The organism is Streptomyces sp. NPDC002076, from assembly GCF_053593835.1.
The window spans coordinates 113,700-196,907 of sequence record NZ_JBSFDI010000020.1 but is presented as its reverse complement, the minus strand read 5'-3'; the positions used below and the strand labels follow the sequence as shown (position 1 = coordinate 196,907).

General features: G+C 71.0%; 68 protein-coding genes, 1 tRNA gene and 3 pseudogenes (1 of these 72 cut by a window edge). 34 read left to right on the top strand and 38 right to left on the bottom strand.

What is annotated here, in order from left to right:
* Positions 1-306 precede the first annotated feature (306 nt).
* On the top strand, positions 307-444 hold the full coding sequence (locus ACWCQS_RS34450) for a hypothetical protein (RefSeq protein WP_451008097.1): 138 nt from the start codon (positions 307-309) through the stop codon (positions 442-444).
* 396 nt (positions 445-840) lie between these two features.
* On the opposite strand, the pseudogene ACWCQS_RS34445 reads toward ACWCQS_RS34450, so the two are convergent.
* Positions 841-1,722: pseudogene (locus ACWCQS_RS34445) on the bottom strand (TadA family conjugal transfer-associated ATPase); the annotation flags it as partial.
* Positions 1,719-2,825 carry a septum site-determining protein Ssd gene (gene ssd / locus ACWCQS_RS34440; RefSeq protein ID WP_451008096.1) on the bottom strand — a complete coding sequence of 369 codons (1,107 nt, stop codon included), beginning with the start codon at positions 2,823-2,825 and terminating at the stop codon, positions 1,719-1,721. The pseudogene ACWCQS_RS34445 and the gene ssd, both read right to left, overlap by 4 nt.
* Positions 2,826-3,415: 590 nt before the next feature.
* On the opposite strand from ssd, the gene ACWCQS_RS34435 reads away from it, so the two are divergent.
* The gene (locus ACWCQS_RS34435) at positions 3,416-4,246 is read left to right on the top strand and encodes an HAD family hydrolase (RefSeq protein ID WP_451008095.1); all 831 of its coding nucleotides are present in this window, start codon (positions 3,416-3,418) and stop codon (positions 4,244-4,246) included.
* 395 nt (positions 4,247-4,641) lie between these two features.
* Here the strand turns inward: ACWCQS_RS34435 and ACWCQS_RS34430 are convergent, their stop codons facing one another.
* Positions 4,642-5,466, bottom strand: coding sequence for an oxidoreductase (locus ACWCQS_RS34430; RefSeq protein ID WP_451008094.1), 825 nt, complete (start codon positions 5,464-5,466; stop codon positions 4,642-4,644).
* 101 nt (positions 5,467-5,567) lie between these two features.
* Between ACWCQS_RS34430 and ACWCQS_RS34425 the strand changes: the two genes are divergently transcribed.
* Positions 5,568-6,560 (top strand): ATP-binding protein, encoded by a 993-nt coding sequence (locus tag ACWCQS_RS34425; RefSeq protein ID WP_451008093.1) that lies wholly within the window; start codon positions 5,568-5,570, stop codon positions 6,558-6,560.
* Between the two features lie 43 nt (positions 6,561-6,603).
* Here the strand turns inward: ACWCQS_RS34425 and ACWCQS_RS34420 are convergent, their stop codons facing one another.
* Positions 6,604-7,878, bottom strand: a complete 1,275-nt coding sequence (locus ACWCQS_RS34420; protein WP_451008092.1) for a hypothetical protein — start codon at positions 7,876-7,878, stop codon at positions 6,604-6,606.
* Positions 7,879-8,142: 264 nt separating this feature from the next.
* Between ACWCQS_RS34420 and ACWCQS_RS34415 the strand changes: the two genes are divergently transcribed.
* From ACWCQS_RS34415 to ACWCQS_RS34390, 6 genes are all read left to right on the top strand, one after another.
* Complete coding sequence (locus tag ACWCQS_RS34415) at positions 8,143-10,734, top strand: SulP family inorganic anion transporter (protein WP_451008091.1); 2,592 nt, start codon at positions 8,143-8,145, stop codon at positions 10,732-10,734.
* A 137-nt stretch (positions 10,735-10,871) separates the two neighbouring features.
* Entirely contained in the window at positions 10,872-12,827 is a 1,956-nt protein-coding gene (gene acs, locus ACWCQS_RS34410) for an acetate--CoA ligase (protein ID WP_451008090.1), read from the top strand.
* A gap of 186 nt (positions 12,828-13,013) precedes the next feature.
* Positions 13,014-14,456: a Na+/H+ antiporter NhaA gene (gene nhaA, locus ACWCQS_RS34405; protein WP_451008089.1), complete on the top strand. Its 1,443-nt coding sequence runs from the start codon at positions 13,014-13,016 to the stop codon at positions 14,454-14,456.
* Positions 14,457-14,579: 123 nt separating this feature from the next.
* A complete protein-coding gene (locus ACWCQS_RS34400; RefSeq protein WP_451008088.1) occupies positions 14,580-15,068 on the top strand; it encodes a phage holin family protein in 489 nt (162 codons plus the stop codon).
* Positions 15,065-15,985 carry an alpha/beta fold hydrolase gene (locus tag ACWCQS_RS34395; RefSeq protein WP_451008087.1) on the top strand — a complete coding sequence of 307 codons (921 nt, stop codon included), beginning with the start codon at positions 15,065-15,067 and terminating at the stop codon, positions 15,983-15,985. Before ACWCQS_RS34400 ends, ACWCQS_RS34395 begins: the two co-directional genes overlap by 4 nt.
* 202 nt (positions 15,986-16,187) lie before the next feature.
* On the top strand, positions 16,188-16,367 hold the full coding sequence (locus tag ACWCQS_RS34390) for a hypothetical protein (protein WP_365723261.1): 180 nt from the start codon (positions 16,188-16,190) through the stop codon (positions 16,365-16,367).
* Between the two features lie 24 nt (positions 16,368-16,391).
* Here the strand turns inward: ACWCQS_RS34390 and ACWCQS_RS34385 are convergent, their stop codons facing one another.
* Genes ACWCQS_RS34385 through nth form a run of 3 tightly spaced genes read right to left on the bottom strand, consistent with a single transcriptional unit; the run spans position 16,392 to position 19,415 of the window.
* The gene (locus ACWCQS_RS34385) at positions 16,392-17,591 is read right to left on the bottom strand and encodes a MarP family serine protease (protein ID WP_451008086.1); all 1,200 of its coding nucleotides are present in this window, start codon (positions 17,589-17,591) and stop codon (positions 16,392-16,394) included.
* 12 nt (positions 17,592-17,603) lie between these two features.
* Positions 17,604-18,299: an NUDIX hydrolase gene (locus tag ACWCQS_RS34380; protein ID WP_451008085.1), complete on the bottom strand. Its 696-nt coding sequence runs from the start codon at positions 18,297-18,299 to the stop codon at positions 17,604-17,606.
* Positions 18,300-18,353: 54 nt separating this feature from the next.
* Entirely contained in the window at positions 18,354-19,415 is a 1,062-nt protein-coding gene (gene nth / locus ACWCQS_RS34375; RefSeq protein WP_451008100.1) for an endonuclease III, read from the bottom strand.
* 276 nt (positions 19,416-19,691) lie between these two features.
* On the opposite strand from nth, the gene ACWCQS_RS34370 reads away from it, so the two are divergent.
* Complete coding sequence (locus tag ACWCQS_RS34370) at positions 19,692-20,366, top strand: Crp/Fnr family transcriptional regulator (RefSeq protein WP_014674022.1); 675 nt, start codon at positions 19,692-19,694, stop codon at positions 20,364-20,366.
* A gap of 151 nt (positions 20,367-20,517) precedes the next feature.
* Complete coding sequence (locus ACWCQS_RS34365) at positions 20,518-21,339, top strand: nucleotidyltransferase domain-containing protein (protein WP_451008084.1); 822 nt, start codon at positions 20,518-20,520, stop codon at positions 21,337-21,339.
* 13 nt (positions 21,340-21,352) lie between these two features.
* Here the strand turns inward: ACWCQS_RS34365 and ACWCQS_RS34360 are convergent, their stop codons facing one another.
* The 4 genes from ACWCQS_RS34360 to ACWCQS_RS34345 form a co-directional block, all read right to left on the bottom strand.
* Positions 21,353-22,183 carry an MBL fold metallo-hydrolase gene (locus tag ACWCQS_RS34360; RefSeq protein WP_451008083.1) on the bottom strand — a complete coding sequence of 277 codons (831 nt, stop codon included), beginning with the start codon at positions 22,181-22,183 and terminating at the stop codon, positions 21,353-21,355.
* A complete protein-coding gene (locus ACWCQS_RS34355; protein WP_451008082.1) occupies positions 22,180-23,064 on the bottom strand; it encodes an NUDIX hydrolase in 885 nt (294 codons plus the stop codon). Before ACWCQS_RS34355 ends, ACWCQS_RS34360 begins: the two co-directional genes overlap by 4 nt.
* 79 nt (positions 23,065-23,143) lie before the next feature.
* Complete coding sequence (locus tag ACWCQS_RS34350) at positions 23,144-23,608, bottom strand: RidA family protein (protein ID WP_228624160.1); 465 nt, start codon at positions 23,606-23,608, stop codon at positions 23,144-23,146.
* The gene (locus ACWCQS_RS34345) at positions 23,605-23,766 is read right to left on the bottom strand and encodes a DUF4177 domain-containing protein (RefSeq protein ID WP_003975360.1); all 162 of its coding nucleotides are present in this window, start codon (positions 23,764-23,766) and stop codon (positions 23,605-23,607) included. The genes ACWCQS_RS34350 and ACWCQS_RS34345 overlap by 4 nt, the downstream gene beginning before the upstream one ends.
* A gap of 140 nt (positions 23,767-23,906) precedes the next feature.
* Between ACWCQS_RS34345 and ACWCQS_RS34340 the strand changes: the two genes are divergently transcribed.
* Both ACWCQS_RS34340 and ACWCQS_RS34335 read left to right on the top strand, forming a co-directional pair.
* Entirely contained in the window at positions 23,907-24,884 is a 978-nt protein-coding gene (locus tag ACWCQS_RS34340) for an ArsA-related P-loop ATPase (RefSeq protein WP_451008081.1), read from the top strand.
* A complete protein-coding gene (locus ACWCQS_RS34335) occupies positions 24,881-26,320 on the top strand; it encodes an ArsA family ATPase (RefSeq protein ID WP_451008080.1) in 1,440 nt (479 codons plus the stop codon). Before ACWCQS_RS34340 ends, ACWCQS_RS34335 begins: the two co-directional genes overlap by 4 nt.
* 573 nt (positions 26,321-26,893) lie before the next feature.
* Here the strand turns inward: ACWCQS_RS34335 and wblA are convergent.
* Positions 26,894-27,232 (bottom strand): transcriptional regulator WblA, encoded by a 339-nt coding sequence (wblA, locus tag ACWCQS_RS34330; RefSeq protein ID WP_018547931.1) that lies wholly within the window; start codon positions 27,230-27,232, stop codon positions 26,894-26,896.
* Positions 27,233-27,725: 493 nt separating this feature from the next.
* On the opposite strand from wblA, the gene ACWCQS_RS34325 reads away from it, so the two are divergent.
* Entirely contained in the window at positions 27,726-30,050 is a 2,325-nt protein-coding gene (locus ACWCQS_RS34325; RefSeq protein WP_451008079.1) for a transglycosylase domain-containing protein, read from the top strand.
* Positions 30,051-30,170: 120 nt separating this feature from the next.
* On the opposite strand, the gene ACWCQS_RS34320 is transcribed toward ACWCQS_RS34325, so the two are convergent.
* The gene (locus tag ACWCQS_RS34320) at positions 30,171-30,638 is read right to left on the bottom strand and encodes a GatB/YqeY domain-containing protein (protein ID WP_450983794.1); all 468 of its coding nucleotides are present in this window, start codon (positions 30,636-30,638) and stop codon (positions 30,171-30,173) included.
* A 198-nt stretch (positions 30,639-30,836) separates the two neighbouring features.
* On the opposite strand from ACWCQS_RS34320, the gene ACWCQS_RS34315 reads away from it, so the two are divergent.
* From ACWCQS_RS34315 to ACWCQS_RS34305, 3 genes are all read left to right on the top strand, one after another.
* Positions 30,837-31,760 carry a metallophosphoesterase gene (locus ACWCQS_RS34315; RefSeq protein WP_451008078.1) on the top strand — a complete coding sequence of 308 codons (924 nt, stop codon included), beginning with the start codon at positions 30,837-30,839 and terminating at the stop codon, positions 31,758-31,760.
* A gap of 87 nt (positions 31,761-31,847) precedes the next feature.
* A complete protein-coding gene (locus ACWCQS_RS34310; RefSeq protein ID WP_451008077.1) occupies positions 31,848-32,606 on the top strand; it encodes a Pr6Pr family membrane protein in 759 nt (252 codons plus the stop codon).
* Between the two features lie 74 nt (positions 32,607-32,680).
* Positions 32,681-32,754: transfer RNA gene (locus ACWCQS_RS34305), tRNA-Pro, on the top strand.
* Positions 32,755-32,832: 78 nt separating this feature from the next.
* Here ACWCQS_RS34305 and ACWCQS_RS34300 read toward each other — a convergent pair.
* Genes ACWCQS_RS34300 through ACWCQS_RS34280 form a run of 5 tightly spaced genes read right to left on the bottom strand, consistent with a single transcriptional unit; the run spans position 32,833 to position 36,370 of the window.
* Entirely contained in the window at positions 32,833-33,999 is a 1,167-nt protein-coding gene (locus tag ACWCQS_RS34300; protein WP_451008076.1) for a site-specific integrase, read from the bottom strand.
* The gene (locus tag ACWCQS_RS34295; protein WP_451008075.1) at positions 33,999-34,184 is read right to left on the bottom strand and encodes a helix-turn-helix domain-containing protein; all 186 of its coding nucleotides are present in this window, start codon (positions 34,182-34,184) and stop codon (positions 33,999-34,001) included. Before ACWCQS_RS34295 ends, ACWCQS_RS34300 begins: the two co-directional genes overlap by 1 nt.
* Positions 34,177-35,598, bottom strand: a complete 1,422-nt coding sequence (gene repSA, locus ACWCQS_RS34290; RefSeq protein WP_451008074.1) for a replication initiator protein RepSA — start codon at positions 35,596-35,598, stop codon at positions 34,177-34,179. The genes ACWCQS_RS34295 and repSA overlap by 8 nt, the downstream gene beginning before the upstream one ends.
* Positions 35,595-35,816, bottom strand: a complete 222-nt coding sequence (locus ACWCQS_RS34285; protein ID WP_451008073.1) for a hypothetical protein — start codon at positions 35,814-35,816, stop codon at positions 35,595-35,597. Before ACWCQS_RS34285 ends, repSA begins: the two co-directional genes overlap by 4 nt.
* Positions 35,813-36,370 carry a hypothetical protein gene (locus ACWCQS_RS34280; RefSeq protein WP_451008072.1) on the bottom strand — a complete coding sequence of 186 codons (558 nt, stop codon included), beginning with the start codon at positions 36,368-36,370 and terminating at the stop codon, positions 35,813-35,815. Before ACWCQS_RS34280 ends, ACWCQS_RS34285 begins: the two co-directional genes overlap by 4 nt.
* 175 nt (positions 36,371-36,545) lie before the next feature.
* On the opposite strand from ACWCQS_RS34280, the gene ACWCQS_RS34275 reads away from it, so the two are divergent.
* Both ACWCQS_RS34275 and ACWCQS_RS34270 read left to right on the top strand, forming a co-directional pair.
* Positions 36,546-36,911, top strand: coding sequence for a GntR family transcriptional regulator (locus tag ACWCQS_RS34275; protein WP_451008071.1), 366 nt, complete (start codon positions 36,546-36,548; stop codon positions 36,909-36,911).
* Between the two features lie 284 nt (positions 36,912-37,195).
* On the top strand, positions 37,196-38,311 hold the full coding sequence (locus ACWCQS_RS34270) for an XRE family transcriptional regulator (protein ID WP_451008070.1): 1,116 nt from the start codon (positions 37,196-37,198) through the stop codon (positions 38,309-38,311).
* A 461-nt stretch (positions 38,312-38,772) separates the two neighbouring features.
* Here the strand turns inward: ACWCQS_RS34270 and ACWCQS_RS34265 are convergent, their stop codons facing one another.
* Both ACWCQS_RS34265 and ACWCQS_RS34260 read right to left on the bottom strand, forming a co-directional pair.
* A complete protein-coding gene (locus ACWCQS_RS34265) occupies positions 38,773-39,339 on the bottom strand; it encodes a hypothetical protein (protein ID WP_451008069.1) in 567 nt (188 codons plus the stop codon).
* Positions 39,340-40,759: 1,420 nt separating this feature from the next.
* Positions 40,760-41,365: pseudogene (locus ACWCQS_RS34260) on the bottom strand (site-specific integrase); the annotation flags it as partial.
* Positions 41,366-41,588: 223 nt separating this feature from the next.
* Between ACWCQS_RS34260 and ACWCQS_RS34255 the strand changes: the two are divergent.
* Both ACWCQS_RS34255 and ACWCQS_RS34250 read left to right on the top strand, forming a co-directional pair.
* On the top strand, positions 41,589-42,122 hold the full coding sequence (locus ACWCQS_RS34255; RefSeq protein WP_451008068.1) for a hypothetical protein: 534 nt from the start codon (positions 41,589-41,591) through the stop codon (positions 42,120-42,122).
* A gap of 1,043 nt (positions 42,123-43,165) precedes the next feature.
* A complete protein-coding gene (locus ACWCQS_RS34250) occupies positions 43,166-43,435 on the top strand; it encodes a DUF3761 domain-containing protein (protein WP_451008067.1) in 270 nt (89 codons plus the stop codon).
* 65 nt (positions 43,436-43,500) lie between these two features.
* Here the strand turns inward: ACWCQS_RS34250 and ACWCQS_RS34245 are convergent, their stop codons facing one another.
* Complete coding sequence (locus ACWCQS_RS34245) at positions 43,501-43,767, bottom strand: hypothetical protein (RefSeq protein ID WP_451008066.1); 267 nt, start codon at positions 43,765-43,767, stop codon at positions 43,501-43,503.
* Between the two features lie 364 nt (positions 43,768-44,131).
* Here ACWCQS_RS34245 and ACWCQS_RS34240 point away from each other — a divergent pair, with 364 nt between their 5' ends.
* Positions 44,132-46,786 (top strand): WD40/YVTN/BNR-like repeat-containing protein, encoded by a 2,655-nt coding sequence (locus ACWCQS_RS34240; RefSeq protein WP_451008065.1) that lies wholly within the window; start codon positions 44,132-44,134, stop codon positions 46,784-46,786.
* A 107-nt stretch (positions 46,787-46,893) separates the two neighbouring features.
* Here ACWCQS_RS34240 and ACWCQS_RS34235 read toward each other — a convergent pair whose 3' ends face one another.
* Positions 46,894-47,730 carry an undecaprenyl-diphosphate phosphatase gene (locus ACWCQS_RS34235; RefSeq protein ID WP_451008064.1) on the bottom strand — a complete coding sequence of 279 codons (837 nt, stop codon included), beginning with the start codon at positions 47,728-47,730 and terminating at the stop codon, positions 46,894-46,896.
* Between the two features lie 151 nt (positions 47,731-47,881).
* Here ACWCQS_RS34235 and ACWCQS_RS34230 point away from each other — a divergent pair, with 151 nt between their 5' ends.
* From ACWCQS_RS34230 to ACWCQS_RS34215, 4 genes are all read left to right on the top strand, one after another.
* Positions 47,882-48,271 carry a BlaI/MecI/CopY family transcriptional regulator gene (locus tag ACWCQS_RS34230; protein WP_388623551.1) on the top strand — a complete coding sequence of 130 codons (390 nt, stop codon included), beginning with the start codon at positions 47,882-47,884 and terminating at the stop codon, positions 48,269-48,271.
* A gap of 40 nt (positions 48,272-48,311) precedes the next feature.
* Positions 48,312-49,253, top strand: a complete 942-nt coding sequence (locus ACWCQS_RS34225; RefSeq protein WP_451008063.1) for a M56 family metallopeptidase — start codon at positions 48,312-48,314, stop codon at positions 49,251-49,253.
* Between the two features lie 247 nt (positions 49,254-49,500).
* Complete coding sequence (locus tag ACWCQS_RS34220; RefSeq protein WP_451008062.1) at positions 49,501-50,085, top strand: hypothetical protein; 585 nt, start codon at positions 49,501-49,503, stop codon at positions 50,083-50,085.
* A 96-nt stretch (positions 50,086-50,181) separates the two neighbouring features.
* Positions 50,182-51,093, top strand: a complete 912-nt coding sequence (locus tag ACWCQS_RS34215; RefSeq protein ID WP_451008061.1) for a hypothetical protein — start codon at positions 50,182-50,184, stop codon at positions 51,091-51,093.
* Between the two features lie 75 nt (positions 51,094-51,168).
* On the opposite strand, the gene ACWCQS_RS34210 is transcribed toward ACWCQS_RS34215, so the two are convergent.
* From ACWCQS_RS34210 to ACWCQS_RS34200, 3 genes are read right to left on the bottom strand one after another with little or no spacing between them, the layout of a single operon-like run.
* Complete coding sequence (locus tag ACWCQS_RS34210; RefSeq protein WP_451008060.1) at positions 51,169-52,020, bottom strand: phosphatase PAP2 family protein; 852 nt, start codon at positions 52,018-52,020, stop codon at positions 51,169-51,171.
* Positions 52,017-52,838, bottom strand: coding sequence for a polyphosphate polymerase domain-containing protein (locus tag ACWCQS_RS34205; RefSeq protein WP_451008059.1), 822 nt, complete (start codon positions 52,836-52,838; stop codon positions 52,017-52,019). Before ACWCQS_RS34205 ends, ACWCQS_RS34210 begins: the two co-directional genes overlap by 4 nt.
* Entirely contained in the window at positions 52,835-53,488 is a 654-nt protein-coding gene (locus ACWCQS_RS34200; RefSeq protein WP_451008058.1) for a DUF4956 domain-containing protein, read from the bottom strand. Before ACWCQS_RS34200 ends, ACWCQS_RS34205 begins: the two co-directional genes overlap by 4 nt.
* Positions 53,489-53,640: 152 nt before the next feature.
* Between ACWCQS_RS34200 and ACWCQS_RS34195 the strand changes: the two genes are divergently transcribed.
* The gene (locus tag ACWCQS_RS34195) at positions 53,641-54,312 is read left to right on the top strand and encodes a response regulator transcription factor (RefSeq protein ID WP_451008057.1); all 672 of its coding nucleotides are present in this window, start codon (positions 53,641-53,643) and stop codon (positions 54,310-54,312) included.
* On the top strand, positions 54,309-55,715 hold the full coding sequence (locus ACWCQS_RS34190) for a HAMP domain-containing sensor histidine kinase (RefSeq protein WP_451008056.1): 1,407 nt from the start codon (positions 54,309-54,311) through the stop codon (positions 55,713-55,715). Before ACWCQS_RS34195 ends, ACWCQS_RS34190 begins: the two co-directional genes overlap by 4 nt.
* Positions 55,716-55,759: 44 nt before the next feature.
* Here ACWCQS_RS34190 and ACWCQS_RS34185 read toward each other — a convergent pair whose 3' ends face one another.
* Positions 55,760-56,689 carry an MFS transporter gene (locus tag ACWCQS_RS34185; RefSeq protein ID WP_451008055.1) on the bottom strand — a complete coding sequence of 310 codons (930 nt, stop codon included), beginning with the start codon at positions 56,687-56,689 and terminating at the stop codon, positions 55,760-55,762.
* Between the two features lie 8 nt (positions 56,690-56,697).
* A pseudogene (locus ACWCQS_RS34180) lies at positions 56,698-56,832 on the bottom strand (SAV_915 family protein); the annotation flags it as partial.
* Between the two features lie 276 nt (positions 56,833-57,108).
* Here ACWCQS_RS34180 and ACWCQS_RS34175 point away from each other — a divergent pair.
* Positions 57,109-57,672: a universal stress protein gene (locus tag ACWCQS_RS34175; protein WP_451008054.1), complete on the top strand. Its 564-nt coding sequence runs from the start codon at positions 57,109-57,111 to the stop codon at positions 57,670-57,672.
* A gap of 112 nt (positions 57,673-57,784) precedes the next feature.
* On the opposite strand, the gene ACWCQS_RS34170 is transcribed toward ACWCQS_RS34175, so the two are convergent.
* The 8 genes from ACWCQS_RS34170 to ACWCQS_RS34135 all read right to left on the bottom strand — a co-directional run bounded on the left by ACWCQS_RS34170 (position 57,785) and on the right by ACWCQS_RS34135 (position 70,352).
* Entirely contained in the window at positions 57,785-60,328 is a 2,544-nt protein-coding gene (locus tag ACWCQS_RS34170) for a DUF4118 domain-containing protein (protein ID WP_451008053.1), read from the bottom strand.
* Between the two features lies 1 nt (position 60,329).
* A complete protein-coding gene (locus tag ACWCQS_RS34165; RefSeq protein ID WP_451008052.1) occupies positions 60,330-61,013 on the bottom strand; it encodes a response regulator in 684 nt (227 codons plus the stop codon).
* 89 nt (positions 61,014-61,102) lie between these two features.
* Positions 61,103-61,771: a potassium-transporting ATPase subunit C gene (locus tag ACWCQS_RS34160; RefSeq protein WP_451008051.1), complete on the bottom strand. Its 669-nt coding sequence runs from the start codon at positions 61,769-61,771 to the stop codon at positions 61,103-61,105.
* 5 nt (positions 61,772-61,776) lie between these two features.
* Positions 61,777-63,906: a potassium-transporting ATPase subunit KdpB gene (kdpB, locus tag ACWCQS_RS34155; RefSeq protein ID WP_451008050.1), complete on the bottom strand. Its 2,130-nt coding sequence runs from the start codon at positions 63,904-63,906 to the stop codon at positions 61,777-61,779.
* The gene (gene kdpA, locus ACWCQS_RS34150) at positions 63,903-65,567 is read right to left on the bottom strand and encodes a potassium-transporting ATPase subunit KdpA (protein ID WP_451008049.1); all 1,665 of its coding nucleotides are present in this window, start codon (positions 65,565-65,567) and stop codon (positions 63,903-63,905) included. The genes kdpB and kdpA overlap by 4 nt, the downstream gene beginning before the upstream one ends.
* Positions 65,568-65,572: 5 nt before the next feature.
* Positions 65,573-65,662, bottom strand: a complete 90-nt coding sequence (gene kdpF, locus ACWCQS_RS34145; RefSeq protein ID WP_016434100.1) for a K(+)-transporting ATPase subunit F — start codon at positions 65,660-65,662, stop codon at positions 65,573-65,575.
* A gap of 258 nt (positions 65,663-65,920) precedes the next feature.
* Positions 65,921-67,759: an APC family permease gene (locus tag ACWCQS_RS34140; RefSeq protein WP_451008048.1), complete on the bottom strand. Its 1,839-nt coding sequence runs from the start codon at positions 67,757-67,759 to the stop codon at positions 65,921-65,923.
* Between the two features lie 118 nt (positions 67,760-67,877).
* Positions 67,878-70,352, bottom strand: coding sequence for an ATP-binding protein (locus ACWCQS_RS34135; RefSeq protein ID WP_451008047.1), 2,475 nt, complete (start codon positions 70,350-70,352; stop codon positions 67,878-67,880).
* A 233-nt stretch (positions 70,353-70,585) separates the two neighbouring features.
* On the opposite strand from ACWCQS_RS34135, the gene ACWCQS_RS34130 reads away from it, so the two are divergent.
* From ACWCQS_RS34130 to ACWCQS_RS34115, 4 genes are all read left to right on the top strand, one after another.
* Positions 70,586-72,157 (top strand): Na+/H+ antiporter, encoded by a 1,572-nt coding sequence (locus ACWCQS_RS34130; protein WP_451008046.1) that lies wholly within the window; start codon positions 70,586-70,588, stop codon positions 72,155-72,157.
* A gap of 275 nt (positions 72,158-72,432) precedes the next feature.
* Positions 72,433-74,391 carry an amino acid transporter gene (locus ACWCQS_RS34125; protein ID WP_451008045.1) on the top strand — a complete coding sequence of 653 codons (1,959 nt, stop codon included), beginning with the start codon at positions 72,433-72,435 and terminating at the stop codon, positions 74,389-74,391.
* A gap of 111 nt (positions 74,392-74,502) precedes the next feature.
* Positions 74,503-75,021, top strand: a complete 519-nt coding sequence (locus tag ACWCQS_RS34120) for a hypothetical protein (protein WP_451008044.1) — start codon at positions 74,503-74,505, stop codon at positions 75,019-75,021.
* 19 nt (positions 75,022-75,040) lie between these two features.
* On the top strand, positions 75,041-78,193 hold the full coding sequence (locus ACWCQS_RS34115; protein ID WP_451008043.1) for an ATP-binding protein: 3,153 nt from the start codon (positions 75,041-75,043) through the stop codon (positions 78,191-78,193).
* 55 nt (positions 78,194-78,248) lie between these two features.
* On the opposite strand, the gene ACWCQS_RS34110 is transcribed toward ACWCQS_RS34115, so the two are convergent.
* Both ACWCQS_RS34110 and ACWCQS_RS34105 read right to left on the bottom strand, forming a co-directional pair.
* Complete coding sequence (locus tag ACWCQS_RS34110) at positions 78,249-79,043, bottom strand: ABC transporter permease (protein ID WP_451008042.1); 795 nt, start codon at positions 79,041-79,043, stop codon at positions 78,249-78,251.
* Positions 79,040-80,011, bottom strand: a complete 972-nt coding sequence (locus tag ACWCQS_RS34105; protein WP_388623509.1) for an ATP-binding cassette domain-containing protein — start codon at positions 80,009-80,011, stop codon at positions 79,040-79,042. The genes ACWCQS_RS34110 and ACWCQS_RS34105 overlap by 4 nt, the downstream gene beginning before the upstream one ends.
* 159 nt (positions 80,012-80,170) lie before the next feature.
* Between ACWCQS_RS34105 and ACWCQS_RS34100 the strand changes: the two genes are divergently transcribed.
* A complete protein-coding gene (locus ACWCQS_RS34100) occupies positions 80,171-82,219 on the top strand; it encodes an NAD(+) synthase (protein ID WP_451008041.1) in 2,049 nt (682 codons plus the stop codon).
* A 22-nt stretch (positions 82,220-82,241) separates the two neighbouring features.
* Here ACWCQS_RS34100 and ACWCQS_RS34095 read toward each other — a convergent pair whose 3' ends face one another.
* Positions 82,242-83,208, bottom strand: partial view of a hypothetical protein gene (locus tag ACWCQS_RS34095; RefSeq protein WP_451008040.1) — the 3' portion only. The gene runs 50 nt beyond the window's last position; 967 of the gene's 1,017 nt are visible here — the last part of the coding sequence; the start codon falls outside the window, past its right edge; the stop codon is at positions 82,242-82,244.

Here is an 83,208-nt window from a genome sequence, read left to right as displayed (position 1 = left end):
GCGACAGCGAGGGGACCTTCTACCCGCTCGCCGAACGCGTACAGAGGTGGGCCGAACGCGCCCCAGGGCCGCTCCTGCGGGAGATCACCGCCGACCTTCGAGCGTACGCGGGCGGGCTGCTCAACGACGACTTGGCCATGATGGTCGTACAGCGGGACCGGGTGCCGGCGCCCGCCTGACGGGAGTCGAGAAGCTCCGCTCAGCCGGCCGGAGCGTCGTCGGTACAGACCGTCGGTCACGATCGGTGGCTGCCGCACCCGGCGGCCGGCCGCGCGAGGGGGGCCTTGACGATCGCGGCCCCTGTTCATGCCGTTCGGCACCGGCGCCCTGGTCGTCCGTGACATCGCCGCCCTGCACGCCGCGCACGACGGCACCGGCAGCTACCTCCAGGACATGCAGGCGGCGGGGGCGTCCCGGACCCCGGTGACCTCGGGCCCGAGCTGACCCACGAGATCCGCGGTCTGCGGGCCTGGCTTGCCCTGCACCTGCACGGGGTGGACGCCTTCCGCGGGGCTCTGGACGAGAAGCTCGACCTGGCCGAACGCGTCCGCGACACGCTGTCCGGCGTCGCGGAGCGTCTTCGAGGGTGGCGACGTCGGTGTGCGTACTGGCCTCAACATGGGTGCGCCAGGCCGGAAACCTTCGCCCGCACGGCTGCACTTCCGATTGCCGCAAACCAGTTCGCCTGGCAGTGGTGCCACCATCACCGGGACGCGGCCGCGACGACCTAAGCGGGTCGAAACATCCAGAGATATCCCTTATGGTGCTGAACAGTTCACCGCGCTGCTGAACCACATGCTGAACTCTTTTCCGCGCTGCTGAACTCTTTTGTGCTGTTCAACAGCCGCCCTCGTGGCCCGTGTTGAGTGCCGCGAGCAGGTGCACGACCTCAGGTCCGCGGACCTCGCCGACGACCAGCCGGTCGGGCCGCATCCGCAGCGCCTGCCGGACGAGGTCCTCCAGGGTGACCAGGCCGGCACCCTCCTGGTTGGCGGGCCGGGTCTCCAGCCGGACGACGTGCGGATGGTCCGGTCGCAGCTCGGCCGAATCCTCGGCGAGCACGATCCGCTCGCCCGCCCCGACCAGCCCCAGCAGGGCGCTGAGCAGGGTTGTCTTGCCGCTTCCGGTGCCGCCGCTGACGAGGAAGGACAGCCGGGCCATAAGCAGCGCCCGCAGGATCCGCTCGCCGCCGGGCGGTACCGTGCCGGCCTCGACCAGCTCCTCCAGCGTGAACGCCCGGGGCCGTACGACCCGCAGGGCCAGGCAGGTGCAGCCGACGGCGACCGGGGGCAGCACCGCGTGCAGCCGGGTGCCGTCGGGCAGCCGGGCGTCCGCCCACGGCCGGGCGTCGTCCAGCCGGCGTCCGGCCACGGCGGCCAGCCGCTGCGCGAGGCGTCGTACGGCCGCCGCGTCGGGGAAGGTCACCCGGGTCAGCTCCAGGCCGCCGCCGCGGTCCACCCACACCCGGTCGGGGGCGGACACCAGGACGTCGGTCACGTCCGGGTCGGCGAGCAGCGGCTCCAGGGGGCCGGTGCCGACGAGTTCGGACCTCAGCTGCCGGGCCGCGCCGAGGACTTCGGCGTCGCCGAGCACCCTGCCCTGTTCGCGCAGGGCCTGGGCCACGCGCGCGGGGGTGGGTTCGGCGCCGCTCTCGGCCAGCCGGCGCCGGACGCCGTCGAGCAGAGTGGCGCCGTCCGCACGGTCGAGTCCGGGGAGGCTCATCGGGTGCCTCCGGCCTCGACCAGCGCGCGCTCCCAGAAGTTCGCACAGAAGCGGGCGAGCGGGCCGCGTCCGGTCGCGGCGGGCGGTTTCGCGCCGCACCGCGGGCGCAGTAGCGGCGGTTCGACCGGCACCTCCCCGGCCAGTGGCAGGCCGAGCAGCCGGGACACCTCCTGGTCGTCCAGGCCCGGTGCGTACGGCCCGCGCACCGCAACGCGCAGGTCGCGCACGACCATGCCGACGGCGGAGGCGACCCGCCCGGCCGCGGCGACCGCGCGCAACTCGGCGGGGACGACGAGCAGCGCCAGGTCGAGCTGTGCGAGGACTTCGGCGACCCCGTCGTCGAGCCGGCGGGGCAGGTCCACCACGACCGTGCCGCCCCGCCGGCGGGCCGCGGCGAGCACCGCGCGCACCGCCTGCGGCGGGACGGCGACGCAGTCGCCGCGGTCCCAGCTCAGCACCCGAAGGGAGTGCAGTTCGGGCAGCGACTCCTCCAGGGCGCCGCCGCCGACCCGGCCCCGAGAGGCGGCGAAGGCGGGCCAGCGCAGTCCGTCGACGCTCTCGCCGCCGAGGAGTACGTCGAGTCCGCCGCCGAGCGGATCGGCGTCCACGAGGAGGGTGCGCAGTCCCTCGCGCGCGGAGGTGACGGCCAGCGCGCATGCGAGCGTGGAGGCGCCGGCCCCGCCCCGGCCGCCGATCACGCCGACGGTGAGGGCCGGGCGGCCGACGCCCTCGGCGACGTCGGCGATGCGGTCGACCAGCCACTGCTCGCCGTCGGGAAGCATCAGGACGTGGTCGGCGCCGATCTCCATGGCGCGTTGCCACACCCCCGGGTCGTCCTGGTCACGGCCGACCAGCACCACTCCGCGCCGGCGCGTGGCCCCGCCGACCCGGCGGGCGCAGTCGTCGCCGACCAGCACCAGCGGGGCCGTTTCCCAGCCGTCGCCGTGTTCGGGGACGCCGTGGTGGACCTCGGGTGTGGCGCCGGCCGCCGCACACAAGCGCAGCAGGTCGTCCAGGATTTCGGCGTCCTCGGTGACGATGAGCGGCCTGCCCGGCCGGTCCGGGGCGCCGGGCGGCGGGTCGTGGGTGACGGCTGCGGTCACGGGTGTTCCCCCTTCGCTGCGTGGGCCGCGCGCCCCTGCGGCCACGCGATTCCCAAAGGTGTGAAGAACCGGCAAGCGGCCCCCCATATGAACGGCCGACAGAATCCGGCCATAGGCGCTCCGGCAATCGGAACCGGCCATGAACTCGCCGTGGCCGAGCGCGCTGGAATCACGGTGCAGCGATCCGCGAAATCATGTGGATCTTGGTCGAAATCTGTGGACAACTCAGCGGTTGTGAATATCGCCGTCACCCATACCGGTGACCTCTGTGTCCATCCCTGCGCGACTTCCACAGAGCAGTGCGACGATTACCCCGAGTAACGGATCATGGGCGCACGGACTCCGCGGCCGCGGTGGCGTCGTACCGACCCGAGGTCGCGTGAAAAAAGGCGAGGAAGGGGAAAAGCCGTCCGGACATGCGACGACCCCCGCCGGGGGGGAGAGCGGGGGTCGTCCCCACGGCCGACTCGGGGGGGGAGGAGTCGGACCGGGTTAGCACGGTCGCGAACGATCCGTGACTTCCATGGTGTACCCGAGAGCCCTCTCAGGCAAACCCACGCGCCCCACCTTACGCCGAATGGTGGGCGCCTATGCTCTGGGGCGTGGAAAACCACTCCTTGCCCCGCGCAGCAGCCTTCTTTGATCTGGACAAGACGGTCATTGCGAAGTCGAGCACGCTCACCTTCAGCAAGTCCTTCTACCAAGGCGGGCTGATCAACCGCAGGGCCGCGCTGCGTACCGCATATGCCCAGTTCGTCTTCCTGGTCGGCGGCCTGGATCACGACCAGATGGAGCGCATGCGCGAGTATCTGTCCACCCTGTGCCGCGGCTGGAACGTGCAGCAGGTGCGGGAGATCGTCGCCGAGACCCTGCACGACCTGATCGACCCGATCATCTACGACGAGGCAGCCTCCCTCATCGAGGAGCACCACTCGGCCGGCCGGGACGTGGTGATCGTGTCGACCTCGGGCGCCGAGGTGGTCGAGCCGATCGGTGAACTGCTCGGCGCGGACCGGGTGGTGGCCACCCGCATGGTCGTCGGCGAGGACGGCTGCTTCACCGGGGAGGTGGAGTACTACGCCTACGGCCCGACCAAGGCCGAGGCGATCCGGGAGCTGGCCGCGTCCGAGGGTTACGACCTCGACCGCTGCTTCGCCTACAGCGACTCGGTGACCGACCTGCCGATGCTCCAGGCCGTCGGGCACCCGCACGCGGTGAACCCGGACCGCACCCTGCGCCGCGAGGCGGTCGCGCGTGGGTGGCCGGTTCTGGAGTTCCGCCGGCCGGTCCCGCTGAAGAAGCGGCTGCCCACGTTCTCCGTCCCGGCCCGCCCCACGCTGGTCGCGGCGGCGGCCATAGGAGCGGCGGCCGCGACCGCCGGCCTCGTCTGGTACGCCAGCCGACGCCGGGGCACCGCCTGACACAGAAGCGCCGTCGCACGCCGAAGCACCGTCCGACACCGAAGCACCATCGGGACAGGGCCCGTTTCGCCCTGGTTTGAACCTAAAGGTAAAAGACCGGAGGCAAGGGTTTCGCTTCCTCCCGGCGCGCGGTACAAAGACCTTAGGCCCGCGAGACCAAAGGACATCCGAGAGGATCACCTACCACTACGCACTTGGCCCACGGACCACGCATGGACACCGGGCACCCACGCGACGTCGACCCGTCGATTACGGGCCAGCCGCACCAGGTGACGGGCAAAGTCCCCGACCTGATGGGCAGATATCGAGGACGCTTGGTAACCCGGTGAACATGCCAGCGGCGGTACGAAGACTCGTACCGCCGCATTCATGTCCAGGACCCGCCGGGCGCCTTCTCAGGCCGCGCCGCGCTGCAGCGCCTCGCACACCGCCGTCGACTCGCGCGCACCCAGCTCGATCGCCCGGCCGCAGTGCGCGATCCAGGCCCCCATGCCCTCGGGGGTGCCGGAGACATATCCGTCCAGCGCCGCCAGATAGGAGGCGCGGCCCAGCTCGGCGTGGCCGACCTCGGCCGGGCAGATCGCCTTCGGGTCCAGGCCGCTTCCGATCAGCACAATCCGTTCGGCCGTGCGTGCGACCAGGCCGTTGTGGGACACGAAGGGCCGCAGCGCGAGCAGCTCGCCGTGCACCACGGCGGCCGTGACCAGCGCGGGCGCGGACGTCCCCGCGATGATCAGGTCCGCGAGCCCCTCCAGCCGCCCGGAGACCTCCGCCGCGTCCGGCAGCGGCAGCTCGACCAGCGGTTCGTCCACCGGCTCGCCGGCCTGGCGCGGCCTGCCGACCTCGTCGCCCTTGCTCGCCGCGGCCACCAGGTGCAGCCGGGCCAGGACCCGGAGGGGCGACTGCCGCCAGATGGACAGCAGCTGTCCCGCCTCCGCCGACAGCCTCAGGGCCGCACCCATGACGCGCGCCTCCGCGTCGCCGCCGAAGTCGGTACGCCGCCGCACCTCCTCCAGGGCCCAGTCGGCGCCGGACAGGGCAGCGGAGCCACGGGCAGCGCGCAGGGCCGCCTCGGATGTGATCTCGGCGCTGCGGCGCCGCATGATCCGGTGCCCGTAGACCCGGTCCACGGCCTTGCGCACGGATTCCACGGAGTCGGCCACACCGGGCAGCGAGCCCAGGGCCGCGAGCGGGTCGGCGTTCGCGCCTGTCGTACTCATGAGTACGACCCTACGCATCCCATCGACCAACCCCTCGAAGGAGTGGTCTTCTTCACTCCCGACTGCCACTTACAGCTATCAACCGACTACCGTTGGTGAACATGAAAATTGCTTTCGTCGGGAAGGGCGGCAGCGGCAAGACCACGCTCTCCTCCCTGTTCATCCGCCATCTCGTGGCCGCCGGCGCCCCGGTGGTCGCCATCGACGCGGACATCAACCAGCACCTCGGGCCCGCGCTCGGCCTCGACGAGGCGGAGGCCACCGCACTGCCCGCCATGGGCGAGCGGCTGCCGCTGATCAAGGACTATCTGCGCGGCGGCAACCCGCGCATCGCCTCCGCCGCCACGATGATCAAGACGACCCCGCCCGGCGAGGGCTCGCGGCTGGTCCGGGTGCGAGAGCCGAATCCGGTCTACGACGCCTGCGCGCGGCCGGTGGAACTCGAGGGCGGCGCCGTCCGTTTGATGGTCACCGGCCCCTTCACGGACGCCGACCTGGGGGTCGCCTGCTACCACTCCAAGACGGGAGCGGTGGAGCTGTTCCTGAACCACCTCGTCGACGGCCCCGACGAGTACGTCGTGGTCGACATGACGGCCGGTTCGGACTCCTTCGCCTCCGGCATGTTCACCCGCTTCGACATGACGTTCCTCGTCGCCGAGCCGACCCGGAAGGGGGTCTCCGTCTATCGCCAGTACAAGGAGTACGCCCGCGACTTCGGCGTCGCCCTGAAGGTCGTCGGCAACAAGATCCAGGAACAGGACGACATCGACTTCCTGCGCGCGGAGGTCGGTGACGACCTGCTCGTGACCGTCGGCTGCTCGGACTGGGTGCGTGCCATGGAGAAGGGCCGTCCACCCCGGTTCGAACTGCTGGAGGAGGCCAACGCCCGGGCTCTGCACACTCTTAGGGCCACCGCCGATGCCACGTACGAGTCGCGGGACTGGGAGCGCTACACCCGCCAGATGGTGCACTTCCACCTGAAGAACGCCGAGGCGTGGGGCAACGAGCGTACCGGGGCCGACCTGGCGGCACAGGTGGACCCCTCCTTCGTGCTCGGCGAGAGCCTCGGCGCGGAGATCCCAAGTTCCGTGTGACACCTGCGGCTTGAGCGTGACACCTACGGTTTGCCCGTGACGCCTACCGCCTGACCGCCGGCGCCCCGGGCACGCCCTTGGGTGCCGGGGCCGGGCGGCCGGAGAGGAAGGGCGCCCAGCCCTGCCTGGGGGCCTCGCCCACCTCCAGGGTGCGCAGCTTCTGAAGGATCTTCGGGTCCTGCGCGTCCAGCCAGTCGACGAGTTGGTGGAAGGACACACAGCGGACGTCGGGCTTGTTGCACACCTCCTTCACCGTGTCCTCGACGGCGCGCATGTACGTGCCGCCGTTCCAGGACTCGAAGTGGTTGCCGATGATCAGCGGCGCGCGGTTGCCGTCGTAGGCCCGGTAGAAGCCCTTGACCAGGCCGTCACGCATCTGGTCGCCCCAGTAGCCGAACTTGCTCGCGTCGCCCTGGGTCTTGGTGCCGGACTGGTTGACCATGAAGTTGTAGTCCATGGTCAGCTGCTCATAGGTGTGCTCGGGGAAGGGCACCAGCTGCATCGACAGGTCCCACAGGCCGTCCTTCTTCTTGGGCCACACCTGGTTGGTGATCCCGCTGGAGTCGTAGCGGAAGCCCAACTCGCGGGCCGCCTTCATGAAGTTCTTCTGGCCCTCCAGGCAGGGCGTGCGGGCGCCGATCAGTTCCTTGTCGTAGTCGAAGGGCAGCGGGGCCGACTTCTTCATGCCGGTGTTGGTCTTCCAGGTCTTCACGAACTGCTTGGCCTGGGCGATCTCGCTCTTCCACTCCTCCACCGACCAGGTGCCGACCCCGCCGTTGGGCCCGCAGAAATGGCCGTTGAAGTGCGTGCCGATCTCATTGCCCTCCAACCAGGCCAGCCGTGCCTGCTTGACGGTGTCGGCGATCCCCTTCTCGTCGTTGAAGCCGATGTCCGAGCTGCCCGGCGAGTGCTGGGGCGGCTTGTACAGCTCGCGCTTCTCCTCCGGCAGCATGTACACGCCGCTGAGGAAGTACGTCATGGTCGCGTGGTTCTCCTTGGAGACCTCACGGAAGTGCGAGAACAGCTTCTGGCTGTCCTCGCCCGCGCCGTCCCAGGAGAACACCACGAACTGTGGCGGTTTCTCACCGGGCTTCAGCCGCTCGGGTCTGGGCAGATGCGGCTGCGAGCCGGTGTACGCGGTGGATCCGTCACCGATCGGCCGGAACACGCTCTGGGGTGCCGGGGCCGCCGGGGCGCCCTTCTGCGGGCCGGACGTCCCTTCCTTCGAGGCGTGGGAGCCGGTCACACAACTGGCCAGCGAGGCGGCGCAGGCCGCGGCGACCATGGCGCCGACGGCGATCCTCTGGGTGGCGGCCATGTTCCGCCCACCTTCTTCCTTCTCTCAGACACGCGCTGGCGAGGGCCGTTTTCTGGTGATGTGCCGGGCTTGGACCGACGCTGCCGCCAAGATCACACAGAGCTGGGAAGGAAGCGGTACGACAAGCCGATCAAACGATGAGTTCGCCCACATGAGGGACCGCATGGGTCATTTGCCGCGAAAAATTATGTTCGCCCTTTACATGCCATTACGTTTCCTTTGCCAAGCATTGCTCCATCCCGCCGCCCCGGAGGAGACGGGACCATGTCAGCCTGCGCACCCCCGCACACCCAGCACCCGCACCCGCCGCACAGCCCGCCGCCCGGCCGCCGGCGCCGCTTCCCCGTGGCGAGCGCCGACCTCTCGGCGTCCCTCGCGGTCTTCCTGATCGCCCTGCCCCTGTCCCTCGGCATCGCCCTGGCCACCGGCGCCCCGCTCCAGGCCGGCCTCGTCGCCGCCGCCGTGGGCGGACTTGTCGCCGGCCGGCTCGGCGGCTGCCCGCTCCAGGTCAGCGGTCCCGCCGCCGGACTCACCGTGGTAACCGCCGACCTGATCCACCGCTACGGGTGGCGGGCGACCTGCGGCATCACCGTCCTCGCCGGACTCGCCCAACTCGGCCTAGGTTGCCTGCGGGTGGCGCGCGGCGCGCTCGCGGTCAGCCCGGCCGTGGTGCACGGCATGCTTGCCGGGATCGGCATCACCATCGCCGTCGCCCAACTGCACATCGTGCTGGGCGGCAGTCCGGACAGCTCCGTCCTCGCCAACCTGCGTGCGCTGCCCGCCGAGTTGGCCCACCTGCATCCGGCCGCCGTCTCGATGAGCGCACTGACGCTCGCGCTGCTGCTGGCCTGGCCCCGCCTGCCCGGCCGCACCGGGCGGACGCTCCGGCGCGTGCCGGCCGCCCTCGTCGCCGTCGCCGGGGCCACCGCCACGGCGGCCCTCGCCGGCCTGACCCTGCCCCGGGTCGACCTGCCGTCGTGGCGCAGCCACGCCCTGGCCGGACTGCCCGAGGGCGCGGCGCCCGGCCTCGCCGCCGCCGTGCTCACCACCACCCTGGTGTGCAGCGTGCAGTCGCTGCTCGGTGCGGTGGCCGTGGACAAACTGGTCGCGGCCCGCACTTGTCCGGTCCCCCGCGTCGGCCGCTCCCACCTGGACCGAGAGCTGCTGGGCCAGGGCGCCGCCAACATGGTCTCCGGGGCGCTCGGCGGACTGCCGGTGGCCGGGGTGGCCGTGCGCAGCACCGCGAATGTGAAATCGGGTGCGGTGAGCCGGAACTCCACGATGCTGCACGGCGTTCTCGTAGTAGTCGCCGCGTTGCTGATGGTCCCGGCCCTGGAGGAGATCCCGCTCGCCTCCCTCGCCGCCCTGGTCATGGCCGTCGGTATCCAGATGGTGTCCCTGCACCACATCCGCGCGGTGACGCGCCACCGCGAAGTGCTGGTCTACGCCGCGACCACACTCGGTGTGGTGCTCCTCGGCGTCCTGCAGGGCGTGCTCCTCGGGGTCGCCGCGGCGGTCGCCGTCGCCCTGCGCCGCCTCGCCCGCACCCGCATCACCCACGAAGAGAAGGAAGGAGTCCATCACGTAAGAATCCGAGGTCAGCTGACGTTCCTCGCGGTGCCCCGGCTCAGCCGGTCCCTGCATCTCGTACCCCAAGGCGCCCACGCTGTCGTGGAGTTGGACGGTTCGTTCATGGACCACGCGGCGTACGAGTCGCTGCAGGACTGGCGCAGCTCCCATGCCGCACGCGGGGGTACGGCCGAGCTGAGGGGCCGACGCGGCGGAATCCGGACCGCCGCACCTGCCCTGACCGCCGAGCCGAACCTGCCCATCGAACCGACCTTGACCGCCACACCGACCCTGCCCACCGAACCAGCCCCGCCCACCGGGTCGATCGCGCCCACCGAACCGCCCCCGCCCACCGGGTCGATCGCGTCCGCCGAACGGCCCCCGTCCACCGATCCAGCCCCACCCACCGAACCGCCCCAGCCCACCAAGCCAGCCCCACCCACCGAACCGCCCCAGCCCACCAAGCCGGCCCCACCCACCGGACCACCCCCGTCCGCCACGTGCCGGTGTCGGCCCTGGACGCCCTGGCGAAATCACCGGTCATGCCTCCCGGAGGCCGTCATCACCCCGGCGGGACGGGAGGCGGGGCGCGAACTGGTCCGCGGGATCGGCTCGTTCCAGCGCCACACCGCACCGCTGGTACGGGACGAACTGGCGCGGCTCGCCCGGGAGGGCCAGCGGCCCGCGCAACTCTTCCTCACCTGTGCCGATTCCCGGCTCGTCACGTCGATGATCACCGCCAGTGGTCCCGGCGATCTGTTCGTCGTCCGCAACATCGGCAACCTGGTGCCGATGCCGGGCGAGGAGCACGGCGACGAGTCGGTGGCGGCCGCCGTCGAGTACGCGGTGGAGGTGCTCGGCGTGCGCTCCATCACCGTGTGCGGGCACTCGGGATGCGGGGCGATGCAGGCGCTGCTGACCGCGACCGACGCGGACGAGGAGACCCCGCTGCGCCGCTGGCTGCGGCACGGGCTGCCGAGTCTGGCGCGGATGGCCGGGCACCGCCGCGGCTGGCCCCGGCTCGCCGGGCGGGCCCCGGCGGACGCGGTGGAGCAGCTGTGCCTGATCAACGTGGTCCAGCAGCTGGAGCACCTGCGGGCGCACGGCCCGGTGGCCCGGGCGCTGGCCAGGGGCGGACTGGAGCTGCACGGGATGTACTTCCACGTGGGCGAGGCACAGGCGTACTTGCTGGCGGGGAACGAGAGGGAGGGAGACGCCGTGTTCGAGCACGTCCGGGGAAGTGGCACGGACGGGGCACCGGTGAGGGAGGCGCACAGTCCGGCGTGACAGGCACACGGCTCGGCCCGGGAAAGGACCTACCAACAGGTCTAAACCAATTTTGCCGACGACCCTTGTCAGCGGACCCCCGCGTCTGATGAGCTGTGGCCTGGGACACAACGGACACCCTTCGAAAGGGAGATGTCGTGAGTAACGAAAGCCTGGCCAACCTGCTCAAGGAAGAACGCAGGTTCGCGCCCCCCGCCGACCTGGCCGCGCACGCCAACGTCACCGCGGAGGCGTATGCACAGGCCAAGGCTGACAGGCTCGGCTTCTGGGCCGAGCAGGCCCGCCGGCTGACCTGGGCCAAGGAACCGACCGAGACGCTGGACTGGTCGAACCCGCCGTTCGCGAAGTGGTTCAAGGACGGCGAGCTGAACGTCGCCTACAACTGCGTGGACCGGCATGTGGAGGCGGGACACGGGGACCGTGTCGCCATCCACTTCGAGGGTGAGCCCGGCGACAGCCGCTCGATCACCTACGCCGAGCTGAAGGACGAGGTCTGCAAGGCGGCCAACGCCCTGCTGGAGCTGGGTGTCCGCAAGGGCGACCGGATCGCCATCTACATGCCGATGATCCCCGAGACCGCGATCGCGATGCTGGCCTCGGCCCGGATCGGTGCCGCGCACTCGGTGGTCTTCGGCGGCTTCTCGGCGGACGCACTCGCGACGCGCATCCAGGACGCCGACGCCAAGGTGGTCATCACCGCCGACGGCGGCTACCGGCGTGGCAAGCCGTCCGCCCTCAAGCCGGCCGTGGACGAGGCGATCTCCAAGGTCGACAACGTCGAGCATGTGCTGGTGGTGCGCCGTACCGGTCAGGACGTGGCGTGGACCGAGGGCCGGGACGTGTGGTGGCACGAGCGCGTCGAGCGGCAGTCCGCCGAGCACGCCCCGGAGGCGTTCGAGGCGGAGCACCCCCTGTTCATCCTCTACACCTCCGGCACGACCGGTAAGCCGAAGGGCATCCTGCACACCTCCGGCGGCTACCTCACCCAGACGGCGTACACGCACTGGGCGGTCTTCGACCTCAAGCCGGAGACGGACGTGTACTGGTGCACGGCCGACGTCGGCTGGGTCACCGGGCACTCGTACATCGTGTACGGCCCGCTGGCCAACGGCGCGACGCAGGTGATGTACGAGGGCACGCCCGACACCCCGCACCAGGGCCGGTTCTGGGAGATCGTGCAGAAGTACAAGGTCACGATCCTCTACACCGCGCCGACGGCGATCCGGACGTTCATGAAGTGGGGCGACGACATCCCCGCCAAGTTCGACCTGTCCTCCCTGCGCGTCCTCGGCTCGGTGGGTGAGCCCATCAACCCCGAGGCATGGATCTGGTACCGCAAGAACATCGGCGCGGACAAGACGCCCGTCGTGGACACCTGGTGGCAGACCGAGACCGGCGCGATGATGATCTCGCCGCTGCCCGGCGTCACCGAGGCCAAGCCCGGCTCCGCGCAGACCCCGCTGCCCGGCATCTCCGCGACCGTCGTCGACGACGAGGCGAACGAGGTGCCCGACGGCGGCGGTGGCTACCTGGTGCTGACCGAGCCGTGGCCGTCGATGCTGCGCACCATCTGGGGCGACGACCAGCGGTTCATCGACACCTACTGGTCCCGCTTCGAGGGCAAGTACTTCGCCGGTGACGGCGCGAAGAAGGACGACGACGGCGACATCTGGCTGCTGGGCCGGGTCGACGACGTGATGCTCGTGTCCGGGCACAACATCTCCACCACCGAGGTGGAGTCGGCGCTCGTCTCGCACCCGTCGGTCGCCGAGGCGGCCGTCGTCGGTGCCGCCGACGAGACCACCGGCCAGGCGATCGTCGCGTTCGTGATCCTGCGCGGTACGGCCGCGGAGACCGAGGCGCTCGTCGGCGAGCTGCGCAACCACGTGGGCGCCACGCTCGGCCCGATCGCCAAGCCCAAGCGGATCCTGCCGGTGGCCGAGCTGCCGAAGACCCGCTCCGGCAAGATCATGCGCCGTCTGCTGCGGGACGTGGCCGAGAACCGTCAGCTCGGTGACGTGACCACGCTGACCGACAGCACGGTCATGGACCTGATCCAGACGAAGCTGCCTGCGGCGCCCAGCGAGGACTAGGCGGAACGGCAGCGAGGGCGCCCGGTGTTGCCACCGGGCGCCCTCCTTCGTTCGGCTCACTAACCTCCTGCGTCAAAATAGAGTAAAATGGTGATCTCAAGGTGTGCCGGGAAGTCTGGTCGGCGACGCCGTCGGCGACCCCGCGCGACGGCGTGATCATCGCCGTACGACCCGGAGGTCCCCGCCGTGGCCGCACCCCGCACCCGTAAAGCCCCCCGCAAGGTGCTCGGACGTCTCTCCCTGCCCGAGCGGGCCTTCGTCGCGGACGCGCTGCGGGCCGAGACCGTCGGCGGTGTCCTGCTGCTCCTCGCCGCCGTGGCGGCGCTGATCTGGGCGAACATCCCCGCTCTGCATCACAGCTACGAGTCCGTCAGCCACTTCCAGCTCGGCCCCGCGGCGCTCGGCCTGAACCTCTCCATGGCGCACTGGGCCGCCGACGGCCTGCTCGCGGTGTTCTTCTTCGTGGCCGGTATCGAGCTCAAGCGGGAGCTGGTCGCCGGGGACCTGCGCGACCCCAGGGCGGCCGTCCTGCCCGTGGTGGCCGCGCTGTGCGGCATGGCCGTACCCGCGCTCGTCTACGCCCTCACCACCCTCACCGGGCACGGCTCGACGCAGGGCTGGGCGGTGCCCACCGCGACCGACATCGCCTTCGCGCTCGCCGTCCTCGCGGTCATCGGGACCTCCCTGCCCAGCTCCCTGCGCGCCTTCCTGCTCACCCTCGCGGTGGTGGACGACCTCGTCGCGATCCTGATCATCGCGATCTTCTTCACCGACCAGCTGAACTTCGCCGCGCTCGGCGGGGCCGCCGCCGGACTGGCGGTGTTCTGGCTGCTGCTGCGCAGGGGCGTCCGCGGCTGGCACGTGTATGTGCCGCTCGGCGTGGTGATCTGGGCGCTGATGTACAACAGCGGCGTGCACGCCACCATCGCCGGCGTGGCGATGGGCCTGATGCTGCGCTGCACCACCCGGGAGGGCGAGCAGCACTCGCCCGGCGAGCACATCGAGCACCTGGTGCGGCCCCTGTCCGCCGGGCTGGCCGTACCGATGTTCGCGCTGTTCAGCGCCGGGGTGAAGGTCTCCGGCGGAGCACTCGGGGATGTGTTCACCAAGCCGGAGACGCTCGGCGTCGTCCTCGGCCTGGTCGTCGGCAAGACGATCGGCATCTTCGGCGGCACCTGGCTGACCGTCCGCTTCACCCGCGCCTCCCTCAGCGAGGAGCTCGCCTGGGCCGACGTCTTCGCCGTCGCCTCCCTCTCCGGCATCGGCTTCACCGTCTCCCTGCTGATCGGCGAACTCGCCTTCGCCGGCGACGCCGTCCTGACCGACGAGGTCAAGGCGGCCGTCCTCATCGGATCGCTCCTCGCGGCCATGTGCGCGACGCTGCTGCTGAAGATGCGCAACGCCAAGTACCGCAGGTTGTGCGAGGAAGAGGAGCGCGACGAGGACCTCGACGGCATCCCGGACGTCTACGAACAGGACGACCCGGCCTACCACCTGCGCATGGCCGAGATCCACGAACGCAAGGCCGCCGAACACCGCCGGATCGCCGCCGAGAAGGCCGCCGCCGCGCGCCACGGGCTTCAGGAAGTGCCGGGCGGGGCAGGCGAGGAGGACGACCGTCCGGCATGATCTGACGAGACGGTACAAAACTAGACGGCCACACGAGCGGATCCGCCGGCCGCGTACGGCACGCCCATGACGTACGACGGCACGGCACACCGCGGCACGAGACACCTCGTAAGGGAGAACGCGATGAGCGCACCCGACGGCAGCCCGGTCGGCGCCGAACGCAGCATCGGCCAGCTGTTCGCCTCGGCGACGACCGAATTGTCGGCGCTGGTGCACGACGAGATCGCCCTGGCCAAGGCCCAGCTGAAGCAGGACGTCAAGCGCGGCGCGGTCAGCGGCGGCGCGTTCTCGGCGGCGCTGGTGCTGCTCGTCTTCTCGCTCCCGATGCTCAACTTCGCCCTCGCCTACGGCATCCGCACCTGGAGCGGCTGGAACCTGGCGATCTGCTTCGTGCTGTCCTTCGCGGCGAACGTGGTCCTCGCCGGTCTCCTCGCGCTGATCGGCATGCTGGTCGCGAAGAAGGCCAAGAAGAGCCAGGGCCCGCAGAAGGTGGCCGCCTCGATGAAGGAGACGGCGGGCGTACTGCAGAACGCCAAGCCGCACCCGCGCCCGGAGCTGCCCGAGGACCGCACCCCCGCGGCCATCGAGGCTGTGGCACGCTCACAGTCATGACGGACCCAGCCCCCTCGGCCGTACGCATCGATGGTCCCTGGACGCACAGGGACGTCGCCGCGAACGGCGCGCGCTTCCACATCGCCGAGCTCGGCGACGGCCCCCTGGTGCTGCTGCTGCACGGCTTCCCGCAGTTCTGGTGGACCTGGCGGCACCAGCTGGTCGCGCTCGCGGACGCGGGCTACCGGGCGGTGGCGATGGACCTGCGGGGCGTCGGCGGCAGCGACCGCACGCCCCGCGGGTATGACCCCGCCAACCTCGCGCTCGACGTCACCGGTGTGATCCGTTCGCTCGGCGAACCGGACGCGGCGCTGGTCGGGCACGACCTGGGCGGCTATCTGGCGTGGACCGCGGCGGCGATGCGCCCCAAGCTCGTACGGCGGCTCGCGGTCGTCTCCATGCCGCATCCGCGGCGCTGGCGCGCGGCGATGCTGCGGGACGCCCGGCAGACGGCCGCCAACTCCTACATCTGGGGTTTCCAGCGGCCGTGGCTTCCGGAACGTCAACTCACCGCGGACGGCGGCGCGTTGGTGGGCCGGCTGATCCGGGACTGGTCCGGGCCGCAGCCGCCGGAGGAGGCGGCCGTGCAGACCTACCAGCGGGCCATGTGCATCCCGTCGACCGCGCACTGCTCGATCGAGCCCTACCGCTGGCTGGTGCGCTCGCTGGCCCGCCCGGACGGCATCCAGTTCAACCGCAGGATGAAGCGCCCGGTGCGGGTGCCCACGCTGCATCTGCACGGCTCGCTGGACCCGGTGATGCGCACGCGCAGCGCCGCCGGGTCGGGTGAGTACGTCGAAGCGCCGTACCGCTGGCGCCTGTTCGACGGCCTCGGCCACTTCCCGCACGAGGAGGATCCCGCCGCCTTCTCCACCGAGCTCGTCAACTGGCTGAAGGATCCCGAACCGGACCGGTGACGCCCGCCCGCGCCCGTCACATACTGCGGTGAGGTTCACCCGTACCGGTGATGGACACCGGTGACCGTGCGGTGACGTTTCGATGCGTGGAGTATCCGGTTCCTGAACAGTTGTCCGCCGAACGGCCACATGCCCGCCGCATAGGCCAATTGGGCGGCGCTCAGGCGGTTATCGACCTTCGGGCAGGGGCAGACGTCGGGGTATGGGCTGGACGCACGACTACAGTGACGCACCCCGCAACCGCCGCTCCGGCGCCGGTGTGAGCACGTCTCAGCGAGGCAATCCGCAACTCGCGGAAGCGGACCTCCGGGTGGGGATTCCGCGCATCCTGCGCCGCCGGGCACGCTGGGTCTCGGTGCGTCTGCGCCACCCACGCGGCTGACGCCCCTCCCGGGCTTTCCGGGGGTCACAGGGCGCAGCTGTCCGTACCCACCTGCTCGCTCGCCGTACGTCCCCTCTGGACGTCGGGCTGGATCTCGTCCGACGTGAGGGCGTAACCGGTCTCGGCGTCGTCGAGGGACTTGGCGAACACCACGCCGTACACCCGGCCGTCGGGGGTGAGCAGCGGGCCGCCCGAGTTGCCCTGGCGGACGGTCGTGTACAGCGAGTAGACGTCGCGGCGGACGGTGCCGCGGTGGTAGATGTCCGGGCCATTGGCCGTGATGCGCCCGCGCACGCGCGCGGCACGCACGTCGTACGAGCCGTTCTCCGGGAAGCCCGCAACGATCGCGCCGTCACCGCCGGCCGCGTCCTGCGCGGAGAACCGCAGGGCGTTCGCCTGCAGGTCGGGTACGTCGAGTACGGCGATGTCGCGCTTCCAGTCGTACAGGACCACCTTGGCGGCGTATCTGCGGCCCTCGCCGCCTATCTGCACGGTGGGCGCGTCGACGCCGCCGACGACGTGCGCGTTGGTCATGACCCGGCGGTTCGCGAAGACGAAGCCGGTGCCCTCCAGCACCTTGCCGCAGCTCTGGGCGGTGCCGGTCACCTTGACGATGGAGCGCTGGGCGCGGGCGGCGACCGGGCTGTTCGCGAGGGCCGGGTCGGGCGGCTGGACGTCCTTGATCGGCTCGTTGGCGAACGGGCTGAAGACCTGCGGGAAGCCGTTCTGCGCGAGGACGGAGGAGAAGTCCGCGAACCAGGTATTGGCCTGCGCGGGCAGCGCGCGGGAGACGCCGAGGAGCACCTTGGAGCCGCGGACCTCCTTGCCGAGCGTCGGCAGGGTGGTGCCGGCCAGGGCGGAGCCGATCAGCCAGGCCACCAGCAGCATAGCGACGACATTGACCAGGGCGCCGCCGGTGGCGTCCAGGGCGCGGGCCGGGGACCAGGTGATGTACCGGCGCAGCTTGTTGCCGAGGTGGGTGGTCAGGGCCTGGCCGACGGAGGCGCAGACGATGACGACGACCACGGCGACCACGGCGGCGGTGGTGCCGACGTCCGCGTTACCGGTCACGGCGTCCCAGATCACGGGAAGCGTGTACACGGCGACGAGGCCGCCGCCCAGGAACCCGATCACCGACAGGATGCCGACGACGAAGCCCTGGCGGTAGCCCACCACCGCGAACCAGACGGCCGCGACCAGCAACAGGATGTCCAGCACGTTCACGGGATCACCCTGTCATGCGCGCCAGTCGAGTGGGACCTGCTTCTCTCTGTCCCAGGGGCGCTCCCAGCCCGCGAAATGCAGCAGACGGTCGATCACCCCGGCCGTGAAGCCCCACACCAGGGCCGATTCGACCAGGAATGCCGGACCTCGGTGGCCGCTGGGGTGGACGGCGGTGGCTCGGTTGGCGGGGTCCGTGAGATCCGCCACGGGGACCGTGAACACCCGCGCCGTCTCGTTCGGGTCGACGACGCCCACCGGGCTGGGCTCGCGCCACCAGCCGAGCACGGGCGTGACGACGAAACCGCTGACCGGGATGTACAGCGCGGGCAGCACGCCGAAGAGCTGGACGCCGGAGGGGTCCAGGCCGGTCTCCTCCTCGGCCTCGCGCAGCGCGGCCCTGAGCGGTCCGTCGCGGTGCGGATCGCCGTCCTCGGGGTCGAGCGCGCCGCCGGGGAAGGACGGCTGCCCGGCGTGCGAGCGCAGGGAGCCGGCGCGCTCCATCAGCAGCAGCTCCGGGCCGTGCTCGCCCTCGCCGAACAGGATCAGCACGGCCGACTTGCGGCCCGAGCCGTTCTCCGGCGGCAGGAAGCGGCTCAGCTGGAGCGGCTCGATCGTCTCGGCGGCCCGCACCACGGGCGCCAGCCACTCCGGAAGCCCCTCCTTGCTCAGCGTCACCGCGCCGCCCCGCGTCTCACTGGCCCTCGCCATCGCCACCCCCCTCGCTCTGTCCGTCCAACGCCCGAGGACCCCGAGATCGTTCCGTCACGCGGCCCCCAGCGGCGGGGCCGGCCTGCCGCCCGCGTCCAGGTAGGCCTGCGGGGGCTTCAGGCGCTGGCCGGGGAAGCCGCCCTTCTCGTACTTCAGGAGTTTCTTCGCCTTCTCGGGGTCGGTCTCGCCCTCGCCGTAGGCCGGGCAGAGCGGGGCGATCGGGCAGGCGCCGCAGGCGGGCTTGCGGGCGTGGCAGATACGGCGGCCGTGCCAGATCACGTGGTGGGACAGATCGGTCCACTCGCTCTTCGGGAACAGCGCGCCGACGGCGGCCTCGATCCTGTCCGGGTCGCTCTCCTCGGTCCACTGCCAGCGGCGCACGAGCCGCTGGAAGTGGGTGTCCACGGTGATCCCCGGCCGCCCGAAGGCGTTGCCCAGCACGACGAAGGCGGTCTTGCGGCCGACGCCGGGCAGCTTGACCAGGTCCTCCAGCCTGCCGGGCACCTCGCCACCGAAGTCCTCCGCGAGGGCCTTGGACAGCCCCATGACCGACTTGGTCTTCATCCGGAAGAACCCGCAGGGGCGAAGGATCTCCTCGACCTCCTCCGGGTTGGCGGCGGCCAGGTCCTCGGGGGTCGGGTACTTCGCGAAGAGCGCCGGGGTGGTCTGGTTGACGCGCAGGTCGGTGGTCTGGGCGGACAGCACGGTGGCGACCAGCAGCTGGAAGGGGTTGTCGAAGTCCAGCTCGGGGTGCGCGTACGGGTACACCTCGGCCAGCTCGCGGTTGATGCGGCGGGCGCGGCGGACCAGGGCGGTGCGGGACTCCTCCTTCGGCGGCTTCACGGCGACCGTCTTGGCGGGCGCCGCCTTCTTCAGGACCACGGCCTCGCCGGTGGCCACGACCTTCTTGGCCGGGGCGACCTTCTTCGCTGAGGCGACCTTCTTCGCCGAGGCGGCCTTCTTGGCCGGGCCTGCCTTCTTGGCGGGCGCCGCCTTGTTGGTGGCCGCCGTCTTGGCCGGAGCCGCCTTCTTCGTCGAGGCCGCCTTCTTGGTCGGCGTGACCTTTTTTGCCGTTTTTCCGGTTTTCCTACTGCCGCCGGAGCCCTGTTCGCCCACGGCGGAATCGCGACGTACAACCACCCGCTAAGCCCCCTTGGCCTGTGCTCTCACCGGCGATTTGGACACCCGGCCAGCCTAGAGCCCGGCACCGACATCCGCCCCGGACCCGGTGGATCGGTCCCCGATTGGACCCCTGACGCTTACCTCGGGACACCTGTGCGGCATCCTTGTGACAGATCACACTGTTTGGACCGTCCGGCAAAATGGGGAACACGGTCCCCTGGCACTCGGGGGAGCAAGATCCCCTGAGCAGGTCGACAAGGAGAGAACTCAGTGGACGACGTTCTGCGGCGCAACCCGCTCTTCGCGGCTCTCGACGACGAGCAGGCCGCGGAGCTTCGCGCCTCCATGAGCGAGGTGACCCTCGCACGCGGCGACTCCCTGTTCCACGAGGGCGACCCGGGTGACCGGCTGTATGTCGTCACCGAGGGCAAGGTCAAGCTGCACCGCACCTCCCCCGACGGCCGCGAGAACATGCTGGCCGTCGTCGGACCCGGCGAGCTGATCGGCGAGCTGTCGCTCTTCGACCCGGGCCCCCGTACGGCGACCGCGACCGCGCTGACCGAGGTCAAGCTGCTCGGTCTCGGCCACGGCGACCTCCAGCCCTGGCTGAACGCCCGCCCGGAGGTGGCAGGCGCCCTGCTGCGCGCCGTCGCCCGCCGTCTGCGCAAGACCAACGACGCCATGTCCGACCTGGTCTTCTCCGACGTCCCCGGCCGCGTGGCACGCGCCCTGCTGGACCTGTCGCGCCGCTTCGGCGTGCAGTCCGAGGAGGGCATCCACGTCGTCCACGACCTGACGCAGGAGGAGCTGGCCCAGCTGGTCGGCGCCTCGCGCGAGACCGTGAACAAGGCGCTGGCGGACTTCGCCCAGCGCGGGTGGCTCCGCCTGGAGGCGCGGGCCGTCATCCTGCTGGACGTGGAGAGGCTGGCCAAGCGCTCGCGCTGACGCCCGTTCCAGGCCGTACGACCTCGGGGTCCGCTTCTCGCGAGCCGGGCCCCGCTGTCGTTGCCGCCGGGGGGCCGCCGACCGGGCCGCTGATGCCGGTCGCGCCGAAAATGCTCAGCGCGGCCGTCTCCCGGGCGGCACAGTTGCCCCCATGGCTGAAACGATCCGTCGGCCCGGGCTCGACGACCAGGGCTTCATCGCGCGCGAAGGCTCCCTCGCGCGCGTGCCCACCGCTTTCGGTCCCGTCGTGGCCGCGGCGCGCGACGGGCTGCTGGAGGTCCTCGGGGCCCGCCTGCACAGCGCCTACCTCTACGGATCGATCCCGCGCGGCACCGCGCGCGTGGGCCGCAGCGACCTGGACCTGTTCGTCGCGCTCCGGGACGAACCGGCCGACGCCGACCGGGACGCCGTACGGGCGCTCGGCGAGGCGGTCGACAAGGAGTTCCCGCAGATCGACGGCGTGGGCACGCTGCTGTACGGCAGGGACCGGGTGCTGAGCGAGCTGGAGCGGTACGACCTGGGCTGGTTCGTGGCCTGTCTGTGCACCCCGCTGCTGGGCGAGGACCTCGCCGAGCTTCTGCCGCGCTACCGCCCCGACTCCCTGCTCGCCCGCGAGACCAACGGCGACCTGGCGCTGTGGCTGCCCCGCTGGCGGAAGCGGATCGCGGACGCCGAGGACACCGAGGAGGCCAGGCGGCCCCTCGTGCGCTTCATGTCCCGGCACCTCGTCCGCACCGGCTTCACCCTGGTCATGCCCCGCTGGAACGGCTGGACCAGCGATCTGGGCGAGATGGCCGAGGTGTGCGGCGCCTACTACCCCGAGCGGGCCGCACGGCTGCGTACGGCGGCGCGGTACGGCCAGGAACCCGTCGGCGACCCGGAGGTACTGCGGTCCTACGTGGACGACCTCGGCCCCTGGCTCGCCGACGAGTACGCGCGCGTGCACGGCATCAAGGCACCCAGGCCGGACTAGCCGGGAGCCGTGCCTAGATCAGCCCGTGCTCGCTCAGATAGTCCAGCTGGGCCCGTACCGACAGCTCGGCCGCCGGCCACAGGGAGCGGTCCACGTCGGCGTACACGTGGGCGACGACCTGGGCCGGGGTGCGGTAGCCGTCCTCGACCGCCGTCTCCACCTGGGCGAGCCGGTGGGCGCGGTGGGCGAGGTAGAACTCGACGGCGCCCTGGGCGTCCTCCAGGACCGGCCCGTGCCCCGGCAGGACCGTGTGCACGCCGTCGTCCACCGTCAGGGAACGCAGCCGGCGCAGGGAGTCCAGATAGTCCCCCAGGCGGCCGTCCGGGTGCGCCACGACCGTCGTACCGCGCCCGAGGACGGTGTCACCGGTCAGCACCGCCCGGTCGGCCGGCAGATGGAAGCACAGCGAGTCCGCGGTGTGCCCGGGGGTCGGTACGACCCTCAGCTCCAGGCCGCCGACGGTGATCACGTCCCCGGCGGCCAGGCCCTCGTCGCCCAGGCGCAGCGCCGGATCGAGGGAACGCACGCGCGTGCCGGTCAGTTCCGCGAAACGGGCGGCGCCCTCGGCGTGGTCGGGGTGGCCGTGGGTGAGCAGGGTCAGGGCTATGCGCCTGCCGGCCTTCTCGGCGGTGTCGACGACGTTCCGCAGATGGCCCTCGTCCAGGGGGCCCGGGTCGATCACCACGGCCAGGTCGGAGTCGGGCTCGGCGACGATCCAGGTGTTGGTGCCGTCCAGGGTCATCGCGGAGGCGTTGGGCGCGAGGACGTTGACGGCCCGTTCGGTGGCCGGGCCGGAGAGCACCTGGCCACGGGGCTGGCCCGGCAGGGTGGCTGCGTCGGTCATGCGGGGCCTCCACCGGTGGTCGTCGGTGCCGTCGGAATGTGCTTCGTGAACTCCTCGTGCCCCGGCCAGGACAGGACAATCTCATCGCCCTGGAGGCGGGCGCGGGCCAGCACCGGCGTCATGTCGCGCCCGGGGGCCGCCGCGAGCGTCTCGGCGGCGGTGGCGTACGGCAGCAGCTGGCGCAGGGTGGCGACGGTGGGCGGCATCATCAGCAGCTCGCCCTTGTCGTAGCGGGCGGCGGCCTCGGCGGGGCGGATCCACACCGTGCGGTCGGCCTCCGTGGAGGCGTTCCGGGTGCGCTGGCCCTCGGGCAGGGCGGCCACGAAGAACCAGGTGTCGTAGCGGCGGGCCTCGAACTCCGGGGTGATCCAGCGGGTCCAGGCGCCCAGCAGGTCCGAGCGCAGCACCAGCCCACGCCGGTCCAGGAACTCGGCGAAGGACAGCTCGCGCGCGACCAGCGCGGCCCGGTCCGCCTCCCAGTCCGCCCCGGTGGTGTCGCCGACGACCGACTCGGCGTCGGGCCCGGCGAGCAGGACGCCGGCCTCCTCGTACGTCTCCCGTACGGCCGCGCAGACGATCGCCTGGGCGCCCGACTCGTCGACGCCGAGCCGCTCGGCCCACCACGCGCGCGTGGGGCCCGCCCAGCGCACCGTACGGTCGTCGTCGCGCGGGTCGACACCGCCGCCGGGATACGCGTACGCGCCTCCGGCGAAGGCCATGGAGGCGCGTCTGCGCAGCATGTGGACCGCAGGGCCGTCCGGCGTGTCCTTCAGGAGCAGGACCGTGGCCGCGCGCCTCGGGGACACCGGGGTGAGCGTGCCGTCCGCGAGCGCGCGGATGCGGTCCGGCCACTCCGGGGGGTACCACTGACCGTTCGCCATGGGCGGAGGCTATCCCGCGCAGTGCGAATGTTCGAGAGGTACCCGAGGTCAGCGCGGTCCGGGGGACCGGTTCCGGAGGCTACTGGGCGAGCTCGACCTGGATCTCGACCTCCACCGGCGCGTCCAGCGGCAGCACCGCCACGCCGACCGCGCTGCGGGCGTGCACGCCCTTGTCGCCGAGGACCTCGCCGAGCAGTTCGCTGGCGCCGTTGACGACACCGGGCTGCCCGGTGAAGTCGGACGCGGAGGCCACGAAGCCGACGACCTTCACCACGCGCGCGATGCGGTCCAGGTCACCGACCACGGACTTCACGGCGGCCAGCGCGTTCAGCGCGCACGTGCGGGCCAGGTCCTTGGCCTCCTCGGCGGTGACCTCGGCGCCGACCTTGCCGGTGACCGGCAGCTTGCCCTCGACCATCGGCAGCTGGCCGGCGGTGTAGACGTACACACCGGACTGCACGGCCGGCTGGTACGCGGCCAGCGGCGGTACGACCTCCGGCAGGGTCAGGCCCAGTTCGGCCAGCTTGGCCTCGACCGCGCTCATGCCTGCTTCTCCCGCTTCAGGTAGGCCACGAGCTGCTCGGGGTTGTTGGGTCCGGGCACGACCTGGACGAGCTCCCAGCCGTCCTCGCCCCAGGTGTCCAGAATCTGCTTCGTGGCATGGACGAGCAGCGGCACGGTTGCGTATTCCCACTTGGTCATGGGGCCGACTGTAGCCGCTGTGACCGGGGGGACGGCGACCTGTGTCCGCGGGGTCGGTGACCTGTGACCTTGGGGACAGTGACCTGCGTTATCCACAGCCTCCCGCGTGAGTGTCGAGCGGACTGGTTAGTCTCGAAGACGTGAGCAGGCTCCAGGTCGTCAGCGGCAAGGGCGGGACCGGAAAGACGACGGTCGCCGCCGCACTGGCGCTGGCCCTCGCGACCGAGGGGAAGCGGACGCTTCTCGTGGAGGTCGAGGGCCGGCAGGGCATCGCCCAGCTCTTCGAGACGGAGGCGTTGCCCTACGAGGAGCGGAAGATCGCGGTCGCCCCCGGCGGCGGCGAGGTGTACGCCCTGGCCATAGACGCCGAACTGGCCCTTCTGGACTACCTTCAGATGTTCTACAAACTCGGCGGCGCGGGCCGGGCCCTGAAGAAGCTCGGCGCGATCGACTTCGCCACCACCATCGCACCGGGCATCCGGGACGTCCTGCTCACCGGCAAGGCGTGCGAGGCCGTGCGCCGCAAGGACCGCTCCGGGCGGTTCGCGTACGACTACGTCGTCATGGACGCCCCGCCGACCGGCCGCATCACCCGTTTCCTGAATGTGAACGACGAGGTGGCAGGCCTGGCGAAGATCGGCCCGATACACAATCAGGCACAGGCGGTGATGCGGGTGCTGAAGTCGCCGGAGACGGCCGTGCACCTGGTGACGCTGCTGGAGGAGATGCCGGTCCAGGAGACCGCCGACGGCATCGCCGAACTGCGCGCGGCACGGCTGCCGGTGGGCCGGATCATCGTGAACATGGTCCGGCCGGAGGTGCTGGACGCGGCCGACCTGGAACTCGTACGGACCGTGGAGCGTTCCTCCGTCGCACAGGCGCTCTCGGCGGCCGGGCTGGGCGGGGCCCGGCGCGGCGGGAACGCGGAGAAGCTGGTGGACCCGCTGCTGGACCAGGCTGCGGAGTACGCCGAGCGGTACGCGCTGGAGCAGGAGCAGCGCGCGGTGCTCGGCGAGCTGGGGCTGCCGCTCGGCGAACTGCCGCTGCTCGCCGAGGGCATGGACCTGGCGGGCCTGTACGAACTCGCCACCGAGCTGCGGAAGCAGGGGTTGACATGAGTCCGGACCCGGCCGAGGCACCCGAGGTACCCGAAACAGCACGGACGGCCGCGGGGCCGGAGAAAGCCGCGGGCCGGAAGAAGGCCGACGGGCAGGAGAGGACCGACGCGCGGGCCAAGGCCGACGGGCGGGAGAAGGCCCACGGTCTCTCCCCCGCGCGCGTGCTGGACGTCGACCCGCTGCTGGACGACCCGAAGACCCGGATCGTGGTGTGCTGCGGCTCGGGCGGGGTCGGCAAGACGACGACCGCGGCGGCCCTCGGCCTCAGAGCGGCCGAGCGGGGCCGCAAGGTGGTCGTACTCACCATCGACCCGGCCAGGAGGCTGGCCCAGTCGATGGGCATCGACTCCCTCGACAACGTCCCACGCCGGGTGAAGGGCACCGAGGGCGAGGGCGAACTGCACGCCATGATGCTCGACATGAAGCGCACCTTCGACGAGGTCGTGGAGGCGCACGCGGACCCCGAGCGGGCGGCCGCGATCCTGGCCAACCCCTTCTACCAGTCGCTCTCGGCGGGCTTCGCGGGCACGCAGGAGTACATGGCGATGGAGAAGCTGGGCCAGCTGCGCGCGAAGGACGAGTGGGACCTGATCGTCGTCGACACCCCGCCGTCCCGTTCGGCACTGGACTTCCTGGACGCGCCGAAGCGGCTCGGCTCCTTCCTGGACGGCCGGCTGATCCGGCTGCTGACGGCCCCCGCCAAGCTCGGCGGCCGCGCGGGCATGGCCTTCCTCAACGTCGGCATGTCGATGATGACCGGCACGCTCGGCAAGCTGCTGGGCGGTCAGCTGCTGAAGGACGTGCAGACGTTCGTGGCGGCGATGGACACCACCTTCGGTGGGTTCCGTACACGCGCGGACGCCACGTACAAGCTGCTCCAGGCGCCCGGTACGGCGTTTCTGGTGGTCGCGGCCCCGGAGCGGGACGCGCTGCGCGAGGCGGCGTACTTCGTGGAGCGGCTGGCCGCGGAGAAGATGCCGCTGGTCGGTCTGGTGCTGAACCGGGTCCATGGCAGCGGCGCCGGCCGGCTGTCGGCCGAGCGGGCGCTCGCCGCCGCCGAAAATCTTGAGGACCCCCGCATTGTGGATCAGGGGGGCGGGAAAGCTGGACTTCGTAACTCTCCCGACACATACGGCAGTTCGCGATCTCCCGCATCCGAGGCCGCTACCGACGCCCCAGCTTCCGAGGAAGGCTCCCCCGCCGATACGGAGCACTCCGTCGACCGGCTCACCGCGGGTCTGCTGCGACTGCACGCCGATCGCATGCAGCTGCTCTCGCGCGAGCAGCGCACGCGTGACCGTTTCACCGCCCGTCACCCCGAGGTGGCGGTCGTCGAAGTACCCGCGCTGCCCGGCGACGTCCACGACCTCGTCGGCCTGCGCGACATCGGCACCCGGCTGTCAGCGGGCACGGCAGGGCAGACGGAGCGGCCGTAGCGCGGCCTCGAAGCGGACGGCCTACCGCTGCGGCGCGGTCGGTCGGCTGCGTGGCTCTGGGCTGCGCGGCGCCATGCGGGGCGAGCGGTGGTGCGTGCGTGCGTGACCGTTGTCCGCGTGGGTGGCACACGCGTGGCCGACGTGAGCGAGGCATGGGCGGACGGCGTGTGTCACACACGCGCGGCCGACGTGAGCAGCGCATGCACAGACAGCGTGCGTCACCTGTGCGGACGGCGTAGATGACACATCTGCGTACGAACGGCGTCGGCTCTACGGACGAACGGACGGCACCGACGGCGACGGCGGCTCACGCGCGCACGCGAGGCCGACCACCGTCTCCGCAGGCGGGGCCGCAAGGCCGACCGTGGCTTCCCCAGGCGTAGGCCCGACCGGCGCCTCCCGCGTCCCATCGCTTCCCGAGCCGCTTCCGCGTCCCCGGCGTATACCCACTCGGCACCGAAGGCCGGGGCCCGACCCTGCTTCCCGTGGCGCACGCCGGAAGTTTCCCTTGGCGTGTGCCGGATCGGAACCTCGTGCCCCGGGGATGTGCCGGAGGCAATGCCCTCGGCTTCCTCAGCTCACCGCCGCGTAGTTCTCGTACACCTCGTCGTTGTCGAGGGGCACGATGCCCGCACCGCGCTCGTACTCCGAGCGGGCGGTCTCCAGCAGCCTGCGCCAGGAGGTCACGGTGGGCCGGCGGCGCAGCAGTGCGCGGCGCTCCCGCTCCGTCATGCCTCCCCACACGCCGAACTCCACGCGGTTGTCCAGCGCGTCGGCCAGACATTCGGTGCGTACCGGGCAACCGGTGCACACCGCCTTGGCCCTGTTCTGCGCTGCTCCCTGAACGAACAGTTCATCCGGATCGGTAGTGCGGCAGGCGGCCTGCGCACTCCAGTCGGTTACCCAGCCCATACCGGCGCCGTCCTCTCCCGAATCGAGGCTCCCCCACGGCGGCAGCGGCATATTCACCGCCGCCAGTTGAGGACGTTACGGAAGGTGGGCACAGCGCAACACCCCCTTCGGGCCCAATCTTGAATGGCCCGAACGGACTATGGGTTAACGGCAGATCACCCGCGGGAGTGAGCTGGCGACATGTGCGACCATCCCGGCAAACCGGGACAGCTGTGGTGCGCCACAACGGGCGCCGGGTGACACACGAGGCGGATTCGGACACGTCCTCCTCAGAAGCCGGGCACGCCCCCGTGCGAAAAACGGGGTACACCCGGAACGATTCGGGGTCGCCGGACGTATTGATACGTGACCGCACTGCTGTGACAGTTGAGAGCAGCTTAGGCCAAGGCCTGCGCGCGTGTCCGGCGAATGGGAACGTAGGGCGTTGCCCTTTGCCGTGCCGTGATGCGGTCGCCCTTTCGGAACGCTCATCAGTACGGATTAGGCTGCCCCCATGCCAAAGAAGCGCTCGGGCGGTGGTCTGTCGCCAACGCAGCAGGCCGCCAAGTTCCTCGGTGTCAGTGTGCTCGCCGGAGCCGTGATGGCGGGCATCGCGCTGCCCGCGGCCGGCGCGCTGGGCCTCGCCGCCAAGGGCACGGTCCAGAGCTTCGACGAGATCCCGGCCAACCTCAAGAGTCCCCAGCTCAGTCAGCGCACGACCATCCTGGACAACCAGGGCAAGCAGATCGCGAGCGTCTACTCCCGCGACCGTACGGTGGTGGACCTCAAGGACATGTCGCCGTACATACAGAAGGCGATCGTCGCGATCGAGGACGCGCGCTTCTACCAGCACGGAGCGATCGACCTCAAGGGCGTCCTGCGCGCCCTGAACAAGAACGCGCAGGAGGGCGGCGTCGCCCAGGGCGCCTCCACGCTCACCCAGCAGCTGGTGAAGAACTACTTCATCGAGGAGGCCGGCGACGACCCCACGAAGGTCGCCGAGGCCACCCAGCAGACCCTCGGTCGCAAGATCAAGGAGCTGAAGTACGCGATCCAGATCGAGGAGAAGCTCGGCAAGAAGAAGATCCTCGAGAACTACCTGAACATCACCTTCTTCGGCGAGCAGGCCTACGGCGTCGAGGCCGCCTCCCAGCGCTACTTCTCCAAGCACGCCAAGGACCTGAACCTCCAGGAGTCGGCGCTGCTGGCCGGCATCGTGCAGTCCCCGAGCCGCTACGACCCGGTCAACGACGAGGCGGAGGCCACCAAGCGGCGCAACACCGTGCTCCAGCGGATGGCGGACGTCGGCGACATCTCCCAGAAGGAGGCCGACCAGGCGAAGCAGACGCCGCTCGGCCTGCACCCGAGCCGGCCCAAGAACGGCTGCATCACCGCGGTCAGGGGCGCCGGCTTCTTCTGCGACTACGTCCGCGACGTCGTCCTGAACGACCCGGTCTTCGGCAAGACCAAGGAGTCCCGGGCCAAGCTGTGGAACCAGGGCGGTCTGACGATCCGTACGACGCTCGACCCGCGGGCGCAGGACTCGGTGCAGGCGTCCATCAAGAACCACGTCTACCAGTCCGACCCCGTGGCGACCGCCGCGACCATCGTCGAGCCGGGCACCGGCAAGATCCTCGCCATGGGCCAGTCCCGCCCGTACGGCTTCGGCGCGAACGAGACGCAGATCAACCTCTCGGTCAACTCGGACATGGGCGGCGGCGCCGGCTACCAGCCCGGTTCGACGTTCAAGCCGATCGTCGCGGCGGCCGCGATCGAGGGTGGCAAGCCCCCGACGCAGAAGTACCCGTCGCCGTACGAGATGCCGTACCCGAGCCCCGTGCAGGCGTGCGACGGCAAGGTCTGGCGCAACGATCCGAACAACCCCGCCAAGCTGCAGAACGAGAACGAGTCGGAGCACGGCCCGTACGGCATGAAGGAGGCGACCGCCAAGTCGGTCAACACCTACTACGTGCAGCTGATCAGCGACATCGGCATCTGCCCCGTCACCGACATGGCGAACAAGATGGGCGTGCGGCGCGCGGACGGCCGGGCGATCGACCAGGCCCCCTCCATCGCGCTGGGCACCCAGGAGATGTCACCGCTGACGATGGCCAACGCGTACGCCACCTTCGCCTCGCGCGGCATGTACTGCACCCCGATCGCCATAGAGTCGATCACGCAGAAGGTCGGCAGCGCGGAGAAGTCCCTCCAGGTGCCCAAGTCGACCTGCTCGCGCGCGATGTCGGAGAAGACCGCCGACACCATCAGCACGATCCTCAAGGGCGTGGTCGAGGACGGTACGGGTCAGCAGGCCGGCCTCGGCGACCGCCCGAGCGCGGGCAAGACGGGTACGACGGACGAGCGCTACGCGGCCTGGTTCGTCGGCTACACCCCGAACATGGCGGGCGCGGTCTGGGTCGGCGACCCGGCCCACAAGCGCCAGATGAAGAACATCACCATCGGCGGCGTCTACAACGAGAAGGTCTACGGCGGCCAGGTCCCCGGCCCCATCTGGCGCGACATGATGACCGGCGCGCTGAACGGCAAACCCGTGGAGGACTTCAACCTGATCGACATCCCCGACGACAACAAAAAGGGGGATGGTCAGGGAAAAGGACAAGGGGGGACCGACGGGGGCAACAACGGGACCAGCACGGGCGGGATCGGCGGACTGACGGACGGCGGCACGGCTGACGGCGGCACGGTCAACGGCGGCACCACGGGTGGCGCGATCGGCGGCGCCACCCCGGCACCGACCTTCTCCCTCCCGGGCAACTTCATCCAGGGGCAGACGAACGGCGGAACCAACGGGAACGGAAACGGGGGCTGGCGGGGGTGACCCCGTGATGTGAGTACGGCGGCGGGGTCGCACCCCTCGGTTGGACCGAGGGTGCGGCCCCGCCGCCGCATCTGCCCGTTCGGTGTGCCCGCGATGCGCTGGCGCCCGTGGTGCCCGGGGTCAGCCCTGGAGGAGCTTCTTCACCGCGGCGGCCACCCGGCCGCCCTCGGCCTGGCCGGCCACCTTCGGGTTAACGATCTTCATGACGGCACCCATGGCCCGCGGCCCCTCGGCGCCGGCCGCCCTGGCCTCGTCCACGGCCTGGGCGACGATCGCGTTCAGCTCGTCGTCGGACAGCTGCTTGGGCAGGTACTCGGCGAGCACCTCGCCCTCCGCCTTCTCCCGCTCGGCCGACTCGGCACGACCACCCTGCGCGAAGGCCTCGGCCGCCTCCCGGCGCTTCTTCGCCTCGCGGGTGATCACCTTGAGGATCTCGTCGTCGGAGAGCTCCCGCTTCTCCTTGCCCGCGACCTCCTCCTTGGTGATCGCGGCGAGCGTCAGCCGGAGCGTCGAGGAGCGGAGCTCGTCGCGCTCCTTGATCGCGGCGTTGAGGTCATCCTGCAGCTTCGACTTGAGCGTGGTGGTCATGGGATCGATTGTCTCAGGTGTGCGGCCGTGAACGCCCGTTGATTTAGGGCGAAGGCTCGTCGAGTCAAGGGGAACGCCCGTCGGGTCAGGGGGAACGCCCGTCGACTCAAGCGGGACGTCTGCTGACTCAAGAGGGACGTCTGTTGATCGAGAGACGGCCGGTCTCGTCGGCGTCCGTGCGTCTGACACGATGGACGCATGCGCGCGCGATACGGAGTACCCCTGGGAATCATGGCGGCAGGCGCCGCCGGTCTGGCGTACGCGGCGGGCTTCGAGGCCCGCTCCTTCCGCCTCCGACGGGTGACGGTCCCGGTCCTCCCGCCGGGCATGCGTCCGCTGCGCGTGCTCCAGGTCTCCGACATCCACATGGTGAGCGGCCAGCGCAAGAAGCAGCGGTGGCTGCAGTCGCTGGCGGGCCTGCGCCCGGACTTCGTGATCAACACGGGCGACAACCTGTCGGACCCCGAGGGCGTGCCCGAGGTGCTGGACGCCCTGGGTCCCCTGATGGAGTTCCCGGGCGCGTACGTCTTCGGTTCCAACGACTACTACGGCCCCAAACTCCGCAACCCCGCCCGCTACTTGCTGGAGAAGACGAGCGGCCGGCACGGCCTGAACGGCAACCCGCCGGCGGTCGGCGTCATCCACAACCCGTGGGAGGACCTGCGCGACGGCTTCGACGAGGCGGGCTGGCTGAACCTGACGAACACCCGGGGTGTCCTGAAGATCGAGGGCGTCTCGATCGAGCTGACCGGCCTCGACGACCCCCACATCAAACGCGACCGCTACGCCCGGGTGGCCGGCGGTCCCTCGGCGCCGTACGACTTCTCGATGGGCGTGGTGCACGCGCCGTATCTGCGGGTGCTGGACGCGTACGCGGCGGACGGCTACCCCCTGATCCTGGCCGGCCACACGCACGGCGGCCAGCTGTGCATCCCGTTCCACGGCGCGCTGGTCACCAACTGCGACCTGGACACGGACCGGGTGAAGGGCCTGTCCACCCACACGGCGGACGGCCACACCTCCTACCTCCACGTCTCGGCCGGCTGCGGCACCAACCGCTACACCCCGGTCCGCTTCGCATGCCCACCGGAGGCGACGCTGCTGACGTTGGTGGGGCGGTAGCGGTCCGGGCCGTAACCCGCTCGGGGTCGTAACCCGCCCGGACCAAGCCGAATAGCCGCACCCCTCCCCCGCTCCTAGCGTGAGGGCATGACCGCCCCGATACCCAGGGACATCCCGGACCTGCCCGCGGTCCCGGGCCCGCCCCTGCTGCTGCCCTCCCCGGTCCCGGCCACGGCCGTGGTGGCGCCGATCCGCCGCCCCATGGTCGCGCTCTTCCGCCTCCTGACCGCCCTGGTGGCGGCGGGAGGGGTGGCCCTGGAGCTCCTGCTCGGCGCCCCGGCCCGCATCCTGAGCTACTTCGGCGTCCAGGCCGCCCTCCTGCTGGCCATCGCCATGCTCATGTCGGCATCGAGGGCCTGGCGTGCCCGCCGCCCTCTACCCTCCGCCGTGACAGGCGCCACACTCCTCTACGTCGTGATCTCGGCGCTCGTCTACCACCTGCTGCTGGCCCACACGACGCCCCCGTTCTCCATGACCGGCGCGACGACGCTCCCGGAGCGCTGGCACGGCTCATGGGCGACCCTCCAGATCCTGCACACGCTGACACCGGCGGCGGCCGTGCTGGACTGGCTGCTGCTGACACCCGCGGCCCGCCTGCACCTCCGCCAGGCGGCCGGCTGGCTCCTCTACCCCCTGGCCTACCTGGCCTTCTACCTGATCCGAGCGGCCTTCCTCGCCCCCACGAACCCGGCCCGCTACCTCTATCCCTTCCTGGACGTGGCGACCCACGGCTACCGCAGCACCCTGGCCAACGCCCTCCTCCTGGGCCTCGCGATGTACGCCCTCGCCGTCCTCCTCGTGGCCCTGGACCACACCCGCCCCAGCCCGGTCCGCCGCCGCGTCTAAACCGGATTTCGTCTACAGCCACCGGTGGGCTAAAGTAAACGTCGTCGCCGCGAGAAGCAGGACAGCAGCGACATCGGGGTGTAGCGCAGCTTGGCAGCGCGCTTCGTTCGGGACGAAGAGGTCGTGGGTTCAAATCCCGCCACCCCGACAGCCGTAACAGCAGGTGAGGCACCTACTCACGTGAGTAGGTGCCTCACCTGTTTCGTCTGCGTGTCTATCTGCGTGACTACCGCTCCGAATCGCCCTTGAAGATCCCGTCCATGACCACGGCCCCGGTCTGGATCACGGGCCGGATCTGCTTCCGGTAGACCTCCTCGGTCACGGCCGTCCCGGAGTGCCCGACAAGCCGGGAGATCTCCTCCAGCGGCACACCCCGGTCGGACAGCAGGGACACGAAGCTGTGCCGCAGCTCCCTCGGTGTCCACTCGTCAGCGTTGATCCCGTCGATGCCCTTGAGCGCCTGACGAAAAGCGCGGCGGACGTTGGCGGCATCGAGCGGCTTGCCCACGGCCGACGAGAAGACCAGGCCGTGTTCCTCCCACTCCTCATCAGCGGCAAGCCGGTCCCACCCCTGATCCTCGAACTGCTGCCAGAGAGCATCCACGCAGCGCGCCGGCAGAGCGAGCGTACGCCGTGACTTCCGGGTCTTGGTGTCCCCGCTCCTCCGCACCGACCGCCAGACCGCGATGTGCGGAGGCTGTGGCGGGTCGAAGTCCGGCCGGCCTTTCAGGAAAACATGGTCCCAGGTGAGCGCCCGCAGCTCCTCGGTTCGAGCCCCGGTCAGCAGCGCGACGACGATGTAGGCGTACATCGAGGTCCCTTCGGCACCCTTCAGCACTGCCTCCGCCTGAGCGAAGGTGAGTGCCTTGGAGGGGCGCCCCGCCTGTCCCTGAGGCACCGAGCACAGCTCAACGACGTTCCGCTTCACCTTGTCCCGCGCCATGGCCCGTTTGACCGAGCGGTTGAGGCACGAGTGGATCCCCTGGAGCGTGCGCGTGCTGAGCGTCTTCGCCTTGGTGGCCAGCCAACGGTCTACGTCCTCCGCGCTCAGGTCACGAAGCTTGCGGGCGCCGAGCGACGGGATGACGTGCTTCTGACTCAGCAGGGTCACTGTCTCGACAGTGCTGGGGTCGAGGCCCGCCAGACCGTACGTCAGCCAGTCCGACACCGCGTCCTTGACGGTGTAGCCGGTCGGCGCGATGGCAAGACCGTCTTCGTAGTCGCGCAACACCTCCTTGAGCTTGGTCTTAGCCTCCGTCTTGGTCCTGCCGCTGGCCCGCTTCACGATCCGCTTGCCGCTGGCGTCGTAGCCGAGACTCGCCGTGGCGATCCAACGCTGCCGCTTCTCATCCCAATGGAGACCGCCGTCACCCCGGCTCCGTCGCTTCGTCATCAGGCTGCCTCCCCCAGGTCCATACGCGAAGCGAGGTATGTACGCACCGCCTCAGCCGGAATCCGGCGGCTACGACCGATGGTCAACGACGGCAGTTCCTTGGTCCGGATGAGGTCATAGACCTTGGTTCGACCGATCTTCAGTGCGCCCGTGACCTCACGGACCGTCAGAAGTTCGTCACTCATCCCACTCCCCCTTGCCTTGAAGGTCCGCCAGGGCTTCGCGTGCTGTCTCTCGGTTCAGTTGGATCTCCTTCGCGATCGTTGCGGCGAGCCAGGACTCACCGGGGGTGTGGCCCTGTCCGGCGTAGGTCCAGTGGGCGAGCACGAGCGTGGAGCCCTCCGTGTCGTCGAGGTCTTCCAAGAGCCCGCGTTCGCGGCGTTCCTGCCGGGCGCGGTAGTCGGCGCGCACCTGGCGGAGGGCGCCGAGGGTGGTGGAGTAGCGGCGGGATTTGGTGGAGAAGTGGCCGCGGAAGCCGAGCATGTGAGCCCAGCGGGCCAATAGCCGTTCCGGGTAGGCGTCGTCCAGGTTCCAGCAGGCTTCGATCAGGCGCCGGGTGTGGGCGGACAGCGGCAGCCGATCGAGTTCGGAGAGCTCCCCGATGCGGTGATCCACCGTGCCGGTGGTCTCGGCCGCCTTGGTGGCGTACTTGGCCACGTAGGAGGCGACGGCCTGTTCCGTCAGCTCCTCGTACCCGAGCGCACCGATGGGCTGCACGTCGACCTGCGAGCCCCACCGCAGGACGCGGGCCGGGTGGTCACCGGAGGCAGGCACCGGGACGGAGACCCGAGAGGCGGCAGCCCTGATCGAGGAGTCCAGGAGAGCGACCGTGGCCCACGCCGGCGGGGCGGTGTCCGGGCCGTCCGGACCGTCGAGCCGCACCACGGCGTGGAAGTGGACCGAGCCGCGTTTCTGGAACTCGGCGACCTTGCCGAAGGAGACCCGGCACACCTCTTTCAGCTCTGCCTGAGTCAGGCCCGCACGGGCGGCCAGTTCCCGGCGCAGGTAGATGGTGAAGCGCCGCCACAGATCCCCGGCGTAGTTGTTCCACAGCACCGCGCTCGCGTAGTCGTAGCGGTCCGGGTCGAGCGCCGTGCCCAGGGCGGGGTCACCGTCGGCATGCTGGGCGCCGCAGCGGCAGCGGCCGGAGTCGGGCCGGTTGTGCACGGGGCCGAACGACGGAGCCGTGAGGGTGGCGAAAACGCGAGGGTGATCCCGGACCGTGCCAGGGACGTCCTTGTGTTCGTCGCCGGTGATCCCGGCCCGGATCAGGTGGTAGGTGTCCCCGGCGTAGGTCCAGGCGCAGGCCGGGCAGCGGGAGGCCCGCCGGTTGCCGCATGCGACCCGGAGCATGCCGCCCGGCTCCTGCTCGGTGCTGTAGGAGTAGAGGACGTTTCCGGTCACGCGGTCGCGGGTGACCGTCTCGCCCCGCAGGCGGATCGGGTGGGCGCAGCCGCCGGTGCGGCGGATCTGTTCCTGCCAGCGGTCGAAGCCGGGCGAGTTCGCCACCCGGAGAAGGTCGGCGAGGGTTATCGGGTCGGTGCCCAGGGAGGCCGCAGCACCGGCCACGGCCTCAGGGGCGACGGGGAAGACCGTCACGCAGCCACCTCCACGGTGGCCACGGGCGAGGCGACGCGGAGCTCCTTCACCGCCGACGTGCCGAAGTTTGGGTCGTCCGGGCAGATCAGGTCCCCGTCGTGGGTCAGCACGCTCAGTCCGTCCACCGACACGCGGGCCCAGCCGGGCGCGTGAGCACAGCAGCCGGGGCAGCTGGTCGGACGATCCAGCAGGTCGAGGCAGGAGGGGAACACGCTCATGCGGCCACCTGCCCGGAACGCTTGGAACCGTTGGGGTTGTGGCCGGGGCAGTTGCGCGCCGTGCGTGTGGTCGGGTCGTCCGGGTCGAGGCACTCGGTGATCCAGCCGGAACCGCCGCAGCGGCAGCGGCCCTCGACCTGCGGGTGGCCTGCTCGTTCCTTGGCGGCCCGCGTCATGCGGCAGTCACCCCACATCGTGAACGCGGAGGCGAGCCGTTCGGCCCGGTCCCAGCGCCGTCCGTTGGGGAACCGACTCTGGTGGGCCTGGTCCTGCTCCTGCGTGGTCAGGTCGGCCAGCCAGAGCAGCCGGTAGCCGTAGGCGTAGGCAGCAGAGCGGTGCACTTCGGCAAGGCCGAGCCGTGCAACCCCCTGGAGGATCCAGGCGATGACCGCCGCGTAGCTCTTGCCGGTCGACTTGCAGGCGGTCGGCATGTCCGAGGCGTACAGCGCCACGGCCCGCTCCTGGTTCGACAGGTTCGCGATGACTGAGACCGCCGCACCGAGTTCTAACGAAACCGGGGATGCGGCAGGCGAAGCGGTGAGCGTCGCAGGCATGATGGAAGCTCCCTTCGAGGGACGAAGGAGGGCGGCGGCTTGCTTGGCGGTAGGGCGCCGTCCTCCGGGGTACGGCCGCTGGCCGCATGGCATAGCGTGCTATATAGCAGACTAGATCACAAGAGGTAGTGCGACATAGGCTGTGCTATGTCGCCCTCGTCGGTACTCTCGGCGCATGACGGTTGAAGCCCACGACCCCAGGCCCAAGAAGGTGCAGATCGCCGACGCTCTGCGCGAAGAGATCGCAGAGCTGCCAGCGGGGCACCGGCTCGCCTCACTGCGCGAGCTGGCCGACCGGTTCAAGGTCACCACGGTGACGGCGGGCAACGCGCTCAAGGTCCTGGCGGATGAGGGCGTGATCGTCTCGGTTCCGAATCGGGGGTACTTCGTGCAGTCCCCGCCGAGTACTGGCGAAGCCGGGCAGGATGCCGGCGGGCCGGTTAACCGAGATGAGATCAACGCTATCCACTCCGAGATTCAGCAACTTGCTGCCCGAGTAGCCGAGTTGGAGAAGCGCGCTCAGTTCCCGAGCAGTGCCTGACTGGTGATCCACCATGCGCCGAGAGCCCTGCAGGCACTAGGGACAGGCGTGGTGTCACCGGGTGACAGCCTGGGTGCCAACCCCCTGTCACCCCCCGTGTCACCAGCTCTCTGAATGCCAGACTCGAAGGCAAGCACCCGACGGGAGGGCAGCACATGAGTGACGAACGGCCAGCATGGGCACGACGGCTTTCCTCGGAGCGCGAAGCGCGACAGTGGTCGCAATCGGAAGTGGTGGCCGCGCTTCGGGCGCACGCACCGAAGCCTCTGCCGGAAGGCCCGAGCATGGTGCGGCAGTGGAAGCGCTGGGAGTCCGGCGAGGTCATGCCGAGCGACTTCTACCAGCCGATCATCGCCGCCACCTTCGGCACCGTCACGCATGCGATCTTCCCCGTGGCCGGGCAGCGGGACGGGAACGCCGAGATCGTTGCCGTCAGCGGCATGGAGACGCTGGACATCATCAGCAGGTTGCAGGCGTCTGACGTCGACAACGCCACCCTGGAGGCGCTGCGAATCACGACAGACCGGCTGTGCTCTGAGTACCCGTACCTTCCAGGTGCCCAGCTCGCCGCCGAGGGCAGGCAGTGGCTCAAGCGAGTCGCCGGACTCCAGTCCCAGCGGCTCACACTCGCGCAACACCGCGAAGTGCTCACCCTGTCCGGGTGGCTGGCCCTCCTGATCGGATGCGTCGAATACGACATGGGAGACCGGGCCGCAGCCGAGAGCACGCGGAAGGCGGCCCTGTCTTTAGCCCATGAGGCCGGTAACGCAGAGATCGCCGGTTGGGCGCACGAGATGCGCGCTTGGTTCGCCCTGACCACGGGCGACTACCGCGGAATCCTCGCCGCCTCGCAGGCCGGTACCGACGCGGCTCCCTCGCATGGCGTGGCCGTGCAACTCGCCGCCCAGGAGGCGAAGGGATGGGCGCGGCTGGGCGACCGGCGGCAGACCGAGGTGGCCCTGGACCGCGGACGAAAGCTTCTCGAAGGAATGCCGTACCCCGAGAACCTCGATCACCACTTCGTGGTGGACCCGGCGAAGTTCGACTTCTACGCCATGGACTGCTACCGGCTGCTCGGAGAGGACCGGTTCGCCGAAAACCTTGCCCACGAGGTGATCCGGGCGGGAACCGACTTCGACGGGTCCGAGCGATCCCCGATGCGCATGGCGGAGGCAAGGATCACCCTCGGCGTGGTCGCGGCGCGACAGGGCGACCTGGACCAGGCGGTGAACTACGGCGAGTGGGCCCTGAAGGGCGACCGACAGTCCCTGCCGTCCCTGCTCATGGTCAGCCGCGAGCTTGCAGCCATCGTCAATCGGGACTTCGCAACCGAACCGACTGGCCGCGAATACCTCGATCACCTGACCACGCTCAGCCGCACCAACAGCCGCACCAACTAGTCGCACCAACTAGAGCCGGTTACAGGTTTCTCTACCTCATCAAGCCCCGGCTGCGCTCCGCTCCGCCGGGCGCGCTTCCCGGCTCCGCTGCGGGCGACGCTCCTGCCTTCGGCCCGCTCCGCCCGCGCTGCGCCGACGCGCGCCCACTGGTGGATAGGGCCGGTGGCCATGAGTCGATCACTGCATAGGCGACGGTCAGAACAGTGCCTCCGGCGGGGGGATCGGCCGGCACCGGGATGGAGGGGGCGCCGTCGCCGACCGCGGGTCCGTCGTGGCGGATGCTGGGGGCTCCCATCCCGCACACCGTCGACCCAGGCGGAGCCGAGCAGACGCGGCCCCTGGCGTCCAGGTCGTTCGTACAGTGGCGCGCTCCACCTGGACGCCAGGAACCACGCCCGCTCCACGGTGTGTGGGTCGACGGCGTACGGGATGGGAGCTAGGCAAGTGGTGGGTTGCTGAGGTCAGGGGCGGCTTCGCAGGTGGAACAGGCGCCAAAATCGCCCCATTTGGTTCCACTTCTCGTGTTTCTTCAGGTCTTCGATCAACTCGACGCTGCCAGGCAGCGGCTTCCATGACTGTCTACCCTCGACGGCTCCGCGTGCCGCCCTGGTAAGGATCACATGCTTGCGCCCCAGGGCCGCCAGGACCTGCAATGTAGCGTCCATGTCGTCGGTGCCGATCGGATGCGCGATGGGAAGACCACGGAAGACCTCGTTGATCGCCGCAAGCTTGTCCGGCGCCGCCCGGATGTGATCTGCGTAGGACTGTCTGATCGTGTCGATCAAGTCACCCTCTGCGAGCAGCGTCTGGATGAGAACGTCGCTCAACTCTGATTTGCCCCGCCCATGGGATCGACCGATGAGTTCCCCGAATGTACCTGCGACCTTCGTGTCAGCCTCGACCAGGGCGACACGCAGAAGCCGTCGTTCCTCACGGACCTTGGCCGCGTACTGGAAGACGGCTGTAACAGCCGCCGCAGCCACAACACCGACCCCGCCTACTGCAGCCTTCACAAGCGTCGGATCCACGGAAGCCATCAAAGCCGACACATGGCTCCGCTGACCATCGATATGCACAAACCCGCGAGCACCAACCACAGGGGCAGCGACCGAAGGCCCAGGGACACCAAAAACTCATTGCGTGCCCCCTGCGTGCCCGATGGAGCAGCGACGAGGGGGGAACGACGGGGAACACCGGCGAGCACCCACGAAACGGCCAGGCCAGCACCCTTCCAGCTCAGCCCGCATCCGCATACGCGATCTTCCAAACTGGTGCTCCAGGACCAGGGCAGCGGTGCTTGACTCGGTCATTGAGACTCCGCCGACCTTCGTCACTGGGGCGTCCCTGGGTCACCGTTGAAGGGTGCTCGACGACAACCAACGCCGACAACGATCCACAGCTAAGTCGCAGGTCGGAGCGCTGATCGATCACGTGACCGCAGGCCAGGGACGCGGCGCTTCGCTTCGTGTGATACTGAGCGCGATCGAGTGGGAGGGGAGATCCCGATGTTGAGAAAGTGGGCCCAGCGCCGCCACGCCCAAAATCAGGCAGAGTACTGGGAGAGCATAGATCCACTGCTTGAGCCTGGCGAGCAGAAGATTGCCATGGTGGCGGCCCGAAACCTGGGGGCCACACATAAGGACGGATACCTCTTCCTCACGGATCGAACCCTGTACTGGGGCGCCTACCTCGGGGGACGGCGCACTCAGCCGAAGTTCGCACAAGCCCTTCGCGACTGTCCCGGTGCGCGCATAGGCGAGCAAGGCACGCTGGATGTCGCCCTGAGTGACGAGCCAGTAGGAACGTTCGCTTCTTTCGAACCAGTACCCGGAATCCGGGCAAGCTTCTCCGAGTTCTGTCAGAGCTTTAGCGAGGCCATGGAGAATTGCTTGGCCGACAGGCCGGCATCCAACCCGCCAAGCTGATGGTCTTGACCCGATGGGTCCCTGCTGATCGGTTGAACCCATCGCCGTGGACCCCAGCGAGTACGAGGCAGCTGCGCCGATCTTGGCGGCCCACCTCGCAAAGATCGAGCGGGCGATTGACCGGACTCGCGCCTCACATGCCGGACAACCGTATGCAGTCCATCAAGCACTCGCCGAAGCGCTGCACGACGGGGGCGCGCAACGTGTAGTGCCCCAAGTCGTCGAGGAGTTGGCGCGCCAGATCTCTGGGACCCCGACCACGCCATGAGGAGTTGCGGGGTGAGTGTCTAACTGCGTGACAACGCCGACGCACACCGGCGAACAAGCATGGACGCCTGCGGACTATCCGCTCAGGCGACAGGCCCACCACCCCAAGGCAGTGCCCCCGCCCAAGTTGCTTCGGGACGAAGAGGTCGTGGGTTCAAATCCCGCCACCCCGACGCTGGTCAGAGGGCCAATCGCATGATCGCGATTGGCCCTCTGTCGTGCTCGGGGGGCCAAACAGGGGGCCAAACGAATTTGATCAGGCCACCGCGTCGCCCTCTTCGTCGCCCTCCGCGTCCTCACCTTCCTGATCTTCGGCGAAGATGTCGTCCATCGCTTCGGCGCCCTGCGTGATCACGGGCCGGAGCTGCTTGCGGTAGACCGCCTCTGTGGGCGCCTGACTGCTGTGACCGACCAAGAGCGCGATCCGCTCCAAGGGGATGCCGTGGTCAGAGAGCAGTGACACGAAGCTGTGCCGGAGCTCCCGCGGCGTCCACTCAGGCTTCAGTCCGGCCTTCTTCACGATGGCCTTGAAGTCTCGCCGGACGTTGGCCGCGTCAAGCGGCTCGCCGCTCCGGGTCGTGAAGACACGGCCGGCCTGGCTCCACTCCATCCCTCTCGATGCCCGCTCCTGCTTCTGCCATCGCATGTGCTCTTCAAGGACGTCGACCACCTGCTTCGGCAGAGCGATGGTCCGGCGGCTCTTCCTGGTCCTGGTGTCACCGCGCTTGCGCACCGAACGCCACACCGCGACGTGAGGCGGAATGCCGTCCGTCGTCTCCAGGAAGACGTGATCCCAGGTGAGGGGCCGCGCCTCTTCCGTGCGCACACCGCTGAGGAGCGAGAGCACGAGGTAGGCGTACAGCCCCCCGCAAGGCCAAGGCGTAACCAGTGGCACATATCCATTCGCCATGCTCAAGTCTCGCTCAGATTAATCGAGTTTCCTTGACGATCACTCAAGCGGTCTGTGATTTTTCTGTACATGCCGCTCCCGGGGAGGGAGTGAAACGGAGGGAACGTGAACCCCATAACGCGCGCATGCACAGCCGCTGCGATGACCGCTTTTCTTGCTATGGGGACCGGGGGGCGTGGGCACTGCTTTTGCGGAAGACGCCCCGACGGCGGTCAACGCCGACCAGGACGGGAACCCGATCGCTCAGGCACCTGACGACGCCGACGCCGTTGTCAACGTTCCGGCGCACCCGGACGGCTGCCCGCCCGACCCGACCGTCTCCATCACCAAGGTCAAGAGCACGTTCGTCGGCGACAAGTCCGAGTGGGTCAGCGGACAGTCCGGCGTCACGCTCTCGCTCTCGGTGGCCAAGGGTCACACCTGGACCGGCACCATCTCGTACGCGGCAAAGCTCAGCGAGTCGATCATCGTCGAGTCCGCCGAGGAGACCATCAGCGGCTCGATCTCCTACGCGAAGACCACCACCGTCACCCTTGGCGGCGCATGGAAGGTTCCGGCGAATCAGAGGGACGGGTGGCTCGCCCTTGGCTCGAAGGGATACTCCTTCAACTGGGAGCGCGGTTCCTACAACGGTGGCTGCAAGTGGATCGTCTCGAACCACGGGACCGCTAAACTCCCGGCGCTCTCGCCCTGCATCGCCCACTCGTGAGTTGAGGACGATCTGATGAAGCTGCCCCTGCTGGCCGCCAGCCTGTCGGCCCTGGTGCTTGTGTCGGCCTGTTCCGGCGGAGCTCACCCCCGGGCTACCGCCACCCACGGGGCGACGGGGGTCAGCACGACCCCCGCTCCGGAGCAGACCCCGACGAGCCCCGACCGCCTTCCCAATCCGGTCCAGTCGTCACTCCCTGTCGGCTCGAAGACGCTGTACACGGGATCGGGTCACGGTTCAGGCGGTGTCACTCTTCCGGCATCGGCGGGGAAAGCCTCATCCATTACGGCGAGGTGGACATGCGCCGGCCCTTCCAAGTTCAACATCGTCACCTCCGGAAATCCCCTCGCCAGCTCTCAGTGCGGTGACGGAATCGCCGTGTTCACAGCCGAGATACCGCACGCCAAAATGCACGAACTGACGTGGAAGTTCTCAGCACCCGATTCGGTGATCTGGCGGATCGTCGTCACTCAACCACCCGGGCACTAGGAACAAGCGCATCGGCGCCCGGTAAGTCCGGTATATTCCGGCCGAGCTACGCGAGCGTGGGCCACGCTCGTTAACGGGAAGGTCGATGCAGACGGGAACCGCCGAGAGAAGGACGCGCTGTCCGTGGCGACCAGGCGGGACAAGCTCAGATCAATACATCTACTCTAGAACCCGGCTGCACTGACGTCTGGACCATCCGGCTCGGCACCAGCCGCAGCCCGTTCTTCATCCCGGCCAGCTACCGTCTGCAGATCACCGTCATCTATGGGCTAACACCGGCTACCGGCACAATGGGCCCAGACGCGTTGCCGAACGGGCAGGGCACCGAACCCACTCGCCGACGGGTCTTCTCCAACACCACCTCCCTCACAGTGCCCCTCAAGGCTGCTCTGTGGAAGGTCATGTCCGGTGGCGCCCTCGGCGGTGCGGTGGGAAGGCGCGCCTGGTAGACCCAGCGGCCCGCCGCTGTTGGATAGTCCGATAAGAGTCACTGATCAGTTGAAAGCCGTATAGAGTCCCCTCTGCACTTGTTCGACTCAAAAGGGGGGGTCCCTTTGCGTGCTCGTCTTGCCGCCTCGGCTGTGGCTGTCGCCGTGGCCGGCGTCTTCTTCAGCGCACCGGCCGCGTCTGCGGTGACGTTGCCGTCCACCAACACCGCCCACCACTGCGTCCGCCACACCACGGGCGTGTGTGGCTGGACGCACCACCAAAAGCCCAAGGACAAGTACGAGACCGCGAAGTGCGTGGATGCCACGCTGTCCTACTCACGGCACTCGCAGGGCACTTGCTCCCACCACCATGGCGTCCGCTACTGGTTCAAGTAGGCAGCCGCCCACGCGCTGCGTGACACGAGGGCCCTGACCGGCGGTCAGGGCCCTCTCGTGGCCGACTACACCTCGTTGAAGCCACGCGAGGCGTCGTAGATGTCAGCCTCGATGATGACCACGAAGAAGCTCGTCACGACGTAGTGGACCATTACGTGGTCCTCCCAGGCCGCGCGCGTAACAGTGTCGGTCGTGTAGGCAAGGTGACTGTCGGCGCCTTCAGGCTCGGCTGCGATCCTGTCGACGAGCCGCAGGAACTTCTCCCGATCTGCGGTCGGCATGTAGTCCCGGAACCGCACCACCTGCTCGGTGAACTGCACGCGCCTCTTCATCGGGGCAGGATTCCATGGACACGGCGCAGGCACCTGCACGGAATATCAGTCGAGACCCGCCCGCCTGCAGATCGTGCGGGGAACCACCGTGGACCCTGGTGATCGTCCACGACCACTTCGTGTCGGAGTAACGGAGAACCGGCCCCCTGCGCTGCAAGCAATGAGGCGTGCTCCCGCTCCGGAAGGGCGAGATGGCCAGCAGGGCGGTTTTTCGCAATCGTTACGTTTGTTGGGCTATAAAGTCGCTGTAAACCCCTGTGGTTGGGGGAGGGCACGGGAGTAGCGTTCCGGCGCTCGGCAGTAGGAGATCAAGTGCGGCCGTAGGGGCGGCTGCCACTTACGCCGAAGAAGCCGGAGACAGTCCATGCGTGTGTATTCCGCACGGCGCAGATCGCGTCGCGGGACGGAGGGTGGTGGGCGGTCGGCGTTCGCCGTCGTCGCCGCCGCACTTCTGATAGCGGGGACGGGACCCGTCGCCGCATACGGAGTGGACAGCAACTCGGGAACCGGACGCCATGACGTGGCGGGCGAGGAGTCCCATGAACTGATGGAGTCCCTCGACTCGTTCAACGAGCCGAGGCTCTCGCCCAGTGGGCAGATCGCGCCGGGTGCGTACGCCGGCGCCTGGGCGCACATCAAGAACATGCCGGTCGCGTCGGGCAGTTGGAGCGAGGTCACCACCTCGCCGTACAACGAGGACGCACTGCACTACCGCGACCGGTCCGCCTCCAACTCCGGGGGTGGCGCGGGGCATTCGGCCGGTCGTATCGCCGCCCTGGCCACCGATCCGACGCATCAGGGGGTCGTGTACGCGGGTGCCGCGGGCGGGGGTGTGTTCCGGTCCGCCGACAACGGCAAGACCTGGACGCCGATCGCCGACCGGCTGCCCGCCCTGTCCGTGGGCGCCCTCGCGGTCGCGCCCGACGGCTCGCTGTGGCTGGCCACCGGTGAGGCGACCACCGCCTCCGACAACTACCTCGGCAGCGGCGTCTACCGGCTCGCCGACCCGGTCAGCGGCAGCTTCAGCGAGAGCGACAAGGTGGGCGGCACCGAGCTGGACAGCAGCTCCGTCCACACCCTGACCTTCGACAAGGCCGCCGGTTACGTCTTCGCGGCCTCCTCGCACGGCGTCTTCCGGCGCCCGCTGTCGGCCGGGCAGGACGCCGCCTGGTCCAAGGTTCTCGCCCCGTGCGCGGGCGTCGGCATCAGCGGCGTGGGCTGCGGGGTGGACAGCCACTACGCGGACATCGCCAACGACATCGCCGTACAGCCCGGCAGCGACGGCAAGAAGCTGCTGGCCAACGTGGCCTGGCGCAGCGGCGCCGACTACAACGGCTTCTACTACTCCGACGACGCCGGCACCACCTGGAAGCGGTCCAACCCGACCGGCGCGATCAACCCCGCCGAGATCGGCAACGCCGCCTTCGCCTACGCGGCCGACGGCAGCAAGCTGTACGTCTCGATGGAGTCCCCCAAACTCCTCAGCAAGACGTCCGGCTCCGGCGTGTACTCGGTGCTCGCCGGCGTGTACGTCAGCCGGAGCGGCAACGCCAGCGGCTCGTTCCAGCAGATCGCGACCTCCTCGTCGCTGTCGTCGAGCGGTTCCGCGATGAAGATCAACGCGATCGGCTCCGGCTACCAGCCCGGCTCCCAGGCCTGGTACGACCAGGTCATCGCGGTGGACCCGAACGACCCGAACCACGTCTACCTGGGCCTTGAGGAGATGTTCGAGTCCCGGGACGGCGGCGCCACCTGGAAGGCGATCGGCCGGTACTGGAACTTCGGCATGAAGTGCTTCTCGTACGACCCGGCCGCGAACTCCTGCGACGGCGACGTGATGCACTCCGACCAGCACGCCCTCGCCTTCTCGCAGTGGAAGGGCAGCACGCCGGAGGTGTTCGTCGGCAATGACGGCGGTGCCTATGCCCGTCCGACCGCGCAGACGACCGCCGGCTGGCGCAACCTCAACGAGTCCGGCACCCTGCGCGACCTGCAGTACTACTCGGTGCGCGCGGGCAGGATGACCGACGGCAGCGGCGACGCCGTCTGGGGCGGCCTGCAGGACAACGGCGTCTCGCTGCTCGCGCCCAAGGGCGCCACGTACCAGGGACAGCAGCTCAACCCCGACGGCGAGATGGTCTCCCCGTTCGGCGGTGACGGCGGCGACCAGCTGGTCAACCCGGACAACGGCTGCCAGACGGTCGGCGAGTACGTCGACCTCGCGCTGCAGATCACGAACAACTGCGGCTACACCGCGAGCGACGACGGCTCCGAAGATGTCATCACCGACATCGCACCCGGCGACCCGGGCGCCCGCTTCATCGCCCCGTTCAGCGCGGACGAGACCGACCCGAACGGCCTGTGGGTCGCGGGCGGCCAGTACGTCTGGGGCAACACCAGGACCTGGAACAGCACCTCCGGCGCCGACTGGACCAAGCTGTACGACCTGGGCGCCGGCCACTCCGCCTCGGCGGTCGCCAGCCGCGACCATGTGACGTGGGCGGCCTGGTGCGGGCCCTGCTCGAAGGTCGACGGCACCTTCGGGCGCGGTATCGCCACCAACTACGGCGGCACCTGGCACCAGGTGAGCCTGCCCGCCGCCTTCCCCAACCGCTACATCTCCGGTCTGGCCATCGACCCGTCCGACGCCTCCGGCAAGACGGTCTACGCGGTGATCAACGGCTTCTCGCGGCACTGGAACGAGGGCCCCGGCGCCGGCTACGGCCACGTCTGGAAGACCACCGACGGCGGCATGACCTGGACGGACGTCAGCGGTGACCCCGCGGCCTCGGACTCCTTCCCGGACGCCCCGGCCAACTCGGCGCTGATCACCAGCAAGGGCACCCTCGTGGTCGCCACCGACCTGGGCGTCTTCACCAGCACCTCGGCGGGCCACTGGGCGCGCCTGGGCACGAACCTGCCCACCTCGCCGGCGGTCTACCTCTCGCCGAGCCCGGACGGCAGCCAGGTGTACGTGGCCACGCACGGCCGCGGCATCTGGAAGACCCGGACGCCGTAACACCGGCGACAGCGCGGGGCCCCGGACCGCTCGGTCCGGGGCCCCTTGCTGCGACTGGCCCACCGAGCGGCGCCCGCTGACGGCCGGCAGGCCGGCGGGCCGTCCGGTCAGGCGCTCAGCACGCCCGTGGCGAGCAGGCCCAGCAGACCCACGCCGATGACGATCCGGTAGATCACGAAGGCGTTGAAGGAGTGCTTGGCGACGAACTTCAGCAGCCAGGCGATGGAGGCGTAGGCGACCACGAAGGAGACGGCGGTGCCCACGGCGAGCGGGACGACGCCGACTCCGGCGCCCACGGCGTCCTTCAGCTCGTACAGGCCCGCGCCGGTCAGGGCCGGGATGCCGAGGAAGAACGACAGCCGCGTGGCGGCTACGCGGTCGAGGTCCAGGACGAGCGCGGTGGACATGGTGGCGCCGGAGCGGGAGAAGCCAGGAAAGAGCAGGGCGAGGATCTGGGAGCAGCCGACCCACATCGCGTCCTTGAAGGTCGTGTCGTCCTCGCCGCGCTTGTGCCGGCCCATCTGGTCGGCCGCCCACATCACGGCCGAGCCGACGATCAGCGAGCCGGCCACCACCCACAGCGAGCCCAGCGGGCCCTCGACCAGCTTCTTGGCGGCCAGGCCGACCACGACGATCGGGATGGTGGCGTAGATGACCCACCAGGCGAACTTGTAGTCGTGGTGGTGGCGCTCCTCACGGTTGCGCAGTCCGCGCCCCCAGGCGGAGACGATCCGCACGATGTCCTTGAAGAAGTAGAACAGCACGGCGGCGATGGCACCGACCTGGATGACGGCGGTGAAGCCGACGACCGAGGTGTCCTCGACCGGGATGCTCATCAGCCCCTCGGCAATCTTCAGATGGCCGGTCGAGGAGACGGGCAGGAACTCGGTCACCCCCTCGACGATGCCGAGAACAACGGCCTGACCGAGGCTTATGGCGCTCATCGGGGTCCTTTCGTGGCTCGCCGTCCCCGCCGTCCGCCGTCCCGCCTGTCCCCGGGCCGGGGACACATGGCACACTCGGACGACGGCAGCATTTACACGGCCGTAGAAGTTCTACACGACTGTAGAAGATCAGCGGGAGAACGACAAACCCATGGGCGCCCACACACAGGGACGCGGCCCGAAGCGGGCCAACGGAGTGCGCGAGGCCGAACTCCTCGGCCTGCTGCAGCGGGCCGAGGGCGCGCTGACCCCCGGGGAGGTCGCCGAGCGGCTCGGGGGCGAGCTGACGTACAGCAGCGTGGTCACGATCCTCACCCGTATGCACACCAAGGGCCTGCTCGGCCGCACTCCCCGCGGCCGGGCCTACGCCTACGCCCCTGTCACCGACGACGCCGGGCTCGCCGCCCGCCGGATGCGCACCGTCCTGGAGGAGCGGCCCGACCGCGAGGCCGTCCTCGCCCGGTTCGCCGACGAACTGTCCGACACGGACGCCGAGTTGCTGCGCCAGCTGCTCGGCCCCGACCAGCACCCCGGCCAGTAGGACCGGCAGGACCGGCAGGAACAGGAAGGGGCCGCTCGGAATGCATGTCGCCGTCTATCTGCCGCTGCTGCTGTCGCTCATCGCCCCGCTCGGCGCCCGCCCGCTGGCCGAACGCTGCGAACCCCGCCTCGCCACCTGGCTGCTCACCGCCTCGTCCCTGGTGCTGGGCGCGGCGAGCACGATATCCCTGGGTCTGCTGACCGTGGCCGGACTGATCCGTGTCCCGCAACTCGCCGCCCTGGGCCACTGGTCGGCCGGCACCGCACAGCACGACGCCCCCGCCGCGCTGTCCGTCTCGCTGATCGCCGGGCTGCTGCTCGGCGGCGCGGTGCTCATGGCGGCACGGATGCTGTGGCGCCGGGCCCGTTCACTGGCCGCCGCCGCGTGGGATGCCGCCTGCATGCCCGCCCGGGACGGTCTGGTCGTCGTCCCCGACGACGCCCCCGACGCCTTCGCCATCCCCGGACTGCCCGGCCGGGTCGTCGTCTCCACCGGCATGCTGCACAGCCTGGAGGAGTCCGAGCACGACATCCTGCTCGCCCATGAGCGCGCCCATCTGACCGCCCACCACTACGCCTTCATCGCGCTCGCCCAACTCGGCGCCGCCGCCAACCCGTTCCTGCGCCCCTTCGCCACCGCGGTCACCTACACCATCGAGCGCTGGGCCGACGAGAACGCGGCCGCCTCGACCGGTGACCGCAGGCGGGTCGCCCGCACCGTCGGCAAGGCGGCCCTCGCCGCGCACCGCACCCCCGCGCTCGCCCGGATCGCCGGTGCGGCCCTCGGCTTCCTCGGCCGCCGCAGCCCCCTCGCCAAGGCCGGGCCGGTCCCCCGCCGCGTCGCCGCGCTGCTGGCTCCGCCGCTGGGCCGCCACCCCGCCCTTACGGCGGCGACGGCGGCGGTCCTGACGGCGGCGACGCTGGCCACGGCGGAGGCGGCCCATGACTTCCATCTGCTGCTGCGGACGGTTGGCGTGTCCTGACGGCCGGCTCATGCGGTGCGGGCCGTTTGCGGCGCAGCGCCGTCGGAGCGACGCGGGGACGGTCACAGCGGACACCATGGCGCAGGTCACGCGTCCACGGCGCTCCCCGGGCACTCCAGGCGTCCACGGCGCTCCCCGGGCACTCCAGATGACGGGCACAGCCACTGAGCACCGTCGAGCCACCTCCCCCCCCCCGGTTCGGCCCGCTTCCCGCGTGCCCGGCCGTACGCCCCAGTAGGGTGGAGCCGTGATCCTCGCGCAGCCCGCCGCCGACACGGCCGGGGCCCGCATCCGCCAGGCGGTGCGGGCCTCCGTTCTGGTCGCCGTGCTGCTCGGGCTGTTCCTCATGCACGGTGGCCCGGCCGCGGCCGCGGGCGGCTGCCACGGGGCCATGCAGACCCCCGACACCGCCGTCATGGGATCGGCATCCGCCCCGATGGCTGCGCCCACGCACGAGATGCGCTCGGCACCCGCGACGCCGGCCGTGCACCCCGCCGACCACGTCGAAGCGGCGGGCGACAGGGCCACCGCGCCCACGCACGAGATGCGCTCGGCACCCGTGACGCCGGCCGTGCGCGACGGCGGCCACCCCGCCGCCACGGCCGCCAAGGCGGCCACTCCGCGCGTGGACGAGGCCATGCGGGGTGCGTTGTGCCTGGCCACGACGCCCCGGTCCGGGATCCCGGCGCCTGCGCTCGCGGCGGCCGCCCTCGTGTTCCCGGCCGCCGTCCTGCTGCCGTGCGCCCGGCCCGGTTCCGACGGCACCCGTCGCCGGGGTCCACCGGCCGGCGGGCGCCGACTCCTGCTCCAGGTGTGCATCGCGCGGACGTGACGAGACCCCCGGGATCCGGCTCGTCGCCGCGGTCCCGCACGGCTCTCCCACGTTCGGCCGCGCCGCCTCACGGCGCCCGCCTGGAAAGACACATTTATGACCCAGCGTTTCCGCACATCCCGCCGCGCCCTCGCCGCGGCCGCCGCCACCGCGGCCCTCACCCTGACCCTCTCCGCCTGCGGCTCGGACTCCGGTTCCGGCCACGCGTCCGGCATGGACCACAGCGCCACGCCGTCCCCGTCGGCGTCGGACGACGGCATGGCGTCGATGCCCGGCATGGAGCCCGTGTCCGCGGGCAACGGCCTGGCCGCCGCGAAGGACGGCTACAAGATGGCCTCCACGGCCGCCACCGTCCCCGCCGGCAAGGCGAGCGCGTACCGCTTCGCCATCACCGGCCCGGACGGCAAGCCGGTCACCGGGTTCGCCGTCGACCAGACCAAGCGGATGCACTTCTACGCCATCCGCTCCGACCTCACCGGCTTCCAGCACCTGCACCCCACCATGGCCGCGGACGGCACCTGGAGCGCGCCGCTGGCCACGCTGCAGCCGGGCACCTGGCGGCTGTACGCCTCCTTCGTCCCTGACGGCGGCGCCGGCAAGGGCAAGGACTTCGTCCTCAGCCGCACCGTGAAGGTGTCCGGCATGGCGATGCCCGACCCCCTGCCGAAGGCGTCCGGCACCGCCACCGTCGACGGTTACACCGTGACGGTGAAGGGCGATCCGATGGCGGGCATGGCACACCAGCTGACCGCCACCGTCACCAAGGACGGCAAGCCGGTCACCGACCTCCAGCCGTACCTCGGCACCTACGCCCACCTGACCGCGTTCCACCAGGGCGACCTCGCCTTCGCCCACCTCCACCCGGAGACCGGGGTCGACGGCGACCACGGCGGGCCGACGCTGAGCTTCCACGCCCAGTTCCCCCAGTCCGGAAACTGGCGGATGTTCCTCCAGTTCCAAACCGGCGGCAGGCTGCACACCGCGTCACTCACCCTGCGCGTCGGCTGACCGAGCACGGCAACCGACCGAAGGGCGCCTTGGCCACCGGCGGTGGTCAAGGCGCCCTTCGGCGGCTCAGGTGCGTCAGTGCCCGCTGATCGCGAGTTCGTAGTCACCGATCAGATCGCCCAGCAGCGTTCCGGCCGTCAGGTCGCTGGTGACGTGACCGGCCATGTAGAGGCGGGAGTAGAGGACCTGGGCCCGCATCCACTCGTACTCCCCGGCCCGGTGCGGGGAGAGGGCGCTGAGGAAGGTGACGGCCGCGGCGGAACGCGCCGCGTGCCGGGAGGGGTAGGAGTACGGGCCCTTGGCGCCGGGCTTGATCTGCTTGTCCGGGCGCAGGGTCGGGTCCAGGACGAACGGGGCCGGCTGCTTGTCCTTGGCGGCCAGCTGGTCGCTGATCGTCTTGGCCAGCGTCAGGGCCGCCTTGAGCTCGGCCTTCTCCGCGGTGCCCTTCGTGGCGGGGACGAGTTCGTTCTGGTCGTGGAGGTAGAGCTTCCAGACGTCCTTCTTGCCGTTGAGCTCCAGCCAGGTGGCCGCCTTCTTCCCGGCGGCCGTACGGGTCTTGGCGAGGGCCTGGACCTGGTGGAGTTCGGCGGTGCGCTGCTTCACGGTGGGGGGTGCGGGGATCTGCGCGGCGGCCCAGGCGGCGAACGCCTTGTCGTCGCGGGTGGTGCCGTGCGCCTTCCGCCACTGGGCGAAGAGGGCGTCGGCCTTCGTCCGCTGGTCGGCGGCCAGCTTGCCGATCGGCGCGATCTCGGCGTCCTTGAAGAGAGCCGGGGGCGGGCTCTGCTTGATGCGGTCGGTCGCCGAGAGCTTCAGGCCGGGGAATCCGGCGGCGGCCAGCTGCGGTCGCAGCAGACCGAAGGAGGCGGCGGTCACGGCGAGCACCGCGATGACGGCGTACGGCCATTTGATGCCGCGCAGGACGTTCATGCGGCGGAGGTCCTTTCGAGGAGCGGTGCGGGGTGCGGCTCGGCGGTGAGAGCGGTGAAGTGGGCGCGGGCGAGCCGGCGTACGTCGTTGTCGGGCAGGCCGGGGGTGAGCAGGGACCGGCCGACGATGTACTTGCTCAGGGAGACGGGCCGGGCGCCCAGGCGCAGCAGGAGCCGGTCGGCGGGGGCGGGCCGGGTGCCGCCCTTGGTCTCCACGAGGACGTGCCCCGGGTCGAGGGCGGCGGTGCGGTCGCCGTGGTGGCAGGTGAGGCCGCCGTCGAGGGTGACGCGCGTGCCGTGGTCCAGGTCGGCGAGGGCCGCGCGGACATAGCGGATCTCGGCGGCCGGGGACAGGGCCGCGGTGGTGACGGGGATGTCCGCCGCGCGCAGTACCCCGTCGACGAACCCGGTGGCGGAGCCGTCCAGTCGCCCGTAGGCGTGATGGGGGATCCTCAGGGCGTGCTTGACGGTGGCCCCGCGGCCGTCCTTCGTCTTCACCTCCACCCGGCACAGTCCGTCCTCCGCGTACAGGCGGGTGCGGACCTTCCAGCGCCGGCGGCGGCCCTGGACGTGGGCCCGCCAGGCGCCCAGCTGCTCGGTGTCGAAGTAGGTGCTGAGGTAGCCGGTCGTACGACGGCCGGCCAGGTCGAGGACGTGGTGGCTGTCGGCGAGCCGGGCGACGAGGTCGCGGGCGCGGTCGAGGGGGACCAGGTACTTGCGGTCTGTGCGGTGCTGCAGCGCCGCCGCCGCGTCGACCTCGGCGAGCGTGGCACCGCGCAGTGCGGTGAGGCCGAGGTCCGCCGCGAGGGAGGAGCTCATGCGACGGTCACCGGCTCGCGCGGCTCGGTGTCCTGGGCAGGGGCCGCCTCGCCCGCTGCGACGGGGTAGTGGGCGGAGACCCGGGTGGTCTCGCGGACGTAGTCGACCTCGTCGACCTCGACCGACAGCGGAGCCCGGCCGAAGCGGAAGGCGACGTCCTGGGAGATCAGGGCGGGGTCGTCGTAGATCCGGTCCAGGGTCAGCTTCACCGTGCGGGTCGGCGGCTGGTAGGCGCGGGGGTCGTCCACCAGCAGGACCGCCAGCAGCACCACCGCGTCCAGCGCGATCACGAGCCAGCTGTCGCGCTGCGGAAGTCCGGTGCACAGGGCGATGACCAGGGCCACGAAGGTGTAGGCGACATCCCGCAGGGTGAAGGCGGCGCTGCGCAGCCGGACCAGGGAGAGGATGCCGAACAGTCCGAAGCCCACCCCGGCGGGGAACTTGCCCGCGCTGATGGTGCTCATCGCCGCGAACAGGCCGATGTTCAGCGCGGCCAGGACCAGCGGCATCGCCGGTACGCTGGGCCGGCGCCGGTACAGCCAGCCGACCAGGACCAGCAGGGCGACGACGTCGAGGCCGCCACGCGTGAGAAGGTCGAGGGGGGCGATGTGGTGGGTGATGCCCTTGGCGGCGAGCACCAGTGCGTCCATGACTGTCCCTTCCGTCCCGGCACGTCGGACGGCGGACCGGTCGCGGTCCGCGGAGCACCGCGACGTGAAGGAAGGTAGGGATGTCACATGAACAGACCATGAAGGCTTCCGGGCATCCGGAGCCGGGAGCTCCGGCGGTTAGCCTGACCGACATGCGCTACCTGGTCGTCGACGACGAGACCCGCCTCACCGACCTCGTCGTCCGCTACCTCACCGAGTCCGGACACACCGCCGAGGGCCGTTACGACGGTCCCTCCGGGCTGGCCGCCGCCCGTGACCCCCGCCTGGACGGGGTCCTGCTGGATGTGATGCTGCCCGGGATGGACGGGGTCGAGGTGTGCCGGACGCTGCGCGGCGAGGGCGTCGACGTGCCGGTGATACTGCTGACGGCGCGCGGCGCGATCAGCGAACGGGTCACCGGTCTCGACGCGGGCGCCGACGACTACGTGGTCAAGCCGTTCGCCCTGGAGGAGCTGCTGGCGCGACTGCGGGCGATCTCCCGGCGCCGCCCCGACGGCTCGGGCCGCCTGAAGGTCGGCGACCTCGTCCTCGATCCCGAGCAGCAGCGGGCCTGGCGGGCGGACACCGAACTCGACCTGTCCCGGCGGGAGTTCGACGTTCTGCGGGTGCTGATGGCGAACGCCGGATGCCTGGTGACCCGGTTGCAGCTGCTCGACGAGGTCTGGGACGGCGAGACCGACCTGCGCAGCAACGCCATCGACGTGCACGTCTCCAAGGTGCGCGCGAAGGTCGACCGGGCCTTCGACCGTACGACGATCACGACCCTGCGCGGACGCGGCTACCGCCTGGAGACCGCCCCGTGACCCAGCCGGGCGGGCTGCGCGCGTGGTGCGAGCGGCTGCCCTCCCGGTTGCGCGCGTGGTTCGGCCGGCTGCCCGTCGTCACCCGGCTCGTGCTGGCCGTCGCCGTCACCATGTCCCTCGTGCTGACCGGTACGGCCTGGCTGGTCTACTGGCGGGTGCAGAGCGCCCTCGACCGTCAGCTCCACGACGACCTGGCCACGTACCAGCACAGCCTCGACCGGGCCGTCCGCGCCGGCACCGCGCCGCCACCGGGCCCGGGCGGCAGCCTCTACCAGGTCCTCGACAGCCGAGGCCGGGTCGTCGCCGCCGACGACACCGTGGGCGACCGGTCGCTGCTCACGGGCGCCGAGCTCCGGGCGGCCGGGCACGGGCGCGCGGTACGCCGTGACGTCGGCTCGCTGCTGCCGATCACCCCGGACACGCTGCGCCTGCAGGCCGAGCGGGTCCGGGCCGGCGGGGCTACGCGGGTCGTCGTCGCCGCCGTCCGCCGCGGCCATCGCGACGAGGCCCTGCGGGAACTCCTCGCCCAGCTCGCCCTCGCCTCCGGACTGACCCTGATCGCCGCCTCGTACGTCGGCTACCGCACCGCCCGCGCCGCACTGCGCCCCGTCGAGCGCTACCGCACCGCTGCCGCCGCCCTCGCCGACGGCGGGCCGAACCTGCGCCTGGACGTGCCCGCCGACCGCGACGACGAGATCACCCGGCTCGGGCACACCCTCAACCGCATGCTCGACCGTCTGGAGGCGTCCGCCGTCCGCGAGCGCCGCTTCGTCGCGGACGCCAGCCATGAGCTGCGCACCCCGCTGTCCCTGCTGCGGGCCGAGGTCGACGTGGCACTGCACCGCCCCCGCTCGGCCGAGGAACTCAACCAGACCCTGCGCTCCGTGGACGCGGAGGTCCAGCGCCTGATCGACCTCTCCAACGCCCTGCTGGACCTGGAGGAACTCGGCAGCACCGGCCACATCACCCGGGCACCGGTACGGCTCGCCGACCTGGTCGACACCGCCGTGGCCCCGCATCTGCGCACCGCCGAACGCGCCGGACGCGGCGTTTCCGCCGACGCGGCGGACACCGTCGTCGACGTCGACGCCCGCTGGCTGGTGCCCGCGATCGGCAACCTCGTCGCCAACGCGCTGCGGCACGGCGACGGCGCCGTCCGTGTGGCGGCCATCGTCCACGAGGGCCGGCTGCGGCTGTCCGTCACGGACGAGGGGCCGGGCTTCCCACCCGGGTTTCTGCCCCGGGCCTTCGACCGTTTCGCCCGCGCGGAGGCCAGCCGGACGAGCGAGGGATCGGGGCTGGGGCTCGCGTTCGTGCAGGCGGTGGCCGTGGCTCATGGGGGTGGGGTGCGGGCGGAGAACTCTCCGGGTGGGGCGGCGGTCACCGTCGATGTGCCTTGCTGACAGGGCCGTCGGGCGGGTGCGGCGCCGTCGTGGGGCGCTGCCCCTCAGCCCCTTCGGATGAACGCCACCAACGCCCCCGCCGCCACGAGAATCCCCAGCGCGCCGAAGCCGTGGCTCAGGCCGGCACCGGAGGCGACCGCCGCCACCAGCAACGGGCCGCCCGCGTCGCCCAGTTCACGCCCGAGTTCCGCCGCGCCCATGGTCTGCCCCAGCCGTTCCCGGGGAGTCGAAGACGCCAGTGCGGCGAAGCCGAGCGGGGTGATCAGGCCCGTGCCGGTGCCGATGAGGGCGGCGGCCGGGAGGAGGCCGGTGAGGCCGGGCAGCATGGCGCAGGCCAGACCGGCGGCGGTGATCGCGAGTCCCGCGGCGAGACCTGTACGGGTCGTCAGGCGTCCCTCGTCCAGGGCCCGTCCCGCACGTGGCTGGACCACGGCCGCGCAGGCGGCGAGCAGCGACACGGCGGCCCCGGTGGCCACCGTGCCCAGCCCTGCGGCGCGACCGGAGACCGGCAGGAAGCCCACCCCGGCCGAGAGGGCCGCGGTCGCGGCGGCGAGCGCGGCGGTCGGGGCGAGGAAGACCGGGTCGGCGAGCCGCCGGGCGAGGTCCAGCACCGTCTGCCGGGCCTTCGGCAGCGGGGGTACGACGGGAACGGCGAGCGCGCCCCAGACGGCGACCGCCGCGCCCAGCGCCGCCAGGACGGCGAACAGCAGCCACAGCCCGCCCGCCCAGACCAGGACACCACCGAGCAGCGGGCCGAGCGTGTAGCCGATGGACTTGTAGAAGCCGTAACTGCCGAAGGCGCGGCCGTGCCCCGCGGCCGGGTTGAGCCGGGCCACCAGTGCGGACGCGGACGGCGAGAACGCGGAGGCCGCGGCCCCCTGGCCGAGCCGGGCCGCCCACAGCCAGCCGGGGCTGTCCGCCACGACGTACAGCGCGGACGCCGCCGCGAAGGCCACGAGCCCGCCGAGCAGCACCGGGCGGGCGTACGGTCGCCGAGCGGCGTGCGGAAGAGCCGGGCCGCACACCCGGAGTGCCCCGGCCGGACCGGGACGTACAGGGGTCCGGCCGGGAACGGATCGGAGGGCTCGGGGTCTTCGCCGTAGCGGAGTTCTGCCATGGGGTACCTCCCGAAAGGCAGTGCGCGAGGTTCTGGGATGCCCCGGACGCGGGGAGGCGGACCGGGGCGTGCCGTCGACGGTATGCCCGATTGCCTGGGGTACGGGGCGGTCCCTGACGTGACGCTGACGGCGATCCGGCCGGCCTTGACGGCACGCTGACGCCGCTGGTCAGAGGGCGGGGACGGGTCGTCAGAAGGGCGTCAGGAACCGGCATGCGCCCTGTTCGAGAGCCCGGGTGCGAGATGTGATGGAGGGGACTTTCCAAGGAGGAGCCGATGTCCGAGTACCGCCCGCCTTCGGCCACCCGGGTCGTGGTGGGAGTCAGTGGCTCGCTGGGCGGCGCGACCGCCCTGGGCCGCGCCGCGTACGAGGCCAGGAGCCGGGGGGCCGAGCTCTGGCCGGTGCTGGCCTGGGAGCCGCCGGAGGGGGACCTCGCCGCCCGCAGGTTCCCGTCCTCGGCGCACATGGCCGAGGAGTGGGAACGGCTGGCGCGCGAGCGGCTGGTCAAGGCCCTGCGTGAGGTGTTCGGCGGCACGCACACCGGGCTGCCGGGGCAGGCGCTCGTCGTACGGGGCGGCCCCGGGCCGGCGCTGGTGCGGACCGCCGACCGGGCCGACGACATCCTCGTCGTCGGCGCCGGCCGGCGGGGCCTGCTGCGCCGGGCGCTGTGGCCGTCGGTGAGCCGCTACTGCCTGGCCCACGCCACATGCCCCGTCCTCGCGGTGCCACCCTCGCCGCTGCAGGCGGAACTGGCGGCGGTGCATCGGCGCAACGTCTGGCCACGGCTGAACACCGGGCATGTGGAGCGGGAGTTGCACGCGGTGCCGCCGCAGGCGTGAGTGCCCGGGGTGGGTTTCGCTCACCCGCGCCGGCGGGGTGCCGCCGCGCCCCAAGGGGGCGCGGGGCTGTGTCGATGTGCGGCTCCGCCGCGTGGGCGCGACGAGCCCACGGCTAGCCGCGGTCGTCCGACAGGACAAGCCCCCCGGCCTGTTCGCGCTGCGGAGCAGTCGGCACGGCGAGCACCATGGTGAGCCCGCCGCCGGGCGTGTCCTCGGCGGCCAACGCTCCGCCCACCGCCTCCGCGAACCCCCGGGCGACGGCGAGGCCGAGTCCGACGCCGACCCCCCGCGGAGCGTCCCCGTACCGCTGGAAGGGTTCGAAGATACGGTTCTTGGCCTCGTCCGGAACCCCCGGCCCGCGGTCCACGACCCGCACCTCGACCCGGTCGGCGAGGGCGCTCGCGGAGACCAGGACCCGCTCCCCCGGCGGGCTGTACTTCACCGCGTTCTCGACGACGTTCGCCACCGCCCGCTCCAGCAGGCCCCGGTCGACGTACACCATCGGCAGCGTCTCGGGGATGTCCAGGTCCACGCTGTCCTCCGGCACCCCGCCGAGCGCCATCGGCACGACCTCGTCGAGGTCGGTCTCGCGGATGATGGGCACGACCGTGCCGGTCTGCAGGCGGGACATGTCCAGGAGGTTGCCGACCAGGTGGTCGAGCCGGTCCGCGCCCTCCTCGATGGCCTGCAGCAACTCCGCCCGGTCCTGGTCGGACCACTCGACGTCGTCCGACCTGAGCGAAGTCACCGCCGCCTTGATACCGGCCAGCGGGGTGCGCAGGTCGTGGCTGACGGCGGCGAGCAGCGCGGTCCGTATCCGGTTGCCCTCGGCCAGCTCCTTGGCCCGGTCGGCCTCGCTCTGCAGTCGCTGGCGGTCCAGGACCACGGCGGCCTGCGCGGCGAACGCGGCCAGCACCCGGCGGTCGGCGGCGGGCAGCACCCGGCCGCGCAGCGACAGGGCCATGTGGTCGCCGACCGGTACGTCGACGTCCGCGTCCTCCGGGATCCGCGCGGGCTCGCGCCCCACGCTGCCGGCGCAGGTCCAGGGAGCGGTCTCGGCCGCCCGCTCCAGCAGGGCCACCGACTCCATGCCGAAGGTCTCGCGGACCCTCTCCAGCAGCGCCTCCAGGGTGGTCTCGCCGCGCAGGACGTTGCCCGCGAGGAAGGAGAGGATCTCCGACTCGGCGCGCAGCCGGGCCGCCTGGTGGGTGCGCCGGGCGGCGAGGTCCACCACCGAGGCCACGGACACGGCCACTGCGACGAAGATCGCGATGGCGACGATGTTCTTCGGGTCGGCGATCGTCAGCGTGTGGACGGGCGGGGTGAAGTACCAGTTGAGCAGGAGGGAGCCCACGACCGCGGAGGCCAGCGCCGGGAACAGGCCGCCCAGCAGGGCCGCCGCCACCGTCAGCGTCAGGTACAGCAGCATGTCGTTGGCGAGACCGACGTCCGGGACGGCGCTGGTGAGCAGCCAGGTGAGCAGGGCCGGGCCCAGCACGCCCACGGCCCAGCCCCAGATGACCCTGGAGCGGCCCAGGCGGGCGCCGCGCGCCACCGGCAGTCCGCGTCCCTTGCCCGCCTCGTCGTGCGTGATGAGGTGGACGTCGAGGTCGGGGCCGGACTCGCGGGCGACGGTCGCGCCGACGCCGGGCCCGAAGACGTACTGCCAGCTCCTGCGCCGGGAGACGCCGAGGACGATCTGCGTGGCGTTGACGCCGCGCGCGAAGTCCAGCAGGGCGGCCGGTATGTCGTCGCCGACCACGTGGTGGAAGGTGCCGCCGAGGTCCTCCACGAGGGTGCGCTGGTCGGCGAGTTCCTTCGGGGAGGCCGAGGTCAGCCCGTCACTGCGGGAGATGTAGACGGCCAGCACCTCGCCGCCGGCGCCCTTCTCCGCGAGCCGCGCGGCACGCCGGATCAGGGTGCGCCCCTCGGGTCCGCCGGTCAGGCCGACCACGATCCGCTCCCGTGAGCCCCAGATGGCCGACACCCGGTGCTCGCGGCGGTACTCGTTCAGGTACTCATCCACCCGGTCGGCCACCCACAGCAGCGCCAACTCGCGCAGCGCGGTGAGGTTTCCGGGGCGGAAGTAGTTGGACAGGGCCGCATCGACCTTGTCGGGCTTGTAGATGTTGCCGTGCGCCATGCGGCGCCGCAGGGCCTGCGGGGACATGTCGACCAGCTCGATCTGGTCCGCGCGGCGTACGACCTCGTCCGGGACGGTCTCCTGCTGCCGCACCCCGGTGATCGACTCGACGACGTCGCCCAGCGACTCCAGGTGCTGGATGTTGACGGTCGAGATCACGTCGATCCCGGCGGCCAGCAGCTCCTCCACGTCCTGCCAGCGCTTGGCGTTGCGCGAGCCGGGGATGTTGGTGTGGGGCAGTTCGTCCACGAGCGCCACCTGGGGGCGGCGCGCGAGGACGGCGTCCACGTCCATCTCGGTGAAGACGCCGCCCCGGTAGGTGAGTTCCCTGCGCGGCACCTGCTCCAGGCCGTGCAGCATCACCTCGGTGCGCGGCCGGTGATGGTGTTCGACGAAGGCGACCACGCAGTCGGTGCCCCGCTCGATCCGGCGGTGTGCCTCCGACAGCATCGCGTAGGTCTTGCCGACGCCGGGTGCCGCGCCGAGGTAGATCCGGAGCCTGCCACGTGCCATGTCATCCCTCGAAGCGGTAGCCCATGCCGGGCTCGGTGATCAGATAGCGGGGCCGGGCGGGATCCGACTCCAGTTTCCTGCGGAGTTGGGCCATGTAGACCCGCAGATAGTTGGTCTTGTTGCTCTGCGAGACGCCCCAGACCTCCTGGAGCAGCTGTTTCTGCGTGATCAGGCGGCCGGGGTTGGTCACCAGGATCTCCAGCAGGTGCCATTCGGTCGGGGTCAGCCGTACGTCCCTGCCGTCCCGTACGGCCTTCTTGGCGAGCAGGTCCAGGGTGAAGTGCTCCGTCTCGACCAGCGTCGTCTCGGGGATCAGCGGGGTGTCCTCGGTCCGGCGGACGGCGGCCCGCAGCCGGGCGAGCAGCTCGTCCATGCTGAACGGCTTGGTGATGTAGTCGTCCGCACCCGCGTCGAGGGCGGCCACCTTCTCGTCGGACGCCTGCCGGGCGGACAGCACCAGGATCGGCACCCGGCTCCAGCCCCGTATGCCCTTGATGATGTCGACGCCGTCCATGTCGGGCAGACCGAGGTCCAGCAGCACCACGTCGGGCTGGCGCGCGGCGGCGAGCCGGAGGGCCGTGGCGCCGTCGGGAGCGGCGTCCACGCCGTAGTGACGTGCCTGCAAGTTGATGACGAGGGCCCGAACGAGCTGCGGGTCGTCCTCCACCACGAGCACCCGGGTCATGGGTGTGCCTCTCCTGTCATGCCTGCGGGAGCCGGCGGCCCGGGATGTCTCCCGGGTCGCCGACTCCCGGCGCGAATCGCGCAAGGCGGTCACTTCTTCGCCGCGAGGTCCTTGAGCGCGATGTTGAGTTCGAGGACGTTCACCCGGGGCTCGCCGATGAAGCCCAGGGTGCGGCCCTGGGTGTGGTCCTTCACCAGCTTCTCCACCGCGGCGACGGGCAGGCCGTTCTTCGCGGCGACCCGGTGCACCTGGAGTTCGGCGTACTCCGGGGAGATGGCCGGGTCCAGCCCGGAGCCGGAGGAGGTGACGGCGTCGGCGGGGACGTCGGACGGCTTCACCGTGTAGCCAGGGACCGAGTTGTCCTTGATCACGGCCGCCTTGGCGTCCCCGACCTGCTTGATCAGCACCTTGCTGTCGGCGGACAGGTTGGTGGCGCCCGACAGGATCAGCTTGTACCGCGTGTTGACGCTGTTGCTGCCGAGCCCGTTCGCGGGACGGCCCTGGAACCACTTCAGGTCCGGGTCCGGGGTGTCCTGGCCCTTCTTCAGCGGCAGGTTGTACGACTGCCCGATCAGCGACGAGCCGACCACCCGGCCGTCCGCCTTGATCTCCGAGCCGTTCGCCTTGTTGCTGAACACTGCCTGGGCGATGCCGGTGACGACCAGCGGGTAGATCACGCCGGTCACCAGGGTCAGCACGAGGAGGGCCCGCAGGCCCGCCCCGAGCAACCGGGCGGTGTTCGTAACGGAGTTGTTCATGGCGATCAGCCGATTCCAGGGATGAGGGAGATGAGCATGTCGATGATCTTGATGCCGATGAACGGGGCGATCAGGCCGCCGATGCCGTAGATCCCGAGGTTGCGCCGCAGCATCTTGTCGGCGCTCATCGGCCGGTACCGCACGCCCTTCAGGGACAGCGGCACCAGCGCGACGATGATCAGCGCGTTGAAGACGACGGCCGACAGGATCGCGGAGTTCGGCGAGGACAGGTGCATGATGTTCAGCTTGTCCAGGCCCGGGTAGACCGCCGCGAACAGCGCCGGGATGATCGCGAAGTACTTCGCGACGTCGTTGGCGATGGAGAACGTCGTCAGCGCACCGCGCGTGATCAGCAACTGCTTGCCGATCTCCACGATCTCGATCAGCTTGGTCGGGTTGGAGTCGAGGTCGACCATGTTGCCGGCCTCCTTGGCGGCCGACGTACCGGTGTTCATCGCCACGCCGACGTCCGCCTGGGCGAGCGCGGGCGCGTCGTTGGTGCCGTCACCGGTCATCGCGACCAGCTTGCCGCCGGCCTGCTCCCGCTTGATCAGGGCCATCTTGTCCTCGGGAGTCGCCTCGGCGAGGAAGTCGTCGACGCCCGCCTCCTCGGCGATCGCCTTCGCGGTCAGCGGGTTGTCACCCGTGATCATGACGGTCCTGATGCCCATGCGGCGCAGTTCCTCGAACCGCTCCCGCATGCCGTCCTTGACGACGTCCTTGAGGTGGATGACACCCAGCACGCGGGCGCCCTTGTCGTCGTGCACGGCGACCAGCAGCGGGGTGCCGCCGGCCTCGGAGATCCGGTTGGCCATGCCGTCGGCGTCCTCGGCGACCGTGCCGCCCTGCGCCTCGACCCAGGCGATGACCGAGGCGGTGGCGCCCTTGCGGATCTTCCGGCCGTCGACGTCCACACCCGACATACGGGTCTGGGCGGTGAACTCGATCCACTCGGCGCCGGCCAGCTCGCCCTGGTGCCGCTCGCGCAGCCCGTACCTCTCCTTGGCCAGGACGACGATCGAGCGGCCCTCGGGCGTCTCGTCCGCGAGGGAGGACAGCTGGGCCGCGTCCGCGACCTCCGCCTCGGTGGTGCCCTTGACCGGCACGAACTCGGCCGCCTGCCGGTTGCCGAGGGTGATGGTGCCGGTCTTGTCCAGCAGCAGGGTGGAGACGTCCCCGGCGGCCTCGACCGCACGGCCCGACATGGCGAGCACATTGCGCTGCACCAGCCGGTCCATGCCCGCGATGCCGATCGCGGACAGCAGGGCGCCGATCGTGGTCGGGATCAGACAGACCAGCAGGGCCACCAGCACGACCATGGTCAGGTGCGTGCCCGCGTAGTTCGCGAACGGCGGCAGCGTGGCACAGGCCAGCAGGAAGACGATGGTCAGCGAGGCGAGCAGGATGTTCAGCGCGATCTCGTTGGGCGTCTTCTGCCGGGCGGCGCCCTCGACCAGGTTGATCATCCGGTCGATGAACGTCTCGCCGGGCTTCGTCGTGATCTTGATGACGATCCGGTCGGACAGCACCTTCGTACCGCCCGTGACGGCGCTGCGGTCACCGCCGGACTCCCGGATGACCGGGGCGGACTCGCCGGTGATCGCCGACTCGTCGACCGAGGCGACACCCTCGACGACGTCACCGTCACCGGGGATGACGTCACCGGCCTCGCAGACCACCAGGTCGCCGATGGTCAGCGCGGTGCCGGGGACCTGCTCCTCGGAGCCGTCCGCGAGCAGCCGGCGGGCGACCGTGTCGGTCTTGGCCTTGCGCAGGGTGTCCGCCTGCGCCTTGCCGCGGCCCTCTGCGACCGCCTCCGCCAGGTTGGCGAAGATCACCGTCAGCCACAGCCAGGCGCTGATGGTCCAGCCGAACCAGTCGCCCGGGTGCTGGAAGGAGAAGACGGTGGTCAGGACGGAGCCGATCCAGACCACGAACATCACGGGCGACTTGACCATCACCCGCGGGTCGAGCTTGCGGCAGGCTTCCGGCAGGGACCTGACGAGCTGCTTGGGGTCGAAGAGGCCCGCTCCGACACGGCCCTCGGTGGGCTTGTGCCCGGTCGGCGCGTCCTGGTGGGGCGCAAGGGTGGGAGTGGACATGGAGTCCTCGTGCTTCTGGATGTCGGTCGTCATGACGCCAGCCCCTCGGCCAGCGGGCCCAGCGCCAGGGCCGGGAAGTACGTCAGACCGGTGATGATCAGGATCGCGCCCACCAGCAGGCCGGTGAACAGCGGCTTCTCGGTACGCAGGGTGCCCGCGGTGACCGGCACCGGCTTCTGCTCGGCGAGCGAGCCGGCCAGCGCCAGCACGAACACCATCGGCAGGAAGCGGCCCAGCAGCATCGCGAGCCCGGTCATGGTGTTGAACCAGTCGGTGTTCGCGTTCAGACCGGCGAAGGCCGAACCGTTGTTGTTCGCCGCCGAGGTGAACGCGTACAGGACCTCGGAGAACCCGTGCGCGCCCGAGTTGAGCATCGAGTGCGGCGGGGTCGGCAGGGCCATCGAGGCGGCCGTGAACACCAGCACCAGGGCGGGGGTGATGAGGATGTAGCAGGCGGCGAGCTTCATCTCGCGGCCGCCGATCTTCTTGCCCAGGTACTCGGGCGTACGGCCGACCATGAGGCCCGCGATGAACACCGCGATGACCGCCATGATCAGGATGCCGTAGAGGCCGGAGCCGGTACCGCCGGGCGTGATCTCGCCCAGCATCATGCTCAGCATGGTGATGCCGCCGCCGAGCCCGGTGAAGGAGGAGTGGAAGGAGTCCACCGCACCGGTCGAGGTCAGCGTCGTCGCCACCGCGAAGATCGACGAGCCGCCGACGCCGAAGCGGACCTCCTTGCCCTCCATCGCCCCGCCCGCGGCCTGGAGCGCCGGACCGTGGTGGGCGAACTCGGTCCACATCATCAGGGCGGTGAAGCCCAGCCAGATGGTGAACATCGTGGCGAGGATGGCGTAACCCTGCTTCACGTTGCCGACCAACACACCGAACGTGCGGGTCAGCGAGAACGGGATCACCAGGAGCAGGAAGATCTCGAAGAGGTTCGTGAACGGGGTGGGGTTCTCGAAGGGATGGGCCGAGTTGGCGTTGAAATAACCGCCACCGTTGGTGCCGAACTCCTTGATCGCCTCCTGGGAGGCGACCGCGCCGCCGTTCCACTGCTGCGAGCCGCCCATGAACTGACCGACCTCGTGAATACCGGAGAAGTTCTGGATGGCGCCGCAGGCGACCAGGATCACCGCGGCGATCGCGGCACCCGGCACCAGGATGCGCAGCGTGCCGCGCACCAGGTCGGACCAGAAGTTGCCCAGCTCACCGGTGCGCGAGCGCGCGAAACCACGCACCAGCGCCACCGCGACCGCGATACCCACCGCGGCGGAGACGAAGTTCTGCACGGTCAGACCGACGGTCTGCACGACGTGACCCATGGTCTGCTCGCCGTAGTACGACTGCCAGTTGGTGTTGGTCACGAACGACACGGCCGTGTTGAACGACTGCGCAGGGTTGACCGAGGAGAAGTGCATCGAGCCGGGCAGCACGCCCTGCAGCCGCTGCAGCAAGTAGAGGAACAGGACGCTGACGGCGGAGAAGGCCAGCACCCCGCGCAGATAGGCGGGCCAGGTCATCTCGGCGTCGGGGTTGGCACCGATGGCCTTGTAGACCCACTTCTCCACACGCAGGTGCTTGTTGGAGGAGTAGACCCGGGCCATGTAGGTGCCGAGCGGGATGTAGGCGAGTGCCAGCGCGCCTATCAGGGCGAGCAGCTGGAGCACGCCGGCGAGTACGGGACTCACGTGTCTCAGAACCTCTCCGGGAAGATCAGGGCGAGGACGAGATAGCCCAGCAGGGCGACGGCCACGACCAGGCCGACGATGTTCTCGGCGGTCACAGCTTCGTCACCCCCTTGGCGACGAGGGCCACCAGCGCGAAACCCGCGAGCACGGTGACGACGAAGGCCAGATCGGCCATCGCGAACTCCTGGAGTGAGGTTCGGTTGAAACGGACGTGTACGAGGAAACCGCCTGTCCGACCGGTTCCGGTCGCCCGTTGACGGCTCCCATACGGCGGCGGTTACGGCTTTGACGGGTCTCTTACGAGCCCTGATCCATACCGGGGAGTAGCCCGCCGCGACGGTCGGTGACCCGGCTCACAGCCGGAACCGCAGCCGGCAGATCACCGCGTCGGTCTCCCGCCGTACGGCGTGCGCGACGACCGCGCCCCGCTGGTTCTGCAGCAACCGCTGCCACAGCCGCTCCGGCTCCGCCTCCGGGATCAGCACGGTGACCCGGGTGCCGGGCTCGGCGGCGGCCACCTCACGGACGTACGCGGCGATGGGGCGACCCAGGCTGCGCCGCGCACAGGACAGCCGCACCAGGGGCACACCGGGGTCCCACGCGGCCCAGGACCGCTCCAGGGCGTGCAGGTGGGCCCGGTCCTCGGGGTCCGGGTAGCACACGGTCACCGCTCGCACCTCGTCACCGAGGGAGGTGGCCGCGGTCAGCGCCTCCGACGTCAGCCGGGACAGCGAGGACACCGGGACGACCACCAGCGAGCGCTCGCGGTGCGGGGCCTGCGGGACACGGCCCAGTCCGAGCCGCTCGCCGATCCGGCCGTAGGCGCGGTGCACGGTGGTGAAGCCCAGCACCAGCAGAGGCAGCGCGACGACGATCAGCCAGGCACCCTCGGTGAACTTGCTCGCCGTGACGACGACGGTCGCGACCCCGGTGAGAACCGCACCGAACCCGTTGAGCAACGCCTTCCCGCGCCATCCGGAACCCTTGTCCAGCCGCCAGTGCCGGACCATCCCCACCTGGGCGATCGTGAAGCCGACGAAGACACCGATGGCGAACATCGGCACCAGCGTGTCGGTGTCGCCGCCGGAGAAGACCAGCAGCGCGGCCGAGACCACGGCGAGGGCCAGCACACCGTGCCGGTGCACCTGACGGTCGGCCTTCAGTGCGAAGACGTGCGGCGCGTAGTTGTCGCGGGCGAGCAGCTTCAGCAGCACCGGCAGCCCGCCGAAGGAGGTGTTCGCCGACAGCGCCAGCAGGATCATCGTCGCGAACTGGATGACGTAGAAGGCCCAGTTGTGGCCGAGGGAGGCATCCGCGAGCTGGGCGAGGACCGTGACGCCCTCGACCGGCTGGAGGTGGAAGCGCCCGATCAGCACCGACAGGCCGATCAGCATCAGCCCGAGTACGGCGCCGAGGGCGACCTCCGCGCGCTGGGCCCGGCGGACCCGCGGGACGCGGAAGGAGGGGACGGCGTTGGCGATGGCCTCGACGCCGGTCAGGGCGGAACACCCGGAAGCGAAAGCTTTCAGCAGAAGCAGCGCCCCCACGGTGGAGGCGTTGCCCGCGACGGCCGAGGCATGCCCGGCCGCGGTCACCGTGCTCACGGGGTGCGAGCGGAAGAGGCCGACGGCGATGAGGACGAAGATCGAGCCGACGAACACCACCGTCGGCACGATGAACGCCTTCGCCGACTCCACGATCCCCCGCAGATTGACGGCCGTGATCAGCGCGAGCACCCCCAGGCACAGCCACAGCCGGTCGCCGTACAGGGCGTGGAAGGCGGAGGTCAGGGCAGCCACGCCCGCCGTGACGGCGACTGCGACGTTGAGCACGTAGTCCAGCACCAGCGAGGCGGCGGCCACCAGGCTGGTCCGCGCGCCCAGATGCGTCTTCGCCACGGCGTACGAGCCACCGCCGTCCGGGAAGGCCGCGATCACCTGCCGGTAGGAGGCCACCAGCACCGTCAGCAGGGCCGCGATGGCCAGCGTCACCGGCAGCGTGAACCCGAGACCGTGGGCACCGGCGGCGGCGAGGACGAGGACGATCGACTCGGGCCCGTAGGCCACCGACGCCATCGCGTCCAGGGAGAGTGCCGCGAGCCCCGTGACGGCGGTCAGCCGGTGGCGTTCGCCGGTATCGGGCGGCTCCTCGCCGGTGGGGACGGCATCCGGCTCGGTGGTCAGGACAGACATGGGCGCGTGCTCCTTCTTCTTACGGGTGCACACAGGTTCTGTCCGGTTCGGACTCACCTCCGCTGTTGTTTGCGCCATCTTCGCGCGCAACGGGCCGCCTTTGACGGGGCCTTGACGGTCAGCCGCTGCGTGCCGGGTGCAGGGCCGCGAACGGCAGCGAGACAACCATGGTCAGGCCGCCGCCGGGGGTGTCCTCGGGGCTCAGGGTGCCGTTCATCGCCTCGGTCAGACCGCGCGCGAGGGCGAGGCCCAGGCCGAGGCCCGTGGTGTTGTCGGTGTCGCCGAGCCGCTGGAAGGGCTCGAAGAGCCGGTCGCGGCCGTCGGCCGGGAGTCCGGGGCCCCGGTCAACCACCCGCAGCTCCACTCGGCCGGCCAGGGCACTGGCGGTGACCAGCACCTTCATGCCGGGCGGGGTGTGCCGGGCGGCGTTGCCGACCAGGTTGGCGATCACCCGCTCCAGCAGCGGTGGGTCGGCCAGCACGGCCGGGATGTCCTCCACGTCCGCCACCTCGACACCGGGTACGTCCGCCAGCGCCGGGGGCAGCACCTCCTCCAGGGAGGTCGCCCGCAGGTTCAGGGTGAGGGCGCCGGCCTCCAGCCGGCTGAGGTCGAGCAGGTTCTCCACCAGGCGGTTGAGCTTGGCCATGGACTCGTCGGCGGTGGCGAGGAGTTCGTCGCGGTCCTCCTCGGAGAAGGAGACGTCCCGGCTGCGCAGGGAGGTGACGGCGGCCCACCCGGCGGCCAGCGGGGTGCGCAGGTCGTGGCCGACGGCCCGCAGCAGGGCCGTACGCAGCCGGTCGGCGGCCTTCACCGGCTCCACCTCGGCCGCCGCCTCGGCCAGCCGGGCCCGCTCCACCGCGGAGCCCACGTGCGCGGCGAACGCGGCCAGCACCCGCCGTTCGGAGGAGGAGAGGGTACGGCCGCGCAGCGCCAGCCAGGCGCCGGGTCCGGCGGGCACGGCCGTCGCACCGGTCGTCGCGTCGGGCGGCTCGCCGACCAGGTCCGCCGACTCCATGCCGAAGGTCTCGCGGGTCCGCTCCAGCAGGGCCGGGATGGTCGCCTCGCCGCGCACGATGCTGCCGGCCAGGGACGACATCGTCTCCGCCTCGGCCGTCGCCCGGGCGGAGCGGCGCGACAACCGCAGGGACCGGTCGACGACGCCGGCGACCGTGGCCGCGACGACCGCGAACACCGCCAGGGCGAGCAGGGCGTTCGGGTCGTCCAGCGTGAAGGCGCCGATGGGTGGGATGAACCAGTAGTTGAGCAGCAGGGACGCCGTCACGGAGGCGATCACCGCCGAGGCGACCCCGCCTATGCAGGCCACGCCCACCACGGCGAGCAGGAACAGCAGGGCCTCGCTGGTCAGGTTCAGCGTGCCCCGCAGCTGGGCGAGGAGGGCGGTGAGGAGGACCGGCAGCACCAGTCCGGCCACCGGGCCCGCGATCAGCCGGGCCGTCGACAGCGTGCGGCGCCTGGAGGGCAGGAGGGTGCCGAGTCCGGCCCGCTCGTGAGTGACCCGGTGCACGTCGATGTCCCCGGACAGCTCGGTGACCGTCTCTCCGGTGCCGGGCCCGGTCAGGAACCGCGCCAGCCGCCCCCGCCTGCTGGTGCCCAGCACCAGCTGGGTGGCGTTCTCGGCGCGCGCGAACTCCACCAGGGCGGTCGCCACGTCGTCGCCGACCACCGAGTGGTAACTGCCGCCGAGGTCCTCCACCAGCCGGCGCTGCCGGGCCAGCGAGGCGTGCGAGACCCCGGCCGCGAGGCCGTCGCTGCGGGCCACGTGCACGGCGAGCAGATCGCCGCCGGCGGACCGGTCGGCGATGCGGGCGGCCCGCCGTACCAGCGTGTCGCCCTCCGGCCCGCCGGTCAGCGCGACCACCACCCGCTCCCGGGTCTCCCACACCCGCCCGATCCCGTGCTGCGAGCGGTACTCCTGCAGCGCCTCGTCGACCCGGTCGGCCACCCACAGCAGCGCCAGCTGCCGCAGGGCGGTGAGATTGCCGGGCCGGAAGTAGTTGGCGAGGGCGGCGTCGATCTTCTCGGGGGCGTAGATGTTCCCGTGCGCCATGCGCCGCCGCAGCCCCTCGGGCGGCATGTCCACCAGCTCGATCTGCCAGGCCCGCCGAACGACCTCGTCCGGCACCGTCTCGTGCTGCGGCACCCCGGTGATCTTCTCGACCACGTCGTTGAGGGATTCCAGGTGCTGGATGTTCAGCGCCGTGATCACGTCGATACCGGCGTCGAGCAGGGCCTCGATGTCCTGCCAGCGCTTGGGGTTGCGGCCGTCCCCGGGGACGTTGCTGTGCGCGAACTCGTCGACGATCGCGACCTGCGGGCGCCGGGCCAGGACCGCGGCCAGGTCCATCTCCTGGAACCGTCCGCCACGGTAGGTGCAGGACGCCCGGGGGACGGTGCGCAGGCCGTCGAGCATGGCCTCCGTGCGCGGGCGTCCATGGTACTCCGCGAACCCCACCACCACGTCCGCGCCCCGCGAGGCGCGGCGCCGCCCCTCGTCGAGCATCCGGTAGGTCTTGCCGACCCCCGGGGCCGCACCGAGGTAGACCTTCAGTCGTCCGGGCCGTACGTCACTCATCGCCGCCGACGCGCTCCGCTCACCGATCCAACTCCCCCTGACAGGAGGGTTTCTCCCCCCAAGGAAGCCGCTTCGGGGGGCGGCCGGTGCGCGTGTTAGCGGTTCCTTGGCGTCGGCTCCGTGGACCTTGACACTGTCTTGACGTGACCTGGCCCGATAGGGTGAGCCCAGGTGTGCCGGGAAGTCTGGTCGGCCGGGAGTCAGGGTGGCTTCCGCAATTCCAGGGGGACGGCATGCGCAGCGTCGGCACGGTTCTCGCCCTCGTGGTCCTCGCCACGGTGGTCGCCACCTTCGCGCGCCGCTGGCGCATCCCCGCCCCCTCCCTGCTCGTGGTCGCCGGTCTCGCGGTGGCCCTGCTCCCGGGCACCCCGCAGATCCAGATCAGCCCGCAGATCATCGGCCTGGTCGTCCTCCCGCCGCTGCTGTACGCGAGCGCCGAGGACATGCCCTGGCGGGAGCTGCGGGCGGTGTGGAAGCCGGTCGGGATCCTCGCCATCGGCCTGGTGCTCGCCTCCGCGGCGGCCGTCGCGGCCGTGGCCGCCCTGGTCACCCCCCTGTCCTGGGAGATGGCGTTCGTCCTGGGCGCGGTGCTGGCCAGCACCGACCCGGTGGCGGTGACCGCGCTCGGCCGCCGGCTCGCCCTGCCGCCGAGAGTGCAGGTCCTCGTGCAGGCGGAGAGCCTGTTCAACGACGCGACCTCCCTGGTACTGGTCCGGGTGGCGGCGGGCATCGCCATCGCCTCGGCCGCCGCGAGCTGGGGCGCCGCCAGCGGCCAGTTCTTTCTGCTCGCGGGCGGCGGCACGGTGATCGGGACGGCGGTGGCCGCAGTGGTCACCCTGATCCGGCGCCGCACCGAGGACCCGGTGCTGGAGACGGTGATCGCCCTGGTCACCCCGTACGCCGCGTACCTGCTGGCCGAGGTCGCGCACACCTCCGGAGTGACGTCCTGCGTGGTGGCCGGGGTGGTGCTGGGCGGCCGCGGCGACCGCCTGACCAACGCCCGCATACGGCTCCAGCTGCACGCGGTGTACGGCACGGTCGTGTTCCTCCTGGAGAGCGTCGTCTTCAGCCTGATCGGCCTGGCTCTGCCCTCCCAGGTACGGGCCCTGGCGGACGGCGACCAGGCCTGGCCGCTGTACGCCCTGGCCGTCGCCGCCACGCTCGTCGCCGTGCGGCTGCTGTGGCTGGCGCCGCTGTCGGCGGTCGTGCAGCGCGAGGGCGGGGTCGGCCGGCTGAACTGGCGGATCCCGATGGTGCTGACCTGGGCGGGCACACGCGGCGTGATGCCGCTGGCCGCCGCGCTGTCCATACCCGAGGTCGCCAAGAACGGCAGCCCGCTCACCGACCGCCCCCTGGTGCTGGTCCTGACCACGTCCGTCGTGGTCGTCACCCTCGTCGTCCAGGGCTTCACCCTCGCCCCGGTCGTCCGCGCCTCCGGCATCGCCCTGGAGCCCGCCCACACCGCGCGCGAGGAGGCCGAGGCCCGCTCCCACCTCGCCCATGCCGGCCTCGCCCGCCTGGAGGAGCTCGCGGAGCTGGAGGTCGTGCCCGAGGTCGTCCTGGACCGGCTCCGCCGGGGCCTGACCGCCCGCCTCGACGACGCCCGCGACCGCCTCGCCGAGAGCAGGGGCGGCGTGGCCACCGAGTCCGCCGACCGGGTCTACCGCCAGCTGCGGCGCGATCTGATCGCCGTCGAGACGGGTGAACTTCAGCGGCTGTACGACGCGCATGCCATCAGCGACACGACGCGGCGGCGGTTGCAGCGGGCTTTGGACCTGGAGGAGGCCCGGCTGTCCGACACCTGAGCCGCTGCAGTGCCGTCGGCCGTCAAAGTGCCCCCAGCGCAGTCCACCGTGTGCTCCGCCGCCGTCCGCTCCCCCGTACGGCGCAACCCCTCCCCGTGCATGGGAAAACCCCACACTCTATGTCCAGCAAGCGCGTGCCGCGCCGGTCTTGACGCAAGCTTGACGCCTCCGGCGGAACGAGCCATGGGCCCGTGCGTCACCGTCTGCCTACGCTGGTGTCGCCGTATGCGTGATGGCCGGAACCCCACGCTGAGCCGCACATCAGGAGCACGCCGATGGCGACGATCGAACACCCTCCGCATACCGGTCGGCTGCGCGCCTGGATGCTGCAGGGCCTGTCCGACATGGGCAAGGCAGGTGGCCACACCGGCCCGCACGCCGAGCCGGAAGCCCCGCACAGGGGTGAGCGCTGGTACCGGGTGATGTGCCTGACCGGTGTCGACTACTTCTCCACCCTCGGCTACCAGCCCGGTATCGCGGCCCTGGCGGCCGGCCTGCTCTCCCCGGTCGCCACCCTGGTCCTCGTCGCCGTCACCCTCGCCGGCGCCCTGCCCGTCTATCGCAGGGTGGCCAAGGAGAGCCCGCACGGCGAGGGCTCCATCGCCATGCTGGAGCGGCTGCTGTCCTTCTGGAAGGGCAAGCTGTTCGTCCTGACCCTGCTGGGCTTCGCCGCCACCGACTTCCTGATCACCATCACCCTGTCGGCCGCCGACGCCTCCACCCACCTGATCGAGAACCCGCACCTGACGAGCACGCTGCACGGCGGGCAGATGCTGATCACGCTGCTGCTGGTGGCGCTGCTGGGCGCGGTGTTCCTCAAGGGCTTCCTGGAGGCGATCGGCGTCGCGTTCGCCCTGGTGGTGGTCTATCTCGCCCTGAACGCCGTGGTCGTGGTGGTCGGGCTGTGGCACGTGCTCACCGCCGGGCACGTGGTCACCGACTGGACCAGCGCCCTGACCGCCGCGCACGGCAACGTCTTCGCCATGATCGGCGTGTCCCTGCTGGTCTTCCCCAAGCTCGCGCTCGGCCTGTCCGGCTTCGAGACCGGTGTCGCCGTCATGCCGCACGTCCGGGGCGACCCGGACGACACCGAGGAGAAGCCGACCGGCCGGATCCGGGACGCGAAGAAGCTGCTCACCACGGCCGCGCTGATCATGAGCGCCTTCCTGATCACCACCAGCTTCATCACCACCGTGCTGATCCCGGCGAACGAGTTCAAGCCCGGCGGCAAGGCCAACGGCCGTGCGCTGGCGTACCTGGCGCACGAATACCTCGGCGGCGCCTTCGGCACGGTCTACGACATCTCGACCATCGCGATCCTGTGGTTCGCCGGCGCCTCCGCGATGGCCGGTCTGCTGAACCTGATGCCGCGCTATCTGCCCCGCTACGGCATGGCCCCGCACTGGGCCCGCGCGGTGCGCCCGATGGTCATCGTCTTCACGCTCATCGCCTTCCTGGTCACCTGGCTGTTCGACGCCAACGTCGACAAGCAGGGCGGCGCCTACGCCACCGGTGTGCTGGTGCTCATCAGCTCCGCGGCGATCGCGGTGACCATCGCCGCCCGCAAGGCGGGGCAGCGCAAGTGGACCATCGGGTTCGCCGTGATCTCCGCCGTGTTCCTCTACACGACCGTGGTGAACGTCATCGAGCGCCCGGACGGTGTGAAGATCGGCGCCTGCTTCATCGTCGGCATCATGCTCGTCTCCTTCCTCTCCCGGCTGGCCCGCGCCTTCGAACTGCGCGTCACGCATGTCGAGCTGGACGCCATGGCGGAACGATTCATCCGGGACATGTCGCACCGCCGTATCCGCTTCATCGCGAACAAGCCCGGCCTCCGCGACAAGGCCGAGTACCGCGACAAGATCGAGCAGATCCGGGCCGACAACGACCTGCCCGAGCAGGAGGACTTCGTCTTCGTCGAGGTCACGGTCACCGACCCCTCCGAGTTCGAGTCGGGCCTGAGCGTGCGCGGCGAGGTGCTGCACGACCGCTACCGGGTGCTCACCCTGGAGTCCTCCTCCATCTCCAACGCCCTGGCGGCCCTCCTCCTGCACGCCCGGGACATGACGGGCTGCACCCCGCACATCTACTTCGAGTGGACCGAGGGCAACCCCTTCGCCAACTTCCTCCGCTTCTTCCTCTTCGGCCAGGGCGAGGTCGCCCCGGTCACCCGCGAGGTCCTGCGCGAGGCCGAACCGAACCGGCCCCAGCGCCCCCGCGTGCACACCGGCTGAGGACCGGCCGCGCCGACCGGCGTCAGGATTCCGTCAAGATGCACCCGTATCGCGCTAGGACCCCGTAAGCAGCGGCTGCCGCACCCCGCAAGGCCGCCTAGCGTCGGCCCCATGCGACGGAGCGGACCGCCGGGCTCGGCCGGCGACCGCCACTGGCGTGGCAGCGCCCGGCTCGCGCTCACCTGCGCCCTGCTGTCCTGCGCCCTGAGCCTCCTCGTCGACTGGGACGCCGGGACCCTGACCCCCGTGCGCGCCCTGCTCTGGGTCGCCCTGTCGGCCGCGGTGTGCACCGTCCTGCTCCCCCAGCGGGTGAGCGCGGGCCCCGGCTGGCTCGCGGTACGCACGCCCTGGCGCCGGCACCTGGTCCGCACCGACGCGCTGGTCTCCGTACGGCAGTACGACGGCGTCTCCTCCCACCTGGTCCTGCGGGACGTCCACGGCCACCGCCTGGAACTCGATCCCCGCGTCCTCGCCGCCAACCCCCTGCTCTGGCACGAACTCGACACCGGCGTCCGCCGTTCCCTGGAGCGCGGAACATTGCTGCGCGGTGCGGACGTCGTGCACCGCCTGGGCCACCGCATCGACGACGAGACCGTGCAGGCGGTGCTCCGGGCTTCGGGGCTCTCCTGACTCTGGCTAACCTGCACGGGTGACCACCGAGTTGACACTGCTGTCCCGCGTCGCCTGTCGTGGGCGGGAGATCACGGCACCCCGGCTGCGCGGGCTGCTGGCCCTGCTCGCGGAGGATCTGCGCACCGGCTGCAGCACGGGCCGGCTCGTGGAGGGGCTGTGGGCGGAGGACGAGCTGCCCGAGCGGCCCGGCAAGGCGGTGCAGATCCTGGTGTCACGGCTGCGGGCGCAGCTGGGTGCCGAGCTGATCGTGAGCACGCCGACGGGCTATCGGCTGGCGCTGGACGAGCCGCGGGTGGACAGCTCCGCGCTGCTGCTGCACGAGTCGGCGGCCGCCGGGCGCGCCCGGTCCGGGGACCACGAGGGCGCGCTGGCCGAGGCGGAGGCCGGGCTGGCCCTGTGGGACGGGAACGTGGGCGCCGGAGCGGGCGAGGACCTGCACGACCCGGTGGTGGCGCTGCGCGCCGGTCGGGTCCGGGCGCACCGCGCGCTGGTCCGCTCCCGGGCGCTCGCGCTCGCCCGCCTGGGGCGGCAGGAGGAGGCCGCGGCAGCCCTGGCCGAGCTGGCGCAGGAGCTGCCGCGGGACGAGGAGGTGCTGGCGGAACTGCTGCGCTGCGAGGCCGCCACCGCCGGCCGGGCCGCCGCGCTGACCCGCTACGACACCTATCGCCGCAGGTTGCGGGACGAGCTGGGGACCGATCCCGGCACCGGCCTCAAAGCCGTGTACCAGGAGCTGCTGCGGGCGGACGCGGCGCCGGTGCGCCACGGCGTGCCGCACGACCCGAACCCGCTGCTGGGCCGGGACGCCGACCTCGCCGCCGTGACCGGGCTGCTGCGCGAGGCCCGGGTGGTCACCGTCGTCGGCCCCGGCGGACTGGGCAAGACCCGGCTCTCCCACGCGGTGAGCCGGGCGGCCGAGCAGCCCGTGGTGCACTTCGTGCCGCTGGCCGGTGTCACCGCCGACGACGACGTGCCCGGCGAGGTGGCCACGGCGGTCGGCGCCGGGGAGGGCCGGCAGTTCACCGGCGGCACGGACCCGGTGGGCGGCATCGTCGCCGCGCTGGGTGCCGGGCCGGTGCTGCTGGTGCTGGACAACTGCGAGCAGGTCATCGCCGGTGCGGCCGCCCTCGTCCAGGCGCTGGTGTCGCGGACGGGCAAGCTGCGGGTGCTGGCCACCAGCCGGGCCCCGCTGGGGCTGAGCTCGGAGTCCGTGTACGCCCTGCCGGAGCTGTCCCAGGCGACCTCGGTGGAACTCTTCACCCAGCGGGCCCGCGCCGCCCGGCCCGGCGTGGAACTGCCCCCGGGCCCGGTCGCCGAGATCTGCCGGCACCTGGACGGGCTGCCGCTCGCCGTGGAGCTCGCCGCGGCCCGGGTGCGGGTGCTCTCCGTGGCCGACATCTCCAGCCGGCTGAGGGACCGGTTCGCGCTGCTGCGCGGCGGCGCCCGCGACGCACCCGAGCGGCACCGCACCCTGCGGGCGGTGGTCGACTGGAGCTGGAACCTCCTGGAGCCCGACGGACAGGCCGCCCTGCGCGCCCTGTCCGTGTTCCCCGGGGGCTTCACCGAGGACGCGGCGGAGTACGTCCTCGGCGAGACCGGGGACGCACTGGTCCTGCTGGAACAGCTGGCCGGGCAGTCCCTGATCAAGGTCGACGACAGCCCCTCCGGAGTGCGCTTCCGCATGCTGGAGACACTGCGGGAGTTCGGCGCCGCCAAGCGTGCCGAGGCCGGCGAGGAGGAGGCGGTGACCGGCCGGTTCCTCGCCTGGGCGCGGGACTTCGGCCGCGCCCACCACGACCATTTGTTCAGCCACGACCCGGTGCCCGCCTGGTCCCGCATCCGCGCCGAGCAGGACAACCTCGTCCTCGCCGTGCGGCACGCGCTGGCCCGCGGCGACGGGCCCGCCACCGCGGCCGTCACCGCCGTACTGTCCTCTCTGTGGTCCACCGGCTCCACCTACGGCCGGCTGGCCGCGCTGGCCGCCGACACCGCGGGCCCCTTGTCCCACTTCCGGCCCGAGGACCCCGAGGACGTGGAACCGGCCCGCAGCGCGGCGGCGGTGTGCGCGGCGAGCCTCTTCATGGGCCACGGCCCGCACGCCGTACGCCAGTTGGTGACCCTGCGCCGGCTGCCGTCCGCACCGCCGGACACCGTGCTGCGGGCCCTGTCCGTCGTGCTGTGCGCCGTACCGGAGATGCGGCCGCCGGAGTTCGCCCGGCTCCGGCAGCTGTGCGAGGCCGACGAGCCGTTGCTGGCGGGCATCGCCGCGGCCGTCGCCAGCTACCTCTGGGAGGCGGGGCACGACGTGGAGCGGGCGCTGGCGAGCGCCCGCCGGATGGTCGACGCGCTCGCCCCGCTGAACAACCCGGCCATGCACCTGCTCAGCCACGGCCGGGTCAGCGAGCTGTGCCTGCAGACCGAGCGGGGCGCGGAGGCGTACGACCATCTGCGCGCCGCCCTGAGCGCACTGGACGCGTTCGGCGACACGTCGGACTCGCTCGGCGTCCGCTGGGGGCTGGCGCTGGCCTGTCTGCACAAGGGCGACATCGAAGAGGCCGAGTACTGGCTGGACCGCGCCGCCCTGGACCAGCCGCCGGACTCGGACGGGATGTTCAGCCCCGAGCTGCCGGCCAGGGCGGAGATCGCGCTGGCCCGGGGACTGACCGAGCTCGGGCTCGGGCTGTGGCGCCGGGCGGCGGAGCGGGTACGGCAGATCAGTGCCCTGTATGCCGCCGACGATCCCTTCGTGGACCCGTGGGCGCTGCAGCTGCAGTCGGCCGCCGTGGCCGCGCACGCGCTGCACGGCCGGCCGGACCCGGTCGCCGGGCTCACCGAGCAGTTGCGGGCGCGGCTGCTCGGGCTGCTGTCCGGTGCCCCGGCCGACGGCTCGCCGGCCGACGGGGCCCCGGTGGAACTGCCGGTGTACGGCACGTTGTTGCTGGCCCTCGGACACACCCGGCTGGCCCAGGGCGACCCGGCCGCCGTACGGCTGGTCGCGCTGGCCGAACGGATGCCGGTGGTACGGGAGTTCCCCACCCTGTCCCTGACCCGCTCGCGGGCAGCGGCCGAGAACGCCGACAGGGCGGCGTACACCGACGCGAGGTCGAGGTACGCCGCCCTGGGGCGGGAGGAACTGCGGGCGGAGGCACTGCGGGAGCTGACGGCGGACTGACGGGGGCTCACCCGCGTCCGCCGGTTGGCCTCGCGGCCCCGCCCCTTCCGCGTCGTCACCGCTTCGGCTCGCGAGTGAACTGCGCCTTGGACCACAGATAGCCCAGCACCGTCAGCGCCACGCACCAGGCCAGAGCCAGCACGGCGTTCTTCGTGCCGATCCCGCTGCCCAGCAGCAGCCCCCGCAGCGTCTCGATGAAGGGCGAGAACGGCTGGTACTCGGCGAACCAGCGGAACCAGCCCGGCATGGCGTTCACGGGCACGAACGCGCTGGACAGGAACGGCAGCATGACCAGCGGGGTCCCGATGTTGCTGGCGCCCTCGGGGTTGGGGCTCACCAGGCCCATGCCGACCGCGATCCAGGTCAGCGCGAGGCTGACCAGCGCCATCAGTCCGGCCGCCGCGAGCCACTCCACCGGCGTCGCGTTCGGCCGGAAGCCGATGGCCAGTCCGATGGCGAGGACGAGCACCAGAGCCATCAGCGTCTTGATCACACTGCCGATCACATGGCCGATCAGCACGGAGGCGCGGGAGATCGCCATGGTGCGGAACCGGGCCATGATGCCCTCGGTCATGTCGGTGCACACGGACACCGCGGTGCCGAGCGAGGTCATGGCCACGGTCAGGAACAGGATGCCGGGCACGAGGTAGGCGACGTAGTCGGCCCGGTTCGCGTGGCCGCCGTTGATGCCGGCGCTCATCACGTCGCCGAAGACGTAGACGAAGAGCAGCAGCAGGATGACCGGGGTGAGCAGGAGGTTCAGGGTGAGGGAGGGATAGCGGCGCGCGTGCAGGAGGTTGCGCCGCAGCATGGTGAGGTTGTCGCGGAAGGCGTAGCCGGCGGTGCTCATCGGACGGTCTCCTTGTCGGTGGTCTGCGCGGGTACGGAACTGCCGGTCAGGGCGAAGAACACGTCGTCCAGGTCGGGGGTGTGCACGGACAGCTCGTCGGCCTCGATGCCGGCGGCGTCCAGCCAGTCGAGGACGGCGCGCAGCTCGCGCTGGCTTCCGTCGCTGGGGATCTGCAGGGTGAGCGCCTCGTCGTCGCGGGTGGTCTCGCGCAGCGCGGTCGCCGCCCGCTCGTACGTCACCGGGTCGGAGAACCGCAGCCGCACATGGCCGCCGGGCACCAGCCGCTTGAGCTCGGCGGCACTGCCCTCGGCGACGATCCGGCCGCCGTTGAGCACCGCGATGCGGTCGGCGAGCTGGTCGGCCTCCTCCAGGTACTGGGTGGTGAGGAAGACGGTCGTACCGCCGGAGACCAGCTCGCGGATGATCTGCCACATGGTGTGGCGGGAGCGCGGGTCGAGGCCGGTGGTCGGCTCGTCGAGGAAGATGATCCGCGGGTTGCCGACCAGGGTCATGGCGATGTCGAGGCGGCGCTTCATGCCGCCGGAGTAGGTGGAGGCGGGCTTCTTCGCGGCCTCGACCAGGTCGAAGCGCTCCAGCAGCTCGGCCACGACCTGCCGTCCCTCCCGGCGGGAGAGGTGCTGCAGGTCGGCCATGAGCAGCATGTTCTCCTCGCCGGTGATCAGCCCGTCCACGGCGGAGAACTGCCCGGTGACCCCGATGGCCGCCCGGACCGCCTGGGCCTGGGCGGTGAGGTCGTGCCCGGCGATCCGGGCCTGGCCGCCGTCGGCGGAGATCAGCGTGGACAGGATGCTGACCACCGTGGTCTTGCCCGCGCCGTTCGGCCCGAGCAGGGAGAAGATCGTGCCGGCGGGCACCTGGATGTCGATGCCGTCGAGGACGGTCTTGTCCCCGTAGGCCTTGCGCAGCCCGGTGGCCGCGATCGCGAGTTCTTGTCCGGTCGTCGTCATGCCCCAGAGCGTGCGGCCGGCGCGGTTCAGGGCGGCTTCACCGGGGTTTCAGCCGGGCGGAAAGGGCTTCGGAGCGCTGAAACCCGCAGGTGAGCGGTGGGCAGCGGCCCGCCCTTTAGGCTTCCTCTTGTAGGAAAGTCGCTTCGGAAAGAGGTCCCGTTGAGCTTCTGGTCGATCTACCAGCACGGCTTCGCGCGCGTCGCCGCGTGCACGGGCCACACCGTCATCGCCGACCCGCCCGCCAACGCCGAGGCGGTGCTGCGCCATGCGCGCCGGTGCGCCGGGGAGGGTGTCGCCGTCGCGGTGTTCCCGGAGCTGTGCCTGTCCGGATACGCGATCGACGACCTGCTGCTGCAGGACGCGCTGCTCGACGACGTGGAGACGGCGCTCGCCTCGATCGTCGCCGGGTCGGCGGACCTGCTGCCGGTGCTGGTCGTCGGCGCCCCGCTGCGCCACCGCGACCGCATCTTCAACTGCGCGGTGCTCGTGCACCGCGGCCGGATCCTCGGCGTCGTACCGAAGTCGTACCCGCCGAACTACCGGGAGTTCTACGAGCGCCGGCAGATCGCCGGGGGCGACGCCGAGCGCGGCGGAACGATCCGGCTCGGCGGCGTGGATGTGCCCTTCGGCGTGGACCTGCTCTTCGCGGCGACGGATCTGCCCGGGCTGGTCCTGCACGCCGAGGTCTGCGAGGACATGTGGGTGCCGGTGCCGCCGAGCGCGGAGGCCGCGCTGGCCGGTGCGACCGTCCTCGTCAACCTGTCGGGCAGCCCGATCACGGTCGGCCGCGCCGAGGACCGCAAGCTGCTGTGCCGCTCCGCGTCCTCGCGCTGCCTCGCCGCGTACGTCTACGCCGCGGCCGGCCTCGGTGAGTCGACCACCGACCTGTCCTGGGACGGCCAGACCCTGATCTACGAGAACGGGGAACTGCTGGCCGAGACCGAGCGCTTCCCGCTCGGCGAGCAGTACGCGGTGGCCGACGTCGACCTCGACCTGCTGCGGCAGGAACGGCAGCGGACGGGCACCTTCGGCGACAACCGCCGCACCCATGCGGCACGGACCGACGACTTCCGCACGGTGTCCTTCGAACTCGCCCCGCCCACCACCACCGACCTCGGCCTGCGCCGCCGCGTCGAACGCTTCCCGTTCGTGCCCGCCGACGCCGACCGCCTCGCCCTGGACTGCTACGAGGCCTACAACATCCAGGTCGCGGGGTTGCAGCAGCGCCTCGCCTCGATCGGCGGCCCGAAGGTGGTCATCGGCGTCTCGGGCGGCCTGGACTCCACGCACGCCCTGATCGTCGCCGCCCGGGCGATGGACCGCGCCGGCCGCCCGCGCAGCGACATCCTGGCCTTCACCCTGCCGGGCTTCGCCACCAGCGACCACACCAAGGACAACGCCCACCGGCTGATGCGCGCCCTCGGCGTCACCGCGGCCGAGCTGGACATCACGCCCACCGCCCGGCTGATGCTGAAGGAGATCGGCCACCCCTTCGCCGCCGGCGAGCCGGTGTACGACGTCACCTTCGAGAACGTCCAGGCGGGCCTGCGCACCGACTACCTGTTCCGCCTCGCCAACCAGCGCGGCGGCATCGTGCTCGGCACCGGCGACCTCTCCGAGCTGGCGCTCGGCTGGTCGACGTACGGCGTCGGCGACCAGATGAGCCACTACAACGTCAACTCCGGCGTTCCCAAGACACTGATCCAGCACCTCATCCGCTGGGTCGTCGGCAGCGAGCAGTTCGACGAGGAGACCGGCAAGATCCTCACCGCGATCCTCGACACGGAGATCAGCCCCGAACTCGTACCGGGCGATGAGATGCAGTCCACCGAGTCCAAGATCGGCCCGTACGCGCTGCACGACTTCACCCTCTTCCACGTGCTGCGCTACGGCTTCCGCCCCGCCAAGATCGCCTTCCTCGCCTGGCACGCCTGGCACGACCGCGAGAACGGCGCCTGGCCACCCGGCTTCCCGGAGGACGAGCGGGGCACGTACGACCTCGCCGCCATCCGCCACTGGCTGGAGGTCTTCATCCGCCGCTTCTTCGCCTTCTCCCAGTTCAAGCGCTCGGCCATGCCGAACGGCCCGAAGGTCTCGGCAGGCGGTTCGCTCTCGCCGCGCGGCGACTGGCGGGCCCCGTCGGACGGGACGGCGCAGGCGTGGTTGCGGGACCTGGAGCGGGTCGACTTGAAGGAGGCCGAGGCGTAGCGCCCGGAGCTGCTGGGCGGATTCACGCGCGCACGCCGGAAAGCACACGCAGGACGAGCGCGAGGTCGTCGGGATCGGCCGCGAGCCGGACCGGCGTACCCGCGTCGTCGAGCTCGGCGATGTGCCAGCTGTGCGGAACGAGGTCACCTTCCTCACCCCGCGGCCGCCGCACACCCTGAACGGTGAGCCGTCCCACCGGGATCCGCCGCGCCGCGAACCGCCCCGGCCCGGGGTGCGGCGTCACGGCGGGTCCGTCGGCGCCGAGCACGATGTGGGTACCGAAGCCGTGCGGGTTGTAGTCGGTTTCCTCCAGGAAACGCGCGGGCAGGAACACCTCGCCGTCGGTGGGGAGTTCGGGTGCCGCAAAGTCACCGGGCGTGGGGATCCGCGTCGCCCGCCACGCCCAGCCGGACAGCGCCACGCTGACCGGCGTGCCCACCGCCCACCAGGCGATCGTCCCCGGCGAGCCGAACAGGGACACGGGGTGCCGGTAGCAGAGCGGGAGGAGCCACACCGCCGTGCCGAGGAGGGGGACGAGGAACGGCAGCGGTGACGGCTGGACCTCGTCCTTCGGTCGCCGGCGCCCGCGCGCCCGCAGCAGCAGCCGGGCCCCTGGCCAGCCCGCGGCCAGCACGCACCCGGCCGCGACGACGGCCTGGCTGCCCCCGGTGGCCACATGCTCGTGCCAGGCGTACCGTGCCCCGGCGACCTTCATCACCTGACCCCGCCACACGGTCAGCCGCACCCGGTCACCGGCCGCGAAGGTCTCGGCCGCGTCGTACGACACCCAGAGCCGGTCCAGCGGACGGCCGTCGGTGAAGTACAGGCGGCCGCCCTGCTTGGGCGAATGCGGATCGGTCCGCTCGATCACGGCCGGGAGGGTGCGCAGGCAGTCGTTCCCGCGCGTACCGGCGGCGCAGGGCCGGGCCGCGCGCCAGGCCCGCTCGTCCGCGGTGACGGCCGGCACGAACCAGGCGGCCACCCCCGCG

Excerpts from the sequence above, each read along its gene's own strand:
- ACWCQS_RS34365 (WP_451008084.1), top strand. The coding sequence starts at position 20,518 with ATGGCTGAAACGATCCGTCGGCCCGGGCTCGACGACCAGGGCTTCATC.
- ACWCQS_RS34160 (WP_451008051.1), bottom strand. The coding sequence starts at position 61,771 with ATGAACAACTCCGTTACGAACACCGCCCGGTTGCTCGGGGCGGGCCTG.
- ACWCQS_RS34130 (WP_451008046.1), top strand. The coding sequence starts at position 70,586 with ATGCGCAGCGTCGGCACGGTTCTCGCCCTCGTGGTCCTCGCCACGGTG.
- ACWCQS_RS34120 (WP_451008044.1), top strand. The coding sequence starts at position 74,503 with ATGCGACGGAGCGGACCGCCGGGCTCGGCCGGCGACCGCCACTGGCGT.
- ACWCQS_RS34360 (WP_451008083.1), bottom strand. The coding sequence starts at position 22,183 with ATGACCGACGCAGCCACCCTGCCGGGCCAGCCCCGTGGCCAGGTGCTC.
- ACWCQS_RS34135 (WP_451008047.1), bottom strand. The coding sequence starts at position 70,352 with ATGAGTGACGTACGGCCCGGACGACTGAAGGTCTACCTCGGTGCGGCC.
- ACWCQS_RS34215 (WP_451008061.1), top strand. The coding sequence starts at position 50,182 with ATGACCCAGCGTTTCCGCACATCCCGCCGCGCCCTCGCCGCGGCCGCC.
- ACWCQS_RS34415 (WP_451008091.1), top strand. The coding sequence starts at position 8,143 with ATGTCAGCCTGCGCACCCCCGCACACCCAGCACCCGCACCCGCCGCAC.
- ACWCQS_RS34280 (WP_451008072.1), bottom strand. The coding sequence starts at position 36,370 with ATGCCTGCGACGCTCACCGCTTCGCCTGCCGCATCCCCGGTTTCGTTA.
- kdpB (WP_451008050.1), bottom strand. The coding sequence starts at position 63,906 with ATGACGACCGACATCCAGAAGCACGAGGACTCCATGTCCACTCCCACC.
- wblA (WP_018547931.1), bottom strand. The coding sequence starts at position 27,232 with ATGGGCTGGGTAACCGACTGGAGTGCGCAGGCCGCCTGCCGCACTACC.
- ACWCQS_RS34205 (WP_451008059.1), bottom strand. The coding sequence starts at position 52,838 with ATGAGCTCCTCCCTCGCGGCGGACCTCGGCCTCACCGCACTGCGCGGT.
- ACWCQS_RS34335 (WP_451008080.1), top strand. The coding sequence starts at position 24,881 with ATGAGTCCGGACCCGGCCGAGGCACCCGAGGTACCCGAAACAGCACGG.
- ACWCQS_RS34170 (WP_451008053.1), bottom strand. The coding sequence starts at position 60,328 with ATGGCACGTGGCAGGCTCCGGATCTACCTCGGCGCGGCACCCGGCGTC.
- ACWCQS_RS34125 (WP_451008045.1), top strand. The coding sequence starts at position 72,433 with ATGGCGACGATCGAACACCCTCCGCATACCGGTCGGCTGCGCGCCTGG.
- ACWCQS_RS34320 (WP_450983794.1), bottom strand. The coding sequence starts at position 30,638 with ATGACCACCACGCTCAAGTCGAAGCTGCAGGATGACCTCAACGCCGCG.
- ACWCQS_RS34390 (WP_365723261.1), top strand. The coding sequence starts at position 16,188 with ATGGGCTGGACGCACGACTACAGTGACGCACCCCGCAACCGCCGCTCC.
- ACWCQS_RS34450 (WP_451008097.1), top strand. The coding sequence starts at position 307 with ATGCCGTTCGGCACCGGCGCCCTGGTCGTCCGTGACATCGCCGCCCTG.
- ACWCQS_RS34325 (WP_451008079.1), top strand. The coding sequence starts at position 27,726 with ATGCCAAAGAAGCGCTCGGGCGGTGGTCTGTCGCCAACGCAGCAGGCC.
- ACWCQS_RS34175 (WP_451008054.1), top strand. The coding sequence starts at position 57,109 with ATGTCCGAGTACCGCCCGCCTTCGGCCACCCGGGTCGTGGTGGGAGTC.
- ACWCQS_RS34275 (WP_451008071.1), top strand. The coding sequence starts at position 36,546 with ATGACGGTTGAAGCCCACGACCCCAGGCCCAAGAAGGTGCAGATCGCC.
- ACWCQS_RS34200 (WP_451008058.1), bottom strand. The coding sequence starts at position 53,488 with ATGGACGCACTGGTGCTCGCCGCCAAGGGCATCACCCACCACATCGCC.
- ACWCQS_RS34105 (WP_388623509.1), bottom strand. The coding sequence starts at position 80,011 with ATGACGACGACCGGACAAGAACTCGCGATCGCGGCCACCGGGCTGCGC.
- ACWCQS_RS34435 (WP_451008095.1), top strand. The coding sequence starts at position 3,416 with ATGCTCTGGGGCGTGGAAAACCACTCCTTGCCCCGCGCAGCAGCCTTC.
- ACWCQS_RS34295 (WP_451008075.1), bottom strand. The coding sequence starts at position 34,184 with ATGAGTGACGAACTTCTGACGGTCCGTGAGGTCACGGGCGCACTGAAG.
- ACWCQS_RS34430 (WP_451008094.1), bottom strand. The coding sequence starts at position 5,466 with ATGAGTACGACAGGCGCGAACGCCGACCCGCTCGCGGCCCTGGGCTCG.
- ACWCQS_RS34380 (WP_451008085.1), bottom strand. The coding sequence starts at position 18,299 with ATGGCGAGGGCCAGTGAGACGCGGGGCGGCGCGGTGACGCTGAGCAAG.
- ACWCQS_RS34245 (WP_451008066.1), bottom strand. The coding sequence starts at position 43,767 with ATGAAGAGGCGCGTGCAGTTCACCGAGCAGGTGGTGCGGTTCCGGGAC.
- ACWCQS_RS34230 (WP_388623551.1), top strand. The coding sequence starts at position 47,882 with ATGGGCGCCCACACACAGGGACGCGGCCCGAAGCGGGCCAACGGAGTG.
- ACWCQS_RS34425 (WP_451008093.1), top strand. The coding sequence starts at position 5,568 with ATGAAAATTGCTTTCGTCGGGAAGGGCGGCAGCGGCAAGACCACGCTC.
- ACWCQS_RS34345 (WP_003975360.1), bottom strand. The coding sequence starts at position 23,766 with ATGACCAAGTGGGAATACGCAACCGTGCCGCTGCTCGTCCATGCCACG.
- ACWCQS_RS34285 (WP_451008073.1), bottom strand. The coding sequence starts at position 35,816 with ATGAGCGTGTTCCCCTCCTGCCTCGACCTGCTGGATCGTCCGACCAGC.
- ACWCQS_RS34110 (WP_451008042.1), bottom strand. The coding sequence starts at position 79,043 with ATGAGCACCGCCGGCTACGCCTTCCGCGACAACCTCACCATGCTGCGG.
- ACWCQS_RS34195 (WP_451008057.1), top strand. The coding sequence starts at position 53,641 with ATGCGCTACCTGGTCGTCGACGACGAGACCCGCCTCACCGACCTCGTC.
- ACWCQS_RS34315 (WP_451008078.1), top strand. The coding sequence starts at position 30,837 with ATGCGCGCGCGATACGGAGTACCCCTGGGAATCATGGCGGCAGGCGCC.
- ACWCQS_RS34270 (WP_451008070.1), top strand. The coding sequence starts at position 37,196 with ATGGTGCGGCAGTGGAAGCGCTGGGAGTCCGGCGAGGTCATGCCGAGC.
- ACWCQS_RS34355 (WP_451008082.1), bottom strand. The coding sequence starts at position 23,064 with ATGGCGAACGGTCAGTGGTACCCCCCGGAGTGGCCGGACCGCATCCGC.
- ACWCQS_RS34240 (WP_451008065.1), top strand. The coding sequence starts at position 44,132 with ATGCGTGTGTATTCCGCACGGCGCAGATCGCGTCGCGGGACGGAGGGT.
- ACWCQS_RS34400 (WP_451008088.1), top strand. The coding sequence starts at position 14,580 with ATGAGCGCACCCGACGGCAGCCCGGTCGGCGCCGAACGCAGCATCGGC.
- ACWCQS_RS34225 (WP_451008063.1), top strand. The coding sequence starts at position 48,312 with ATGCATGTCGCCGTCTATCTGCCGCTGCTGCTGTCGCTCATCGCCCCG.
- ACWCQS_RS34165 (WP_451008052.1), bottom strand. The coding sequence starts at position 61,013 with ATGACCCGGGTGCTCGTGGTGGAGGACGACCCGCAGCTCGTTCGGGCC.
- ACWCQS_RS34235 (WP_451008064.1), bottom strand. The coding sequence starts at position 47,730 with ATGAGCGCCATAAGCCTCGGTCAGGCCGTTGTTCTCGGCATCGTCGAG.
- ACWCQS_RS34420 (WP_451008092.1), bottom strand. The coding sequence starts at position 7,878 with ATGGCCGCCACCCAGAGGATCGCCGTCGGCGCCATGGTCGCCGCGGCC.
- ACWCQS_RS34300 (WP_451008076.1), bottom strand. The coding sequence starts at position 33,999 with ATGACGAAGCGACGGAGCCGGGGTGACGGCGGTCTCCATTGGGATGAG.
- ACWCQS_RS34140 (WP_451008048.1), bottom strand. The coding sequence starts at position 67,759 with ATGTCTGTCCTGACCACCGAGCCGGATGCCGTCCCCACCGGCGAGGAG.
- ACWCQS_RS34350 (WP_228624160.1), bottom strand. The coding sequence starts at position 23,608 with ATGAGCGCGGTCGAGGCCAAGCTGGCCGAACTGGGCCTGACCCTGCCG.
- ACWCQS_RS34310 (WP_451008077.1), top strand. The coding sequence starts at position 31,848 with ATGACCGCCCCGATACCCAGGGACATCCCGGACCTGCCCGCGGTCCCG.
- ACWCQS_RS34210 (WP_451008060.1), bottom strand. The coding sequence starts at position 52,020 with ATGAACGTCCTGCGCGGCATCAAATGGCCGTACGCCGTCATCGCGGTG.
- ACWCQS_RS34395 (WP_451008087.1), top strand. The coding sequence starts at position 15,065 with ATGACGGACCCAGCCCCCTCGGCCGTACGCATCGATGGTCCCTGGACG.